This window comes from Microtetraspora malaysiensis, assembly GCF_050947145.1.
Lineage (GTDB): Bacteria > Actinomycetota > Actinomycetes > Streptosporangiales > Streptosporangiaceae > Microtetraspora_A > Microtetraspora_A malaysiensis.
The window spans coordinates 2146275-2242500 of the sequence record NZ_CP191998.1 but is presented as its reverse complement, the minus strand read 5'-3'; the positions used below and the strand labels follow the sequence as shown (position 1 = coordinate 2242500).

Here is a 96226-nt window from a genome sequence, read left to right as displayed (position 1 = left end):
CTGGTCGCGTTCCAGATCTTGTTGCAGAAGTTGCGCGAACCCGCCGCCCAGTCCTCGCTGATGGCCACGTCAGAGCCCGGGTTGGCCCCGCGCAGGAGGGTGTACCTGGTGGCATCGGCGCCGTAGCGGGCGATCCAGTCCAGCGGATCGACCACGTTTCCGAACGACTTGGACATCTTCTTGCCGAACTGGTCGCGGACCATGCCATGCAGGGCCACCGTGCGGAACGGCGGCTGCCCGTCCATGGCATACAGGCCGAACATCATCATCCTGGCGACCCAGAAGAAGAGGATGTCGTATCCGGTGACCAGCACGGACGTCGGGTAGAACCGCTTGAGCTCAGGGGTGATCTCCGGCCAGCCCAACGTGGAGAACGGCCAGAGCCCTGAGGAGAACCAGGTGTCGAGCACGTCCGGGTCCTGGACGTAGCCGGCCGGCGGCTCCTCGTCCGGGCCGACGCACACGACCTCGCCCTCCGGGCCGTACCAGACGGGGATCCGGTGCCCCCACCAGAGCTGGCGGGAGATGCACCAGTCGTGCATGTCGTCGACCCAGTCGAAGTAGCGCTTGGCCAGCTCCGGCGGGTGGATGCGGGTCCGCCCGTCACGGACCGCGTCGCCCGCGGCCTTGGCCAGCGGCGACACGTTGACGAACCACTGCAGCGACAGGCGCGGCTCCACAACGGTCTTGCAGCGGGAGCAGTGGCCCACCGAGTGCAGGTATGGCCGCTTCTCGGCGACGATCCTGCCCTGCTGTCGCAGAGCGGCGACGACCGCGGGCCGGGCCTCGAACCGGTCCAGTCCCTGGAAGGGGCCGTGGGCGGTGATCACACCGCGCTCGTCCATCACGGCGACCGACGGCAACGAGTGGCGGCGGCCGATCTCGAAGTCGTTGGGGTCGTGGGCGGGAGTCACCTTCACCGCGCCCGTTCCGAAGAACGGGTCCACGTGCTCGTCCGCGACGATCGGGATGCGGCGGCCGGTGAGCGGGAGCTCCACGAGCTGGCCGACGAGGTGCGCGTAGCGCTCGTCGGACGGGTTGACCGCGACCGCGGTGTCGCCGAGCATCGTCTCGGCCCGCGTGGTCGCGACCACGATCTCCGTCTCGTCCGACCCGTACCGGATGGAGACGAGCTCTCCCTCGTCCTCGCTGTGCTCCACCTCGATGTCGGAGAGCGCGGTGAGACAGCGGGGGCACCAGTTGATGATGCGCTCGGCGCGGTAGATGAGCCCGTCGTCGAAGAGCTTCTTGAAGATGGTCTGGACGGCCCGGGAGAGTCCCTCGTCCATCGTGAAGCGCTCGCGCGACCAGTCGACGCCATCGCCGAGCTTCCGCATCTGGCCGAGGATGCGCCCGCCGGACTCTTCCTTCCACTGCCACACGCGATCGACGAACGCCTCGCGCCCCAGATCGTGGCGGGACAGGTCTTCCTTGGCGATTTCGCGCTCGACGACGTTCTGGGTGGCGATGCCGGCGTGGTCCATTCCAGGGACCCACAGCGTCTCCATGCCGCGCATCCGGGCCCGGCGGGTCAGTGCGTCCTGGATCGAGTGGTCGAGGGCGTGTCCCACATGCAGCGAACCGGTCACATTCGGCGGGGGGAGCACGATGCTGTATGGCTCACGCCCGCTGCCCGGGTCCGCGGTGAAGAAGCCCTCCGATACCCAGCGCTCGTAGCTTCGGGTCTCGACGTCGGCGGGTGCGTACTGAGTTGGCAGTTCAGGCGTTGTCACGGTGACCAATTCTATGGCCGTCCACGTCCGCTCCCATGCCACCATCTGCGGTCGAGTGCCCGCGCGGCCGTTTCGCGCGGGTCAGGCGGACTTCTCCCTGGGCGTGCGCTGCTGCTTCGCCTGGAGCTGGTCCCGCGGCACGAGCGTCGGGTTGACGTGCTCCAGGACCGCCTCGCGGGTGATGACGACACGGGCGACGTCCTCGCGGGAGGGCACCTCGTACATCACCGAGAGCAGGACCTCCTCCAGGATGGCCCGCAGGCCCCGGGCACCGGTGCCGCGCAGGATCGCCTGGTCCGCGATCGCCTCGAGCGCGTCGTCGCTGAACTCCAGCTCGACATTGTCCAGCTCGAAAAGGCGGCGGTACTGCTTGACGAGCGCGTTCTTCGGCTCGGTGAGGATCTGGATCAGCGCGTCCCGGTCGAGGTTGTGCACCGAGGTGATCGCGGGGAGCCGGCCGACGAATTCGGGGATCATGCCGAACTTGAGCAGGTCCTCCGGCATGACATCGGAGAAGATGTCCGAGGAGTCCACCTCCTCCTTGGACCGGATGATGGCGTTGAAGCCGATCCCCTTCTTGCCGATCCGGGACTCGATGATCTTTTCGAGCCCGGCGAAGGCGCCACCGCAGATGAACAGCACGTTCGTGGTGTCGATCTGGATGAACTCCTGGTGCGGATGCTTGCGCCCGCCCTGCGGGGGCACGCTCGCGGTGGTGCCCTCAAGGATCTTCAGCAGGGCCTGCTGGACGCCCTCACCGGAGACGTCCCGCGTGATCGACGGGTTCTCGCTCTTGCGAGCGATCTTGTCGACTTCGTCGATGTAGATGATGCCGGTCTCGGCCTTCTTCACGTCGTAGTCGGCCGCCTGGATCAGCTTGAGCAGGATGTTCTCGACATCCTCTCCGACGTAGCCGGCCTCGGTCAGCGCGGTGGCGTCGGCGATCGCGAACGGCACGTTCAGCATCTTGGCGAGCGTCTGCGCGAGCAGCGTCTTGCCGGAACCGGTGGGCCCGAGGAGCAGGATGTTGGACTTGGCCAGCTCCAAGCCGTCGTCCCGGGCGCGTTCACCGGACTGGACGCGCTTGTAGTGGTTGTAGACCGCTACCGAAAGCGCCTTCTTCGCCTTGTCCTGTCCGATGACGTAGGCCTCAAGGAACTCGTAGATCTCGCGCGGCTTGGGGAGGTTGTCCCACTTCAGCTCAGAGGACTCGGAGAGCTCCTCTTCGATGATCTCGTTGCAGAGGTCGATGCACTCATCGCAGATATAGACGCCGGGTCCGGCGATAAGCTTCTTGACCTGCTTCTGGCTCTTGCCGCAGAACGAACACTTCAGCAGGTCTCCCCCGTCGCCGATGCGTGCCACCCCAGATACTCCTTTGCGTGGGACCGCCCTGCTGACGCGGTCATTTCCGTCCGCCGCGCGCTCTGAGTCGGTGCGAAAACGTCATCCCGCTCAGGTATCGACGTTACCGTCTCCCAGACCCTCAGTGAGCCCCCTGACGGTGAGTCGCACCGGAACGTGCCCAAATGGGCACCGTTCCGGTGCCTTCGACTTCCTCAGGAAGCGATCGCCGCGGCGCGCTTCTTCCGCGTCGGGATGATGTCGTCCACCAGCCCGTACGCCTTCGCCTCCTCGGCGCTCAGGATCTTGTCGCGCTCGATGTCCCTGCGGACCTCGTCCGGCGACTTGCCCGAGTGCCGCGCCAGAATGTCCTCGAGCAGGTCCCGCATGCGCAGGATCTCCCGAGCCTGGATCTCGATGTCGCTACCCTGGCCGCCGCCCTCGGTGGAGGGCTGGTGGATCAGGACGCGGGCGTTCGGCAGCGCGAACCGCTTGCCGGGCGTGCCGCCCGCCAGCAGCACCGCCGCGGCGGACGCCGCCTGCCCGAGGCAGACCGTCTGGATCTCCGGGCGGACGAACTGCATCGTGTCGTAGATCGCCGTCATGGCGGTGAACGAACCGCCCGGCGAGTTGATGTAGATGCTGATGTCCCTGTCCGGGTCGAGCGACTCCAGGGTGAGCAGCTGCGCCATGACGTCGTTCGCCGAGGCGTCGTCGATCTGCACGCCGAGGAAGATGATGCGGTCCTCGAACAGCTTGTTGTACGGGTTCATCTCCTTCACGCCGTACGTCGTGCGTTCGACGAACGAAGGGATGATGTAACGGCCGTTGATGTCTCCTGGCCGGATCAGCTCATTCACTTCGAAAGCTCCGCTCATGAGACAGCGCCCTCGGAGGGCACCTGTCGTGCGCTGCGCACGACGTGGTCGATGAAGCCGTAGTCCTTGGCCTCCTCGGCCGTGAACCAGCGGTCACGGTCGGAGTCGCGCTCGATCTGCTCAAGTGGCTGACCGGTGTGGAAAGCGATCCGCTCAGCCAGGGTCTTCTTCACGTAGAGCATCTGCTCTGCCTGGATCGCGATGTCCGCCGCGGTGCCGCCGATGCCGCCCGACGGCTGGTGCATCATGATGCGGGCGTGAGGAAGCGCGTACCGCTTGCCCTGTGCCCCCGCGCAGAGAAGGAACTGGCCCATGGAGGCGGCCAGACCCATCGCGACGGTGCACACGTTGTTCGGCACGTACTCCATCATGTCGTAAATCGCCATTCCGGCCGTCACCGAGCCGCCGGGCGAGTTGATGTACAGCCAGATGTCCCTGTCCGGGTCGTCCGCCGCAAGGAGGAGCAGCTCGGCGCAGAGCCGGTTGGCGACCTCGTCGTTGACCTGGGTGCCGAGCACCACGATGCGCTCGCGGAGCAGCCGCTGGTAGAGCTGGTCCTCCAGGCGGAACGAGCCGTTCTCACTGCCGCGTGCGTCCGGGCCGAAGCTAGTGGGCTGGAAGAAGGTCGGCGGGCTGGTCACAGCGTCACCTTCCGATGCGTCGAAGTCGATTGGCTTTGCTTGTGACCTTAACGCGCGGCGCGGACAGCTCATGCCCCGTCGGGTTGCTGTTCGCTGACGGCGCATGGGCCCGCCGCCCCCACTCGCCCAGTACCCGGGAACACGAGACCCCCGCCGCGCCGAAGCGCGACGGGGGTCGTGGTGAAGCCTGTGGCGAACGCCTACTCAGCGGACTCCTGGGAGCCGGGCTCCTGAACGCCGGCCTCCTCGACGCCCTCAGCCTCCTGCTCGGGGTTGAGCTCGGCGTAGATGGCCTTGATGTCCACCTCGTTGCCGGCCTCGTCGGTCACCTTGGCGGCGTCACCGACGACCGTCTTGGCCTTCTCCCGCACGATCTCCATCATGGCCAGCGTGAGCTGGTCGTTGTCGGCGAGGTGCTGGGCCAGGGTGTTCGGGGCGACACCGAGCTGCATGGCGCGACGCACCACGAAGTTGGTGAGCTCCTGCTCGCTGACGCCGATCTCCTCGGCCTTGACGATCTTGTCGAGGACGAAGCCGGACTTCAGCGCCTTGGCGGCGCTGTCCTCGAACTCGGCGAAGCGCTCGTCCTCGGTCGTCTGGTAGAGGCGGAAGAACGCCTCGCGGCTCAGACCGCTCTCGGCGATCTGGTGCTCGAGGTTGTGCTTGCGCGCGTCGATCTCGGCCTTGAGCGCGCTCTCCGGCAGCGGGATGTCGATCTTCTCGAGAAGGGCGTCGAGGGCCTTCTCGCGGCTCTGCATGACCTGCTCGACGAGCTTGTTGCGGCGGGCCTGCTCGCGGATGCTGTCCTTCAGCTCGTCGAGCGTGTCGAACTCGCTGGCGAGCTGCGCGAACTCGTCGTCCAGCTCGGGCAGCACCTTCTCCTTGACCGACTTCACGTTGATGATCACGTCGGCCTCATCGCCGGCGTTCTCACCGCCGACCAGGGTGGTGCGGAAGGTCTTCTCCTCGCCTGCGGACAGCCCCTCGAGAGCCTCGTCGAGGCCCTGGAGCACGGAGCCGGCGCCGACCTCGTAGGAGACGTCGGCGGCCTGCTGCTCCTCGAGGTTCTTGCCGTCGATCTCGGCGCGCAGGTCCATGACGACGTAGTCGCCACTGGCGGCCGCACGCTCCACGCCGGTCAGCGTGGCGAAACGCTGGCGGAGGGCGTCGAGCTGGGTCTGGATGTCCTCGTCGGACACCTCGGCGACGTCGACGACGACCTCGGCGCCCTGGAAGTCCGGGACCTCGAAGGACGGACGGACGTCCACCTCGGCGGTGAACTCGACCTGCGAGCCGTCCTCGATCTTGGTGACCTCGATCTCGGGCTGGCTGACCGGGAACACGTCGGTCTCGTCCACGGCCTGGCCGTACAGCTTGGGCAGGGCGTCGTTCAGGGTCTCCTCGAGAACCACCGCGCGGCCGAAGCGCTGCTCGATGATCCGGGCGGGCACCTTGCCAGGGCGGAAGCCGGGGACACGCACCTGCTGGGCGACCTTCTTGTAGGCGGCTTCCAGGCTCGGCTCGAGCTCCTCGAACGGCACCTCGACGGTGAGCTTCACCCGGGTCGGGCTGAGCTCCTCGACAGCGGTCTTCACGGGGTGGTCTCCTTGATCAAGCTTTTGGTGATCGCGGGCGCGCCTAGCACGGTTACCGCGGCGCGTTACGGGCGCCGCGCCCACGTGAGCGGCACGAAGCACCGCCGCCTTGGCACGACCCTTTGGGCAGGCTCCACTGTGGCGGGTGTCCAGCGCCAAGGTGCAGTCTAGGGCAGAGACACGCCTAGGAGCGACTGCTCACAGGTCGAGCATGATCTGTCGCAACATCCCCGCGGTCTCGTCCGGGGTCGTGCTGACCGCGCAGAGCCGCTCCATGACCTCGCCGTACCGGTCCACCTCATCCCGTTTGTCCAGGTAGAGCGCGCTGGCGAGCTGCTCGACGTAGACGATGTCGGGAAGGTCGGCGTCCTGGAACCGCAAGATGCTGAACGCGCCGCCCTCGGCGGCGTGCCCGCCGAAGCTGAACGGCATGATCTGGATCGTGATGTTGGGCTGGTTCATCAGGTCGATCAGGTGCTGGAGCTGTCCCCTCATGACCTCGACGCCGCCGATGGGGCGGCGCAGGGCCGCCTCGTCGATGACCGCCCAGAACATCGGGCCGCCGTCGCCGTCCAGGACGCGCTGGCGCCCCAGCCGCAGATCCACCCGCCGGGCGATCTCCTCGGGCCCGGCCCCGACGGCGCCCGCGGTGATCACGGCCCGGGCGTACTCCTTGGTCTGCAACAGGCCGGGCACGAACTGGACCTCATAGGTGCGGATGCGGGCGGCCGCCTCCTCCAGCCCGACGTACGCCTGGAACCAGGCGGGCAGCACGTCGTTGAACCGGTGCCACCAGCCGGGCTCGTTGGCTCGCTCCACCAGCTCCATCACCGCGGAGCGTGCCTGGGGCTCCTCTACGCCGTAGAAGGTGAGAAGGTCGGCGACGTCGCGCTCCTTGAACCCGACGCGGCCGAGCTCCATGCGACTGATCTTGGACTCGGAGCCCCGGATGACCTCGCCGGCCTCGTCACGCGTGACGCCCTTGTTCTCGCGGAGCTTGCGCAACTGGGAGCCGAGGAGGATGCGAAGCGCCGTAGGCCCGGAGCCCGGCTGGGTCTGTGTCACGGCGCCTCCCTCTCAGTCGATGCGTGACATGCGCCGAGGGAAAGATCTGAGCCACACCTCAGCCCACACAGTGTCACCACTTCGCGCCCCGATGACAAGGGCCGATCGCGCCGTGTCGCCGGAAAACGTCGCGTACCGCTGCACAAGGCAACTGCACGTGCATTTGGGTCTTGCAGGGGCCGGTCGGCTGTCCCATCATGGCGTAGTGCATATTGGGCTAATGGTGCACTGACGTCAAAAGCGGCTAGCGGGAGGTATAGGGCAGGATGTTGGAGAAGCCCATGCCATCCGCCCAGCTACCCCGCCGGAGCGTCCGCGAGATGCTGCGCTCCGCCGGCGCCGCGGACCAGGCGATCTGCCCGCTCGGGCCGCAGGCCGACTCCGTGAAGACCGCCAGGGACGTCACCCGCTCCACCCTGGACGAGTGGGGCCTGTCCGAGCTCGGCGACGACGCCGCCCTGGTCGTCTCCGAACTCGTGACCAACGCTGTGCGCTACGCGCTCTATCCCGGAAAGACGCGGGACGAGAGCCCCATCACATTGACCCTGGTCCGCCTCTCGCCGGACATCCTCCTGGTCGTGGCCGACCCGAGCGATGAGGTCCCGACGCCCAAGGAGCCCGACTTCATCTCGGAGCACGGCCGCGGGCTCTACATCGTCGAGACGTACAGCCAGGAGTGGGGCTGGGACGCGCTCGACGACGGCGGCAAGGCCGTGTGGGCGCGCTTCCGCGCGTCCGACTGATCCAGAAAACGTGCGGCTGATCGGAAAAATCCGTCAGCACCCGCCGCATGACGAAGGCCAGGCCATCCGATGCTGGTTGACCTGGCCTTTGTCGCAATCAGAGCGGACGACGGGAATCGAACCCGCGTAGCCAGTTTGGAAGACTGGGGCTCTACCATTGAGCTACGTCCGCACGCGCCGGTCTTCATCTGGTCTAGACTTCATCCGGTCGTCAGGGCGTAAGCGTACCGGAGTTCCGGAGCGCTCGCGCAATCGACGCAGCGGGGCGTGGCGCAGCTTGGTAGCGCGCTTGCTTTGGGAGCAAGAAGTCGCAGGTTCAAATCCTGTCGCCCCGACGAGCTCTTCCAGTGTGACGGGCCGCTTCCGGCATCGGAGGCGGCCTCCTTCGTGTCCGGAGGTGCTCGCGCGGCCCTGCCGCCGCCGCGTGAGCGAGATCGCATCCTGTGACGGTCCGGCTCCCGTCATCTGGCAAACACCTGAAATGCGGCAGATCTTCTCTTTACGATTCGGGGGCATCTTCTGCCTCTCCGGAGAGAAACGGATTTGAACCGTAACTGCCTGATCAAGGACCCCATAGAGGGGAACCAGTCCGAGTGGCGCCGGAGCAGTGCGGTCTCGGCGAACGAGCGGCTGACCTTCCTGAACGAGGCGAGCCGCAGCATCGGCACGACGCTTGATCTCGCGGAGACGAGCCGCGAGCTCATGGACGTCGCCGTTCCGCGCTTCGCCGACACCGCGGAAGTCCTGATCCACGACCGGCTGGTCGTGGACGGCGAGTTCCCGTCCCGCCCGCTGGACGGCACGGCGCTGGTCCGGCGGATGGCCCTCGGCGTCGCCGCCGACGATCCGTACGCGTGGGTGCGGGCCGTCCCGCTCGACGAAGTGACGGCCTACCCCTCGGAGCTCCCCCACGCCCAGTGCATGGCGACCGGCATGCCGCTCATGTATCCCCAGTTGGACGCCGAGACGGCGCGGCTGATCGGCAGCGGCCTCGACCAGGAGAGCACCATCGCGGCGCTGCTCACCGACACCTCCTTCCTTGCCGTACCGCTCAGCGCGCGCGGACGGGTGCTGGGATGCGCGGTGTTCACCCGGCGGCCGGGAGGCCCGCCGTTCGAGGAACAGGACGTCGCGGTGGCCGAGGAGCTGGCCGCGCGGACCGCCGTCTGCGTCGACAACGCCCTGCTGTACACGCGTGAGCGCCGGACCGCCCTGACGCTGCAGAGCAGCCTGCTGCCCGCCGAGCTGCCGCACGCCCTCGGCATGGAGATCGCCTCCAGGTACCTCCCGGCGAGCGACCTCATGGGCGTGGGCGGCGACTGGTACGACGTGATCCCCCTGCCCGGGTGCCGCTCCGCGCTGGTCGTCGGCGACGTCATGGGGCACGGCACCAGAGCGGCCGCGACCATGGGCCAGCTCCGCACCGCCGCGCGCACCCTCGCGAGCCTGGACCTGCCTCCCGACGAGGTGCTCTTCCGGCTCAACCTGATGAGCCAGGACCTCGACCCGACGCAGATCGCCACCTGCGTGTACGCCGTGTACGACCCGATCACGCGCAACTGCTCGATCGCGCGGGCCGGCCACGTGCCACCGATCCTGCTCCATCCCGACCGGTCGACCGAGATCGTCGAGATGCCGCCGGGGCTGCCGCTCGGCATCGGCAGCGACCCGTTGGAGACGCGGGAGCTGACGCTCCCGGCGGGCAGCGTCCTCGCCCTTTACACGGACGGGCTGGTGGAGAGCAGGCGGCGGGACATCGACGCGGGGATCATGGCGCTGCGCCACCTGCTCGCGGGACCGCTCCAAGATCTCGAGGACATGTGCGACCTGACCATCAACAGCCAGCGGCCCGGGCACGAGCGCGACGACATCGCCCTGCTGCTGGCCCGGGTCCGTGATCTCGACCCGGACGAGATGGCGTCCTTCCCACTGTCGGACGACCCCCGGTTCGTCCGCACGGCCCGCAGGTTCGTACGGAGCACGCTGTCGGCGTGGGGTCTCATGAGCCTGGCCGACACCACCGAGCTGATCGTCAGCGAGATGGTCACCAACGCCCTCAAGCACGGGTGGCCGCCGATCGAGCTGCGTCTGCTGCGCGGCCGGACGCTGGTGTGCGAGGTCGCCGACGGCTCCTCGACGGCCCCGGCGCCGCGCACGCCCGCCCTGGACGACGACACCGGGCGCGGGCTGATGCTGATCAAGCGGTTCGCCTACCGCTGGGGAACGCGTCCCACCGCCCAGGGGAAGATCGTCTGGGTCGAGCAGCGCCTCCCCTGAGCGTCTTCTTGACCCGGCCTTTCCCCGTGCCGTCCGGCGTCGCGGGTATCTCCCCCGGAAACGCACGGGGGAGGAGCGGTGGTGTGACCGAGACGGACGCGCACGCCGAACCGCTCCGCCTGCGCCGGCGATGTGCGGCGTCGGGCCGTCCTCGCTGGCACCTCGCGGCGGGGTTCGCGGCCCTCCTGATCGCCTTCGGGTGCGTGCTCGCGCCGCTCTCCATGGTCGCTGTGTGGACGGCGGGCGAGGTGTGGAGTGTGGACGAGGCGGCCGCCGCGCTCGAACAGCGCGGGCTTCCGGTGGATCTCAACGTGAAGCTGGACCATGTCAGGAGCCTGGTGGCCGAGAAGCTGCCGCGCCTGTCACACAGTGCCGTCTACCAGGGCCTGTGGATCGATGCCGCCAGGATGGCGCACAAGGGGCTGCGCCTGATCACGACCGGCAGGTTCGCCTACACCTCGCTCGGCTGGATCCTTCCGGCGACCTCGGCGACCCTGCTGGCCGCGGGCTTTCTGCTGGCGCCGAACCGCCGCAGGGCCGCGCTGTCGGCGGGACTGGGCGTCGCCGTCTGCACGCTCGCGCTCGCGGCCGTGCTCTCGATCGCGCACAGCGTCTACATGAACACAGTGGCGTCGTACAAGCTCGATCTCGTGGCCGCCGAGCGGTATTTCGGCACCATGACGCGGTTTCCCGACATCGGGCTGCGGCTCCTCATGGTCGCCGGCGTGCTGGTCGCGGCCGCCGCGGACTTCCGGCGAAGCGGCCGCCGTACGCGCTGAGGCCCCGGTGGACGGTGGGGGCGCCGAGGGTGCCACCCACCGCCCCGAGGCCCGGGCCGGCTAGCGGCCGGTGGGCCGCTTGCCGTGGTTCGCCTGCTTCTTCTTCCGTGACTTCGACTTGCGCGCTCGCTTGCCCATGCGGGAACCGCCTTCCGTCGTACAGCCAGTGCCCTCACTCTTCATGAGGCGGCCGGGCCCGTACAGCGTCGCCGCTCATATCCTCAGGATCAAACATGATCCCCCGAAACAATGTGGCATAGTTTGTTGGAATCTGTTGATTGGAGCGGTGATGCTGGCCCAGTTACGGCAGCAGGCGATCCTGGAGCGGATCCGCAGAACCGGTGGCGCGCGCGTCGCGGAGCTGGTCCGGGACCTCGGCGTGTCCGACATGACGATTCGGCGCGACCTGGAGGCGCTCGCCGATCGGGGGCTGGTCGAGAAGGTCCACGGAGGCGCCACGATCTCCGGCGCCGGGTCGACCGAGGAACCGGGGTTCTCCGCCAAGTCGGCGCGGCAGCAGGCCGAGAAGGAGGCCATCGCGCGCCGCGCCGCACGTCTCGTGCGTCCGGGCAGCTCGGTCGCGCTGTCGGCCGGTACGACCACGTGGACGGCGGCGCGGTACCTCACCGACGTGCCCGAGCTGACCGTCATCACGAACTCACTGAAGGTCGCGGACGTGTTCCACCGGTCCGGACGGCCGGACCAGACCGTGGTGCTGGTCGGGGGCGTACGCACCCCCTCCGACGCGCTGGTCGGCCCGGTCGCGGTGGCGGCGATCCGCTCGTTGAACGTCGACGTGCTACTTCTCGGCGTCCACGGGATGAACGTCCGCGCCGGGTTCACCACGCCCAACCTGCTGGAGGCCGAGACCGACCGCGAGCTGGTCGGGTCGGCGCAGCGGCTGGTGGTCCTGGCCGACCACTCCAAGTGGGGCACGGTCGGCATCAGCACGATCGCCCACCTCGATCGGGCCGACGTCGTCGTGAGCGACACCGGCCTGCCCGCCGAGGCCCGCGCGGAACTGTCCGAGCGCGTGGGCGAGCTGCTGCTGGCCGATCCGTCCGAGCCGAACGAGCGGGCGGAGCCCACGGCATGAAGCGCACGATCACACACCTGGCCGACGGGCGAGAGCTGTTCTACTACGACCGGCGCGACGACGCCGACCGAGGCGCGGTGGACCCGCGCGACCTGCCGCCGCGCCCGCCCGCCTCGCAGATGCGCTACGACCCGCTCATGGACGAGTGGATCGCGATCGCCGGGCATCGCCAGACCAGGACCCACCTGCCTGCCGCCGACGAGTGCCCGCTCTGCCCGGCGCACCCCGCCTCGGAGATCCCCTCGGCCTACGACGTCGCGGTCTTCGAGAACCGCTTCCCCTCGTTCAGTTTCGCGGAGGGCGACTTTCCCGATCCCGGCGGGCTGAGCGCGGCGCGGCCCGGCACCGGGCGGTGCGAGGTGGTCTGCTTCACCTCCGACCACGACGCGTCCTTCTCCTCGCTCGGCCCCGGCCAGGTGGAGCTCGTCCTCGCCGCGTGGGCCGACCGCACCGCCGAGCTGGCCGCCCTGCCGGGGGTGGAGCAAGTCTTCTGCTTCGAGAACAGGGGCGCGGAGATCGGCATCACCCTCCCCCACCCGCACGGCCAGATCTACGCCTATCCGTACGTGACGCCGCGTACCCGGCACATGCTCGACGTCGCGGCGCGGCACCGCGGCGGCAACCTCTTCGCGGACGTGCTGGCCGCCGAGCGGAAGGGGCCTCGGGTGGTGGCGGCCAACGAGCACTGGACCGCGTTCGTCCCGGCCGCCGCCCGCTATCCGTTCGAGGTCCACGTCTATCCGCATCGGCGGGTGCCGGACCTGCCCTCCCTGGACGCGGACGAGCGGGCCGCCTTCGGGCCGCTCTACACCGGGGTGTTGCGCCGACTTGACGCGCTGTTCGGGGTGGCCATGCCGTACGTGGCGGCCTGGCACCAGGCGCCCGTGCGGTACCGGCGGGAGCTGGCCCACCTCCACCTCCAGCTCTTCAGCGTCCGGAGGGCGCCGGACAAGCTGAAGTATCTGGCGGGGTCGGAGTCGGCGATGGGGGCCTTCGTCAACGACGTCGCGCCCGAGGAGGCCGCCCGGATGCTTCGCGAATCCTCGATAACGAATTGATCTCTAATCGATTGCAACTTTAATTAGCGCAAACCTCGCTTTTACCACTACTATCCATCGCACCGGCGGTCACCGCCGGTGCGCCTAATCCCGGGCGCCTCGCCCGGGAGCCGGGGACCCACGACCTTGTGGCGATCCGTCCTCGTACGGGACGGACGCCGAGCACCTGGGGTGAAGGCACGCACGTGCCCGGACTTCTCCAGTCCGAACCCGTCAGCTAACCCGGCCGGCAGATGGAGAGGAGTGGGCTCTGCCCCGCGCGTTTCCGGCGGCCGCGGCCGCGCTGACCGCCGCCGCCCTCGTCTTCGGTACTGCCTCTGCCGCCGGCGCCGCCGCTCCCAAGCCAAGCGAGACCCAGCTCAAGAAGCAGCTCGCCGACCTGCGCAAGAAGATCGACAAACTGATCGCCGACTACAACGGCAAACGGGTCGAGCTCGCCAAGGCCCAGCAGTCGGAGAAGGCGGCCAAGGAGCGGCTGGCCAAGGCCGAGGGCGACTTCGAGGCAGCGCGGCGGGAGATGGTCAGCCTCGCGGGCCTGCGCTACCAAACGCACGACCTCGGCCTGTTCGGCACCCCCGACCTGCAAGGGGCGGCCGTGCTGGCCCAGCTCCAGGACGAGCAGGCCGTCGTGGTCTCGCAGTTCGCCACGCTCAAAGCGGAGCGCAAAGCCGCGGCGGACGCGGCCGCCGCCCTGATCACGGAGATCAAGACGCGGTCGGAGGAGGTCGCCCGGCAGCGCAAGGACGCCGAGAAGCTGATCGACGACATCCGGGCCAAGCTCGATCAGCTCATACCGATCGCGCCGGGCAGACGCTCCGCCGGCGGCTGGGCTCCGGAGCTGCCCTCGGGCAGCGACAACATCACGCCGCGGACCCGGCTGATGAAGGAACAGGTCAGCAAGAACTTCGACCTGAAGTTCACGGTCGGCTGCTACCGGGCCGAGAACGACGGCGGCGAGCATCCTCTCGGCCGCGCCTGCGACTTCATGATGAGTTCCGGCGGCGCCATGCCGAGCTCGGGAATGAAGGCCCTGGGCGACAGCGTCGCCGCCTGGGTCATCAAGAACGGCTCCAAGCTGGGCGTCAAGTACGTGATCTGGCAGCAGCGGATCTACAACCTCGGCAGCCCTGGATGGCGGACGATGTCAAACCGCGGCGGCGTCACCGCCAACCACTACGACCACGTGCACATCTCGATGTACTGAAGCCATCCACCTCACCCCCCGCGATCGCGCGGGCGGGCACGCCCCCGCCCCCGAGGCGCGCCCGCCCGCGTGATCACCACATCGCCGGGGCTCGGCGGTCAGCCGGACAGGCGGATCGGGTTCACCAGGTCGGCGTAGACCAGCAGGCCGCCCATGACCAGCAACAGGGCCGCCATGACGTACGTGACCGGCAACGCCTTGGCGACGTCCACGTACCCCGGCATGGGGCGGCGGCTGACGCGGGCGAAGCCTCGCTTGAGCCCTTCCCAGAGGCCGCCCGCGATGTGCCCGCCGTCCAGCGGCAGCAGCGGGATGAGGTTGAACATGCCGACGGCGAGGTTCAGCCCCGCGAGCAGGTTGATGAAGATGATGATCTTGTTTTCGAGCGGGACGGACGAGGCCGCGATCTCACCGCCGAAGCGCCCCGCGCCGACGATGCCGACCGGCCCGTTCGGGTCGCGCTTCTCGCCCGAGAAGGCCGCGTTCCAGACGCCCACCATCTTCTTGGGGATGTTGACCATGGCGACGGCGGTGCGCTGGGTGAAGTCCCACATCTGCCTGACGACGAAGCCCGGGCCCTGCTTCTCGACGACCATCGTCGGCGCGACACCGAGGAAGCCGACATTCTTCTCGATCTTGTCCGGGTCGTCCACCGACGGGCGGTCCTGGGCGATCAGGTCCACGCCGATCGTCGTCTCCTTGCCCCCGCGGACGACGCCCAGGTCGGTACGGCCCGCACCGTGCGCGCGGATCAGCGCGGTCGCCGACTCCCACGAGCTCACCCGCGTGCCGCCGACGGAGACGATGCGGTCACCCGGAAGCAGGCCGGCCTTGGCCGCCGGGGTAATCGGGTCACTCGGCCGGCAATCGCGCTGCTCGGCCTTGGTGGCCGGCACCACGCACTGGGACACCGTCGAGACGACCGGCTTGTACGTCTGGACGCCGAAGCCCATGGCGACGACCGAGAACAGCGCGAAGGCCAGCACGAAGTTCATCGCCGGCCCGCCGGACATGATGATGACCTTCTGCCACCAGGGCTTGCGGTAGAAGACGCGGCTCTCGTCGCCGGGGCGGATCTCCTCGGAGGCGACGGCCCTGGCGTTCTCGATGAGGCCCTGCCACGGACCGGTCGAGACGCTGCGCAGCTTGGTGGGGTCATCGCTCGGCCGCGGCGGCAACATGCCGATCATGCGGATGTAGCCGCCGAAGGGAAGCCACTTCACGCCGTACTCGGTCTCGCCGCGCCCGCGCGACCAGAGCGTGGGACCGAAGCCCACCATGTACTGCGTCACGCGCACGCCGAAGAGCTTGGCGGGGACGAGGTGCCCGATCTCGTGCAACGCGATGGAGAGGAGAAGGCCCACAAAAAGGACCAGGAATCCGGCCAAGAACAGCCAGTTCATCAGCGCGTACCCCCGCGGAGGAGAAGTGTTCTTTCCATGCGTTGCCCGTGTCGAGCGTAACCCACCGTTCAGTGGCTCATGGGCGCCAGATCAGAACGAGGGCGCAGTCGTCGTTGTGCCCCGCGGACATGGAGTTGACGATCTGCCGGGCGCCCTCCCGGTATCCGGTGGGCAGCAGCCGGCGCTCGGCCTCGCCCAGCAGACGGTCGAGCCCGGCGTCGATGTCGCGGCCCGGCTGCTCGATGAGGCCGTCGGTGTAGAGCATCAGGGCGTCGCCTTTGCGCAGCACGCCGGTGTCGGGCTCGCAGTGCAGGTCGGGCACCACGCCGAGCACCACGCCCTTGGCCGCGGAGACGTGCCAGGTGCCCGTGCCCGCGTCGAACTTGACGACGGGCGGGTGCCCCGCCGACGTGATGACGTACTCACCGGTGGAAAGGTCGAGACTCAGGTGGGCGGCGGTGACGAACCCCTCGTCGCCGCGCTGCCGGTGCAGGTAGGAGTTGCACGCGTGCAGGAAGTCGTCCACCGAGCCGAGCAGCCCGCCGAAGGTCCCGGAGAGCATCAGCGCCCGGGTGCCGGCGTCCACGCCCTTGCCCGAGACGTCGACGACCGCGATCTCCACGCGGTCGCCCTGCCGTACGGACACCACGAAGTCGCCCCCGAAGGAGGAGCCGCCGGCCTGCTTGAGCACCACCTTGCCGCCCCAGTGCTTGGGGAGGTGCGGCAGCTCGCTCTGGCGTTTGAGCCGATCACGCAGCTCCAGCAGCATCGCGTCGCCGCGCAGGCCCTGCACACCGAGCTTGGCGCGCGTCCGGGCCATGATCCAGGCGAGGATGGCGGTGAAGCCGACGGTGATGAGCAACCCCGGCCCGAGCCGCATGACGCCTCCGGCCACGGCCATGTAGAGGAGGGAGGCGACGACCGCGCAGAGCAGGATGGCCAGACTGCGCAGCCGGAGCTGGAGGCCGCCGATGAGCATCAGCGGTACCAGCAGGGCGGGTGAGAACCAGTGATCGGACACCTGGATGTCGAGCACGCCAACAAGCAGCGTGGCGACCATCAGGGCGATCAGGCGATGGCGATCGTTCGACGAACTCTTCCTCAGCAATCGGACAAGCGGCACCAGAAGCGGCACACGCACCAGCAGAGCACGGAGCCGTGGAGGGATGAGCGGCGTCCGACGGGAACTCATGATGACCTCGACTGTATCCGCCCGCCGCCGATGTGGGCAGCCACTTGACCAAGGCCTAGATCACCAAGGACCGAGGGTTATTCGCTGGCCCTCGACCTTTACACGCTCCTACTGTGAACGGATGAGTGTCCAGGTTCGTCCCATCGCAGAGTCCGATTGGCCGGAATTCATCCGAGTCCAGCGTGAGGCGTTCAACTCCCCCGACACCGAGGAACGCGATCACTGGCGCGAGCTGTTCGAGGTGGACCGCTCGCTGGGGGCATACGACGGAGATCTCCTCGTCGGCGGCACCGTCGTGGCGGGCCTCACGATGACCGTGCCGGGCGGCCCCATGCCGGTCGCCGGGGTCACCGCGGTGGGCGTGCTTCCCTCGCACCGCCGCAAGGGCGTCCTGACCGCGCTGATGACCCACCAGCTCGGCGACCTGCACGAGAAGGGCGAGTCCGTCGCCGCGCTCTACGCCTCGGAGGCGGCGATCTACGGCCGGTTCGGGTACGGCAGGGCCGCCGACTCCGTCTTCTTCCGCATCCCGACCGCGCACTCGGCGTTCCGGCGCGACGCCCCCTCGGACCCGTCCCTGCGCGTGCGTCTCGCCGATCCGGCCGCGGCCCGGGCCGACCTGGAGAAGGTCTTCGAGGCCGTGCGGACCACCCGGCCGGGCCTGTACGCCCGCTCCGACGCGCGCTGGCGCCTCAGCGTCGTCGGGGACGAGGAGGCCCAGCGCAGGGGGAACGGTCCGCTGCGCTGCGTGATCGTCGAGGACGACCACGGGCCGCGGGGCTACGCCCTGTTCCGGGTCAAGGACGGGTGGACCGAGCACAGCGTGCCCGACGGTGAGGTCCTGCTGCGGGAGCTGTTCGCCACCGACCCCGCGGCGTACGCGCTGACCTGGCGCAGCGTGCTGGACCGGGACCTGTGCGCGCGGCTGCGCGTCTGGGCGCGCCCGGTGGACGACCCGATCATGCATCTGCTGGCCGAGCCGCGGCAGCTCAACGCGGGCTGGCTGGACGACCTGTGGATCCGCCTGGTGGACGTGGACCGGGCGCTGGCCTCCCGCGCCTACGCCTCCCCTGTGGACCTCGTGATCGAGGTGGAGGACCGGGTGTGCCCGTGGAACGCGGGCCGCTTCCGGCTGGTCGCGAGCGCGGGACCCGGCACGGTGAAGGCGTCCTGTGCGCGGACCGGCGACCCCGCCGACGTGACGCTGCCCGTGGACGCGCTCGGCGCCGCGTACCTGGGCGGGCGTCCCCTGACCGCGCTGGGGGCGGCGGGCCTGATCACCGAGCACAGCGAGGGCGCGCTGCGCGCGCTGTCCACCGCGATGTCGTGGGAGCCGCGCCCGTGGGGCGGCCTGATCTTCTAGGCTCGCCTCATGGCGCTGCAAAACTTGCAGATTACGACGGTCGTCGCGATGCGGGCCCGGGACGTGTCCCGGCCCACCCCGGATCAGCAGGAGGCCGCAGACCGGCGGCTGCTGCGCGACGAGATGCCGCGACGCGAGGCGCGTCGCGGCAAGGAACGGCCGGAGGAGTGACGGAACGTCGGGAGGCGGACGTCGGCCCGCCTTCCGACGCGTGACCGGAGGCGGCGGCTACGGCAGCGGCGGCAGCTCGCCGGTCGTCTCGTAGCCGGAGAGCTGGCCGATCCTGCGGACGTGCCGCTCGACCCCGGAGAACGGCGTGGAGAGGAAGATCTCCACGAAGCGCACCGCGTCCTCGACGGGGTGCATCCGGCCGCCCAGGCTGATCACGTTGGCGTCGTTGTGCTCGCGGGCGAGCCGCGCGGTGTCGTCGTTCCACGCGAGCGCGGCCCGGATGCCGCGCACCTTGTTGGCCGCGATCTGCTCGCCGTTGCCGGAGCCGCCGAGCACCACGCCGAGGCTGCCGGGGTCGCCCGCCACCCCCTGAGCGGCGCGCAGCACGAACGCCGGATAGTCGTCCTCGGCGTCGTAGACGAACGGACCGCAGTCGATCACCTCGTGGTTCTGCTCCTTCAGCCAGGAGACGAGGTGGTTCTTAAGCTCGTAGCCGGCATGGTCGGCACCGATGTAGACACGCACAGCCCAAGTCTCGCAGGTGCTCACCCGAGACACGACTTCAGGGGCTCCACTAAAGTAACAAGCCACCGCCCCCGTGACTCCTTACCGGGCAGGCGCGGAGGCCGACAGACCAGGAGAGACATGCGCGAGATCCGCTACGTGGGCGACCCCGTCCTGCGCACCCCCGCCGAGCCGGTCACCGACTTCGACCGGGAACTGCGCCGGCTCATCGACGAGATGTTCTCGATCATGTACATGGCCGACGGAGTGGGGCTGGCCGGTCCGCAGATCGGCGTGGGCCGGCGGCTCTTCGTCTACGACATCAGCAACCGCAAGGGCCACGTGGTGAACCCCGAGCTCACGATCGACGACCCCGAGGAGGTCCTCGAGGAGGAGGGCTGCCTGTCCGTGCCCGGCAAGGAGACCGGCAAGCCGCTGTACGCCCCGACCGCGCGCGCCGCGGGCGTCACGCTCCGCGGGTTCGACCGGCTCGGCCGGCCCGTGACGGTCAAGGCGCGCGGCATGCTGGCCCGCTGCTTCCAGCACGAGTTCGACCACCTCAACGGCACCCTGTACGTGGACCGGCTGGCCAAGGACGACCGTAGGAAGATCCTGCTGCAGACCCCCTAGAGCAGGATCGCCTTCGTCTCCAGGTATTCCTCCAGGCCGGCTTCCCCCAGCTCGCGGCCGATGCCCGACTGCTTGTAGCCGCCGAACGGCGCGAGCGGGTTGAACCGGCCGCCGTTGACGGCCACCTGGCCGGTGCGGAGCCGGCGGGCCACGGCGAGCGCCCGCTCCTCGGTGCCCGCCCACACCGCCCCGGAAAGGCCGTACGGCGTGCCGTCGGCGATCTGAACGGCCTCGTCCTCCGAGCCGAAGGGCACGATCGCCAGGACCGGCCCGAAGATCTCCTCCTGCTCGATCGTCATGCCGGGCGCGACGCCCGCGAAGATCGTGGGTTCGACGTAGTAGCCGCGTTCGAGGGGGGCGTCGGTGCCGCCGAGGACGAGGCGCGCGCCTTCCTCCTGGCCCCGGTTGATGTAGCGGATCACACGGTCGCGCTGCGCGGCGGAGACCAGCGGCCCGAGGCGGGTGCCCTCGGCGAAGGGGTCACCCACCGTGTACTTGCGCCCCGCCTCGACGGCGAGCCGTACCGCCTCGTCGTACTGGTCCCAGTGGACGAGCATGCGGGTCCAGGCCGAGCAGGTCTGGCCGGAGTTGAGGAAGGCGTTGGCGACGCCGACCTTGACGGCGGCCGCGAGATCGGCGTCGGGGAGAATGAGGTTCGCGGACTTGCCGCCGAGTTCGAGCGCCACCCGCTTGACGGTCTCCGCGGCCAGCGCGGCGACCCGCCGTCCCGCGTGGGTCGAGCCGGTGAAGGAGACCATGTCGACGTGCGGGTGGGTGACCAGCGCCTCACCGACGACCGGACCGCGCCCGCTCACCATGTTGAAGACGCCCGGGGGCAGGCCGACCTCGTGGAAGATGTCCGCCAGCGCGTACGCGGCGAGCGGCGCCACCTCGCTCGGCTTCAGGACGACCGTGCAGCCGGCCGCGAGCGCCGGCGCGACCTTGCAGATCACCTGGTGCAGCGGGTAGTTCCAGGGCGTGATCGCGCCGACGACGCCGACGGGCTCCTTGACGACGAGCGAGTCGCCGACCCGGCCCCGGTCGAAGTCGTACTCCTCCGCGAGCCGCGCGTAGCTCTCGAGCACGCCCGCGGGCATCAGCGTCTGCACCTGCAGGGCGACCGGGTAAGGGGCGCCCAGGTCGGTCGTGATCGTCCGCGCGATCTCCTCCGCCCGCTCCCGCAGCAGCCCGGCGGCCGCGGCGAGCAGCTTGCCGCGCTCGGCCGGCGCCGTACGCGACCACGAGGGAAATGCGGCGCGGGCGGCGGCGACCGCCGGCTCGACGTCGGCGGGCGAGCCGGCGGGGACGCGGTCGATGATCTCCTCGGTGGTGGGGTTGACCACGTCGACCCCCTCGCCCGAGGTGGACGAGAGCCAGACTCCGTTCACGTACAGCTGACGCATGAACCTCATCCTTGTGTGCGACTCGGGCCGGCGCCCCTGGCGCGGCGTCCAGGCTAACGCGAAAGTCGAACAGAGCCTGACAAGCGGCTAAAAATCCGCATTAGCCAGAAATGCGAGGTCAGTCGAAGATCGGGCCGCGGGTGCGGGACCGCTTGAGCTCGAAGAAGCCGTCCGTGCCCGCCACGAGCAGAACGCCGTCCCACAGCCGGGCCGCGTCCTCGCCGCGCGGGATGGGCGAGACGACCGGGCCGAAGAACGCCACGCCGTCGACGGCGATGATCGGGGTGCCGACCTCCTCGCCGACCAACTCGATGCCCTCGTTGTGCGATGCGCGGACCGCGTCGTCGAACTCCTCCGACTCCATCGCGGAGACGAGCTCGGGGTCGAGCCCGGCGGCCGTGAGCGCCTCCGCGATCGTCTCCGTCCACGTCTCCGGCTGCTTGCGCCTGCCCCCGTCGTGGAACCGCGTGCCGAGCTCCGTGTAAAGGGTCCCGAGGACCTCCTCGCCGTACTTCTCGGCGGCCGCGGCGAGCACGCGCACCGGCTCGATCGCCCGGCTGAGCTTCTCGCGGTACTCCTCCGGGATGTCCTTGCCCTCGTTGAGCACGGCGAGGCTCATGATGCGCCAGCGCGTGCGCACCGGGCGCTCCCGCTCGACCTCGACCATCCAGCGGGAGGTGACCCACGCCCACGGACAGAAGGGATCGAACCAGAAGTCGACGGTCTTGGTCTCGGACATATGAAGGAGCCTCTCGGTGGGCAATGTGGTTGCATCGGTGCGTAACCGATGGCCGGATCTGGCTATTCCACCGGCCGATTTGAGGGCGATTTCCATCGTCAGGGCATGGCAGGATCGGTTCATCCCTCCGCGATGGAGCGGCGGGGCATGTGATGAGGAGCGGATGTGGCAGGGAATCTGACCCGTGACGAGGCCCGGGAGCGCGCTCGGCTGCTGACCGTCCAGTCTTACGCGGTCGAGCTCGACCTGACGGAGGGCGAGGAGCGGTTCGAGAGCATCACGACGGTCCACTTCACCTCCAGCCAACCGGGAGCGGACACGTTCATCGACCTGCACGGCGCGCACGTCAGGTCCGCCAAGCTGAACGGCGTGGCGCTCGACGTGAGCACCTACGACGAGGAGAAGGGCCGCCTCCCGCTGCCCGGCCTGGCCGAGCAGAACGTGCTGCGCGTCGACGCCGACGCGTCCTACATGCGCACCGGCGAGGGCCTGCACCGCTTCGTCGACCCGGTGGACCAGCGCGTCTACCTGCACAGCCAGTTCGAGACGGCCGACGCGCACCGGATGTACGCCTGCTTCGACCAGCCTGATCTGAAGGCCACCTTCGAGCTGGCCGTGCTCGCGCCCGCGGAGTGGGAGGTCGTGTCCAACGCCGCCCCCGACTCGGTCGAGGAACTGGAGGCGCACGAGGGCCGGCACGGCACGCTGCAGGCGGCCAGGCGCTGGCACTTCCCGGCCACGCCGGTCATGTCCACGTACATCACCGCGCTGATCGCCGGGCCGTACGCCGTGGTCAGGGACGAGCACGACGGCATCCCGCTCGGCATCTACGTGCGCAAGTCGCTGGCCGAGTTCCTCGACGCGGACAATATCTTCGAGGTCACCAAGCAGGGCTTCGACTTCTTCCACCGCGTCTTCGACGTGCGCTACCCCTTCGGCAAGTACGACCAGCTCTTCGTCCCGGAGTTCAACGCGGGCGCGATGGAGAACGCGGGCGCGGTCACCTTCCTGGAGGACTACGTCTTCCGGTCGCGGGTCACCGACGCCATGGTCGAGCGCCGTGCGGAGACGATCCTGCACGAGATGGCGCACATGTGGTTCGGTGACCTGGTCACCATGCGCTGGTGGGACGACCTGTGGCTGAACGAGTCGTTCGCCACCTACATGTCGGTGCTGTGCCAGGCCGAGGCCACCCGCTGGGGCCAGGGCGCGTGGACCACCTTCGCCAACGTCGAGAAGGCCTGGGCGTACCGGCAGGACCAGCTCCCCTCGACCCACCCGATCGCCGCCGACATCCCGGACATGCAGGCCGTCGAGGTCAACTTCGACGGCATCACGTACGCCAAGGGCGCCTCGGTGCTCAAGCAGCTCGTGGCCTACGTCGGCCTGGACAACTTCCTGGCCGGCGTCCGCGACTACTTCAACGAGCACGCCTGGGGCAACACCACCCTGCAGGACCTGCTGACGGCGCTGGAGCGCACCTCCGGCCGCGACCTGTCGTCCTGGTCGAAGGAGTGGCTGGAGACCTCCTGGGTCAACACGCTGCGCCCGTCCTTCACCACCGACGACGAGGGCCGCTTCCTCACCTTCGATGTGCTGCAGGAGGCCCCGCAGGAGCACCCGACGCTCCGCTCGCACCGGGTGGCGATCGGCCTCTACTCCATGATCGACGGCGTGCTCACCCGCACCAAGCGGGTCGAGCTCGACGTCGTGGGCGCCCGCACCGCGGTCCCCCAGCTGGTCGGCGAGGCCCAGCCCGACGTGGTCCTGGTCAACGACGACGACCTCACCTACGCCAAGATCCGGCTCGACGACCGGTCCCTGCGGGCGCTGGTCGACGGCGGCATCACCGCGTTCACCGACTCGCTGCCCCGCGCGCTCTGCTGGTCGGCCGCCTGGGACATGACCCGGGACTCCGAGATGGCCACCCGCGACTACGTCAAGCTGGTCGTCTCCGGCATCGACGCGGTCAAGGACATCACGGTCGTGCAGACCGTCCTGCGCCAGGCCCGGCTGGCCGTACAGCAGTACGCCGACCCCGCCTGGGTGGACGAGGGCATGGCCGAGCTGGCCCGGGCGCTGCGCGGCCTGGTCGCGTCGGCCGCGCCGGGCTCCGACCACCAACTCGCCTACGTCAACGCCTTCACCTCGGTGGCGGTCTCGGCCGAGGACCTGGCGTTCGTCAAGGGCATCCTGGACGGCACCGCCGCCCCCGAGGGGCTCGCGGTCGACGCCGACCTGCGCTGGACGCTCACCCAGGCACTGGTCTCCGGAGGCGTCCTGGGGGCCGCGGACATCGACGCCGAGCTCCAGCGGGACGCCACCGCCAAGGGCGAGCGTTCCGCCGCGATGTGCCGGGCGTCGATCCCCTCCCCGGAGGCCAAGGCGGAGACCTGGTCGGCCATCACCGGCGGCACGCTGAGCGGCGCGGTGCTGCGCTCCACGATCGGCGGCTTCATGGACCCGAACCACGTCGAGCTGCTCGAGCCGTACGGCGAGAAGTACTTCGACGAGGTCGGCCGCATCTGGAAGGAGTGGACCTCCGACAGCGCGCAGAACTTCGTGATCGGCTGCTACCCGGCCCTGCTGATCAGGCCGGAGACGGTCGCGCGGACGGAGGACCACATCTCCGCGACCCAGCCGCCGCACGCGCTGCGGCGTCTGGTGCTCGAAGGCGCCGACGGCATCAGCCGGGCGCTGCGCGCCCGGGAGAAGGACGCCTCGGCCGTCTGACGCGGCAACGTCCGATCGAACGGAAGGCCCCGGCCCGCTCAGGCCGGGGCCTTCCCGTTCTCCGCGTGCGGGAGGAGCCGGTGAAAGCCCCGCGCAAGCACGCCGCAAGTTACTCGGGGTGACATTGTGGCGTCGAGCCGTTTACAGCGCGGCGGGCCGCGTCTACCGTGTGCCCGACCCCGAGGAGGCCCCGTGATCACGCTCATCTCCATCGCCGTCATCGCCGTGCTGCTCTGCCTCGCCGCCGGCTCCCTCTACAACGGCCTGGTACGCAGGCGCGGCGCGGTGGACAACGCCTGGGCCCAGATCGACGTGCAGCTCAAGCGCCGGCACGACCTCATCCCCAACCTCGTCGAGACCGTCAAGGGATACGCCTCCCACGAGCGTCAGGCGCTCGAAGCCGTCGTCGCGGCGCGTTCCCGGGCGGTCGGCGCCCAGACCCCGAAGGACCAGGCCGCGGCCGAGGACGCGCTCTCCGGCGCGCTGAAGGGCCTGTTCGCGCTCGCCGAGGCGTACCCCGACCTCAAGGCCAGCCGGAACTTCTCGGAGCTCCAGGAGGAGCTGTCAGACACCGAGAACCGCATCGCCTACACCCGGCAGTACTACAACGACGCCGTCCTGACCTACAACAACGCGATCCAGACCGTGCCGGCCAACATCGTCGCGGGCATGACCGGGTTCGCCCCGCGTGAGTACTTCCAGGCGCCGGGCGAGGAGCGCGGCCCCGTCCAGGTTCGGTTCTGACCGTGCTTCCCTGGCTGGCCGCGGGCGCGGCCGTCGCGCTCTGGCTGCTGCTCCTGGCCGCGCTCGCCCTCGCCACCCGCAACCCGGACGTCGTGGCGGCGCCGCCCACCGGCGATCTCGCCCCCCACTCCCCCGCGATCGTCGACCTGATCACCGGCCACTGGAAGCTGTGTGATGAGGCCCCCTCCGCCACGCTGCTCGACCTCGCCTCCAGAGGCGTCGTGCGGATCGAGGAGATCGGCCCCGAGCTGTCCCTCGTACGGCTCCGCCGCGACCCCGGCGACCTCCGGCCGTACGAGAAGCTCGTCTACGACCACGTGATGTCGCTCGCCGTGGACGGGGTCGTGGCGACCGGCGCGCTGGCCGAGGGCTCGCGGAATCTCGGCCGGTGGTGGAAGAGCTTCCGGAAAAAGGTCATCGTGGAGGCCCGGGCGCTGGGCCTGTCCCGGCCCCGATGGAGCAGGGCCCAGGCGGCTCTGCTCACCGCGGCGGCGGCCGTACCCTCCCTCGCGGTCGCCGTCGCGGTCACGATGAGCGACGACGAACGCCAAGGCGGCCTGGGCGCGGCCGTGGTGACCTTCGCCCTGCTCCTGGCGCTGATGGGGCGGCTCAACGGTGAGCGCGGCACGCTGGACGGCGCGCGGGCCGCGGGGCAGTGGCTGGGCGTGCGCGAGCACCTGGCGGCCACCGGCCGGTTCGCCGAGCAGCCCGCGGCGTCCGTCACGATCTGGGGGCGGCACCTCGCCTACGCCGCGGCGCTCGGCCTGGCGCCGCGCGCGGTGGCGGGCCTGCCGGTGGGCGTCCCCGCCGACGACAGGCGGGCCTGGTCCGACTACGGCGGCATGTGGCACGTCGTGCGCGTCCGCTATCCCCGTCGCATGCTGTGGGCGAGGGAACCGCTGCCGATGCTGTTCTACGCCCTGGCCGCGGGCTTCTTCGCGGGTTTCTGGACCTGGATCGCGCTGCTGGTCGCGTCGGCCTTCGGGCTGTGGCCGGACACGCTCGTCCGTCCCACCTTCCTCGCCGTCGCCGCCGTCGTGGCGGGCGTGCCGCTGTGGTACGCGGTCGTCGATCTGACCGGCAAGGCCGAGGTCGAGGGCCAAATCGTCCGGCTCCGCCGCTTCCAGGCCGGCACCAAGGGAAACAACGATCCCAAGTACGCCTACTGGTGCGCGATCGACGACGGCCGGGCCCGCGAGGTCAAGGCGTACGGCATCGGCGAGCGGCTGTGGAGCTCTCTCTCGGAGGGAGAGAGGGTGCGTGCCCGGGTCGGCAGAAAGCTCGGCTGGATCGACGCGATCGAGGTGATCGAGCAGTCCCGCCTCCAGGGAACGGCCAGGTACGACGACACCGAGGAGCACCGCGTCGTCGCCCCGGAGAACCTCGGAGAGGTCCGGGTCTTCGACCCCCGTCAGGAATGATGCTTGGCCATGAGATGGTGATTCGATGAAGTCGGCCAGGGACCTGTTGATCGCGCTCGCACAGCGATATTCGTTCGGTGACGTCGGAGCCCTCGCTCCCGCGGTCCTGGGGCCCGGAGAACGCGCCGACGAGGTGGCCGCGGTGTGCGAGTTCGGCCAGCGACTGCTCACCCTGGACGCCGAGGACTTCGCCGACGAGAACGACGCGCGCAGCGTCCCGGCCGACCTGCGGCGCCGCGCCCGCGCCTGCCACATGCCGCAGACGTCCCGTGAGCAGCCACGCGGCGCCCTGGAGTCGCTGCGGCCCTCGTACGCGCTGCTCCTGGAGGTGATCGAGATCCGCTGGAGGCGGCGCGAGCTCAGCACCATGATCTCGGCGGTCCACATCGCCAGCGAGTACCTCCCACTGCTCGCGTTCGAGCCGGCCCTCGGCCACGCGGGCGACCCGGTGCGCTGGCCCGAGGGGTTGCGCGCGCCGGGCAGCAGGTTCGGCTCGATCGGCGACCGGGAGTGCGACCACACGCGGGCGGAGCAGTCGGCGGTCGAGCGGACGCTGCGTGTGGCGGTCGAGCCCGGCCAGGGCTGGCGCGCCTACTTCGACCGGCAGCACAGCCAGGTCGCCGGCGCGCTGGCCACCTGCGTGGCCCGCTGCCGCACCCCTTGCACGGCCATGGACTGGGTGCCGGAGAAGGACGATCTCGCTCTCCGCTCCCGCGTCGCACTGGCCTTCGCCGAGACTCCGCTCGTACGGCTCCGCCACGCCGCGCCGGTCGGCCACGGCTTCGGTGTGCCGTCGCCGGAAGAGGTCCGGGACGCGTGGGAGCGCAGCCGGTCCTTGCTGGACAAGAACGAGGTCGGCCACCGGGCGACCGAGGACGACGGCTTCTCCCTGTCCGGATTGCCCAGCCTGTTCTCCGCCGTCGCGGCCGCGCCCGTACGGCCGGCCTCCCTGCTGGCCGACGTGTCGGCCCACCTGGTGAAGCTCCTGGAGGAGCGCTAGACGCGGGCCACGCAGTCGGCCAGGGCGGCGAGGCCGGTGACCAGGCCGCCGGCGAGATCGCCCGCGGCGAAGGCGGCGGCCATCGAGACCGCCACGAGCCGGCACTCCCCGTCCGTGAGCAGTTTCCTGGCCCGCTCGCCCGTCACGATCTCCAGGGCCCGGTCCTCCACGTCGACCATGATGAGGACCGCCCGGTCGGCGACGTCGCCGAGCGCGGCGTGCAGCCGCTCGGCGAACTCCCGCCTCGGCCCCTCGGCCCGCCCGAGATAGACCGCGAAGCGCAGCCCGGTGCGGGCCTCGGCCGCTCCGCGCGCGGAGCGGATGTCGTCGATCTGCAGAGGAGTCAGCGCGCGCACGGCCCTCACCATCCCGCGGAGGCGCCGCCGGTGCGGGCCCGCGGCTGCGCGGCCCCGGCCATCGCCTTCCAGTCGACGTCGATCGCCGGCAGCCAGTGTGCCGGACGGCCGGTGAGCACGAGAACGGACGTGTCCGCCCCGTGCTCGGTCTTCCCTGGCCCGCCGAACCAGACCTCCTCGCCCGGGACGGCCTCGGTCCTGGCCGGGCGCCCGAACGCGAGGACCGCCAGGGAGATCAGCAGGGTGAGTCCCGCCGCCCCCCCGATAAGGAATCCGACGATCTGCAGCTCACTGTGCACCTCATCACGGTAACTCCGCAGGTGAGAACGGGTCGAGCCCGCCCGCGTGGGAGGCGGCGACGGGCCGGGCTCACCACACGGACGGCCGGCGTTCGCCCCAGAAGCCGCCCACGGACGCCTCGATCTGAGCCGAGAGCGAGATCAGCGTCCCCTCGTCGCCGAACCGCCCGGCGAGCATGACGCCGACCGGCAGCCCTTCGGGCGACCAGTGCAGCGGCAGGTTGACCGCCGGCTGCCCGCTGATGTTGTACGTGGCGGCGAACGGTGCGAAGCGCTTCATCCGCTCGAAGGTCTCCTCGGGCGTGTCCACGTCCTCGAACCAGCCCACCGGGACGGGCGGCCTGGTCACGGTGGGCGTCAGCACGGCGTCGTACTCGTCGGTGATGAGCAGCGCGAAACGGGTGGCGAGCTGGAGCGCCGACTGCGCCTTCAGGAAGTCCGGAGCCGCGGTGGCGAAACCGCGTTCCCGCAGCCAGGCGGTGAGCGGGCGCAGCCGGGACTCCACCCCCTCGGCCACCGGGTGCATGCAGGCGAAGGTGAACCACAGCTTCACGAACTCGGGCACCACGTCGGCGCCGAAGGGTGGATCGATGTCCACCACCTCGTGCCCCAGTGACTCCAGCAGCGCGGACGCGCTCTCGTACGCGGCCAGCACCTCCGGATGCACGTCCGCGTCCGGGACGACCGGCGTGGCGTACCGCGCGATCCGCAACCGGCCGGGCTCCACGCCGACGTAGGCGGAGAAGGAGCCGCGCTCCGGCGGCGGGGCCCAGTACAGGTCGCCGGGATTGTTGTGGGCCATCACGTCGAGCAGCGCCGCCGCGTCGGCGACGTCGCGCGTGATCGGGCCGTTGGTGGACAGGCCGGCGAGGTCGGGGATGATCGGCGCGAACGAGATGCGGCCGCGGGTCGGCTTGATGCCGTACAGGCCGCAGACCGAGGCGGGGATCCGGATGGAGCCCGCCCCGTCGCTGCCGTGCGCCGCCGGAGCCAGACCGGCCGCGACGGCGGCGGCCGCTCCCCCGCTCGACCCTCCGGCCGAGCGCGTCAGGTCCCAGGGCGTACGCGCGGGCGGGCCGACGGCGGTCTCGGTGTAGCACGGCAGCCCGAACTCGGGCGTGCTCGTCTTGCCGAGCATGATCGTGCCGGCGTCGCGCAGCCGCTCGACGACGCTGTCGTCCACCGGCGCGATGAAACCCTCGTAGGCGGCGGAGCCGAAGAAGATCGGCACGTCCTTCACCAGGTTGAGGTCTTTGACGGGGATCGGCACGCCGAGGAACGGAGGCGGGTCGTCGGACGCGAGAACCTGGGCCTCCAGCTTGCGCGCTTCCTCCAACGCCCGGTCGGCGGTGAGGGTGACGAACGCGCCGACCTCTTCGTTCAGCCGCTCGGCTCGTTCCAGGTAGTGCTCGGTGATCTCGACAGGTGACAGTTCCCTGTTCCGTACGGCTGCCGCCTGCTCCAGCGCAGTAAGATCGTGAATGTGGGCCACTACCGCACGGTAGGCCCGCGGCGCGAAGATATCTAGAGACGATACCCACCTGGCGGGCCCACCAATCCGGTGAAGCCAGCCACAAAAGTATGAACCACCCAACACTAGGCAACCCGCCGAAGGCTCAACTACGGTGAGTGATGTGGATACCGGTCTAGCGCCAGAAGACGGTCACGATACGTCACCGATCTGGGTCAGTGACGAGTCGTCGGATCGACCCGCGACGCCGCCGGAAGAGGCCGCGTCCACCACCTACGCCCCGGTGGAGCGGGCCTCCTTGAAGGCTCTCGCCAGTCGGTTCGACTACCACCACCTGCTGCGACGTGCGCTGGTCGCCCTCGCCGCCGGTGTGGTCGTCGGATTCCTGCTCGGCGGCTGGCGCATCGGTCTGACCGCCGCGATCGTCGCGGCCATCGCCGACACGATGTACCGGGCACGCAGCGTGTCCTCGATCCCGGCGTGGCGGCGCCCTTCGGCGGCGGAGCGGCGCACCGAGTACCAGCTCAAGCGGCTGGAGCGCAACGGCTTCCGCACGCTCCACGCCCGCGCCGTCCCGGGCAGCGACGCCCAGATCGACCATCTCGTGATCGGCCCGACGGGTGTCTACGCCGTCGACTCCGAGAAGTGGGACAAACGGCTGCCGGTGCGGGTGCAGTCCCACCGCAAGCTGTTCCATGGGCCGTTCAACCAGAAGCCACGCCTCGACGAGGCGCGCTGGGAGGCGTCCCAGGCGAGCGAGCTGATCGGCAAGGCCCTGGGCCGCGAGATCCATGTGGTCCCCTCGCTGGCGATCTACGGGCCGGCCATCCCCTGGCGCATCCTCAACGTACGCGACGTGGACGTCTTCTCCGGCAGCATGGTCCGCAAGTGGATCACCAAGCGGGAGCGGTCGCTCACGTCGGCGGAAATCGACTCCATCTACCGCGCCGCCGAACGCGTTCTGCCGCCGCGTTATCCCGAGAGCTGAGCACGCGACCAGTTTCCTCCGGCGACGGCCGTACCATTTGAGGACTCACTGTCTTCGATGGGAGCGACGTCATGCCAGCCCTCAGGTCTCGTACGGTCACACACGGCAGAAACATGGTCGGTGCCCGGGCCCTGCTCCGGGCGACCGGTGTAGCCGGGAGTGACTTCGGGAAGCCCATCGTGGCGGTGGCCAACAGCTTCACCCAGTTCGTCCCCGGTCACGTCCACCTTCGCGAGGTCGGCGACGTCGTCGCCGCCGCGGTGCGCGAGGCCGGGGCGATCCCCCGCGAGTTCAACACGATCGCGGTCGACGACGGCATCGCGATGGGCCACGGCGGCATGCTGTACTCGCTGCCCTCGCGCGAGCTCATCGCGGACGCGGTCGAGTACATGGTCAACGCCCACTGCGCGGACGCGCTGATCTGCGTCTCCAACTGCGACAAGATCACCCCGGGCATGTTGCTGGCCGCCTTCCGGCTGAACATCCCGACGGTGTTCGTCTCCGGCGGCCCCATGGAGGCGGGCAAGACCCCCGGCCGCAAGCTCGACCTGATCGACCCGATGATCGCGGCGGCGGACGACAGCGTGAGCGACGAGGCCCTTCTCGAAATGGAGGAGAACGCCTGCCCGACCTGTGGTTCCTGCAGCGGCATGTTCACCGCCAACTCGATGAACTGCCTCACCGAGGCGATCGGCCTGGCGCTGCCCGGCAACGGCACGACCCTGGCCACGCACAAGGCGCGCAAGGCCCTGTTCGAGGAGGCCGGCCGCACGGTCGTCGAGATCACCCGGCGCTACTACGAGCAGGACGACGAGTCGGTGCTGCCCAGGAGCATCGCCACCCGTGACGCGTTCGAGAACGCCATGGCGCTCGACGTCGCCATGGGCGGCTCGACGAACACGATCCTCCACCTGCTCGCCGCGGCCCGCGAGGCCGGTGTCGACTTCGGGCTCAAGGAGATCAACGAGCTGTCGCTGCGGGTGCCGTGCCTGTGCAAGGTCGCTCCCGCGACGGCCAAGTACCACGTCGAGGACGTGCACCGCGCCGGCGGCGTCCCCGGCATCCTGGGCGAGCTCGACCGGGCCGGGCTGCTGCACCGCGACGTGCCCAGCATCCACGCCTCCTCGCTCGGCGAATACCTCTCCGCCTGGGACCCCAAGTCGCCGGAGGTCCGCGACGAGGCGATCGAGCTCTGGCACGCCGCGCCGGGCAACGTCCGCACGGTCAAGGCGTACTCGCAGGACGCCCGCTGGGACTCGCTCGACCTCGACCGCGCCGAGGGCTGCATCCGCGACGCCGAGCACGCCTACACCAAGGACGGCGGCCTCGCCGTGCTGTACGGCAACATCGCCCCCGACGGCTGCATCGTCAAGACGGCCGGTGTGGACGAGTCGATCTGGAAGTTCTCCGGCCCGGCGGTGGTGTTCGAGTCGCAGGAGGACGCGGTCGACGGCATCCTCTCGGGCAAGGTCTCCGCGGGCGACGTGGTCGTGATCCGCTACGAGGGCCCCAAGGGCGGCCCCGGCATGCAGGAGATGCTCTACCCGACGAGCTTCCTCAAGGGCAAGGGCCTGGGCAAGGCGTGCGCGCTGATCACCGACGGGCGCTTCTCCGGCGGCACGTCCGGTCTGTCCATCGGCCACGCCTCCCCGGAGGCGGCCGAGGGCGGGCTCATCGCCCTGGTCGAGAACGGCGACCCCATCGAGATCGACATCCCGGCCCGCTCGATCGAGGTGAAGGTGACCGAGAGCGAGCTGGCCGCCCGCCGGGAGAAGCTGCTCGCCGAGCTCGGCGGCTACCGTCCGCGCGACCGCAACCGGCCGGTGTCGGCGGCGCTCCAGGCGTACGCGGCCCTGACCACCTCCGCCTCGACGGGGGCCTCCAGGGACATCTCGCAGCTCTCGCGCTAGTCGGTCTTCCGTCATACGGAGGGGATCGGGGCGGCCGCCCCGATCCCCTCCGGCCGTTTCAGAGCGCTTCGGGGATGGGCTCGCTGAGAGGGGACAATCACCTCTCCGCCGACCACGCGTTCGAAAAAATGTCAGTCGGGGGAGGTAAAATTATGGTATGGCCAACGTCATTAGGAACACCCTGACGACCGCTGAGCTCGCCGCACTGGCCCTGTCCCTGGCCCACCTCGGGACCGGCCCGCAGTCCGTCACCGCCCGCCGCGGGCTGCGCCACGCCTTCCAGCATCTCGACCTGAACGACGACGTCACCGCCACCACCCTGACCACGCTGACCACGCCGCTCCCCACCGACGTCGCCCGGCGCGCCAGGGTGATCGCCAACGCGATCACCGCCCGGCTGGTGCTCCAGATCCAGTACCGCGACGCCACCGGCCGGATGACCACCCGGAACGTCGAGCCGGTCACCTTCATGGCCCACCGCGACCACTGGTACCTCGTGGGCTGGTGCCGGATGCGGAGCGGGATCCGGGCGTTCCGGCTCGACCGCGTCGCCGCGGTGGAGCCCACCGACCTGCCGGCCCGCCCCCACCTTCCCGAGCGTTACCTGCCGTTCCAGCGCCGCGCCGCGGCCTGAGTCCGGTCAGCCGCAGCAACCGCCACCGCAGCAACCGCCGCCGCCACCGCTGGGACGCGGGGCGGCGGCGCCGCCCGTGACGGCCACGGTCGAGAGCAGCTTCACCGTGTCGTCGTGTCCCGAGGGGCAGGTGGCAGGCGCGTTCGCCTCGGCCATGGACCTGTTCAGCTCGAAGGTCGATCCGCAGGAGCGGCAACGGTAGTCATAACGAGGCATGTCCGTAGCGTACGGCCTCGTTCAGGACGGTGGGTTGGGTGGGGCCGGGGGCCCCTCAGCGGAAGCTGATGCGGGCGTAGTCGGCCACGGGTTCGTACCCCAGGGCCTGATAGATGGAGTTCGAGCGCGGGTTGGCCAGGTCGGCGAAGAGCAGCACCTCGGCGGCCCCCTCGTCCAGCGCCTTCCTGGTCACGGCGTACGTGACGGCCGAGCCGTACCCCCTGCCGCGGAACTCCGGCGGCGTGTAGACCGGCCCCACCCGTGACATCCCTGCGATGGGCGTCGAGACACAGGCCAGCGCGACGGGGCGGCCGCCGTCCTCCCACCACACGAGCTCGTTCCTGTTGATCCGGGCCGCGACCACCGGGGTGGGGTCGGCGCTCACCTCCACATCGGCCTCCACCTCGAACTCCCGGATCCACTGGACCGCCCGCGGCATGTCGGCGGCGACGGCCGTACGGGCCGCGCCCGGGACGCTGGGCGGGACCGGGGTCCCGAGCCGGTAGAGGCGATCGGAGCGGCGGCCCCGCTCGGGCTCCCACCAGGCGCGGGCGAACGCCTCCGCCTGTTCAACGGGACCGTTGACGCCGGACAGCGACCTGCCGAGAGCGATCAGCTCGCTCACCAGGGACGGGATGGCGGCCAAGGGGACGGCGGCGAGCAGCAGCGGATAGGGGGCGGTGTGGATCATCGCCCCCTCCACCGAACCTCCCTCGGTGAACCACCCCATGAGCGGGTTCTCCGAGAACTGGCCGCTCCGCAGGCTCCGGAGCACGGTCAGCGCGGCCGTGTTGCGCACCGGGTCGCGCAGCAGCCAGCCCTCGGCCGCCGCGGCGAAGGTCTCCGCGGCGGCGGTGAAGGTCCACGTCGATTTGTCAGTCATCCGGGTCCTGGGTCAGGCGGCGGACTCGGCGAGATAGGGCGCCCACTGCGGGTCACCGTCGAACTGCGCGCCGATGAGCCGCCAATGGGGGCCGCGCGGCACCACCGGGGTGACGCGCAGCGTCCACCCGAGGTCCTCAAGCAGCCGGTCCGCCTTGCGGTGGTTGCACGGCATGCAGGAGGCGACGCAGTTCTCCCAGGTGTGGGGACCGCCCTTGGAGCGGGGGATGACATGGTCGATGGTCTCGGCCCGCTGCCCGCAGTACGCGCAGCGGAAGTCGTCCCGCCGCATGAGTGCGGCCCGCGTGAGCGGGATGCGAGACCGATAGGGGATGCGGACATATCGCCTCAGCCGGATCACCGACGGCACGTCGAGGGTGCGGCTGGCCGAACGCAGCACCGCCCCCCGTCCGTCCTGATGAACGACCTCCGCCTTGTCGCGCAGCACCAGGATGACCGCCCGGTGCAGGGACAGCGTGGTCAACGGCTCGTAGGTGGCATTGAGAAGGAGTACTTGGCGCATCAGCCGACCTCCTTCGCCATCTCGTGAGCCGGGCTGAGATGGCGCGGGAGCACGGCTGTGCGCCCTGGTTGTGGTCCCGTCGGTTGGGACCCGGGTGCTTCCGTCACAGGGACCTCCGCCGGACGGTCCAGCGGATGGTCACCACGGCACCGCCCTCCACCAAAGTGTGGCCTTTGCCGCGCCCCATCCGCCACCCCATAAAGCGCGAGTGAGGTTCACGATTGGGACGCCTGTTGACGTTTATCCCCTTTCGAGGCTCTTTTTACTCCTGACGAGCGGCACGCTCCTGTCAGCGACCTGCTTTAAAGTGCGAGGCATGACCGGACTGTCGTATCCACCCGCCCGCCGCGACGACATCGTCGACGACCTGCACGGAACCCCTGTCCCCGACCCCTACCGATGGCTGGAGGACGCGGACGACCCGGCCACCAAGGAGTGGCTGGACGCGCAGGACGACCTCTTCAAGAGCACGGAGCTGCCCGACCGCGAGCGCTTCCGTGAGCGCGTCGCCGCACTGCTGCGCTCCGGCTCGGTCGGTCCGCCCGCATGGCGCGGCGAGCGGCGGTTCTTCATGCGCCGCACGCCCGACCAGGAGCACGCGGTCCTGTACGTGGCGGACGGTCAGGGCGAGCGGGCGCTGATCGACCCGATGGCGCTCGACCCCTCGGGGCTGACCACCCTGGACTCCTACCAGCCGGACAAGGAGGGCGCCCGCCTCGCGTACCAGATCTCGGTCGGCGGTGACGAGGAGTCGCGGCTCCATGTGCTCGACGTCGAGACGGGGGAGGTCATCGAGGGGCCGATCGACCGGTGCCGCTACTCCCCCATCGCCTGGTTGCCCGGCGGCGAGGCGTTCTACTACGTGCGCAAGCTGGCGCCGTCGGAGGTCCCCGAGGGCGAGGAGCAGTTCCACCGGCGGGTCTACCTGCACCGGGTCGGCACTTCTCCGGACGGCGACGTGCTGATCTTCGGCGAGGGGCTGGAGAAGACGAACTACTACGGCGTCTCGGTCTCCCGCGACGGCCGCTGGCTGACCGTCTCCGCCGCGCAGGGCACGGCCCCGCGCAACGACCTGTGGGTAGCGGATCTGACCGCCTCGCCGCTCGAGGCGCCCGCGCTGGTCACCGTCCAGGAGGGCGTCGACGCGCAGACGGGCCTGCACTTCGGCCGTGACGGCCGGCTGTACGTGTTCACCGACCGGGACGCGCCCCGGGCCCGGATCTGCGTGACCTCGCCCGAGACGCCGACGTACGAGCACTGGCGCGACCTGATCCCCGAGGACTCCGAGGCGGTGCTCTCCGACTTCGCGATCCTCGATGACCTGGACGAGCCGGTCATGCTCGTCGGCTGGACCCGGCACGCCGTCTCCGAGATCGCGATCCACACGTTGGAGACGGGCGTCCGGATCGGCGAGGTGCCGACGCCCGGTCTCGGCTCCATCGGCGGCATCACCGAGCGCCCCGAGGGGGGCCACGAGGCGTGGTTCTCCTACACGGACAACACCACGCCGCCGAGCGTCTACCGCTTCGACGCGCGCACCGGCGAGACGTCGCTCTGGGCCGCCTCACCCGGCGCGGTCGAGGTGCCTCCGGTGAACACCGAGCAGGTGGTCTACCGTTCCAAGGACGGCACCGAGGTCCACATGCTGGTGATCTCCCGTGAGGGCTCCGGCCCCCGGCCCACCATCCTGTACGGCTACGGCGGCTTCGGCATCCCCATGACCCCGGGCTACTCCGGGTCGATCCTGGCCTGGGTCGAGGCGGGCGGCGTCTACGCCATCGCCCAGCTCCGGGGCGGCGGTGAGCAGGGCGAGCAGTGGCACCGCGACGGCATGCTCGGCAACAAGCAGAACGTGTACGACGACCTGCACGCGGCGGCCGAGCACCTGATCGCGACCGGCGTGACGACGCCCGAGCAGCTCGGCATCTCCGGCGGCTCCAACGGCGGCCTGCTGGTCGGTGCGGCGCTCACCCAGCGGCCCGAGCTGTACGCCGCCGTGGTCTGCTCCGCGCCGCTGCTCGACATGATCCGCTACGAGAAGTTCGGTCTCGGCGAAACCTGGAACGTCGAGTACGGCTCCGCCTCCGTGCCGGAGGAGTTCGGCTGGCTGTGGAGTTACTCGCCCTACCATCACGTCCGCGAGGGCGTCTCCTATCCGGCGACGCTGTTCACGGTCTTCGCCTCCGACACCCGGGTCCATCCGCTGCACGCCTGGAAGACGACCGCCGCCCTGCAGCACGCCCAGGCCGCCGACCGCCCGATCCTGCTGCGCAACGAGGCAGAGGTCGGACACGGCGCGCGCGCGGTGAGCCGGAGCGTCGATCTCGCGGCCGACCAGCTCGCCTTCCTCGCCCGGCACACCGGGCTCGCCTGACCGGCGGGTACGGCCGGGCCTGACCGGGCCCGGCCGTACCCCCACGCCCCCGTGCCGACGGAGCGCGGATGTAGCGGTCGGGCCGGCTCCCTATCGGGGGAAGACGATGGTCTTGTGGCCGTCGAGCAGCACCCGGTGCTCGGTGTGCCACCGGACCGCGCGGGCCAGCGCCTGCCGTTCGACATCGCGGCCGATCGCGGCGAGGTCCTCGGGCGAGTGGGTGTGATTGACCCGCGCGACCTCCTGCTCGATGATCGGCCCCTCGTCCAGGTCGTGCGTCACGTAGTGGGCGGTCGCGCCGATCAGCTTGACCCCCCGCGCGTACGCCTGGTGGTACGGCTTGGCGCCCTTGAACGACGGCAGGAACGAGTGGTGGATGTTGATCACTCGTCCCGCCAGCTTGGCGCACAGGTCCTCCGAGAGCACCTGCATGTATCGGGCCAGCACCACCAGATCGGCCTGGTAGTGCTCGACCAGCGCGAGGATCTCGGCCTCCTGCCGCGGCTTGGTCTCCGGCGTGACCGGCAGGTGGTGGTAGTCGATGCCGTACGACTGGGTGAGCGGCCGCAGGTCGGGGTGGTTGGAGGCGACCGCGACGATCTCGATGTCCAGCAGGCCGGAGCGCGCCCGGTAGAGCAGGTCGTTGAGGCAGTGGTCGAACTTACTGACCAGCACCAGCACCCGCGGCTTGACCGCCTGGTCGAAGAGCTGGAGGTCCATGCCGTACTCGGGCGCCAGCGCGGTGAAGGCCGCGTGCAGGTCGTCGAGCGGGAGGTCGCCGGTGAACTGGACGCGCATGAAGAAGCGGTTGGCGACGGGGTCCCCGAACTGCTGGCTCTCGGTGATGTTGCAGCCGTGCCCGGCCAGCAGCCCCGAGACGGCGGCGACCACACCGGGACGGTCCGGACAGGACAGGGTCAGCACATAGTCAGCAGTCATGCCTTGATCCTTGGGTTTCTTGGCGCTCTCGCCTCAAACTGTGCATGATACCGCCCCCGCGGCTTCGGCTCAGCTCTCCACGTCGATGCCCGGATCGAGTTCCCGTGCCCGCGTCAGATCGGCGGCGGCCTCGTCCAGCCGGCCGAGGTCGCGCAGGGCGACCGCACGGTTGGCGTACAGGGCGGCGTCCTCGCCGAGCTCGATGGCCCGGGTCAGATCCGCCACGGCGCCGTCGAGGTCACCCGTCTGGTAGCGCAGGATCGCCCGGTTCGCCCATGCCCCAGCGAGCCCCGGATCCCGCGCCAGCGCCGTGTCGAACGCCGCCCGGGCCTCGCCGTACCGGCCGGCGGCGGTTTCGAGCTGGCCGAGCACGCCGTGCAGGTGCGGGTTGCCCGGGTCGATCACCAGCCCCGCCTCGACGTCGCGCCGGGCCGCCTCGTCCTCGTCGAGCATCACCAGGACACCCGCGCGGTTCACATAGGCGTCCAGGAAGGCCGGGTCCAGCTCCAGAACGTGGTCCAGGTCGGCCAGGGCCGCGTCCAGGTCACCGGCGGACAGGAGCAGCTCGGCCCGGTTGTAGTACGCCTCGGGCAGGGGCGGGCCGAGCCTGATCGCGGTCTCGTAGTCGGCGAGCGCGTCCTGCGGCCGGCCCATCGCGAGCAGCAGGTTGCCGCGATCCAGATAGTGGTCGGGGAACGCGGGATCGATCGCGACGGCCCGGTCGAAGTCCTCCAGCGCGTCCGCACGCCGACCGGCCCGGGCCAGGAGCTGCGCCCGGTTGGCGAACAGCACCATCCGGTGCTGGGGATGGGCGTCCGGGGCGAGATCCCGCTCGGCCAACTCGATCGCCGACTCGACCAGGCGCAGCGCCTCGTCGATCCGGCCCTGCCGCAGCTCGATCAGCGCCCGCCCGTTGCGGTCGAAGCCGAGCTTGAAGGCACGCTCCCGGCGGTCGGGCAGCAGCGTCGAGACGGCGATCGCCTCGTTGATCCACCCCAATGCCCGGCCGAGATCGCGCCGCGCCGGGTCGGGGTCGCGGGCGTCCAGCATGGCCGTGCCGTACGCGGCCGCGGCGTGGACGGCGGGGTCCACGCTGGCGCGGCGGGCGCTCTCGTAGATCTCGAACGCCTCCGCCCGGCGGCCGATCCCCGCCAGCGCGGTCGCCGTGCGGTGCGCGAAGCGCCACCAAAGGTCGGATCCGGGAGCGGCCAGACGCAGCCCGCGCGGGCCGAGCTCGGCCACGGCGTGCAGGAAGCCCTCGCCGACGCAGTGGTCCACCGCCGTCCACAGCGCGGCCAGCGCGGCCTCCCGGTCGCCGCCCAGCTCCCGGTGGTACGGCACCGCCCCCAGCAGGTGCTCGCCGGTCAGCTCAGCCGCCCTCCGGTCATGCGCCCGAGCCCGCTCCGCCGGCGGCAGCGCCAGATAGGCCGCGTACGCCCGAGGGTCGTCGGTGGTGCCGTCCGAGGCGATGAAGTTCTCGGCGTAGTTGTCGACGCGGATGCCGGTGTCGTCCTCCGCGGGCGGCGCCGTGACCAGGACGACGTCCGTCTCGCTCCATCCGTCGGGTGACGTGGGCGCGCCCACGGCCACGGTCAGGGCGGGAACACGGCGCATGAGCACGGCCAGCAGCTCACGATCGGTGGCGTCGGCCTCGTGGACGTTGTCGACGCGCAACGCGCGCGGCCCGTCCAGACAGTCCCGTACGAACTCGGCGATGCCGTTGGCGAGGCGCAGTGTCCGCCGGGGGGCCGGCACCAGGATCCGCTCGTCCTCGTGGAGGCCGTCACTCAGCGGCTCCGCCTGGGACGGCACGAACGGCCGGAGGTCGGGGGCGGCGGCCCGGATCGCGACAGCGTACGCGGCGACCAGGTCGGGGGCGCGCTCCAGCGCGGCTGGGACGAGCGCACGCAGCAGCGCGCCACCGATGGTGTAGGGGCCGCGCACCCGTCGATGCCCATTGATCAGGGGCGCCACGGGCGGAGGAAGCTCCAGGGCGTGGAGGGCGGCCAGGCGATCACGGGAAAGCCTCCCCCGGACCCAGATTGCGCGGCCGTTCTGCCGAGGGCTCCAGGTCACCCTTTGTGAATCACGCTCGACGTTCCGGTGAGCCGCACCGTGCCGGGCTTGCGGATAATGATCTTCTTCATCGTGCCTCTTTTCCGTGACACGGTCGCGCTTGGATCCACGTTCGCTTCGCGGGCGGCTTGTTCCGCCGCCCACTCCGCTCACCGCGGCCCTCGCCGTTCATGACAAGGCATAAGTATTGACACGAATCAGCAATCCGCAAGGCCCGGCAGGGTGGTTTATCTGATTAATTGCGGTGAAACAACGGGAGTAAGGTATTTCTCCCCATAGAGCACTATGGCTGCGCCGCGTGTCTCCCGCCGGATCTCGCGCCAGCCGTACTTCCGATAGAGCTCGACGGCGGCCCCCTGCTGCAGGGTGGTGTCCCCGCGCAGCACGTGGTAGCCGAGCTCGCGGGCGCGTTCCTCCAGCCGTTCGAGGATCATCGCGCCGCAACCGCGGCGTTGAAACTCCGGATGGACTCGGAGCCGGCACATCTCCGCGGTCTCGTCGTCGACGCGGCGCAGACCTCCCATCGCGACGATCCGGCCGCCGCCCGGCTCCTCGCCGACCAGGAACTCGCCCCGATCGGCGAGGTACACCGCCTGGATACGCGGGAAGTCGTCGTCGTAGTAGACGCCGTCACCCGGCATCAGGCCGACCTGGGCGAGGCCGATCTGGTGCAGCGCCAGGACCTCGTCGAGGTCCGACCAGCGGTAGCGGCGGATCCGGATCGCCCCCGTCACGTCTGCTGCCTGTTCTGCTCGAGGGTCACGGCGGCCGCCGCGGCCGCGGCTGAGGCGTCCTCCGTGGCGGACAGCAGACACTCCCGGAAGGCCGCGAGCGCGGGGACGTCGCCGTACTTCGACTGGACCGCCTTGAGCAGGTCCTGCGCGGGGCGCATGACCAGCTCGGTGCGGTATTCGCGCTCGATCATCTCGATGGCCTTGCGGCCCATCTCCAGCGCCTCCTCGACCTCGCCCTCGATCAGGCGGCACTGGGCGCGGTCGAAGCGGATCAGGGTCTGGTCGAGCAGGTCCTCACCGGAGTATTTGCCGAGCGCCTGCTCCAGTATGAGGTCCGCCTCCAACGTCTGCCCCAGCTTGACCAGGACGTCGCCCTGGTAGAAGTAGAGCTGCCGTTCGGTATAGCCGAAGGCCGGGTCCTCCTGGTCGTTGCTGCTCATCTGCGCGAAGGCCGCCCTGGCCCGGGACAGCGCCCGCTTGGCCTGGTCGACGACCTCCTTCTTGGGACCGGTGCTGCCGGCCAGCATGGCGAGCGCTCTGGCCTCGACCACCGGTGCCATGGTCTTGGCCGCGCAGGGCGTCTGCCCGGCCATGTCCCGGCTCTTCTTCGCCAGCGCGAGCGCCTCGCGCGGGTCGCCGTAGTAGAGCGGGACCAGCGCCTCGCGGGCGCTCACCCAAGCACGCAACGCGCGGTCGCCCGTCTCGTCGGCGGCCGTACGCCCGGTGCGGAAGAACGACCGGGCCATGCGATGGTCGCCGAGGTCGATCATGATCATCCCGCAGAGCCCGGAGAGCTGAGCGGTCATGCGGCAGAGCCGTTCCTGGATGTCGACCGGCTGCCGCCGCTCCAGCGCCTTGCGCACCGTGGAGAACTCCAGCAGCACGTCGCAGAGAAGGCGAAGCGGCGGGGTGTTCATGTACTGCCTGCCGAAACCGGTGGTCGTCTCCTCCCACTGGTCCAGCATCGCGGGCGAGACGGTCGCCGAGGCCATCGTCTCGTCCATGTGTCGTCGTATGTTCTCCACCGCACCCAGCACCTGGCCATCGAGAGCCAACGGGGTACCGGCGAGGATCTTCAGCAGCGTCCTCCGTAGCACGTTCTCGTCCTCCTCGCCCCCGTCCGCGGAAGGACTACCGCCATCCGGCTGTATCCACAGCTCGCGCACATTGGGGGAAGTGTCAGGTATTCCCTCTTCGAAATCGCAGCCGCGGACATTGCCGGGCGTTCCGTGGCCGTGGCCACAGATGCACGGCCCTTCGTAGCCGAGGGCGGCCGGTTCCACCCGGTAGACGGAACACAGGTAGTGGAGGTACTCCGGTCCGGGCTTCTTCAGCCCCGACTCGTAGGCGGACAGAAGCGTCTCGCCGATCCCCGGGACGGCTTTGCCGTCCCGCTCGAATAGCGCCCGTACCTGCTCGATCACATCCGCGAGTGCGATGCCGTTCGACAGGCGGTGCGCCTTGATCTTCGTGGTGCCGAACTTCGGTCCACACGCAAGATGGATCTCGTCGGCGATCACGGCCACGGCCCGCCCGACGGCCAGACCCCGAGCCCTGACCCGCCGTGCGATCTCCGTTTCCCTGTGCTGCCTGCCGGACATCCCGGCCCCTCTCTCGCGGACGGGTGATGGCGCCGACCGCGTGTCCCGAAGGGTCCTCATCTGCTGACGCAGCGTAACGTCTCTGTCGCGCTGCGGCTACACAAGAATGATGGACCAGTTTTTGCCCGGCATGGACGAGTAGTTGAAGGTGCTGACTAAGGATCGTTCCTCAGCAGGTGGTTTTCTTCAACCTACTTGGGGGTTTGCCTAACCGCAGAGCCGACGGTCGGCGTTGACCCGTTCATGCTTGGTGAGTCATCTTGAGCCCACCAGGACCAAAAGCCCGGGTCAAAGACGCCCGGTGCATCGGGCTCGCCGAAAACCAAGGAGGACACCGAAGTGGAGGATGACGATTTCCAGCGTCTGGAACTCCTGGTATCCGAACTCGACTCCCGCGGCCTTCTCGCCCGAGTCGTACGCACCCAGTCAGGCCGCCCCTTCGTACGGGTGATCAACCCGAAGGCCACGAGTCTCACGGAGAACGTCGTGTGCAGGGCAACGGACTACTGGTGGTCCTGGGGAGAGCGGATGCACCGGGCGGACGACCCGGCCGGTGCGGCGCGCAAGGTCGCCCGAGTGCTCGCCGCGGTGAGCGACTAGTGCCGTGACCGGCAAGGTTTGCCCGGACGGAGCGGTGGTCCAGGGTGGTGAATCGCAAGGCGGAGGAGGAGGCCGTAGCGGAGCCTACGGCCGACGACGACAACGCAGCGAGGTGCCGCCCTGGGCGACGCGACGGGGCAAAAATTGGCGGGAGGGGCACTAGCACGTCGCGGCTCATGGGGCCGGCGGAGCGCACGGTGCGGAGCGCCCCGCGACTGCCGCGCCTGACGCGGCGGCACGGGACGCTGTGCGCCCCCGGCCCCCACCATCTCGTGCCCGGCGGAAACCACGCCGAGCACGGCACGCCGCCGTCCGATCCTGGTCGTACCGGCCAGGATCGGACGGTGATCGAGGAGGATCCCTCCGATGAACGGCATGGCGCGCGCTCCGGGTGCGCACGCCATGCCCTGCCGCTCGTCGCGGTGAAACCCCTGCCCGCCGTACCGACGCCGGGCGGGGGAATCTGCCTTCCCCGGCGATGTGACGACGGCCGGTCCAGTCTGCACAATGAGTTAGGTTTACCTGCCCGTTGCTGACCGAACCGATCCGGGGGGATCCACCTCGTGTTCCTGTACGCGCCGATGCCGTCACCGTCTCCTGAGCCGGATCTCGTGGACCAGGCGGGCGAGGCGTTCACCGCGGTGGCCAACACGTGCAAAAGCGGCAAGGGCCTGACGTGCTCGGTCCTCAACGCGTCCTTCCCCGACGGCGTGTACCCCTGGGTCCCGCTCGTGGCCGGGATCGTCGACGCCCTGCTCACCCTGTTCCTGATCCTCGCCGTCGCTTTGGTGGTGCGGAGCGTCGCGCACCGCCTCATCACCCGGGTGACGTTGCGGGCCAGCGAGGGCGTCCTGCCGGAGCGCTTCAAGACCATGTCATCCGGGTCGAGCGAGGCGAGCACCGCGATCCTCACCGAGCGCCGCAGGCAGCGGGCCGAGACGATGGGCTCGGTGCTGCGGAGCCTGTCCTCGGTTGTGATTCTCGGCACGGCCGCCCTGATGATCCTGTCCAACCTGGGCATCGAACTGGCCCCGCTGCTCACCAGCGTCGGCATCATCGGTGTCGCGGTCGGCTTCGGCGCGCAGGAGCTGGTCAAGGACTTCATCGCCGGCATGTTCATGCTGCTTGAGGACCAGTACGGCGTGGGTGATGTCATCGACACCGGGGTCGCGGTCGGCACCGTCGAGGCCGTCACCCTGCGGATCACCCGGATCCGGGACGCCGACGGCAAGGTCTGGTACGTCCGCAACGGCACCATCAGCCGGGTCGGCAACGAGTCCCAGGGCTGGTCGCGCGCGGTCGTCGACGTGACCGTGCCGTACGAGGCGGACATCACGACGGTGCGCGAGCTGCTCAAGGGCGTCTCGACGGCGATGTGGGAGGAGCCGGAGCACCGCGACGCCCTCCTGGTCGAGGAGCCCCAGGTGTACGGCCTGGAGCAGATCTCCGACAAGTCGGTCATCTTCCGGGTCAGCGTAAAGACCGCCCCGGCGCAGCAGGCCGAGGTGGCGCGCGAGCTGCGGATCCGGATCAAGAGGGCGTTCGACGAGAAGAACCTGGCCTTCGCGGGCTGAACCTACTCACCGGTAACTGGCCTAGGCTGAAGCGGTGACAACGTTTTACGAGGCAGTCGGAGGCGAGGAGACGTTCCGGCGGCTCGTGCACCGCTTCTACGAAGGCGTCGCCGCGGACCCGCTGCTGCGCCCGATGTACCCCGAAGACGACCTTGAGGGCGCCGAAGACCGGCTGCGGATGTTCCTCATCCAGTACTGGGGCGGCCCCAACACCTACAGCCAGGAGCGCGGCCACCCCCGGCTGCGCATGCGGCACGTGCCGTTCACGATCGGCGAGGCGGAGCGGGACGCCTGGCTCAAGCACATGGGCGACGCCGTGCACTCCCTGGAACTCGCCCCCGAGCATGAAGAGCAGCTCCTGCGCTACCTCGTCTACGCGGCCCAGAGCATGATGAACGCATAACGCTCTCTGCCACGGGGCAGCCCTGGGGCATGCGTGAAACCCCCTGGTGGCATGACGCCGTCGTCTACGAGATCTACGTCCGCAGCTTCGCCGACTCCACCGGTGACGGGGTCGGCGATCTCGCCGGCGTGCGGAGCCGGCTGCCCTACCTCGCGGACCTGGGCGTCGACGCGATCTGGCTGACCCCGTTCTATCGCTCCCCCATGGCGGACGGCGGCTACGACGTCGCGGACTACCGCGACGTCGATCCGCTCTTCGGCACTCTGGACGACTTCGACGACCTGGTGGCGGACGCGCACGGCCAGGGGCTGCGGCTGATGGTCGACATCGTCCCCAACCACAGCTCCGCCGCCCACCCCTGGTTCCAGAAGGCCCTGAACGCGCCTGAGAGCTCGCCTGAGCGCGATCGGTACATCTTCCGGCCCTCCCCACCCGGACGGCCGGACACGGAGCCGAACAACTGGCTCTCGGTCTTCGGCGGGCCCGCGTGGACCCGGCTGCCGGACGGCGATTGGTACCTCCACCTCTTCGCGCCCCAGCAGCCCGATTTCAACTGGAACAACCCGGAAGTGCGGGAAGACTTCCGCACCACGTTGCGGTTCTGGCTGGATCGGGGCGTGGACGGCTTCCGCATCGACGTCGCCATGGGCCTGCACAAGGCGGAGGGGCTACCCGACACCACCCTCGGGTTCGGCGCCCGGTCGCCCATCTGGAGCCGCCCTGAGGTGCACCAGGTCTATCGCGAGTGGCGCGCCGTGCTCGACTCCTATCCCGGCGACCGCGCCGCGGTGGGCGAGGTCTGGACAGATTCGGCCGAGGACCTCGCCCTCTACGTCCGCTCCGACGAGCTGCACCAGAGCTTCAACTTCGCCTGGCTCGAGGCGCCTTGGTCGGCCGACGCGTTCCGCGAGGTCATCGAGACCACGCTGGCGGCGATGCGGGCGCCCACGTGGGTGCTGTCCAATCACGACGTCGTACGGCACGCCACCCGCTACGGCGAAGGCGCGGCGGATCCAGGGGCTGGGCTTGCCAGGGCGCGTGCCGCCTTGCTGGCGATGCTCGCCCTCCCCGGGTCGGCATACCTCTACCAAGGGGAGGAATTAGGGCTAACCGAGGTAAAGAACCTTCCACCGGAAGTACGTCAGGACCCTGTCTATTTCCGAACAAAGGGGGCGATGCCCGGTCGGGATGGCTGCCGGGTGCCGCTCCCCTGGTCGGGGACGGCCCCGCCGTTCGGCTTCGGATCGGGCGGGTCGTGGCTGCCGCAACCGCCCGAGTGGGCGGGGCTGACCGTGGAGCGGCAGATGACGGACCCCGGCTCCAGTTTGTCGTTCTATCGCCGGGCTCTGGCCGCGCGCCGATCCCTGCGGGGCACGCTGCCGGACACGATCACCTGGCTGGACGCCCCCGCCGGCGCCCTGGTCTTCTCCCGCGACCCGCTGGTCTGCGCCGTCAACTGCGGCACCGACCCGGTACGGCTACCGCCCCACGAGCGGGTCCTGATCTCCAGCGCTCCCCTGGACGGCGGCATGCTGCCGCCGGACACGGGAGCGTGGCTGCTGCGCGACTGACCTCTCACTCCTCGACCAAGAAGCGCTTGAGATGGGCGAGCTCGTCCTCGGTGAGCCGACGGGGGCGCGCGCCTTGAACGTCGTAGGCGACCATCACCGAACGCGCCTCGACGAAGACGTGCTCGTCGTCCTTGATCTCGTACGCGAGCGTGAACCGGACCGGCCTGATCTCGGTCACCCAGGTCTCGACGCGTACCGGATCGGGGCGGAACGTCAGCGGGTGGCGGTAGTCGATCTCGTGCCGGGCGACCACCAGGCCCCGGTGCGGACGGTCGCCCTCGCGGAGCCGATCGACGACGAGCATGCCGAGCCGCGCGTCCTCCAGGAAGTCGAAGAACCGCACGTTGTTGACATGGCCGAGGCTGTCGATGTCCCCGAAGCGGACCTGCCGGTGGAAGACGTGTCGCCGGTCGGCGGGGGCGGCGGCACTCATGACAGTACGGCCGACAGCACGGCCGACGCCGTCGGAGAGAGGTTGTCCGGACACACCGGAAACCGTATTCCACCCGCGGTTTCCGCACGCGGGCGGGGTCGCGACGAGCACCGGCCGAGGCCGGGACCGGCCCCCTGCCCCGGCGACCTGCGCCGGGGCCAAGGGCCGGCTAGTCCCGGGTCAGCTTGCGGTAGGTGACGCGGTGCGGGCGAGCCGCGTCCACGCCGAGCCGGTCGACCTTGTTCTTCTCGTAGTCGGCGAAGTTGCCCTCGAACCAGAACCAGTTCGAGCCGCCCTCCCACGCCAGGATGTGCGTGGCGATGCGGTCGAGGAACCACCGGTCGTGCGAGGTGATCACCGCGCAGCCCGGGAAGTCGAGCAGCGCGTTCTCCAGGCTGGACAGGGTCTCGGTGTCGAGGTCGTTGGTGGGCTCGTCGAGCAGCAGCACGTTGCCGCCCTGCTTGAGGGTCAGGGCGAGGTTGAGGCGGTTGCGCTCGCCACCGGACAGGATGCCCGACGGCTTCTGCTGGTCCGGCCCCTTGAAGCCGAACGCCGCGACGTACGCCCGGGACGGCATCTCGACGTTGCCGACCTTGATGTGGTCGAGCCCGTCGGAGACGACCTCCCAGACGTTCTTCTTCGGGTCGATGCCCGCCCGGCTCTGGTCGGCGTAGGAGATCTTGACGGTGTCGCCGACGGTGATGGCGCCGCCGTCCGGCGTCTCACCGCCGGTGATCATGCGGAACAGCGTGGTCTTGCCGACGCCGTTCGGGCCGATGATGCCGACGATGCCGTTGCGGGGCAGGTCGAAGGAGAGGCTGTCGATGAGGACGCGGTCATCGAAGCCCTTGGAGAGCTTCTCCGCCCGGATCACCGTCGTGCCGAGGCGCGGGCCCGGCGGGATCTGGATCTCCTCGAAGTCGAGCTTGCGGTACTTGTCCGCCTCAGCGGCCATCTCCTCGTAGCGCTGGAGACGGGCGCGGCTCTTCGTCTGGCGGGCCTTGGCGTTGGAGCGAACCCACTCGAGCTCCTCCTCCAGGCGCTTCTTGCGCTTGACGTCCTTCTGGCCCTCGACCTTCAGACGCGCGGTCTTGGCCTCCAGGTAGGTGGAGTAGTTGCCCTCGTAGGCGTAGCAGCGGCCGCGGTCGAGCTCCAGGATCCAGCCGGCCACGTTGTCGAGGAAGTAACGGTCGTGGGTGACGGCCAGGACGGTGCCGGGGTACTTCTCCAGGTGCTGCTCCAGCCACTGGACGCTCTCGGCGTCGAGGTGGTTCGTCGGCTCGTCGAGCAGCAGCAGGTCGGGCTGCTCCAGCAGGAGCTTGCACAGCGCGACGCGGCGGCGCTCACCACCGGAGAGCTGGGAGACCTCCGCGTCGCCGGGCGGGCAGCGGAGCGCGTCCATGGCCTGCTCGAGCTGGCTCTCCAGGTCCCAGGCGTTGCGGTGGTCCAGCGCGTCCTGCAGCTTGCCCATCTCTGCCAGCAGCTCGTCGCTGTAGTCGGTGGCCATCTGCTCGGCGATCGCGTTGAACCGGTCGAGCATCGCCTTGGTCTCGGCGACACCCTCCTCGACGTTGCCCAGAACGGTCTTGGTCTCGTTGAGCGGGGGTTCCTGCTGCAGCATGCCGACGGTGAAGCCGGGCATCAGCCGCGCGTCTCCGTTGGACGGCTGCTCGAGCCCCGCCATCATCTTGAGCAGCGTTGACTTGCCCGTGCCGTTCGGGCCCAGAACGCCGATCTTGGCTCCGGGCAGGAAGGACAGCGTGACATCGTCGAGGACTACCTTGTCACCGTGCGCCTTGCGCACGCGCTGCATCGTGTAGATGTACTCCGGCATGACTCCAAGGGTAGTGGCACCCACGGTAGCTTCAGCCGGTCATCTCATCCCCTGTGCGCGGTGGAGGAGCCGTGGGACGCGCGGGGAGGCAGATGCGGTCACGGCCGAGCTCCTTGGCCCGGTAGAGGGCGAGATCCGCGGCGGCGAGCAACTCGATGAGATCGTTGCCGTGCATGTTCATGATGGCCACTCCGGCCGAGATCGTCACGGTGACCATGGCGTGGTCGGCCGGGACCGCCATGCGCCCCACCCGGGAGCGCAACCGCTCGGCCACCCGCCTGGCCTCGGTGACGTCGGCCCGCGGCAACAGGATCACGAACTCTTCGCCGCCGAACCTGCCGACCACGTCGTAGTCGCGCAGCTGGCTGCGCAGCGTGCCGGCGACCCCGATCAGCACCTGGTCGCCGACGAGGTGGCCGTAGGTGTCGTTGACCCGCTTGAAGTGGTCGATGTCGACGATGAGCAGCGCGAGCGTCTCGCCGGTGCGCCGGGCGCGGACGATCTCGGTGTCCGCCTCGCGCTGCCAGGCGGCGGCGTTGAGCAGCCCGGTCTTCGGGTCGGTGCGCGCGGCGGCCTGGAGCTGGGCGTGCAGCAGGCTGCGCTGCAGCAGCACCACCGGCGGCAGCGCGAGCAGCAGCAGCCCCAGGTTGAGCGCGCACGCGATGGCGACCGTCACGCCGAGGCAGAGCTCGACGGCGTCGAGCAACGCGCTCTCGCGGTTCCACAGGAGCTCCCGCCACCGGGTGTCGGGATCGGCGGTGCGCACGGCGATGGCGATGAGCGCGGTGTTGAGCGCGGTGAACAGGACGGCGCAGGCCACCGCCGCGAGAATGGGCAGCGCGCGGCCGCTGGACAGCTCGCCCGGCGCCGGGATCCACGCATGGAACGCCACGGAGGCGACGCACGCGGCCACTCCGATCGCCGCCGCGCTGAAGACCCTCCGGTAGACGACCGTGGCGCGGACGCGCACTTGCAGCAGGATCTGCAGCGGGATGGGGGCGAGCAGGGCGTACACCGGTGGGAGCAGCAGCACGACGGGCAGCCACCAGGCCGACAGCAGGTCGCGGGACACCCCGGCGGGCATGCCGAGCCGTCGGGTGGCCTCGATGCAGACGGCGCCGCACACCGTCAGGGCGGCGAACGCGGCAAGGTGCGAGAGGTGGAACGGCGTCGCGATCAGCAGGTACGCGATCGCGGCCAGGTCCAGCGCGACGATGCCGAAGAAGTAGACGACGAGAGGACGGCGCTGGGCCAGCAGGGGCCACCGACCGCGCCGCGAGGGCGATCCGTCTCGCGGTGTGGCCGAGGTCTGGCTGGGTGCCGTCATCCAGTCTCCCCACGTGTCCGTGCGCCGATTCCAGCGTCTCACGATGTGTAACACAATAATTGCGGAGTGTGCGTCACGCGACGGGAACCGCTACCTTTGGCAGTCTGTGCCGTCGAATGTCCGGACGGCAGACGAGGTAACCGCTCCTTCGCCAGGGGGGCCGTGTGGGAAAGGAGCAGCCATGGTGCGGGGTGTGACCTGGACCTAGAAAGGGTGCTCTCGCAGCGACGCGGAAGTCGCCATCGGCCGATACCCGGACGTTCCACCGTGGGGCACCGGCCGCGCACGGCCGATGCCCTTGCCACCGCACGCTGACCCCTCACCTGCCACCCTCCGGCACTCCGGGCGCTACCTCCGCCACTCACCGCACACCGCCTCTGGCCCCCCGCGACACCGCTTCCGGTTTCCAGCCACTCGTCGTCATGCCGCGAGCGCGTCCGGCACCGTCTCGACCGGCCAGGGCACGTCGCCCGTTTCCCGCCCCTCCATGGCGCTGGAGGACGGGCGCTCGTCCGCGCGTTCCGCGGCCTCGCCCGCAGCGTCATCGTCGGAAGACGCGGACGCCTCCGCCGGATGAGTGCCCCGCCTCTCCGACGGCTGGGCGTCCCCTCCCTCGGCCGGGCGAACGGCCTGGCCCTCCCGGGCCGCCCGCTGCTCCGCCGGGCGCGGGTCCCGTCTCCCGTCCGGGAGTGCGTCCCGCTCGTCCGCATGGGGCACGGGCCTCAGCTCCCACTCGCGGGTGGCGTCGTCCATGCCCTGCCGGTCCTCACCGCTGGGCGGGCCCGCGAAGGACCGGACCGGCTTCTCGAAGCTCGCGATGCCCCACTTCAGGTCGTGGCCGAGCGAGCTGGCCTCGACCTCGGCCAGGAACCTCTGCTCGCCCTGCCGGTCCTGGAACTGCTTGATCCGGAGCCTGCCGTACACGACCAGGGGGTGGCCCTTGCGGACCGACTGGGCGACGTTGTCGGCGAGCGCCCGGTAGCAGCGGATCGTGTAGTACGTCGTGTCCTGAGTGGTCCACGTCTGGGACTGCCGATCGAGCACCCTGCGGTTGACCGCGAGCCGCAGACTCGTCGCGCGCGAGCCGTCGGGGAACTGGTACTGCCGGGGGTCGGCGGTGACGTTGCCGCTCAACGTGACGTAGACGTCGCTCATGGAGTCCTCCCCAGGTCCGGACCCTCGCCGGACACCGGGGCCGACTCTGCCCGCTCCCCCGCCGGGGGTTCTCCCCCGAATCCGGTTCTGTGGAAAACCCGGCGCCTGGGGACGGCTACTTCCGGGACGCGGCGGCCACGGCTGCGAAGTACTCGTTGTAGCGCCGCAGCTCGCCCTCGACCGGCGCGACCACCATCTCCTCCGCCACCGCGGCCACCCGGCGACGCATGCCCCTCTCCAGGCGCTCCCGTTCCTTCGCCGCGCCGAGAACGACGAAGTTCCTGCTCGCCATGCCGGACAGGAGGCCCAGGCCCAGAACGCCGACGATCAGCAACCCGAGCCACGGCAGCAGGCCGACGTCGCCGAGGATCTCCATCGGCGCCGGGCCCGCCTTCAGCACCCCGTACGCGAGGATCGAGCCGGCCCAGGCGACCCCCGCCACGAACAGCACGACGAGAAGGTACTGCCAGATCTTGAGCAGCCACCACCAGCCGGGGACCCGGTCCAGCGGCGGGGCGACCTGGGACAGCTCGTCGGAGAGCGTCGCGGGCAGCTCGCCGGACCTCGACCGCGCCGCGTCGCGCACGCCCGCCTGCCAGACCTCCGGCATCCCCTGGGTGACGCCGTCGGCCAGTGCCTGCACGGCGTTGTCCACCTCCGCCGGCTGGGCGCTGACAGCGCTGCCCACGAGGGCGCGGATCTCGTCCTTCACATCGCCGAGCCGCAGGCTGCTCAGCGGGTCGGGCCGCAGCCGGGCCGCCCACCGCGCGTACGGCCAGCCGACCCAGTCCACGGAGCGTACGCCGTACACGTTCTCCATGGCCTCGCCGACCGCGGAGACGCCGACGGCGTCGCACAGGGCGTCGGTCAGCCCCTCGCGGCGCGCGCCGTCCACGGCCGGCTCGACGCGCGAGAGGTCGGCGACGTCCTTGGTGAGGGGGCTCATCAGCCGGTCGAGGTCCGCCTCCAGCCTCTGGAAGGCCGCGCGGCGCCGGACCACCGACTCCGCGAGCACCGCCTTGAGGTCGTCGACGCCTTCGCCGGTGACCGCGGAGGTCACGACCACCTGCGGGCCGTCCACACCCTCCTTGGAGAGCAGCTCTCTCAGGTCGGCCACGCAGATCTCGCGGTCCTCCGGGGACAGCCGGTCCGCGTGGTTGAGCACGAAGACCGTCACGGCGTCGTGCCCCGCCAGCTCGGTGACGTAGCGCCGGTGCACGGAGGCGTCCGCGTACTTCTGCGGGTCGAGCACCCACACCACGAGGTCGGAGACCTTGATCAGCCGGTCGGCCTCGGTGTCGGTGAGCGCCCGGATCGAGTCGTGGTCGGGCAGGTCGAGCAGGATGAGCCCGTGAAGCTGGCTCTCCCCCTTGTCCAGCGCGCTGGCCCGGGCGAAGCGGTGCCGCCACTGGATCTGCAGCCAGTCGAGGAGCGGCCCGGCGCCGTCCAGGCCCCAGACGCATGCGTGGGTGCGGGCGGTGGTCGGCCTGCGCACCCCGATGGGTGAGAGTTCGAGGCCGGAGATGGCGTTGAACAGGGACGACTTTCCGCTGCCCGTGCCTCCGGCCAGCGCGACCACCGTGTGGTCCGGGGACAGCCTGAGCCGGTCCCCGGCGCGGACGAGCAACTGGGCGGCCTCGGTGAGCGTCGCCTGGTCGGCCCGGCCCGCGCCCAGCTCGACGAGCCGCGTGAGGGCGGCGAACCTGGCCCCGAGGCCGTACTGGACGTCGGTGGTGCTGGCAGTCATCGTGCGACCTCAAGGTTGTACGTCGCCTGGTACAGGCGGGTGGCTGCTGCCTCGTCCGGGATCCCGGCGCCGTCGAGCGTGTCCACGTAGCGCAGGGTCTCCTCGTCGAAGACCATGCCGATGCGGGCGCGCAGATCGCTCCGGGCCTTGGCGCTGATGTTCCGCAGCGGCTCGGCGCCGAGGAGCGCGCGCAGCAGGCGCTGCGGCAGCGCGCCCGCGCCCCGGCCGGACGAGACGTCCGTGGCGCCGTAACCGAGCAGGCCCACCGTGAAGATCAGGGCGAGCGACTCCACATCGAAGGAGACAAGCCGAGCCACCGAGCGCTTGGTCACGCCCTCGGTCCTGATCAGCTCGGTTACGTGGTCCTGCCAGGCGCCGATGGCGCGCGCGGTGCGCTGCGCGACCTCGCCGGACGAGCGGCCGAGGCCGGGTGTGGCGGCGAGCCGGTCACCCGCGCCCGCCCGCTGCCGCCAGCGCGCGACGACCTCCTCCGCGGCCCGCTCGGCGGCGGAGTTGATCATATTTTCCAGCGCGCTCCTGATCGCCGTCCTGAGCGCGCGGGCGCGTTCCGGCCCCTGCTGACCCCCCTTGCCGCCCCGCCGGAGCTGGAGGGTGCGGATCAGGTCGCCGGAGCCGGCGAAGTCCTGCCAGCGGGCCAGCACCTCGCCGCGCAGCAGCGAGCCGTTCCTGGTGGCCTCGTCGATGTCGGCCAGCGCGCCCATGTACGCGGCGTCCACGTCGGAGCGCAGGTCCGCGCGCAGCGCCACCTGCGTCTCCAGATGCCTGGCCAGCGCGGGCACCCGGTTCCTGAAACTGTCCAGGACGCCGTTCAGGGTCGTCCCTACGGCGGCGGCGCGCCGCTCGTCGTCCACGGAGAGGTGGGCCAGCCACATCCGCAGCTCGGAGACCTCCTTGTCGGGAAGCCGCCCTTCGGTGACCGCCGTCTCCTTGATCACGAAACGCTCGGCGTCGGCCAGGCCGTACTCGTCGAGCATCCGGCCGAAGTGCTTCACGATGACGTCGCGGGACTTCTCCGGCACCCGGGACAGCACGATGACCAGCCGCGCGCCGCGTTCCTTGGCCAGCCGCAGCAGGTTCCACGAGGGCGCGTCGGCGTACCGGGAGGCGGTGGTCACGAACACCCACAGGTCAGCCGCATCGAGCATCCGATGGGCGATCTCGTGGTGCTCCTCCACGACCGAGTCGATGTCCGGGGTGTCGAGCAGCGCCACGCCCGGCGGGAGGCGCTCGGTGGTGGACAGCACGACGCTGTCCGCTCCTACGCCCTCGACGGGCCGCTCAAGCCGGGTCAGCCCGCCGAGCAGGTCTCCTTCGGCGAACCATTCGTGGTCGTCGGGGTGGCACACCAGCACCGGCGTCCCCGTCGTGGGGCGGCGCACGCCCGTCATGCTCACCCGCTGCGCGGCGAGCGTGTTGACCAGGGTGGACTTGCCCGCCCCGGTCGAGCCCGCGACGACGATCAGCGCGGGTGCGGTGCTCATGTGCACGCGCGGGATGACGTAGTCCTCAAGCTGGGCCAGCACGGCGGCCTGCGCCTTGCGGGCCTCCTCCGCACCCGGGATGTCCAGGCCGAAGTGCAGGTCCTCGACAGCCAGGCGGAGCTGGTTCAGCGCCTCGGTCAGCGCGGCGGAGACGGGTTCCGGCAGCGGCACCGCGCGCACCCGGGCGACGGGATCCTCGTCAGCCTCTACGACCTCTACGACTTCTTCTTCGGCCGCTGCCTCTTCAGGCTCTTCGACCTCTTCGGCCTCATTGGCCTCGTCGTCCGGGCCGCCGGTCGCGCCCTCCGTGTGCTCGGCGTCGCCCGTCCTGACCTCGGCATCGTGAGGCATGCCCTCGGCGTCGTGAGGCATGCCCTCGGCGGCGCGGAGCCCGGCCTCGGCGTCCTCGCCCTCCGCCGCGTCGCCGCTCTCGCCCGTGATGGTGCTCGCGTCGCCGGTCTCGTCCGAGCGCCACGCCTCGTAGGCGAAAACACCCTCGCCGTCGGCCGCATGTCCGTACGCGGCGGGCTCGGCGTCACCGGAGTCGTCCGGCCGAGGCTCGGATGTCGAGCCGTCCTCGATCTGTCCCGCGCCGTCGGGCCACTCGATCGCTCCGGATCGCCCGGCGTCCTCGGCTTCCCCGCCGTCCACCGCGCCCGGAGCGTCCTCGATCCGCTCGGGATGCCCGTCGCTCTGGAGCGCGTCGATATCGCGAACGGCCTCGGGGGTGTCCGCGATCTCACCGGCGGTCTCGTCCCCCGCCTCCTCGGCGTGATGCCAGGGCGACGGCGCGCCCGCGGAGGGCGTATCCGGACCGTCTTCCTGGCTGTCCGCCGCGTCGGAGCGATCTGCCCGGTCCGCCGTTTCGTCGTGGACGGGGGCCGCCGCGCGATCATCTGACGTGGCGTTCTCGCCGTACGTCCGGTCGTCGTGGGCGGGCGTGCCGGACGTGTCCGGCGCCGCAGCGGGGTCGAGGTCGCCGGTCGTCCGTGGGCGCGTGGTCGCGCTGAAGGCGTCCCAGCCCGAGAGCCCGTCCGCGATGGCGGCGAATCCGGCGCTGACCACATCGGCCAGGTCGGGCTGCCCGGTCGTTTCCGGCGCTTCGGCGCCCTCGCGGGCGGCGCCGGCGGCGGGTCGCGGCGCGAAGGCGTCCCAGTCGCCCGTCCCCTCCGATCCCGTACGGGCGCCACTCGGAGGTGTCGCGGCGGTGCTCTCCGTCGCCGCGTCGTCACGGGCCGGCCGATCCCAGACGGATGTCCCCTCCGCCGGAGTTCGGCGAGGGAGGGCCGCGTCGTCACGAGCGGGCGGGTCCCAGACGGACGTCTCCTCCGCCGGTCCCGGCGTCACGTCGTGTTGGGGCGCGTCCCACGCCGGTTCGCGGTGTGCCGATCGACCGCGTACGAGAGGCTCGTCGATGTCGGGCCGAGCGGCGCGGGGCGGCTCGCCCGCTCCCGGCGCGCCGGAGGCGCCGCTCAGCGGGGACGGGCGCCTCGGCTGCTGCGTGGCGAACGCGTCCCAGCCCGGCGTCGCCCACGCCGTACGGTCACCGATGCGCGGGCGGGCCGGGCGGTCGGGGGCACCGGTCGTGTCGGGCGTGCGCGCGTCCCGCTCGGCGAAGGCGTCCCAGTGGTCGTCGTCGGTGCCGGAGTCCGTCGCCCCGTGGGAGGGACGCACCGTGAAACCGTCCCAGCTGTCGCCCCTGTCCCAGTCGGAACGAGCGGGACCGCTCAGGGCCGGGTGGTCGCCGTCCCCCGATCCGGAGTCGGCCGGGCCGCCGTCCTGGATGGGACGGAAGGCGACCGTCTGCTCTCCCGGTGTCTCCGGGTGCTCGCCGGTGTGATCGATGGCCTGCTCCTCGTTCTCCGCGTGGCCGGACCGGTCGACGGACCCGTCGTCGGGCGTCTTCCAGGCAGGCGGCTTCACGAGATCCGCCCCGCTCGCACCATTTCGATCTCCTGGCCGACTCTGACGACGTCGCCGACGATCACGATCGCCGGTGGCCGCACCCCGGTCGCGGTCACGCGCTCCGCCACCGTGGAGAGCGTGGCGGCGAGTGCTCGTTGGGTGGGAAGAGTACCGTCCTGCACCACCATCACGGGAGTTTCCGGCGAACGTCCGTACCGTACGAGCGCGTCGGCGATCTCCGCGACCCGCTCGACGCCCATCAGCAGGACGAGCGTTCCCTTCGACCGCGCGAGCCCCGGCCAGTCGACCGTCGACTTCGGATCGTCCGGCGCCACGTGTACGGAGATCACGTGGAACTCCTGGCTGACCCCCCGGTGGGTGACCGGCACTCCGGCCGCGGCCGGGACGGCCACCGCGCTGGTGACGCCCGGCACGACCGTCACCGGGATGCCGGCGCGGGCACAGGCGATCATCTCCTCGCCGCCGCGTCCGAAGACGAACGGGTCGCCGCCCTTGAGCCGGACGACGAACTTGCCCTGCCTGGCGTGCTCGACCAGCAGCTCGTTGATCCGCTCCTGCGCCAGCTGGCGGCCGTACGGGATCTTGGCGGCGTCGATGAGCTCGACGTCGGGCGACAGCTCGTCGAGGAGGGCGCGCGGGGCGAGCCGGTCGGCCACGACGACGTCCGCCTGGGCGAGGAGCTGACGTCCCCGGACGGTGATCAGCCCGGCGTCACCCGGCCCACCGCCGACGAGGGCGACACCGACGGGTTTGCCGCGGTGGCGGCGCGCGTCCACGCTGCCGTCGCGGAGCGCGTTGACGACCTCGTCGCGGATGCCTGCGGCCCGGCGCGGGTCGCCGCCCGCCGTGATGGCGACGCCGATCTCCCCGACTCGGCCGCTCGCGGGCGTCCAGGCGGCGGACGCCTCCTTGTCGTCGGCGCGTACGCACCAGATGCGCTTGGCCTCGGCCTCGGCGGCGATCGCCACGTTCACCTCGCGCCGGTCGGTGCAGGCGTGCACCAGCCACGCGCCGTCGCAGTCCCCCACCTGGTACGACCGGCGCTCCCAGGTAACGCGACCGTCGGCGATCAGGTCGTCGAGGGCGGGGGTGGCGCTGGGCGAGACGAGGACGACCGAGGCCCCGGCGTCGAGCAGGGCGGGGATCCTCCGCTGCGCGACGCGGCCGCCGCCCACGACCAGGACCCGTCGCCCATCGAGGCGAAGGCCGAGCAGGTAGGGCGCCATGACCCCTATCTCCCTAATGCGTAAAGCGTGCTGTGCTAGGAGGCAAATTTACCGGTTGGCCGGTGACCGGCGGCTCAGCGGATCAGGCTCCGTCGGGCGGCGGGTCCCCCGTGCCGTCCGCCCGACAGATCCTAGAGCAGGGCGGGTCACCGCTCCTTGTCGGTCACGCCGGCGGAGTCGAAGGTGGCGACCTCGTGCATCACCCGTACGGCTGCGCTGACCAGCGGGTGGGCGAGCAGGCCGCCGGTGCCCTCGCCGAGGCGGAGTTCGAGGTCGACGAGCGGCCGCAGACCGAGGTGGTCGAGGGTCGCGGCGTGGCCCGGCTCGGCCGAGCGGTGGCCGGCGACGCAATAGGAGGCGGCGGCCGGGGCGAGGGCGACGGCCGCGAGGGCGGCGGAGCCGGCGATCACGCCGTCGAGGATGACCGGCACGCGCGCCGCGGCGGCGGCGAGGATGAACCCGGCGATCGCGGCGTGTTCCAGCCCCCCGACGGAGGCGAGGGCGCGCAGCGCGTCGTCGCGCCGCTCCGGCGCGAAGCCGTCGGTCTCCCGCAGCCGGTTGACCTCCAGCGCCCTGCGCACGACGTCGATCTTGTGCTGGTGGGTGGCGTCGTCGATGCCGGTGCCGCGCCCGGTCACCTCCGCCGCCTCGCGCCCGGTGTACGCGCAGATGAGCGCGGCGGAGGCGGTGGTGTTGGCGATGCCCATGTCCCCGGTGATGAGGCAGCGGGCGCCGTCCTCGATCAGCTCGCGGGCCGTCTCGACGCCCACCGCGAGCGCGGCGGCGGCCTGGTCGGCGGTCATGGCGGGACCGAGGGACAGGTCGGCCGTGCCGTACGCGACCTTGCGGGCGCGCAGGCCGGGCGCGGCGGGCAGGTCGGCGGCGACGCCCACGTCGACCACGGTCACCGAGGCCCCGGCCGAGGCGGCGAAGGAGTTGGCCACGGCCCCGCCGGCCAGGAAGTTGGCCACCATCTGGGTGGTCACCTCCTGCGGCCACGGCGAGACACCCTGGGCGTGGACGCCGTGGTCGGCGGCGAAGATCGCGAGCGCGGCGGGCGCCGGCATCGGTGGCGGGCAGACGCCCGCCACCCCGGCGAGCCGTACGGCGACGTCTTCGAGCACGCCGAGGGCGCCGCGCGGCTTGGTGAGCCGGTCCTGGTGCTCTCGTGCCCGCGCCATCGCGTTGCGGTCGGCCGGGCGGATCGCCGAGATCGTCTCATCAAGCGGGGTCAACGCGTGTTCTCCAATGTCAGACGGGGGTGGGGATCTCCGGCTCGGGCTCGTCCCTGACCATGCGCTCGACGGCCAGGGCCTCGGTGAACCGGCGGCGTGCCGTCCACACGCCTGGGTCGGCGGCGCCGGCCAGCGCCTCCTCGTACCGGTCGATGACGACGTCGGCGAGGCCCTCGCAGTCGCCGATGACCTCGGCGCAGCGGATGTCCAGGCCCTCGTGGTTCGCGCCGTACGCCAGGGCCTGGGCCCAGATGCGTTCGAGGACGCCGCCGGCGAACAGCAGGTACGGCAGGACGATCACGCGCTTGGCCCCGAGCCGGCGGCAGCGCTCCAGGCCGCCGGGGACGCCGGGCCGGTTGTGCGACATGTACGCGGTCTCGACGGTCAGCATCTCGGGGGCGTGGGTCTCCCAGAACAGCCGGGAGACGCGGTGGACCTCGGCGTTGACGGCGGGGTCGGCGGCGCCGTGGCCGACCAGGACGACGGCGGTCTCGGCGGGGGTGATGTCCTCGGGCATCTCCTCGGTGACGAGGCGGGGCATGTCGGCCTGGGCGTCGGCGAGCCGCTCGGCGAGCAGTTCGAGGATGCGGTGGTCGGGGCCGAGCGGCCGGGCGAGGTCGAACTCCAGGGTGGGGTGACGCTCCTGCTCCAGCGCCATGGTGCCGGGGATGTCGCCGAGGGCCTCGCGGTCGCCGGTGAGGCTGAGCGGCAGCGCGATGAGGTGGTGGTGGCCGTGCGCGATCAGCGAGGAGATGGAGTCGCGGAGCTGCGGCTTGGCCTTGGTGATGAAGCCTCCGCTGACCTCGGCGACGCGCTGGTCGAGCCGGCAGCGGAGTCGATGGACGAACCTGCCGAACTCGGCGACCCCCGTCTCATCGTGGGTACCGTGCCCGATGAGCAGCAGCGGCGGTTTCATCTGCCTGATCTCCCATGCCTTGACCTGCGGATTTGTAATCCGGCTCGCGAGGATAGCCGACCGTGCCGACGATGGGCACTGCTCGTGCCATCGGCAGGGTCAGACGGGCGAGACGATCATCCGGCCGGTGGCCGCTCCACACATAGGGAATTTCATTACATTTCCCCTCTGAGCACACTGAACATTACGGCATCGGAGCGTCCGCCGGGCACCGGAACCGCCTGCCGCAGGATGCCTTCCTGGGCGAATCCGGCCCGTTTCGCCACCGCCTGGCTCGCGTGGTTGCCGGTCGCGATCACCAGCTGGACGCGGTCGAAGCCGAGGTCGAGCAGGTGCGCGGTGACGAGCCGGGTCGCCTCGACGGCGTAGCCGCGCCTGCGCGCCCACGGCGAGATCCAGTAGCCCACCTCGACGTCGCCCCGCTCCCGGTCGGCCCGGTGGACGCCGACCGCGCCCGCGAACCGCCCGCCGTCGCGCGGCTCGATGGCGAAGTTGGCGCCGGAGAGGCCGGGCGCGTGGGCGTGGCGGGTGCACCACTCGACGGCGCGCTCCAGGGTGTAGCCGGCGGCCCACGGCATCCAGCGGGCGATCTCGGGATCGTCCCGTACCGCGGCGAGCACGTCGAAGGCGTCCCGCCGGTCGAACGGCCGCAGGACGATGTGCTCGCCGCCGAGCCTGCGGCCGACGACCGTGCGGCCGTCGCCGCGCAGCAGGCCGAAGACGACCAGGTCGTGCGGGCCGTCGTCCTCGAAACCGGCGCCGCGCAGCACCCCCTCACGGATGAACCCCGCCTTCTCCGCGACCCTGATCGAGGCGGTGTTGTCCAGGTTCGCCCGCAGCTCGACCCGGCGCAGCGGCCCGGGGCCGAGCACACGGTCGGTGAGCCCCCTGAGCGCCTCGGGCGCGTACCCGCGTCCCCGGTAGGAGGGGCGGACGCCGTAGCCGACCTCGGCGATGGCCGCGGCCCACTGGGCCTTGAACAGGCTGATGGCGCCGACGATCACGCCACCCGCCTCCATCGCGAGGTGGATGCCCTGGCCCGAGCGCCACAGCTCGTGTACGCCCTGGGAGAGCCAGGCGGCGACGCCGATCGCGTGGCCCGGGGCGCCCGGAGGCAGCCCCACCTGCTCGCCCTCCTTGACGATCTCGCGTACCTGCGCGGCGTCACCGGGGCCGAAGGGCCGCAGGACGAGCCGCTCGGTGGCGATCGTGAGGCGCTCGTCGAACATGGATTCCCTCCGGTTGCGATGTTTGGGGGGGACGGGGCGGGTACGGGCCTCCACATGACCCGATTCGGGAGGTGAGGTCATGAGTATCCAACGCGGCAGCGACAAGCACAGCCCCCGGGCGGACGACGAGCGGAAGCACGAGACTGAGGGCCTCACTCAGGGCGGCGGCACCACCCACACCGAGAACGATCCACAGCCGAACGATCCACAGCCGGGCCGCCGGCCGCCGGGGACGCCGAGCGGCATCACCCCCGCGGACGTCGAGCGCCGCGGCCACCTGGCGATGTGGCTGAGCGACGCCGAATATCCGGCCAACCGCGAGAACCTGCTGGCCCACGCCGAGGAGAAGAGCGCTCCCGACGCCGTGATCGAGGCCGTACGCCAGCTTCCCGAGCTCAAGTTCCACAACGTCGGCGAGGTGGCCGAGGCCCTGGGGCTCGGCGTCGAGCGCCACCGCTGATGAGGGGAGACCTCGTGAGACTGGACTCAGTCCGTCATCTGTACGAGCGCCGCGGACCTTTCGTCTCGGTCTATCTGGACACCACCCGCATCACGGAGGAGGAGGCCAGCGCGGTCGAGCTGCGCTGGCGGCGGATCGACGAGGAGCTGGCGGCGCGAGGCGCCTCGCCCGAGGTACGCGCCGCCGTCGGCGAGCTGGTCAAGGAGCCGACGCCGACGGCGCCCGGGCGCGCGGTGTTCGCCGAGGGGACGTCCGTCGTGCTGGCCGAACCCCTGGCCGCGTCGCCCCGGCGCGAGATCGCCCGCTGGTCGCCGCTGCCCCATGTGGTGCCCATGCTGGCCCAGCGCGGAGAGACGGTGCCGCATCTGGCGGTCCTGGCCGACCACGCGGGCGCGGACGTGATCGTCTCCTGCGGCGGCCCGAAGCGCGAGCTGTCGGTCGAAGCCGCCGACTGGCCCATCCAGAAGACCGGCCAGGGGGGATGGTCGCAGACCCGGTACGAGCGGGACGCCGAGGAGACCTGGCGGCTCAACGCCGTCGCGGTGGCCGAGGTGATGGACAAGGAGGCGCACAGCATCGGCGCGGAGGTCATCGTGCTGGCGGGCGAGCCGCAGACCCGCCGCATGATCATGGATGCACTCGGCAAGGACGCGGCCTCCCGGGTCGTGGTGGCCGAGCGCGGCAGCCGCGCCCCGGGGGCCGCCGACGGGCCGTTCCATGCGGAGGTGAACCACGCCATCGAGGTCTGGCAGCGCAAACGGCACACCGCGCTGCTCGACGCCTACCACGCGGGGCCGTACGCGACCGGTCTGGCCGAAACCGCGCGGGTGCTGCGCGACGGGCGGGTGGCGACGCTGCTGCTGCGGGACGACCCGTCCTCCGACGCCACGCTGTGGATCGGCCCGGAGGGCACCCAGCTCGCCGCCGAGCCGGGCGAGCTGACCGACCTGGGGGTGGACCTGCCGGTCGAGGAGCGGGCCGACGCCGCCCTGGCCCGCGCCGCCGCGATGACCGACGCCGAGCTCTGGTTCGTGCCGGAACTCGACTCTCCCGACGGCGTCGGCGCGGTGCTCAGGTACTGATCACGACTTCGAGGGTGCGCGGGCCGTGCACGCCCTCGACCCGGTCGAGCTCGATGTCGCTGGTCGCCGACGGCCCGCTGATCCAGGTCAGCGGCCGTTCGGCGGCCAGCACGGCCACGGCGTCCGGCACTCCCGCCACGACCTGGTCGGCGCGTACGACGCACAGGTGGTAGTCCGGCAGCAGCGTCAGCGCGCGACGTCCCTGGCCTGGGCCGGCGTCGAGGACGATCGTGCCGGTCTCCGCGATCGCCGCCGCGCATCCGGTGATCACGCCGTCCACGCGGTCGAGGTCGCCGGCGCTCAGTTCGGGGTCGTCCCGCAGGGTCTCGTACGGCACGGCCGCCAGCCAGGCGGACGGGAGGCCGTCCGGGACGACGAGGCGGGCGGCGGCGCGGCGGGCGAGCGCCTCCCGCACCACGGAGGCGATCTCGGCCTCGGGGACCACGTGGACGATCGCCCGGTAGTCGCGCAGCCGCTCGGCGAGCAGGTCGATCAGCCGCGGCTCCGCGACCCCGGCGCCGGGACCGGTCGCGCCCCGGTAGTCGCGGGGCACCTCCACGTCGGGCGCGCCCGTGACGGCGCCCCTGATGCGGGCGAGGATCTGGTCGCGGGCGTTCATCGGGCGTCTCCGTCCCTGGGTTCGGTTCCCGTCTGTCCTCCTCCGGTGCGGTCCCACCAGTCGCGGAACGACTCGCGAGGGATGTCGGGGATGTCGCGGGTGTCGGTCCACGCCGACATCGGGCCGGGCAGCCGCTTCGGCACGAACCGGCGCAGCCGCCCGCCCGCCCGCTGCGCCAGCGCGAGCCGTTCCGGCCGGTTGAATATCCAGCCCGCGGCCGCCATGCCCAGGCGCTCCGCGCGCGGATGCCGCGCCTTGGCCCGCAGGTCGACCAGCACCTCCGGGATGTCGATGGCCACCGGGCACACCTCGTAGCAGGCGCCGCACAGCGACGACGCGTACGGCAGCGAACGGTCCAGCTCCGATCCCATGCCGCGGAGCTGCGGCGTGAGGATCGCCCCGATCGGGCCGGGATAGACCGATCCGTAGGCGTGTCCGCCGGCGCGCTCGTACACCGGGCAGACGTTGAGGCAGGCGGAGCAGCGGATGCAGCGCAGCGCCTGGCGGCCGACCTCGTCGGCGAGGACGTCGGTGCGCCCGTTGTCGAGCAGGACGAGGTGGAACTCCTGCCCCTCGGTCGCGCCGGTCCAGGTGGAGGTGTAGGGGTTCATCCGCTCGCCGGTCGAGCTCCGGGGCAGGAGCTGGAGGAAGACCTCCAGGTCGCGCCAGGTCGGCAGGATCTTCTCGATGCCGACGACGCTGATCAGCGTCCGGGGCAGGGTGAGGCACATCCGGCCGTTGCCCTCGGACTCCAGCACGACCAGGGTCCCCGTCTCGGCGATCATGAAGTTCGCCCCGGAGATCGCGACCTTGGTGGAGAGGAAGCGCTCGCGCAGGTGCAGCCGGGCGGCCTCGGCGAGCGCGCGCGGGTCGTCGGTGAGGTCCTCCGGCGCGGGCCGGCCCCACTCGCCCATCCGCTCCCGGAAGATCTCGCGGATCTCCGCGCGGTTGCGGTGGATGGCCGGGACCAGGATGTGCGAGGGCCAGTCGTCGCCGAGCTGGACGATCAGCTCGGCCAGGTCGGTCTCGTACGCGGTGACGCCCTCGGCGGCGAGCGCCTCGTTCAGGCCGATCTCCTGGGTGGCCATCGACTTGACCTTGACCACCTCGGTCTCGCCGGTGGCCTTGACCAGGCCGGCGACGATGCGGTTGGCCTCGTCGGCGTCCCTCGCCCAGTGGACGTGCCCGCCGGCGGCGGTGACCGCGCCTTCGAGCTGCAGCAGGTAGCGGTCGAGGTTGCGCAGCGTGTGGTCCTTGATCGCCTTGCCGGCCTGGCGGAGCCCCTCCCAGTCGGGCAGCTCGGCGACGACGGACGCCCGCTTGCCGCGGATCGTGCGGGTCGCCTTGCGCAGGTTGAACCGCAGTTGCGAGTCGCGTACGGCCGCGGCCGCGTTGGCGGGGAAGCCGCGTTCGAGGGCGCGGCCGGGCATGCCGAGGAAGGTGCGGCTCACGGCACGGGCCTCTCGATCGTCGCGGCGGCCGGGGCGGCCCCGGTGGCCTCGGTCGCGGCGAGGATCTCGGCCAGATGCATGATCTTGACTCCGGTCTTCTGGCGGGTGAGCGTCCCCCCGATGTGCATCAGGCAGGAGTTGTCGGCGGCGCACAGGACCTGCGCCCCCGTGGCCATGACGTTCCCGACCTTGTCGGCGCACATCGCGGCGGATATCGCGGGATTTTTCACGGCAAAGGTGCCGCCGAAGCCGCAGCACTCCTCGGCGCCGGGAAGCGGCACGAGCTCCAGCCCCCGGACGTTCCGCAGCAGCCGCAGCGGCCGGTCACCGAGGTGGAGGCCGCGCAGCGAGTGGCAGGTGGGGTGGTAGGTCACCCGGTGCGGGAAGTACGCCCCCACGTCGGTCACGCCGAGCACGTCGATCAGGAACTCGGAGAGCTCGTAAACCTTCGGCACCACCTCTTCGGTCGCGGCGGGGGCCAGCCGCGGGTACTGCTCGCGGACCATGGCCCCGCACGAGCCCGAGGGCACGACCACCGCGTCGTACCCGCCGAAGACCTCGGCGAAGTGGCGCGCCAGCCGTACACCCTCCTCGCGATAGCCGGTGTTGACGTGCATCTGCCCGCAGCAGGTCTGCGCCCGGGGGAACGCGACGTCGACGCCGAGGCGGCGCAGCAGCGTCACCGTCGCCTTCCCCGTCCCGGGAAAGAGCGTGTCATTGACGCAGGTGATGAACAGGGCGACCCGCACGTACGGCTCCCGCAGGTATGGTCGGACCAAATATGGTCTGACCATACACCCGCCCACACACCCGGCCGGAGAGCCGGTCCCACGCGGAGGAGGACGGACGTTGAGCGTCGTCGACGGTCACCGGGAGCCCCGGCGCGCCCCGGAGGGCGCCCGGACGCGGGCCTTCGAGGAGGTCCTCGACCGGATCGAGGAGCGGATCGCCGCCGGCGGGCTCACCGTCGGCGACCGGCTGCCCGGCGAGCGCCAGCTCGCCGAGGAGCTCCGGGTGAGCCGTTCGTCGGTCCGCGAGGCGCTGCGCGCGCTCGCGACCCTCGGCGTGGTGTCGTCCCAGGTCGGGCGGGGCCCGGACGCCGGGGCGGTGTTGACGTCGCGGCCGGACAGCGCGCTCACCGAGCTGCTCCGGCTCAACCTGAGCCTGTCCACGCTCACCATGCGCGAGGTCGTGGACACCCGCCTGATGATCGAGCAGTGGGCGGCCGCCCGTGCCGCGGGCGACGGCGGGGCCGCGCTCGGCGAGATGGCCCAGGCCGTCGCCGCGATGGACGCCGCCGCCACCCCCGAGGAGTTCGTCGCGCACGACATCGCCTTCCACATGGCCCTCGCGGCGGCGTCCGGCAACCGGCTCACCTCCGCGATCATGCGGGCCCTGCGCGACGCGGTACGGCGCTACGCCGTCGACGCGGTGCGCCGCCTCGGCGACACGGCGGATCTGCAGGCCGACCACCGCCGCATCCTCGACGCGGTGCGCGCCCGCGACGCCGAGGCCGCGACGGCCGCCGTCGCCGAGCATCTGGCCCGTGCCTATCCGAGCTAGAACGTGTTCTAATCGGGTTCCACGCGCAGACGCGACCTGAGGAGGACCGGGTGGCCGAGGACCTGAGACTGGGACTGAATCTGGGCTACTGGCAGCGGACCGCCGACGACGCCACCGGGCTCGTCCAGGCCGCCGAACGCCTGGGATATGACTCGGTGTGGACGGCCGAGGCATACGGGAGCGACGCGTTCACCCCGCTCGCCTGGTACGGCGCGCGGACCAGCAGAATCAAGCTCGGCACGAGCGTGGCGCAGCTCTCCGCGCGCACGCCCGCGGCCACCGCGATGACCGCGATGACGCTGGACCACCTCACCGGCGGCCGGCTGCTCCTCGGCGTCGGCGCGTCCGGGCCGCAGGTCGTCGAGGGCTGGTACGGCCGGCCGTTCGCCCGCCCGCTGGCCCGAACCCGGGAGTACGTCGAGATCATGCGCAAGATCTGGCGCCGGGAAGAACCTGTTACGAATGACGGGCCGCACTATCCGCTGCCGCTGCCCGGCGGCCTCGGCAAGCCGCTGAAGCTCATCACCCGCCCGCTCCGCGCCGACATCCCCGTCTACCTCGGCGCGGAGGGTCCGAAGAACGTCGCGCTCGCCGCCGAGATCGCCCAGGGCTGGCTGCCGCTGTTCACCTTCCCCGACAAGATCGACACGATGTACGGCACGGCGCTCGCGGGAGCGCGGCCGGACTTCGACGTGGCGGCCATGGTCATGACGATGGTCACCGACGACGTCCGGGCCGCCCTGGACGGCGTCAAGATGATGCTCACGCTGTACATCGGCGGCATGGGCGCGAAGACGCGCAACTTCCACGCCGACATCATCGGCCGCATGGGGTACGCCGAGGCGGCCGAGCGCATCCAGGCGCTCTATCTCTCCGGACGCAAGGAGGAGGCGTTCGCCGCGATCCCGGACGAACTGGCCGACGGCATCTCGCTGGTCGGGCCGCCGGCCCGGATTCGGGAGCGGCTGAAGCCGTGGCGGGCCAGCCCGGTGACGAACCTTCTCGTCATGGGGCCGCGCGACGAGGAGACGCTGCGGACCGTCCGCGACCTCGTCCTCGGCTAAGTCATGTCTGACACTCCTTAGACCCCCCACTGTCAGCGGTCGCCCCCTGCACCGCGGTCACTCTTCACCCCACTCTTCGGACCGCCCTTCGGACCGCCTTTCACCAGCGACGATCGATCGCCCGGCCAAAGCTGGCGGGAAGGGCGTGCCAAACCTTTCTATGGCCCGTGGCGGACGCCGGATCAGCTCCGATTAGCGCCGGTACCAATGGGATACGAGAGGGGCAAGTGACACGGAGGCCGGGGGGAGAAACACATGCGATCCGCCTCTTCGGAAGTGAGCCGGTCGGCCGCGACGGTCTACGCGAGCCTCGGCGCGCAGGTCGCCGCGATGGCTGCGGTGGTGCTCTTCGAGCACGTACGCGGACGACGGCTGTCCCGCGAGATCGCGGCGTTCGGCGGCGATCCGCACAACCCGGCCGCCCGCGAGGTGGTCGGGGCCGTGACCGTGTTCGCGATCCTCATACTGCTGCTCGCCGGGGCCACCGTCGCGGCGGCGGTGGCCTATCTGGGCTGGCTGCGGAAGGTGCGGCCGGCCTCCTCCGGCCTCTACACGCTCGGCGCCTGGCTGGTGCCGGGCGTGAACCTCGTGGCGCCCCCGATCGTCGCCGACCAGGCCTGGCGGGAGGCGGCGCGCGGCAGGGGGAGCCGCTCCCGCTGGCTCCCGCTGCTCGCCGGCTGGTGGATGAGCTGGCTGACGCTGATCTGGCTGATCCTGGTACGGCTGCCGCGCACCCACGGTCCGGCCGACCTGACCGGCGTGGGGCCGCTCGAACTGGTGACGGCGGCGGTCGCCGCCGCGCTGTGCGCCGCGACCGTCCACCGGATCACCGGGTTCCGCGGCCCGCGGGCGGCCGCCGCCCCGGGCGACGCGGACCGTCACCGCCTGCGCGTGCGGGTGGGCCCGGAGCTGCCGGAGCTCGCGTGCCAGAGCCGCCGCTGGGGCTCGGTGGGATGGGCCAGGAAGGCCGCGGCGTCGCGCACGCCCGGGGCCGGCCCGATGTCGGAGTAGGGCGAGAGCCGGTAGCCGTTGCCGTACTCGATGGGGCGGCCGCCGACGCCGCCGTCGGGCTCCGGCGTCTCGTCCAGCAGGGCGCGTACGGCGTCGACGCCTCCGCGCGGCGGCGGCGCGCGCCACAGCTCGTCGAGATCGACGAGGTTCCAGCAGTTCAGGGCGCGCAGCGAGACGGCCCGCGCGCCGGTCCGCCGGACCACCCCCCGCGCGACCAGCAGCCACGACCCGAACACGGTCGCCGCCGTGTGTGCCTGCACCGACTCGAAGAACGTCAGGTCGATCGGTCCGGTGGAGTCGTCGAGGGTGAGGAAGATGACCCGCTGTCCCGACCGCACGGCGGGCGTCTGGGTCGCCACCTTGACCCCGGCGACCAGGATCTCGGCGCCGTTGCGCTGCCGCAGCAGGTCTCTCGCCCGGACGACGCCGATCGCGTCGAGCAGCTCGTCGTGGAAGCCGATCACGTGCCGGCTGACGTCCATGCCGAGGACGGCGAGCTCGGCCTCGACCACCTCGGCCTCGGTCATCTCCGGCAGCTCGCCCGGGGTGACCCGTTCGGCGAACGCCATCGGGAGCTGCACCGCCGCCGTGTCGCCCTTGGCCGCCACGCCGGCCGCCGACGAGCGGTCGAGCGCGCCCACCTGGGCGATCAGGTCCCGCCTGGTCAGGCGGCCCGGCCGCCATCGGGGGCCGCCGGGGCGCAGGCCGTACATCGTGTCGAGGCCGCCGACCTCGACGATCCGCTCCGCGACCGGCCGGGACGGGCGGGCCCGCTCCCAGAAGTCGGCCACCGACGTGTACGGCTGGCCGGCGACCATCCGGTCGATCTCGGCCTCGCTGACCCCGCGTACCGCGGAGAACGGCACGCGCAGGGCGTAGCCCCGGCCGAACCCTCCGGTCCCCCCGTCGGGCCCGCCGTCGACGCCACTACCGACGCCGCTGTCGACACCACTGCCGAGATCGACGTCCTGCCGCCGCGGGCCCAGGTCGCCGGGCCGGACGCGGAGGGTCAGCGGCTTTCCCGTCGACTCCCCCGTCAGCTCCTCCGTCGACTCCCCCGTCAGCTCCCCCGTCGCCGCCGCCTCGCCGTACGGCTCTTCGGGAGCCGGTCCGGCCGGCTCGCCGCCGGTCTTCTCGACCCGCCAGTGCCGGCCGGAGTGGTTGACGTCCAGAGCCAGGATCCCGACGCCGCACCGGCGGGCCTCGTCGAGGATCACCCGGCTCGGATACATGCCCGGCTCGTGGGTGAGCACGCCCGCCAGGAAGGCGGCCGCGTGATGCCGCTTCAGCCACGCCGACTGGTAGGTCGGCAGCGCGAACGCCGCCGCGTGCGCCTTGCAGAACCCGAACGCGCCGAACGCGTCGAGGACCTTCCACGCCTTCTCCACCGTGGCAGGGTCGAACCCCCTCTCCGCGGCCAGCGGCACGAACCAGTCGTGGACCGCCTCCCTGCCCTCCGGCGTGCCGAGGGCGCGGCGGGCCTGCTCCGCCTCCGACAGCCCGCAGCCGGTCATGACGTCGACGACCTTCAGCACCTGCTCGTGGAAGACGACCACGCCGTGGGTCTCCCGCAGCGCCCCGCGCAGCTCCTCGTGCGCGTACGACGGCCGCCGGAAGCCGTGCCTGGCCTCCAGGTACGGCGTGACCATGTCGGAGTTGACCGGGCCCGGCCGGAACAGCGAGATGTCCACGATCAGGTCGTGCATCGTGCGCGGCTCCAGCTTGGCGACCAGCTCGCGCTGGCCGGGCGACTCGATCTGGAAGCAGCCGATCGTGTGGCCCGAGCAGATCATGTCGTAGGTGTCCACGTCGTCGCGCGGGACGGCGTCCAGGTCGACCCGCACGCCGTCGACCCGCTCGATCTCGTCCAGCGCGTGGGCCATCGCGGACTGCATCCGCACGCCGAGCACGTCCAGCTTGAGCAGGCCCGCCTCCTCGACGTCGTCCTTGTCGAACTGCGACATCGGGAAGTCGAGCATGCTGCGCTCCACCGGCGTGCGGTCGCGCAGCGCCGCGTTGCCGACCAGCACGCCGCACGGATGCAGCGCGATGTGCCGGGGCAGCCCGTCGAGCTTCTCCGCGAGCCGGAACACGGTCTCCAGCGACCGGTCGTTCAGGCCGCTGTCGCGCAATTCGGGGAGGTCGGCCAGGGCGGCCCGGATCTGCTTGGCGCGGATGTGCGGGAACGCCTTCGCGATGGCGTCGATCTCGTGCGGGGGCAGCCCCATGGCGGAGCCGACGTCCCTGATCGCGCTGCGCGCCCGGTAGGTCTCCATCATGGAGACGCAGGCCACCTGGGCCTCGCCGTACCGGCCGAGGATGGCGCGGTAGCAGTCGAGCCGGCGCGCGGACTCGACGTCCACGTCGATGTCCGGCAGGCCGCGGCGGCCCTCGGACAGGAAGCGCTCCATGAGCAGGCCGTGTTCGAGGGGATTCACCTCGCCGATGCCGGCGAGGTAGTTGACCAGGCTGCCCGCGCCGGAGCCGCGGACCGCGCAGCGCACCCCCATGCCGCGGATCATGTCGGTGATGTCGGCCACCGCGACGAAGTAGCCGGACAGCCGCTTCCGCTCGATGATGTCCAGCTCGGCGGTGAGCCGCTCCCTGGCTTCTTTCGACCGTTCCATCCCCCGGCGGCGCAGCCCCTCCTCGCAGCGGCTCCGCAGCATCGGGACCGGGTCGCCGCCGACCTCGGGCAGGTGCGGCGCGCCCGGCGGGTCGGACAGCAGCGGGACGATCTCGACCGGGTCGAGCGCACACCGCTCCGCCACGCGGCGCGTCTCCGCCAGGAGCCGGGCCATCCGGCTCCGGTCGCCGCCGCAGACCCGCTCCGCCACCCGGGCCATCTCCTCACCGCTCTTGAGGTACGCCTGGGAGGACTGCTCCAGGTGCCGGGCGTGCAGCGGCGCGAGCCGGCGCGCGGCGTCCAGCACGTTGCCGACCTGGTGGTCGTCGGGGTCGAGGTGGCGCACCGCGTTGGTCAGCACGGCGGGGAGGCCCGCCCAGTCGGCCAGGCCGAGCATCCGGGCGGCGACGTTCGCGTCGCGGTAGCCGTAATGGTCGGCCACCTCGACCACGACGTCGGGCGCCGCGGCGCGCCAGTCGGCCAGCAACGCCCGCGCCTCCTCGTCGCGCTGCCCGGCCGCCGCGCGGCCGACGTCGGACCTGGGCCCGAGCAGCACCACCAGCCGGGGCTCGCCCGCGGGCCCGCGCGCGTGCTCGGCGAGCATCTCGCGCGTCACGTACGGCTCGCCACGCTCGCCCGCGTGGTGGGCGGCGGTGACGAGGCGGCACAGGGGGCCCCAGCCGTCCGCGCGGGCCAGGACGACGACCCGCCGCTCGTCGTCGCCCGCCGGGCCGTCGCCCCGGGTCTCCCCGGCGTCGCCGTGGACGCCCGCGCGCCCGCCGCGCGCCGCACGGTGGTCGTGGGCGCGCAGGACCAGGTCGACGCCGGCGATGGGGGCGAGCCCCTCGGCGTGGCATGCCTGGATGTGCTTGATCACGCCGTAGAGGCCGTCGCGGTCGGTCAGTGCGAGGGTGTCCATGCCGTGGGCCGCCGCGCGCGCGACCAGGGCGGGCGGGAAGGCCGTGCCGTACCGGAGGGAGTAGGCCGAGGCCACGTGGAGATGGACGAAGGAGGCCATCAGTCCCACGCCCTCAGCAGCAGCCAGCCGCGGCTCGCGGTGTCGAAGCGCAGCTCGTAGGTCCCGACGCCGGGGCCCATGCCGGCCTCGACCCGCCAGAACCGCCGCTCACCCGGGTCGGCGTCGGAGGTCTTCCACCACTCGCGGGCCACCACCCAGTGATCCTGGACCTGGCGGATCGCGTAGAGACGGTCGCGCCAGACGAACTGGGCGGGCCGGCCGTCCCTGACCCACACCTCGATCGGATCGCCGTAAAGTCTGCTCAAGATGGATCTTCCCCCCATGGTCGGCACCCGGGGGAAGGCGGGCGCTACGTACTACCTTCGAACATATGTTCTCAGAAGATCGACCGCAACCCGGTCGGGGGGAACGCGCCGCGACCCGTTCACAAAGCGCCATCATCTCGGGCCCTTCTGTTCACCAAAGCGCAATCTGCCCAGGGCTAACTGGGTTTGCTCAGTTACATCGGGTTCGCCCATGTTCGATTCATGTACGACAGCGGGAGACAAAAGCGTGTCTGCACGCATCGCCGGCCTCGTGGCCACCCTGTCCCTGGCCATCCCCTTGAGCGCGGCCTGCGGAGCCGCACCCGCCGAGAACACGTCCTCCGGAGGACCCGACGCGAAGGCCGCCACCTCCGTCGCCGACTTCGGCGGGATGGACAAGCTGGTTGAGGCCGCCAAGAAGGAAGGCAAGCTCAACGTCATCGCGCTGCCCCGCGACTGGGCGAACTACGGGGAACTCCTCGACACCTTCTCGAGCAAGTACGGCATCACGATCACCAGCGACAACCCCGACGGCTCCAGCTCGGACGAGATCAACGCGGTGAAGACGCTCAAGGGCCAGGACCGCGCCCCCGACGTGCTCGACCTCGGCCAGTCCTTCGCCCTGAGCGGCGCCCAGGAGGGCCTGTTCGCGCCGTACAAGGTGCAGACGTGGGACAAGATCCCCGACGGCCAGAAGGCCGCGGACGGCGGCTGGGTCAACGACTACGGCGGCTACGTCTCGATCGGCTGCGACGCCAAGAGGGTGCCGAACTGCCCCCAGACGTACGCCGACCTGCTCAAGCCCGAGTACAAGGGCAAGGTCGCCCTGAACGGCGACCCGACCAAGGCGGGCGCGGCCTTCGCCGGGGTCTACGCCGCGGCTCTGGCCGACGGCGGCTCGTTCGACGACATCCAGCCGGGCCTGGAGTTCTTCAAGAAGCTCAAGGCCGCCGGCAACTTCAACCCCGTCGAGTCCACCCCGGCCACCGTCCAGAACGGTGAGACGCCGATCAGCATCGACTGGGACTACCTCAACGCCGGGTACGCCGACCAGTTCGCGGACAAGGGCGTCGACTGGAAGGTCGTCGTGCCGAGCGACGGCAAGTACTCGCAGTTCTACGCGCAGGCCGTCAACAAGGACGCGCCGCACCCGGCGGCCGCCCGCCTGTGGCAGGAGTTCCTCTTCAGCGCCGAGGGCCAGAACCTCTACCTCAAGGGCTACGCCCGCGCGGTCCTGCTGCCCGCGATGCAGACCGACGGCACGGCCGACGCCGCCGTCGTGGCCAAGCTCCCCGCGGTCGAGGGAACGCCCACGTTCGCGAGCGAGGCCCAGATCAACAAGGCCAAGGAAACCCTCGCCTCCGGCTGGGGCGCCGCGGTCTCCGGATGAGCCGTCCCGTAAGTACGGCTTCCGTCCCGGTGCCGGGCCGGAACCGTAAAAGATCGAGGGGATGGATCGCGACGGCGCCGCTGCTGGCGTTCGTCGCGGTCGTCTTCGGCGCGCCGCTGGTCGTGCTGCTCGGCGGCACGTTCGTCCGCCAGGGGCGGTTCACCGGCGAGAACCTGGCCGAGTCGCTGCAGGGGGCCTATCTCACCGCGCTGATCGGGAGCGTGAAGCTGTCGGCGACGGTCGCGGTGCTCGGCACGGTCCTCGGCGTCTTCCTCGCCCAGGCCGTGGTCGCCTCCCGGCTGCGCCAGGCCGTTCTCACGGCGTCGGGCGTCCTGGCGAACTTCGGCGGGGTGCCGCTGGCGTTCGCCTGGATCGCCACGCTGGGCAACTCCGGCGTCGTCACCCGCGCCCTCGGGCTCGGCGAGCACGGGTGGAGCCTCTACAACTTCTGGGGACTCACCCTGGTCTACCTGTATTTCTCCGTCCCGCTGACGGTTCTCGTCGTCACCCCCGCCCTGGACGGCCTGCGGCCGCAGTGGCGCGAGGCCGCGCTGAACAACGGCGCCTCGGCCTGGCAGTACTGGCGGTATGTGGGCGTGCCCGTGCTCGCGCCGTCACTGCTCGGCGCGGTGGTGCTCCTGTTCGGCAGCGCCTTCGCCGCCTACGCCACGGCCGCGGCGATGGTCGGCACGACGGTGCCGCTGGTCACCCTCCAGATCGCCAACGCGCTGACCGGCAACGTCCTCATCGGCCACGAGAACGTGGCACTCGCGCTCAGCCTCGACATGATCGTGGTCGCCGGGCTGGTCATGGCCGTCTACCTGCCGCTGCAACGGAGGAGCGCCCGATGGCTGCGCTGACCCCGGCCCCGATCGCCGGGGACGCGTCCTCCGCCCCCGGGCGCAAGGAACGGCCGCGGGCCTGGCGCGTGGTCGTGCTGGCGCTGGCCGCGGTGTACTTCCTGGTGCCGATGGCCGCCTCGTTCTGGTTCACGGTGGACGACCCCCAGGGCTTCAGCCTCGACGCCTACGGCCAGATCTTCTCGGCTCCCGGGTTCGCCTCCAGCCTGCTGCTGTCGCTGGCGCTGGCGGTGGCGACCATCGCGGTCGTCCTGCTGCTCGCCCTGCCGGCCATGCTGGCCGTACGGCTGGGCGCGCCGCGGCTGCGGCCGGTCCTGGAAGTGGTGTGTACGCTGCCGCTCGTCGTCCCGCCGATCACGTTCGTCGCGGGGATCGGCACCGTGCTGCGGTTCGGGCCGGAATATCTGGCCACAACCCCCTTCTACCAAACGATCATCGCCTTGCAGAACCCGGATTTCCCCGTGGTGCTCGTGCTCGCGTACGTGGTGCTCGCCCTGCCCTACGTCTACCGCTCACTGGACGCGGGGCTGCGCGCGATCGACGTGCGCACGCTCGTGGAGGCGGCGCGCAACTGCGGGGCCTCCTGGCCGCACGTCATGTTCCGGGTGATCGTCCCGAACCTGCGCTCGGCCCTGGCCGGCGCGTCGTTCCTCACGCTGGCACTGGTACTCGGGGAGTTCACCGTCGCGCGGCTGCTCAGCTTCCAGCCGTTCCCGGTGTGGATCGTCTACATCTCCGGCTCGCAGGCCCAGGTGTCGGTCGCCGTCTCGCTGTTCAGCCTGCTGCTCACCTGGCTGGTTCTGCTCGCCGTCTCCCTCGCAGGAAGGAATCGATCATGACCGCGCCCGTCACCGGGGCCACCGGCGAAGCCGTCACGGAGGCCGCCGCCGGAGCCAGGGTGGAGCTTCGCGGGCTGCACCGGCGTTTCGGCGGCACCGTCGCCCTCGACGGCCTGGACCTCGCCGCCGAGCCCGGCGAACTGCTCGCCCTGCTCGGCCCGTCCGGATGCGGCAAGACCACCGCTCTGCGGTGCGTCGCCGGGTTCGAGCACCCCGACGAGGGAGCGGTCCTCATCGACGGCCGGGACATCACCGGCGTGCCCGCCAACCGGCGCGACGCCGGAATGGTGTTCCAGTCCTACAGCCTCTTCCCGAACCTCAACGCCCGGGACAACGTGGCCTTCGGCCTGCGCGTACGCAAGGTCGCGGCGGCCAAACGGCACGCCAGGGCGCAGGAGCTGCTGGAGCTGGTCGGCCTCCCCACCGTCGGCGAGCGGTACCCGCACCAGCTCTCCGGCGGGCAGCAGCAGCGCGTCGCCATCGCGAGGGCGCTCGCGCTCGAACCGCGGGTGCTGCTGCTCGACGAGCCGCTGTCCGCCCTGGACGCCAAGGTCCGCGGCGCGCTCCGTGAGGAGATCCGCCGGCTCCAGCTCTCCCTCGGCATCACGACGATCTTCGTGACGCACGACCAGGAGGAGGCGCTGTCGGTCGCCGACCGGGTGGCCGTGCTCCGCGCGGGACGCCTGGAGCAGGTCGCCGCCCCGGCCACGCTGTACGACCGGCCGGCCACGCCGTTCGTCGCCGAGTTCGTCGGCACGATGAACCACGTCCCCGGGGCCGCCTCGGGCGAGCGGGTGACGGTGCTGGGACAGACGCTGCCCGTAGACGGACCGCCCGTCCACGGGCCGGTCGACGTGCTCGTCCGGCCCGAGGCGGTGCTCGCCACCCCCTCGGCCGAGGGCACGGCCACGGTGGTCGCCTCCTCCTTCCGCGGCTCGATCGCGCGCCTGCGCGTCCAGCTCGCGGACGGCGCGGAGCTGCTCGCCGATGTGCCCGGCCACGACTCCGTCCGGCTCGCGCCCGGCGTCACCGTGACCGTCGCCTTCGTCGACCGCCCCGTCCTGGTGTCGGCCGCCGAGCTCGAGGGCGCCGACTCCTAGCCGGCTCCTGGCCGGCTCCTAGCGGCGGTACATCTGTTTCCCGCGCCGCATGCGTTCAGCCGGTCACCTGGTCAGGACCATCAGCGTGAAGAAGCCGGTGTATTCGCAGAAGTACGACAGGTACGTCCCCTTCTTTCGCAGTTCCTCGCCCTTCGCCTTGCACTTCGCCTCGGACGAGTAATCGCCGTACTTGATCCATGTGGACGCGAGGGCGACCGAGGTGCTCGACGTGCCGGAGCCGGTGACCGCGGCCTCGGCGGGTGCCGCCAGCGCGGAACCCGCCGTCGCCAGGGTGACCGCCGCGAGCGACGTCGCGGCCAATCTGGTGAGCTTGTTCGACATGAGCTGTCCCTTCGGGGTGGGGATCTGCCGTTCCCGGCGAGGCGGGACCCCGCCGCACCGGAATCATGATCATAATCACAATGGTGACCATAGGTACAGACCACTTACAGACCACTTGACCCGGCTCGACGTCGACGCTCGTGGTGGACCGGATCCGGATGCCCGGGAGATCCTCGAGTTGACCTGGGTCTTCCGGGCGGCGGGAACAAGGGGTGACGGCGCGGGGGTTGGGCACGAGCAAGGAAGTCTCGCAACGGGAGTTTTCATGCGTGCCATAGTCGTCTCCGCCCCGGGTGACTCCTCCGTCCTGGAGTACGCCGAGCGGCCTGATCCGGCGCCCGGCCCGGGCGAGGTGCTCGTCCAGGTCGCGGCGAGCGGCGTCAACTTCATCGACGTCTACCACCGGCAGGGGCGCTACCCGCTTCCGCTGCCGTTCGTCCCCGGTTCCGAGGGGGCGGGCACGGTCATCGCGACCGGGGAGGGCGTGACCGACCTGGTCGTGGGCGACGCCGTCGGCTGGGCGAACGCGCTCGGCAGTTACGCCACGCGCGCGGTGGTCCCGGCCGACCAGGCGGTGCCGCTCCCCCGTGGCCTCTCACCCGAGCTCGCGGCCGCCGTGCTGCTCCAGGGGCTGACCGCCCACTACCTGACCCACTCGGTGTACGCGGTGCGACCGGGAGACGACGTGCTGGTCCACGCGGCGGCCGGCGGCGTGGGGCTGCTGCTCACCCAGATGGCCAAGCTGCTCGGCGCCCGGGTGATCGGCACCGTCTCCACCGAGGCGAAGGAGAAGCTGGCCCGGGAGGCGGGCGCCGACGAGGTGCTGCGCTACGAGAACTTCAGCGAGGCGGTCCACGAGATCACCGGTGCGGGCGTCCACGTCGTCTACGACGGCGTCGGCGCGTCCACGTTCGACGGCTCGCTGGCGTCGCTGCGCCCGCGCGGCATGATGGCCCTGTACGGCGCGGCCAGCGGCCCGGTCCCGCCGGTCGACCCGCAGCGGTTGAACCTGGGCGGCTCGCTGTTCCTGACCCGGCCGACGCTCGGCCACTACGTCGCGACGCGCGAGGAGCTGCTCGGGCGGGCGGGCGAGCTGCTCGGCTGGGTGGCCTCGGGGGCGCTCAAGGTGCACATCACCGGGCGCTACCCGCTGGCCGAGGCACGCCGGGCGCACGACGACCTGGAGGCCCGCCGCACGACCGGCAAGCTCCTGCTCATCCCCTGAGCCCGAAGGGGCCGTGCCGCCCGTCGGATCCCGCCTGGCCGTCGAGGGGACGGGCGGGCCAGTCGAGCAGCCGCGCCCCGAGCACCGCGGTCTCCAGGGTGAACCGCTGCGTGGGGTCGACCGGGGAGAAGCCGGTGAGCCTGCGCACCCGCTCCAGCCGGTAGGTGACGGCCCGGGTGCTGACGCCGAGCCGGCGCGCGGCGGCCGTGTGGTTCCCGTGGGACGCGAACACGGCCTCCAGGGTGGAAAGCAGCGGCTCCGGTCCGCCGCGCGCCGCTTCCAGCGGGCCGAGCACGGTGCCGACCAGGTCCACGATCGCGCCGTGGTCGCGCAGCAGCACAGGGAAGACCAGCAGGTCGGTCGCCTTGAGCACCTGCGCGCGCAGGCCGAGCCGCTCACCGAGGTCGATCGCGCCGACCGCCTCCCGGTACGACGTGACGATGCCGCCCGGCCCGTGGTGCGGCCGCCCGACACCGGCCCGCCACGCCTCGAGCGACGACCGCACCTGGTGGGTGAACTCCCCCGTCGCCGCCGCCAGCGAGGCGGGCGCGGCGCAGACCAGCATGCCGTCGCGCCCGGCGACGAGGATGTTGTGCGAGCCGAACCTCGCCACCAGCGCCCGCTCGATCCGCCTGACCACGGGGGCGTCCGGCGGCAGCGGGTCCGCCGCCCGCACCACGGTCACGGTGTACGCCTCGGCCAGGCGGAGCCCGAAGTGCTCGGCCTGCCGCGCGTCCGCCCGGCCCTGGAGCAGGTCGTCCACGAACTCCCGGCGCGCCCCCTCCTCCGTGGCGATGGCCGTGAGGTGGGCTTCCTCGTATCCCTCGGCGAAGGCCGAGAGGCCGCGCCGTACGGCTCCTAAGACCGCGGCGGTCCCCGGTGTCGCCTGCGTCAGCTCGGCGACGAGGAGGCAGGCGTCGGCGAGGGCGCGCAGCGGGACCCCGCGCTCGGCGGCGAGCGTGCCGCACGCCCTGAGCGCGTCCGTCTCCGCGCGGTCGGGGAGCCGACCGGTGGCGACGGACGCCGCCAGCGCGGAAAGGTACCCGCCGAGCAGGTCGGCGGGTACCCCGGTCGCCTCGCTCACCCGAACGAGCACGTCCATCAGACTCCTACGTCACGCCGGTCGAACGTGAGGACGGCCACCGCGAGAAGCACGGCCGTCGCGGCCAGCAGGACAAGATAGTCGCCCACCGGCCAGCCCTGATAGATGGGCCTGCCGTCCAGGAAGTAGTGGAACGGCGAGATCACGCGGAGCCAGGAGATCGCGTCCACGCTCCTGCCGAGCGTCTCGACGACGTACCCGCCGATCGCGTAGACCGCGGTCACCGCCAGGGCGAGCGCCTTGCTCCCGACGGCCGCGCCCAGCGTGAGCGCCAGCGTGCCGAAGAACAGGACCAGCAGGTACAGCCCGGCGTGCGCGGCGGCGACGCGCCCGATCGGCACGCCCATGTCATGGACTGCCGACATGACGGCGATCACGAGGAAGGTCGCGAGCCCGACGCCCAGCAGGCCGAGGGCGAGCGCGGCGAACCGTCCGAGGATGAGCCGCCGCCGGCTGATCGGCAGGGTGAGGACCAGCTCCAGCGTGCCGGACTCCTCCGGCACGGCGACGGCCCGGTTGCCGAGCACCGCCGCGCACATGATCAGCATCATGGGGCCGAACAGCTGGTACGCGATGACCTGGAGGAATCCGGCGCCGGTGGCCAGGTCGGCCAGCCCGCCCATGAGGTCCTTGAGCGCGCCCGGATACTTGGCCAGCGCGGCCTTCTCGTAGAGGTCCGGGTTCGCCGCGATGCTGTCGTAGATCGACAGGTAGAGCAGGAGGAACGCACAGACCCCGATGGTCCAGCCGATGAGCGCCCTGCGGTAGTCGCCCAGGGTCTTACGCACGAGCGCGGACATGCCCGGCCTCCTCGTCACCGTGCTCTTCCTCGCTGTAATAGGTGAGGAAGATCTCCTCCAGGTCGGGCTCCGAGCTGACCATGTGGACGACGGTGAATCGCGCCGCCGCCTTGATCAGCGCGTCGGGGCGGCCGTCGATGGTGCAGCGCAGGTTCGCGCCCTCGACGACCAGGTCCCGCACGCCCGGCAGGTTCTCGAACGCCTCCCGGGGGACCGGCGCGTCGAAGTGGAACTCGACTTTCCTGACCGCCCGCTCCCTGAGCGCGGCGACGTCCTCGACCGCGACCAGGCGGCCCGAGCGGACGATGCCGACCCGGTCGGAGACGTGCTCCACCTCGGCCAGGACGTGCGAGGACATCAGGACGCTGCGGCCCTCGCGCCTGACCTCGCGGACCATGGCGAGGAACTCCTGCTGGACGAGGGGGTCGAGGCCGCTCGTCGGCTCGTCGAGGATGAGCAGCTCGGGCTCGTGCATGAACGCCTGGATGAGGCCGATCTTCTGCTTGTTACCCTTGGAGAGCTCGCCCATCCGGGCCGACAGGTCGGCCTCCAGCCGCTCGGCGAGCTCCTCGATGCGGCGGCGCGACGGCCCGCCGCGTACCGCTGCCATGAACTCGAGGTAGGCGCCCGCCTTCTCGCGGCCCTCCACGGCCAGCTCGCCGGGCAGGTAGCCGATCCTGGCCCGCGCCCGGCTGTCGCGCGGATCGAGGCCGAGGACGACGGCCCGGCCCGACGTCGGCCTGATCACGTCGAGGAGCAGCCGGATCGTCGTCGTCTTCCCCGCACCGTTGGGGCCGAGATATCCGAAGACCTCGCCCGGCTGGATCTCCAGGTCGAGGTCTTGCAGGCCCCGTCGTTTCCCGTAGAACTTGGTCAGTCCTTCGGTCTGAACAACCGCTGTCATGACCGGAATGGTCCTCCCACGTGCCTCCGGAGGAAATGCCCGTCATCGGATATCTGGCGATCTGTTCCTTTCGCGGTTCCGGCAACCAGCCCCGCTCACCCCGGATCGTGGCCGGGGGTCACCGCGCCGCGCTCGCTCCACGCCGGGCCGCCACCGCCCAGCGGGCCCCGACCCCGAGCGCCGCCGCCGTCCAGGAGACCGCCCGGGCGAGCCGTACGGCACGGCGGATGTCGGGGACGGCGGGCCGCGGCCCGTCCCCCAGCTCGGGCCGCGCTTCGCGCCGCCCGCCGTAGTCGTTCACGCCGCCGAGCCGTACGCCGAGGGCTCCGGCGAAGGCGGCCTCGCACTGGCCGGAGTTGGGGCTCGGGTGGCGGTGCCCGTCCCTCCGCAGCGCGGCCAGCGCCCGGCGGGACGACCCGCGCGCGACCGGGGCGAGGGCGACGGCGAGCAGGCCGGTCAGCCGGGCCGGGGCGAGGTTGGCCGCGTCGTCGAGCCGGGCGGACGCCCAGCCGAACCGCTCGTGGCGCGGGGAGCGGTGTCCCACCATGGCGTCGAGCGTGTTGATCGCCCGGTAGGCGAGCAGGCCGGGCACCCCCGCCACCGCGCCCCAGAAGAGCGGCGCGACGGCGGCGTCGGAGGTGTTCTCCGCGATCGACTCGACCGTGGCCCGCGCCAGCTCCGGCGCGTCCAGCCGGGAGGGATCCCGCCCGCACAGGTGCGGCAGCCGCGCGCGGGCGGCGGCGAGGTCGCCGGACTCCAGGGACGCGGCCATGTGCGCGCCCTCGCGGCCGAGCGTGGTCCCTCCGAGGACCGCCCAGGTGGCGGCGGTGGTGACGGCGGTACGCGCCAGCGGGCGGCCGCGGGTGAGCCGGTCCGCGGCGACCCCGATCCCGGCGACCGCGCCCACGCAGATCGCGGTGAACAGCGTCCCGCGCGCCCGCGAGTCGGCGTATATGCGGTTTTCCAGGGCGGCGACGCGGCCGCCGAAGACGGCGACCGGGTGCCCCTTGCGGGGGTCGCCCACGAGGGCGTCGGCCACGACCCCGAGCGCCATCCCCACGGCGGTGTACCTCTCCGTACGTTTCACGGGGGGAATTGTCTCGTGATCGTGTGGAACGTGACCACCGACCCTCCCGGGAGGGAAACCGGGGGTGGAAGAGTCTATGAAACGCAAAACGACCATGAGTAGAGTCGTTGCAAAACAGTCGTCTTCCCCGTCGCGCATTAATTCGGCTTTGACGGAAAAGCCGAACATTGTCACATTTTTGTCTGACCGGATATGGGGAGCTCGTGAACCGGGATCCTGCGCCCAGTCGCGTATGTGACCATTGCGGGGCAGATATGGGGAGCCTCCCCTCCTGCCCCCGATGCGGCCGTTCCCTGCCCGCTCTCCAGCCGATCCGGCCGCCGGCGGCGGAGCCGTCCGCGGAAGGCCGGCTCTGGTTGTCCCCGGAGACCTCTCCGTACTGGTCTCCCAAGCCGGTACGGCAGCCGGGCCAGGAGACGCCGGGAGGGCCGCGCGCCCCGGAGGGACCGGCGGCACGGGAAGGGCCGCCGCACGCGCCGCAGGAGCGCCGTGCGGCATGGCAAGGGCCGCCGACACACGCGCCGCGGGAACACCATGCGGCCTGGGACCCGCCCGGTCCTCCCACGCCCTTCGAACCCTCGGAACCGTGGCGTCTGCGGAACCGGCGCTGGCCCAAGGTCACTCTGGGCGTCGTCCCGGCGCTGCTCGCGCTCGCGCTCGTGTGGTGGCTGGTCGCCGGGCGGTCCACCGGACCGACTTACCCGGGCCCGCCAACCGGCTCGATCGCCACGGCGAGCCCGGACGCCTCGACGGAGCCGACCTCCTCCTCGCCGACGCCCGGCGAAACGCCGGACAAGACGCCGGACCCCACCACCACGGAGACCGGCACTGAGACCGACGCAGCCGGCGGCTCCGATGAGGAGGCCGGCGGGCAGGCGCGGGCGATCGACACCCTCCTGGCGGGCAGCCACTCCGCGCGCTCGGGGCTGAGCGACGCGATCGCGAGCGTGAGCGGCTGCGACGGCTCCGGCGCGGACACGATCGCGTCCATCACCGGCAGCCGCCGCGAGCAGCTCGCGTCGGCCCGGGACCTCGATGTGTCGTCCCTGTCCGGCGGCGACAACCTCAAGGCGACGCTGATCGAGGCGCTGGACGCCTCGGCGGACGCGGACGCCGCCTTCCTGTCCTGGGCGCGGCGGTACCTGGAGGGCCGCTGCACCGGCCCCGTCACCGGCGACGAGGACTACGTCACGGGCCTCGACCGGTCGGCGGACGCCCAGAACGCCAAGACCCGTTTCGTGGAGCAGTGGCGTCCCGTCGCCACGGCGTTCGGTCTCACGCTCTGGCGGGTCGACCAGATCTGACCGCGCGCTCACCCCCCGGCGGCGGTGCGGGCGGACCGCGCCCTGCCGTACGGGCGGCGGCTGGCATGCTGGGAGCATGACCGGACGGGAGCTGACCGTCACCGTCGCGCCCGAGCTGCGGCTTTTCCTCTCGTCTCGCCTGCGGCGCACGGAAGCGCGGGCCGGATCGGGAGAGTCCGGCGGAAAGGCAGCGGAAGAGACGGCGCTCCCGGTCCCCTACGACGGCACGTCCTCGCTCGGGCACGTGGTCGAGTCGATCGGCGTTCCGCTCACCGAGGTCGGCGCGCTGGTGGTGCAAGGCCGCCCGGTGCCCCCGGCGTACCGGCCCGCGCCGGGCGAGGCCGTACGGGTGCTCGGGGTCGAGCGGCCGCAGCGGGTGCCCTCGTCCCGGTTCCTGCTCGACGTGCACCTGGGCACGCTGGCCCGGCGGCTGCGGGTGGTCGGCGTCGACACGGCGTACCGCAACGACCTGGACGACGACACGCTCATCGAGCGGGCGAACGCCGAGCGGCGGGTGCTGCTGACCCAGGACCGCGGGCTGCTCCGGCGCAGGGCGCTGTGGCTCGGGGCATACGTCCGGGGATCACGGCCGGACGAGCAGCTCGCCGACGTGCTGGAGAGATTCGCGCCGCCGCTGGCCCCGTGGACCCGTTGCACGGCCTGCAACGGGCCGCTGGTCGCGACGGGCAAGGCCGAGGTGGTGCGGAGGCTGCCGCCGGGCACGCGCCGCACCTACGAGACGTTCGCCCGCTGCCCGGCCTGCCACCGGGTCTACTGGCGCGGGGCGCACGGCGACCGCCTGGAGGAGATCATCGCCATGGCGCGCCGAATCGTGTGACTTCGGCCGCGCCCCGGGCGACGCCCGGTCAGTGGGAGTCGTACGGCAGCCGCCGCTGGATGAGGAGCAGCCACCCGATCGACGGCAGGATCAGCAGCGCGCCCACGCCGAGCGCGATCAACAGGAACAGGAGCACCCCGGGTCCGGCCGCCGCCTGCTGGTAAGTGAGGGACGGCGGCAGCATCACGGGGTACTGCGCGAGCGGCCACCCCCACATGACCGCGGTCACCGCGAGCACCGCCGTGAGCCGGACCAGCAGGTACCGGCGTGCCAGGAGCAAGCCGAGCGACGCCAGGCCCATGACGGCGCTGGCCACGACCACGGGCAGCGCGCGATGGGTGAGCCCGGTGAAGAGCCTGGGGGCGTCCAGGCGGAGCACGCCGATGCCGGCCACCGCGATCAGGCCCACCACGATCCCGGAGCCGATCGCCCTGCGCCGGAACCCCTCCGGGTCGAGCCCGGCCCGTACGGCGTCGTCGCACAGATAGACGGCGGCGAGATAGGCGCAGACGCCGACCGCGAGCACTCCGCCGTAGATCGAGGTGGGGTTCAACCAGCTGCCGAGCAGGTTCCCCGCGGCCAGGCCGCGCGGCACCCGGCCCGACGCGATCCCCCCGGCGACCGCGCCCAGGAAGAACGGGGTGAACACCGAGGAGATCGCGAACGCGGCGCCGAAGAGGCGCCGCTGCCACCACTGCGTGCTCACCTTACGGAAGACGAACGCCGAGCCGCGGAAGATGATCCCGAGGGCCGCCCCCGTCAGCGGGATGTAGAGCGTGGACATGACCGCCGCGAACACCGGCGGGAACCCCGTCCACAGGACGACGAGCACGAAGATCAGCCAGACGTGGTTGGCCTCCCAGACCGGCCCGATCGCGTGCTCGATGAGCCGCCGGTTCGCGTGCTCGCGCCCGGCGAGCAGGTCCCACACGCCGCCGCCGAAGTCCGCCCCGGCGAGCAGCGCGTAGAGGGTGATGCCCACCCACAGCACGACCAGCACGATCTGCGCAGTGTCCATCAGGCGTCCATGGCTTGTCCGTCAGGCCCTTTCCTGGGGGGCGACCGCGCGCACCAGCGCGGCCCTGGTCATGACCCGCAGTACGTAGACGGTCGCCACGGTGAGGAGCAGATAGACCAGCAGCACGATGAGGAACCCCACCCACAGGCCGGGCGCGGGGTTCACCGCCTCGACCGTGCGCATCCTGCCGAACGCGATCCAGGGCTGGCGGCCCACCTCGGTCACGATCCAGCCCGCCTCGACGGCGACGACCGCGGCCACCCCGGCGAGCGCGGCCAGCCAGAGGAACAGCCGCGGGCGGGGCAGGTCGCGCCGCCGCCACCACGCGACCGCCAGCCAGGCGGAGATCAGCAGCAGGAAGAACCCGATCGCCACCATCACGTCGAACCCCCAGTGGACCGGGTTGACCGGCGGCCGGTCGGCGCGCGGCACCTGGTCCAGCCCCTTGACCAGGGTCGCGGGGCTGAACCCGACGAGGATCGAGAGCGCGCTCGGCACCTCGACCGCCCAGTGCAGCGTGTCGTTCCGGACCACGCCGCCGAAGCTGAGCGGCGCGTGCGTGCCGGTGCGGAAGAGCGCCTCGGCCGCCGCGAGCTTGGTCGGCTGGTGCTCGGCGAGGACCCGCGCGGCGTAGTCGCCGACGAAGATCTGGATCGGGGAGAGAACCGCGGCGAGCGTGAACGGGATCAGGAAGCCCAGCCGGTGGTAGCGGTCCCGGCGCCCGCGCAGCATCCCGACCGCGTAGACGGCCGCGGTGCCGAACCCGGCCACCATGAACGCCGCGATGATCATATGGACGGTCTGGTGCAGCGTGGCCGGGTTGAACATGGCCGCCATCGGATCGACCCGGGTCACCCGGCCGTTCTCCAGGTCGAAGCCACGCGGCTGGTTCATCCACGCGTTGGCGGACACGACGAAGAACGCCGACGCCACACCCGCGATCGCGATGGGCAGCCCGCTCAGCAGGTGGGTACGCGGCGGCAGCCGGTCCCAGGCGTACAGGTAGATGCCGAGGAAGATCGCCTCGATGAAGAACGCCACGCCCTCAATCGCGAACGGGATCCCGATCACCTGGCCGTACACGTCCATCAGGCCCGGCCACAGCAGGCCCATCTCGAAGCTGAGGATCGTGCCCGACACCGCGCCCACCGCGAAGAGCACGCCGATCCCCTTGGCCCACCGCCGCGCCAGCCGCATGAGGTCGGCGTCGCCGGCCCGCACGGCCCGCCACTCCACGAAGAGGAGCAGGCTGGGCATCCCCACCCCCAGGCAGGCGATGATGATGTGCCACCCGAGCGAGAACCCCATCTGCATCCGGGCCGCGAGCAGGTCGGCCGGGCTGGCCGGGCCCGCCGCGAGGGCGAGCGGGCTCAGCACGGCAGCGCCCGTCGGGATGACATGTCATGGCACGTCCCCACCCGATATCGCCACTAAACGACACAACGTACGCGATCGGTGACTTTACGCAATCATACGGTCGGGCGACCGTCGGGGTGGTCGGCCGGGACGACCACGGTGATCACACGCCGACCACCGCCCGCCTGCGGACCAGGAACGGCCCGAGCGCCAGCACGTCCACCGGCGTGGAGCCGAAACACTCCAGGGCGTCCCTGGGGTCGTCCGCCATCGGCCGCCCGGACGTGTTCAGGCTGGTGTTGACCACGACCGGCAGCCCGGTGCGGACCTCGAACTCCTCCAGCATCCGGACGAGCAGCGGCTCGCGGGAACGTTCCACAGTCTGGATCCGCGCGGTGCCGTCCACGTGGACCACCGCCGGGATCCGGTCCCGCCACTCCGGCCGCACGTCGTGCACGAACAGCATGTACGGGCTGGACGCCGGCCCACGGGAGAAGATCTCGGCCGCCCGTTCGGCCAGCACCATGGGCGCGACGGGGCGGAACCGCTCGCGTCCCTTCACCGCGTTCAGCCGTTCGGTGTTGCCGGCCCGGCCGGGGTGGGCGAGCAGGGAGCGGCGGCCGAGCGCGCGCGGGCCGTACTCGCTCCTGCCCTGGAACCAGGCCACGATCCGGTCGGCGGCCAGCTCGGCCGCGACCGCGCCGGCCAGGTCGTCGGGGCGGTCGTAGGCCACCCGTGCCACGTCCAGCCAGACGGCCAGCTCCTCGTCCCGCCAGCCGCGCCCGAGGTCGGCGCCCGGCATCGGCGCGACGTTCTCGCCGTACGCGCGAGCCAGATGGAGCGCGCCGCCCAGCGCGGTCCCCGAGTCGCCCGCCGCCGGCTGGACCCAGATGTCCGCGAACGGCCCCTCGGCCAGCAGCCGGGTGTTGGCGGCGCAGTTGAGCGCCACTCCCCCGGCCATCGTCAGATAGCGGGCCGAGGTGTGGTCGTGCAGCCAGCGGGCGAGGTCGAGCAGCACCTCCTCCAGCCGGGCCTGCACGCTCGCGGCCAGGTCGGCGTGCTCGGGCGCCCACACCCCCTGGCCGCCCTCGCGGCGCTTGGCGTACCCGGCCCAGTCGATCGGCTCGACCCGGAACCCGCCGTCGCCGGTCGCGTAGACCAGCTCCCGCAGCTCCGGCAGGTGGCGCGGCTCGCCGTAGGCCGCGAGCGCCATCACCTTGTACTCGTCGCCCGAACGGAGGAAGCCGAGGTGCTCGGTCACCTCCTCGTACATCAGCCCGAGGGAGTGCGGGAGCTCCTGGCCGGCCAGGACGGTCAGTTCGCCGTCGCGATAGTGCCCGGCCAGGTGCGAGACCGCCTCCCCGCGCCCGTCGCAGACCAGCACCGCCGACTCGCGGTACGGCGCGGCCAGCCCGGCCGAGGCCGCGTGCGCGATGTGGTGCGGCACGAACCTGACCTGGTCCGGGTCCAACCCGGGCACGGCCGTGGCGAGGAACGCGGGGGCCCTCCGCGCGTATGCGGTGCGCAGGTCCTCCCAATGCTCGTCCGCCCCGGCGAGCCCCGGCCGGACCAGCGCGGGGTCGTAGGAGTAGGCCACGCCGTCGAGGTCGTCGGGGCGCAGTCCCGCCTGGCTCAGGCACCAGGCCACCGCCTCCTCCGGCAGCTCCCAGGCGGAGAACGGCACCGAGCGCTTGCCGTGCTTGCGCCGGCTGAACCGCTCCTCCTCGGCCGCCGCGACGATCTCGCCATCGATGACCAGGGCCGCCGCCGGATCATGGAATATGGCGTTGATCCCCAAGAACCGCATCCGCGTACCTCCGCTCGGAGCGTTCCGATGCTGTTACCGAGAGCAGCGCTTCTGAAACGCCGCCCTGTGTGAAGGCCGGACGAGACAGAAGCGCTACTTGAGGAATGTCACGCTATGTAGCCAGATGGCAGCTGACCCGCGGGCTCCGCCGGACGGTTCAGCGCGCGGTGCTGAGCGCGAGGGCGAAGTCCCCGCCCGGGTCGGAGTACCAGCGGTCCAGGGCGAAGCCCGCCCGCGCCAGCTCCTCCGCCAGCCCGTCGCGGTGGAACTTGGCGCTGATCTCGGTGCGCATCTCCTCGCCCCGGACGAAGTAGACCGTGAAGTCAAGGTCGCGGATGTGGACCCGCATCGGGCGGGTCGCCCGCAGCCGCATCTCCACCCACTCGTTCTCCTCGTCGTACCGGGCCACGTGCGCGAAGTCGTCCGGGACGAAGTCGGCGTTCAGCTCGCGGTTGATGACGTGGAGCACGTTGCGGTTGAAGGCGGCGGTCACCCCCTCGGCGTCGTCGTACGCGCGGATCAGCCGCCCCCTGTCTTTGACCAGGTCGGCCCCGAGCAGGAAGGCGTCGCCGGGCTTGCGGGTGGAGCGCAGCTCGTTCAGGAACACCTCCCTGGCCTCGGGGTCGAGGTTGCCGATGGTCCCGCCCAGGAAGGCGACCATCCCCGGCGGGAGCAGCGACAGGTGCCGTTCGAAGTCCGCGCACACCGGCTGTACGGCCAGGCGGGGGAAGCGCGCCGACAGCCGCCGCGCGCTCGCCCGGAGGGTGACCGCGTCCACGTCCACCGGCATGTAGACGCGCATCTTCGGAAGCAGCAGGGCCGTCTTCTCGCTGGTGCCGGAGCCCAGCTCGATCAGGGTGTCCGAGCCGCTCCTGTGCACGATGTCGGCGGCGTGAGACCGCAGGATCGTCAGCTCACGCCGGGTCGGGTAGTACTCGTCCAGCCGGGTGATCCGGGAGAACAGCTCGCTGCCCACCTCGTCGTAGAACCACTTCGGGGGCAGCCACTTCGGTTCGGAGGTGAGGCCGGTGCGGACGTCTCGTTCCAGTGCCTGGCGCAGATAACCGCCGTCGAGATGGTTGATCACTTCCGCTCCTCGGATACGTGTCAGACGTGCTCAGAGGTGCCTGACGGGTCAGATGCGGGTCACGCTCACACCGTCGGGGGATGCGACGACCAAAGTGCGGTCATCCACGGCACGCCAGCCCGGCCTGCCGTCCAGGGGCTCGCTCGCCAGGAGCACGCCCTCGTGAACATGGGTGAAAAGGGTGTCGCCCCACGCGGTGGCGACGATCTCGGATCCGCCGCAGACGAGCAGGTTGAGCCGCGCCGCCGGGTCTGTCCGCGCCGCCTCGGTGACGATCCGCGCCACCGCCTCGGCCGCGGGCATCCCCGCGCGGAGCCGCGCGAACACGGCCGCGGCGAGCCACGCCGAGTCGCACAGACTCTCCGGAGTCGCGCCGCCCGCGGCGGGGGCGGCGGCGCCGTTCCAGGAGGCCGCGGCCGGGACCGACGCCGGGACCGACGCCGGGACCGACGTCTCTCCGTCAGCCCCACCTGCGGGCACGCGTTCCGGGACGGTGACGTCGGCGGACAGCAGCGGGAGGAGGGCGTCGCGCTCCACCCGGCCGTTGTGGCTGAGCAGCCAGCGTCCGTCGGAGAAGGGCGCCGTGGCGCTCTCCTCGATCGGCATCCCGATGGTCGCGGAGCGCACGGCCGCCAGCAGGCAGCCTGACCGCGCCACCGCGGCCAGCCCCGGCAGGTTGGCGTCCGCCCATATGGGGATGGAGCGGCGGTAACGGACCGGCTCGGTCCGCCCGTCGTCGTACCACCCCATGCCGAACCCGTCCGCGTTGACGGTCCCGTACCGCTGCAGCCGGGGCGCGTACGCCTGGTGGAGGAGGCCGTGCTCGGACTCCCCGATCAGCGACGACAGCGGCCGGGGCGGCCCCAGCCAGGCCGCGTGCCTGCACACGGGCGGTCACCCGGCCACGCGGGCGCACCGGAACCCCGCGAAGATCTGCCGCCGGATCGGATAGTCCCAATTCCGGAAGGTCGTACGGATCGCCGCGGAATGAGTGGCCCACGACCCGCCGCGCAGCACACGGTAGGTCTCGCCGAAGAACACCTCGCTGTACTCCGGATACGGGAAGCTGCGGAACCCCGGATAGGGCTGGAACCAGGACGAGGTCCACTCCCACACGTCCCCGATCATCTGTTCCGCGCCGTACGGCCCGGCCCCGGCGGGGTACGCGCCGACGGGGGCGGGCCGGGCCGCCCGATGGCCGAGGTTGGCCTGGTCCGGCCGCGGGTCGGCGTCCCCCCACGGGAACCTCCGGCCACCGCAGGCCTTCTCCCACTCCGCCTCGGTCGGCAGCCGCTTGCCCGCCCATCGGGCGTACGCGTCGGCCTCATACCAGGAGACATGCTGCACCGGCTCGTCGAGCGGCACCGGCTCCATCCGGCCGAAGCGCCTGCGCCACCAGCCGTCGCCGCCCGCGGCACGCCGGCCGCCGTTTCCTGTGTGTACAGCGTGGCTTCCTGTGCGGCGTCCCGCGCCGCCTTCCGCGCCACCGCGGGTCCAGAAGAGCGGGGCGTGGATTCCCTTCTGCCGGACCCACTCCCAGCCCTCGGGGCGCCACCAGCGCGGGTCGTCGTACCCGCCGTCCGCGATGAAGGCGAGGTAGTCGCCGTTACTCACCGGCCAGCGGTCGATCCAGTAGGCCGGCAGGTCCATCAGATGGGACGGGCGCTCGTTGTCGTATGCCCAGGGCAGCGCGTCCGTCCCCATGACGAAGGGCCCCGGAGGAACGAACACCTCGTCCTGACCGGACCGCGTCTCGCCCGCGTCCTGGGCACGTCCGGCCGGGAGCTCGCCGTCCTGGATCAGCCCCGGCTCCCCCGAGAGCTGCAGCGTGGCGAGCATCGTCTCGTCGTGCTGGTGCTCGTGCTGCACGACCAGCCCGAACACGAAGCCCCCGGCGCGCAGCGGGTCCGGATCGTCCAGATCGACGGCGTCGAGCACGTCCAGCACCCGGCCCCGGACGCCGGAGATGTAGCGCCGCGCCTCCGCGGGCCCGAGGAGAGGCAGCGAGGGCCGGTCCTTACGCGGATGCTTGAACGCGTCGTAGATGTCGTCGATCTCGGGCCGGAGCGGTGTGATCCCCCCGGCCGCGCGCAGCACCCACAGCTCCTCGTAGTTGCCGACGTGCGCCAGATCCCACACCAGCGGGGACATCAGCGGCGAGTGCTGGCGGACCAGCAGGTCGTCCTCCATGTCGGTGTACGCGAGCGACCGCGCACGCGCGGCGGCCAGTTCGGCGGCGATCAGTTCCTTTCCCGCTGCCGGGGGAGGCGGGGCGTGCCGTTCTCTCATCCGATCTCCTTCGGTGTGGAGACTCCGGGCGCGGCCTGGGGGGAAGAAGTCACGGCGGACGCCGTCGCGGCCGTCCGGCGATCACCCGCACATCTCGAGATCGAGGGCGGGGGAACGGCCGGGCTCGATGTACCGGGCGGCGAACCGGCCGACCCGCTCGACCAGCCAGGGGTCCGCCCCGAGCCGGGGCAGTGCCTCGACCGCGGCGCGGAAGCAGACCTCGGCCGCCCGCCGCATCTGCGGCTCCGCCAGGCCGAACCGGGCGGCCCGCGCCCAGTCCCCGCGCACCGGCAACGCCGCGTCGAGCGCGGCGTCCGCCGCCCGGTCGTCCGTGACGAGCGCGTGGACGACGGCGACGCAGACGGGCCAGTCCTTCGGCCCCTGGGCGTCGAGGTAGCGGATCTCCATCCACCCCCGCGGCCGCACCGGGGGAAACATGGTCGTGGCGTGGTAGGCCAGGTCGTCGCCGGTCGGCGGCCTGCCCGCGACCCGGGCGAAGTCCCGGTACGGCGAGCCGTCCAAAACCGCGCGGCACGCGACCACGCCGGGGCCGATCGGCGCCCGCCCCCGCCCGCCGCCGTACATGCCGGCCGCGGTAGCGGCGTTCGCGCCCGCCTCGTTCGCGCCGTTCATGTCGGCTCCGCTCATGCCGGGCGCGCTCGTGCCGGCCGCGTTCGCGGGCTCGCGGACCAGCATCAGGCGGGCGTCGAGGAGGTATTCGGCCCACTCCTCGGCCGGGTCGCCGCCCATCGCCACCGGGGCGGTCCTGGTCCGGTCGAGGTTGAGCCAGACGGCCTGACGGCCGGACATCCAGCCGTCCCTCGGCGAGTTCGCAAAGGCCGCCACCAGCACCGGACCGAGCAGGTGTGCCCTGTCCCAGCGCGCCCGGGGGTTCGCCCCGAAGTCGAGATTCACCTGCACCGAGGCCGTCGAGCACATCATCAGCCGCCCGTACGGCAGGCCGAGGAACGCCGCCATGGCCTCGTACCGCGGGAGGCGAAGCTGCCGAACCGGTATCCGGATCGAGTCGAGAGCGCGGCTCCCGAGCACCAGCCCCGCCGCCGAGAGGGCGCGCCGTACGGCGTCGATATCCGCGACGAGACCCGCCACGGCCTCGGACAGCGGCAGCGGGGGCGTGGCCAGCTCCAGCTGGCCACCGGGCTCGAACGTGACGCTGCTCCCGCCGGGCAGCGGCGGGAGCGCGTCAGCGACGCGAGCGATGGGCACCTGGCGCGACGGCGTCTCCGCGTCGAAAACCAGGAACTCCAGCTCTACGCCCACCCGGTCCGTTTCGGTGCGCTGGAAGCACCCCCGAGCAAAAGCCTGAACATCAGTCATCGCCCCTCCAGCTACGGGACCAATGTCATCCCCGCTTTGACTGATTTGTAACGCCTGTAGTTAAAAGTGGGCTTTGACGTGCCATGAGACTCATCTCGCGGAGGACCACTCCCGGTCGTCCATGCGGAGGATCGCGACGCCGACAGCGCCGAACGCCAGGAGCAGGATGACCGGGCCCGCGAGCCCGAGCACCAGGTTCCAGGACCTCGCCCCGAAGAGCCAGACGAGCATCCCGACGAGGACGCCGGCCGGGAACCACCAGCCCGCCCGCCCGGACCGGGCGTACGCGACCGCGACCAGGATCAGCCCGAGGAACGAGCCGATCATTCCGGGCATCTGCCAGCCGACGATCATCGCGGGATGCATGGCGGCCCCCATGATCTCCTGGGCCTCGGCGACGGGGAACCGCTGGAACATGACGATGTCGAAGAAGTCGGAGATCATCAGCGACGAGAAGTTGATCAGGCCGAGCACGGTGACCGCGCCGGCCACGTTGGCGAGCACGACACCCTTGCGCCGCACAAGGTGGACCAGCCCGATGACGCCGGGCACCCACAGGACCCAGGCGTAGTGCAGGAGCGTCGCGCTGACGCCGGTGGCCGCCGGGTTGTTCGCGTAGGCGAGGACGTCCTCGGCCCCCCACTCCGTCGGGTCGACGGCCATGCCGAGGAGCAGGCAGAGCGGGGCGAGGATGAGGCTGACCCCCGCCGCCGTGCGGCGGAAGGTGTCCGGATTGGTGAAGAAGCGATGCACGGTCATGCCGGGAACCGTAGAAATCAGAACCCGTTCGGTCGTCAACGCGCACTTTGAATCAGCAGTCCCCCGCAAGGATGATTTATCGATATAAAGCCGTCATGCGCGCACCGATCGACTGGCTCGTGGCGGTCATCGTCTGCCTGTTCGCGGTGGCCGAGGAGCTCAGCGGCAGGAGCTCACTCCACGGAGACCGGCCGTCGATCTGGTGGATCCTGGCCGGCGTCGCGGCCGCCGTCCTCGTGCTCAACCGGCGCCGCGCCCCCTTCGCCGTCCTGTGCGTCTACTCGGCCGCCAACGTCCTCGGCTTCGCGCTGCTACGCGAGATGGCCGCGGCGTGGCAGTTCTACACGCAACTCGTGCTGCTGTTCACACTCCTCAGCGAGGTACGACCGACGAGCTGGAAGGCGACGGTCGGCCTCGCCGCCACCGGCGCGTACATCGTCTCGATGGTGACCGCCTCGCCGACGACGACCTGGGGCGACGTCGCCGTGGCGCTGGTCATGACCGCGCTCGCCGGAGGGGCCGGGCTCGCCGTGCGCCGCCACCGCGTGCTCGCCCTCCAGGCCGAGGAGCGAGGCGAGCTGCTCGCCCAGGCCGCCGTGGCCGAGGAACGCGCCCGGATCGCCCGCGAGCTGCACGACATCGTCGCGCACAGCGTCAGCGTCATGACCATGCAGGCCGGCGGCGTACGGCTCATGCTCCGCGAGGAGCAGCACCGCGAGCGCGAGGTCCTCGTGACGATCGAGGAAACCGGCCGTGAGGCCGTCGAGGAGCTGCGGCGGATGCTCGGCCTGCTGCGCGCGCCGGACCCCGACGATCTGGCCCCGCAGCCCAGCCTCGACCGGCTCGACGACCTCGCCGAGCACTCCCGCGCCGCGGGCCTGGACGTGACCGTCGAGGTCACCGGCACCCCGGTCCCCCTGCCCGCCGGACTCGGCCTGTCCGCGTACCGGATCGTCCAGGAAGCGCTGACGAACACGCTCAAACACGCCGGCCCCACCCGGGCCGCGGTGACCATCGCGTACGCGCCGGGCGAGCTGCGCCTGGAAGTCAGCGACGACGGCCCACGCGGCCGCCCATACGACCGCTCACACGACGGGAGCACGCCGGCCCGCGGCGGGCATGGCCTGCTCGGCATGCGAGAGCGGGTCGCCCTGTTTCACGGCACCCTCACCGCCGGGCCGCTCTCCCCCCGCGGCTATCGCGTGCGGGCGATGGTCCCGCTGTGAGCGAGACGATCGACATCCTCATCGCCGACGACCAGGCGATGATCCGCGCCGGGCTTCGGCTGGTGATCGGCACCCAGCCCGACCTCATGGTGACCGGCGAAGCCGCCGACGGGCAGGCCGCGGTCGAGCTGGCCCGGCGGCTACGTCCTGACGTGGTCCTGCTCGACATCGCGATGCCCCGGCTGGACGGCCTCGCCGCCGCCCGCCTGATCCTCGCCGAACCCGACCCGCCCAGCGTCATCATGCTGACCACGTACGACACCGACGAGAACCTCGACCGCGCGCTGCGCGCGGGGGTGCGCGGGTTCCTGCTCAAGGTGTCGCCCCCCGAGCAGCTCTTCGCCGCCATCCGCACCGCCGCCGGCGGCGAGGCGCTGCTCGACCCGGCCGTCACCCGGCGCGTCATCGAAGGCTACGGACGGCTGCCCGAGGAGACCTCCGTCCCCGGACCGGACCTCACCCCGCGTGAACACGACGTGCTCGTCCTCATCGCCCGAGGGCTGTCCAACGCGGAGATCGCCGCCACGCTGGCGATCTCCGAGGCCACGGTCAGCAGCCACATCAATCGACTCCTCGCCAAGCTCGGGCTGCGCGACCGCGCCCAGGCCGTCCGGCACGCGTACGAGTCGGGAGTCGTCCGTCCGGGCGATGCCGGTAGCGTTGGGTGATATGACAGCTCTCGACTCCGGCACCATGGGTGCGCACGGCATTGGCGTTGCGACGATCGCCGATGACGGCACCGTCCTCGACACCTGGTTCCCCGCCCCCACCCTGGGCGACGCCCCCGCAGTGGGGACGCGGCGGCTCGACGCCTCGCAGGCGGGCGAGCTCGCCCCGCTCCTCGGGCGCGACGACGTGCGCGGCATCGAGGTCGTCGCGATCGAGACCGGCATCGCGAAGTTGTCCGAGCCGCCCGTGGACACGCATGACCTCTACCTGCGGCTCCATCTGCTGTCCGCCCGGCTGGTCCGCCCGCACGGGCTCAGCCTGGACGGCAT

At 71.2% G+C, this 96226-nt stretch carries 85 protein-coding genes, 2 tRNA genes, 1 pseudogene and 1 riboswitch (2 of these 89 only partly in view); of the genes and pseudogenes, 37 read left to right on the top strand and 51 right to left on the bottom strand.

Translation table 11 applies throughout. The features are described 5' to 3' along the window. The 6 genes from ACQP1V_RS10880 to ACQP1V_RS10855 all read right to left on the bottom strand — a co-directional run. Window positions 1–1778, bottom strand: partial view of a valine--tRNA ligase gene (locus tag ACQP1V_RS10880; RefSeq protein WP_433421586.1) — the 5' portion only. It extends 847 nt beyond the left edge of the window; the window shows 1778 of its 2625 coding nt (coding positions 1–1778); it begins with the start codon at window positions 1776–1778; its stop codon lies beyond the left edge, outside the window. Window positions 1779–1814: 36 nt separating this feature from the next. Further along, window positions 1815–3098: an ATP-dependent Clp protease ATP-binding subunit ClpX gene (gene clpX / locus ACQP1V_RS10875; RefSeq protein WP_067141016.1), complete on the bottom strand. Its 1284-nt coding sequence runs from the start codon at window positions 3096–3098 to the stop codon at window positions 1815–1817. Between the two features lie 194 nt (window positions 3099–3292). Next, the gene (locus ACQP1V_RS10870) at window positions 3293–3955 is read right to left on the bottom strand and encodes an ATP-dependent Clp protease proteolytic subunit (RefSeq protein ID WP_067141019.1); all 663 of its coding nucleotides are present in this window, start codon (window positions 3953–3955) and stop codon (window positions 3293–3295) included. Continuing rightward, a complete protein-coding gene (locus tag ACQP1V_RS10865) occupies window positions 3952–4596 on the bottom strand; it encodes a ClpP family protease (RefSeq protein ID WP_067141022.1) in 645 nt (214 codons plus the stop codon). Before ACQP1V_RS10865 ends, ACQP1V_RS10870 begins: the two co-directional genes overlap by 4 nt. A gap of 200 nt (window positions 4597–4796) precedes the next feature. Next, the gene (tig, locus tag ACQP1V_RS10860; protein ID WP_433421584.1) at window positions 4797–6191 is read right to left on the bottom strand and encodes a trigger factor; all 1395 of its coding nucleotides are present in this window, start codon (window positions 6189–6191) and stop codon (window positions 4797–4799) included. Window positions 6192–6389: 198 nt separating this feature from the next. Continuing rightward, the gene (locus tag ACQP1V_RS10855) at window positions 6390–7256 is read right to left on the bottom strand and encodes a helix-turn-helix domain-containing protein (RefSeq protein ID WP_387416555.1); all 867 of its coding nucleotides are present in this window, start codon (window positions 7254–7256) and stop codon (window positions 6390–6392) included. A gap of 281 nt (window positions 7257–7537) precedes the next feature. Between ACQP1V_RS10855 and ACQP1V_RS10850 the strand changes: the two genes are divergently transcribed. Next, complete coding sequence (locus ACQP1V_RS10850; RefSeq protein ID WP_433421582.1) at window positions 7538–7999, top strand: ATP-binding protein; 462 nt, start codon at window positions 7538–7540, stop codon at window positions 7997–7999. A 101-nt stretch (window positions 8000–8100) separates the two neighbouring features. Here the strand turns inward: ACQP1V_RS10850 and ACQP1V_RS10845 are convergent. Next, a tRNA-Gly gene (locus tag ACQP1V_RS10845) sits at window positions 8101–8171 on the bottom strand. Between the two features lie 89 nt (window positions 8172–8260). Between ACQP1V_RS10845 and ACQP1V_RS10840 the strand changes: the two genes are divergently transcribed. From ACQP1V_RS10840 to ACQP1V_RS10830, 3 genes are all read left to right on the top strand, one after another. Beyond that, window positions 8261–8334, top strand: a tRNA-Pro gene (locus ACQP1V_RS10840). Window positions 8335–8542: 208 nt separating this feature from the next. Beyond that, complete coding sequence (locus ACQP1V_RS10835; protein WP_433421579.1) at window positions 8543–10276, top strand: ATP-binding SpoIIE family protein phosphatase; 1734 nt, start codon at window positions 8543–8545, stop codon at window positions 10274–10276. Between the two features lie 83 nt (window positions 10277–10359). Beyond that, a complete protein-coding gene (locus tag ACQP1V_RS10830; RefSeq protein WP_433421576.1) occupies window positions 10360–11055 on the top strand; it encodes a hypothetical protein in 696 nt (231 codons plus the stop codon). A gap of 60 nt (window positions 11056–11115) precedes the next feature. Here ACQP1V_RS10830 and ACQP1V_RS10825 read toward each other — a convergent pair whose 3' ends face one another. Then, the gene (locus ACQP1V_RS10825) at window positions 11116–11193 is read right to left on the bottom strand and encodes a 50S ribosomal protein bL37 (protein ID WP_387416559.1); all 78 of its coding nucleotides are present in this window, start codon (window positions 11191–11193) and stop codon (window positions 11116–11118) included. A gap of 151 nt (window positions 11194–11344) precedes the next feature. Here ACQP1V_RS10825 and ACQP1V_RS10820 point away from each other — a divergent pair, with 151 nt between their 5' ends. The 3 genes from ACQP1V_RS10820 (at window position 11345) to ACQP1V_RS10810 (ending at window position 14413) form a co-directional block, all read left to right on the top strand. Further along, window positions 11345–12151, top strand: coding sequence for a DeoR/GlpR family DNA-binding transcription regulator (locus ACQP1V_RS10820; RefSeq protein ID WP_433421573.1), 807 nt, complete (start codon window positions 11345–11347; stop codon window positions 12149–12151). Then, on the top strand, window positions 12148–13209 hold the full coding sequence (gene galT, locus ACQP1V_RS10815) for a galactose-1-phosphate uridylyltransferase (protein ID WP_433421571.1): 1062 nt from the start codon (window positions 12148–12150) through the stop codon (window positions 13207–13209). The genes ACQP1V_RS10820 and galT overlap by 4 nt, the downstream gene beginning before the upstream one ends. A gap of 71 nt (window positions 13210–13280) precedes the next feature. Beyond that, a riboswitch (cyclic di-AMP (ydaO/yuaA leader) is annotated at window positions 13281–13455 on the top strand. 271 nt (window positions 13456–13726) lie between these two features. Continuing rightward, on the top strand, window positions 13727–14413 hold the full coding sequence (locus ACQP1V_RS10810) for a coiled-coil domain-containing protein (RefSeq protein ID WP_433421569.1): 687 nt from the start codon (window positions 13727–13729) through the stop codon (window positions 14411–14413). Window positions 14414–14511: 98 nt separating this feature from the next. Here the strand turns inward: ACQP1V_RS10810 and ACQP1V_RS10805 are convergent, their stop codons facing one another. Then, window positions 14512–15816, bottom strand: a complete 1305-nt coding sequence (locus ACQP1V_RS10805; RefSeq protein ID WP_433421566.1) for a M50 family metallopeptidase — start codon at window positions 15814–15816, stop codon at window positions 14512–14514. Window positions 15817–15892: 76 nt separating this feature from the next. After that, a complete protein-coding gene (locus ACQP1V_RS10800) occupies window positions 15893–17008 on the bottom strand; it encodes a PP2C family protein-serine/threonine phosphatase (RefSeq protein ID WP_433421563.1) in 1116 nt (371 codons plus the stop codon). 121 nt (window positions 17009–17129) lie between these two features. Here ACQP1V_RS10800 and ACQP1V_RS10795 point away from each other — a divergent pair, with 121 nt between their 5' ends. Together ACQP1V_RS10795 and ACQP1V_RS10790 are read left to right on the top strand one after the other, a co-directional pair. Then, window positions 17130–18371, top strand: a complete 1242-nt coding sequence (locus tag ACQP1V_RS10795) for a GNAT family N-acetyltransferase (RefSeq protein WP_433421560.1) — start codon at window positions 17130–17132, stop codon at window positions 18369–18371. Between the two features lie 9 nt (window positions 18372–18380). Further along, window positions 18381–18542 (top strand): hypothetical protein, encoded by a 162-nt coding sequence (locus ACQP1V_RS10790; RefSeq protein ID WP_387416545.1) that lies wholly within the window; start codon window positions 18381–18383, stop codon window positions 18540–18542. Between the two features lie 57 nt (window positions 18543–18599). Here the strand turns inward: ACQP1V_RS10790 and ACQP1V_RS10785 are convergent, their stop codons facing one another. Then, on the bottom strand, window positions 18600–19067 hold the full coding sequence (locus ACQP1V_RS10785) for a ribose-5-phosphate isomerase (protein ID WP_433421557.1): 468 nt from the start codon (window positions 19065–19067) through the stop codon (window positions 18600–18602). A 120-nt stretch (window positions 19068–19187) separates the two neighbouring features. On the opposite strand from ACQP1V_RS10785, the gene def reads away from it, so the two are divergent. Next, window positions 19188–19676 (top strand): peptide deformylase, encoded by a 489-nt coding sequence (def, locus tag ACQP1V_RS10780; RefSeq protein WP_067141048.1) that lies wholly within the window; start codon window positions 19188–19190, stop codon window positions 19674–19676. On the opposite strand, the gene ACQP1V_RS10775 is transcribed toward def, so the two are convergent. Both ACQP1V_RS10775 and ACQP1V_RS10770 read right to left on the bottom strand, forming a co-directional pair. Further along, window positions 19673–21079, bottom strand: coding sequence for an aldehyde dehydrogenase family protein (locus ACQP1V_RS10775; RefSeq protein ID WP_433421554.1), 1407 nt, complete (start codon window positions 21077–21079; stop codon window positions 19673–19675). The two genes, def and ACQP1V_RS10775, sit on opposite strands and share 4 nt — an antisense overlap. Before the next feature lie 118 nt (window positions 21080–21197). Further along, entirely contained in the window at window positions 21198–21818 is a 621-nt protein-coding gene (locus ACQP1V_RS10770) for a mycothiol-dependent nitroreductase Rv2466c family protein (RefSeq protein ID WP_433421551.1), read from the bottom strand. 165 nt (window positions 21819–21983) lie between these two features. On the opposite strand from ACQP1V_RS10770, the gene pepN reads away from it, so the two are divergent. The 4 genes from pepN (at window position 21984) to ACQP1V_RS10750 (ending at window position 27716) form a co-directional block, all read left to right on the top strand. Beyond that, window positions 21984–24551: an aminopeptidase N gene (gene pepN, locus ACQP1V_RS10765; protein ID WP_433421549.1), complete on the top strand. Its 2568-nt coding sequence runs from the start codon at window positions 21984–21986 to the stop codon at window positions 24549–24551. 192 nt (window positions 24552–24743) lie between these two features. Next, window positions 24744–25295, top strand: coding sequence for a LemA family protein (locus ACQP1V_RS10760; protein WP_433421546.1), 552 nt, complete (start codon window positions 24744–24746; stop codon window positions 25293–25295). A 2-nt stretch (window positions 25296–25297) separates the two neighbouring features. Beyond that, window positions 25298–26716: a DUF2207 family protein gene (locus ACQP1V_RS10755; RefSeq protein WP_433421544.1), complete on the top strand. Its 1419-nt coding sequence runs from the start codon at window positions 25298–25300 to the stop codon at window positions 26714–26716. A 25-nt stretch (window positions 26717–26741) separates the two neighbouring features. Further along, entirely contained in the window at window positions 26742–27716 is a 975-nt protein-coding gene (locus ACQP1V_RS10750; protein ID WP_433421542.1) for a hypothetical protein, read from the top strand. Here ACQP1V_RS10750 and ACQP1V_RS10745 read toward each other — a convergent pair. From ACQP1V_RS10745 to ACQP1V_RS10735, 3 genes are all read right to left on the bottom strand, one after another. Continuing rightward, window positions 27713–28072: a TPM domain-containing protein gene (locus ACQP1V_RS10745; protein ID WP_387416536.1), complete on the bottom strand. Its 360-nt coding sequence runs from the start codon at window positions 28070–28072 to the stop codon at window positions 27713–27715. The two genes, ACQP1V_RS10750 and ACQP1V_RS10745, sit on opposite strands and share 4 nt — an antisense overlap. A 5-nt stretch (window positions 28073–28077) precedes the next feature. Further along, window positions 28078–28371, bottom strand: coding sequence for a hypothetical protein (locus ACQP1V_RS10740; protein WP_433421539.1), 294 nt, complete (start codon window positions 28369–28371; stop codon window positions 28078–28080). Between the two features lie 70 nt (window positions 28372–28441). Beyond that, window positions 28442–29863, bottom strand: a complete 1422-nt coding sequence (locus ACQP1V_RS10735; RefSeq protein WP_433421536.1) for an amidase — start codon at window positions 29861–29863, stop codon at window positions 28442–28444. Window positions 29864–30005: 142 nt separating this feature from the next. On the opposite strand from ACQP1V_RS10735, the gene ACQP1V_RS10730 reads away from it, so the two are divergent. From ACQP1V_RS10730 to ACQP1V_RS10720, 3 genes are all read left to right on the top strand, one after another. Then, a complete protein-coding gene (locus ACQP1V_RS10730) occupies window positions 30006–30830 on the top strand; it encodes a nuclease-related domain-containing protein (RefSeq protein WP_433421533.1) in 825 nt (274 codons plus the stop codon). Between the two features lie 71 nt (window positions 30831–30901). Continuing rightward, window positions 30902–32740 (top strand): dihydroxy-acid dehydratase, encoded by a 1839-nt coding sequence (gene ilvD, locus ACQP1V_RS10725; protein ID WP_433421530.1) that lies wholly within the window; start codon window positions 30902–30904, stop codon window positions 32738–32740. 157 nt (window positions 32741–32897) lie between these two features. Then, window positions 32898–33374, top strand: coding sequence for a helix-turn-helix transcriptional regulator (locus tag ACQP1V_RS10720; RefSeq protein WP_067141082.1), 477 nt, complete (start codon window positions 32898–32900; stop codon window positions 33372–33374). A gap of 6 nt (window positions 33375–33380) precedes the next feature. On the opposite strand, the gene ACQP1V_RS10715 is transcribed toward ACQP1V_RS10720, so the two are convergent. The 3 genes from ACQP1V_RS10715 to ACQP1V_RS10705 are packed head-to-tail and all read right to left on the bottom strand — an operon-like array spanning window position 33381 to window position 34995. Next, a complete protein-coding gene (locus ACQP1V_RS10715) occupies window positions 33381–33590 on the bottom strand; it encodes an FmdB family zinc ribbon protein (protein ID WP_084259568.1) in 210 nt (69 codons plus the stop codon). 55 nt (window positions 33591–33645) lie between these two features. Next, window positions 33646–34473, bottom strand: coding sequence for a GNAT family N-acetyltransferase (locus ACQP1V_RS10710; RefSeq protein ID WP_433421527.1), 828 nt, complete (start codon window positions 34471–34473; stop codon window positions 33646–33648). Window positions 34474–34485: 12 nt separating this feature from the next. Beyond that, window positions 34486–34995, bottom strand: coding sequence for an HNH endonuclease (locus ACQP1V_RS10705; protein WP_433421524.1), 510 nt, complete (start codon window positions 34993–34995; stop codon window positions 34486–34488). 316 nt (window positions 34996–35311) lie between these two features. On the opposite strand from ACQP1V_RS10705, the gene ACQP1V_RS10700 reads away from it, so the two are divergent. Continuing rightward, on the top strand, window positions 35312–37369 hold the full coding sequence (locus ACQP1V_RS10700) for a prolyl oligopeptidase family serine peptidase (RefSeq protein ID WP_433421521.1): 2058 nt from the start codon (window positions 35312–35314) through the stop codon (window positions 37367–37369). Window positions 37370–37459: 90 nt separating this feature from the next. Here ACQP1V_RS10700 and purU read toward each other — a convergent pair whose 3' ends face one another. From purU to ACQP1V_RS10680, 4 genes are all read right to left on the bottom strand, one after another. Further along, window positions 37460–38308: a formyltetrahydrofolate deformylase gene (gene purU / locus ACQP1V_RS10695; protein ID WP_433421518.1), complete on the bottom strand. Its 849-nt coding sequence runs from the start codon at window positions 38306–38308 to the stop codon at window positions 37460–37462. A 69-nt stretch (window positions 38309–38377) separates the two neighbouring features. Further along, window positions 38378–40282, bottom strand: a complete 1905-nt coding sequence (locus ACQP1V_RS10690) for a tetratricopeptide repeat protein (RefSeq protein WP_433421515.1) — start codon at window positions 40280–40282, stop codon at window positions 38378–38380. A gap of 329 nt (window positions 40283–40611) precedes the next feature. Continuing rightward, a complete protein-coding gene (locus ACQP1V_RS10685; protein WP_433421512.1) occupies window positions 40612–41118 on the bottom strand; it encodes a GNAT family N-acetyltransferase in 507 nt (168 codons plus the stop codon). After that, entirely contained in the window at window positions 41115–42719 is a 1605-nt protein-coding gene (locus ACQP1V_RS10680; RefSeq protein WP_433421509.1) for an XRE family transcriptional regulator, read from the bottom strand. The genes ACQP1V_RS10685 and ACQP1V_RS10680 overlap by 4 nt, the downstream gene beginning before the upstream one ends. A 339-nt stretch (window positions 42720–43058) precedes the next feature. Between ACQP1V_RS10680 and ACQP1V_RS10675 the strand changes: the two genes are divergently transcribed. The 4 genes from ACQP1V_RS10675 (at window position 43059) to ACQP1V_RS10660 (ending at window position 46867) form a co-directional block, all read left to right on the top strand. Continuing rightward, window positions 43059–43319: a hypothetical protein gene (locus ACQP1V_RS10675; protein WP_387416524.1), complete on the top strand. Its 261-nt coding sequence runs from the start codon at window positions 43059–43061 to the stop codon at window positions 43317–43319. A gap of 563 nt (window positions 43320–43882) precedes the next feature. Further along, window positions 43883–44893, top strand: a complete 1011-nt coding sequence (locus tag ACQP1V_RS10670) for a mechanosensitive ion channel family protein (protein ID WP_433421506.1) — start codon at window positions 43883–43885, stop codon at window positions 44891–44893. Between the two features lie 34 nt (window positions 44894–44927). Next, window positions 44928–45296, top strand: coding sequence for a globin (locus tag ACQP1V_RS10665; protein WP_067141110.1), 369 nt, complete (start codon window positions 44928–44930; stop codon window positions 45294–45296). 29 nt (window positions 45297–45325) lie between these two features. Next, entirely contained in the window at window positions 45326–46867 is a 1542-nt protein-coding gene (locus ACQP1V_RS10660; protein WP_433421503.1) for a glycoside hydrolase family 13 protein, read from the top strand. A 4-nt stretch (window positions 46868–46871) separates the two neighbouring features. Here ACQP1V_RS10660 and ACQP1V_RS10655 read toward each other — a convergent pair whose 3' ends face one another. From ACQP1V_RS10655 to ACQP1V_RS10610, 10 genes are all read right to left on the bottom strand, one after another. Further along, window positions 46872–47354, bottom strand: coding sequence for an acyl-CoA thioesterase (locus tag ACQP1V_RS10655; protein WP_433421500.1), 483 nt, complete (start codon window positions 47352–47354; stop codon window positions 46872–46874). Between the two features lie 115 nt (window positions 47355–47469). Further along, a complete protein-coding gene (gene ettA / locus ACQP1V_RS10650) occupies window positions 47470–49134 on the bottom strand; it encodes an energy-dependent translational throttle protein EttA (protein ID WP_433421497.1) in 1665 nt (554 codons plus the stop codon). A gap of 31 nt (window positions 49135–49165) precedes the next feature. Beyond that, a complete protein-coding gene (locus ACQP1V_RS10645) occupies window positions 49166–50461 on the bottom strand; it encodes a GGDEF domain-containing protein (RefSeq protein WP_433421494.1) in 1296 nt (431 codons plus the stop codon). A gap of 420 nt (window positions 50462–50881) precedes the next feature. Further along, complete coding sequence (locus ACQP1V_RS10640) at window positions 50882–51616, bottom strand: single-stranded DNA-binding protein (RefSeq protein WP_433421491.1); 735 nt, start codon at window positions 51614–51616, stop codon at window positions 50882–50884. Between the two features lie 115 nt (window positions 51617–51731). Next, window positions 51732–53363: a GTPase gene (locus tag ACQP1V_RS10635; RefSeq protein ID WP_433421488.1), complete on the bottom strand. Its 1632-nt coding sequence runs from the start codon at window positions 53361–53363 to the stop codon at window positions 51732–51734. After that, on the bottom strand, window positions 53360–56788 hold the full coding sequence (locus ACQP1V_RS10630; protein ID WP_433421486.1) for a GTPase: 3429 nt from the start codon (window positions 56786–56788) through the stop codon (window positions 53360–53362). Before ACQP1V_RS10630 ends, ACQP1V_RS10635 begins: the two co-directional genes overlap by 4 nt. After that, window positions 56785–58017, bottom strand: coding sequence for a uroporphyrinogen-III C-methyltransferase (cobA, locus tag ACQP1V_RS10625; RefSeq protein ID WP_387416515.1), 1233 nt, complete (start codon window positions 58015–58017; stop codon window positions 56785–56787). The genes ACQP1V_RS10630 and cobA overlap by 4 nt, the downstream gene beginning before the upstream one ends. Window positions 58018–58163: 146 nt before the next feature. Next, entirely contained in the window at window positions 58164–59252 is a 1089-nt protein-coding gene (gene cobT / locus ACQP1V_RS10620; RefSeq protein ID WP_387416514.1) for a nicotinate-nucleotide--dimethylbenzimidazole phosphoribosyltransferase, read from the bottom strand. Between the two features lie 16 nt (window positions 59253–59268). Then, window positions 59269–60168 (bottom strand): sirohydrochlorin chelatase, encoded by a 900-nt coding sequence (locus ACQP1V_RS10615; RefSeq protein ID WP_433421481.1) that lies wholly within the window; start codon window positions 60166–60168, stop codon window positions 59269–59271. 155 nt (window positions 60169–60323) lie between these two features. Further along, complete coding sequence (locus ACQP1V_RS10610; RefSeq protein ID WP_433223841.1) at window positions 60324–61397, bottom strand: GNAT family N-acetyltransferase; 1074 nt, start codon at window positions 61395–61397, stop codon at window positions 60324–60326. A gap of 79 nt (window positions 61398–61476) precedes the next feature. Between ACQP1V_RS10610 and ACQP1V_RS10605 the strand changes: the two genes are divergently transcribed. Continuing rightward, window positions 61477–61857, top strand: coding sequence for a DUF2795 domain-containing protein (locus tag ACQP1V_RS10605; RefSeq protein WP_387416512.1), 381 nt, complete (start codon window positions 61477–61479; stop codon window positions 61855–61857). Window positions 61858–61871: 14 nt separating this feature from the next. After that, on the top strand, window positions 61872–62939 hold the full coding sequence (locus ACQP1V_RS10600) for a Vms1/Ankzf1 family peptidyl-tRNA hydrolase (RefSeq protein ID WP_433421478.1): 1068 nt from the start codon (window positions 61872–61874) through the stop codon (window positions 62937–62939). On the opposite strand, the gene ACQP1V_RS10595 is transcribed toward ACQP1V_RS10600, so the two are convergent. Genes ACQP1V_RS10595 through ACQP1V_RS10585 form a run of 3 tightly spaced genes read right to left on the bottom strand, consistent with a single transcriptional unit; the run spans window position 62929 to window position 65758 of the window. Then, window positions 62929–63558: a LutC/YkgG family protein gene (locus ACQP1V_RS10595; RefSeq protein ID WP_433421475.1), complete on the bottom strand. Its 630-nt coding sequence runs from the start codon at window positions 63556–63558 to the stop codon at window positions 62929–62931. The genes ACQP1V_RS10600 and ACQP1V_RS10595 overlap by 11 nt on opposite strands. Continuing rightward, a complete protein-coding gene (locus ACQP1V_RS10590; RefSeq protein ID WP_433223833.1) occupies window positions 63555–65009 on the bottom strand; it encodes a lactate utilization protein B in 1455 nt (484 codons plus the stop codon). Before ACQP1V_RS10590 ends, ACQP1V_RS10595 begins: the two co-directional genes overlap by 4 nt. Further along, window positions 65006–65758, bottom strand: a complete 753-nt coding sequence (locus ACQP1V_RS10585) for a (Fe-S)-binding protein (protein ID WP_433425802.1) — start codon at window positions 65756–65758, stop codon at window positions 65006–65008. The genes ACQP1V_RS10590 and ACQP1V_RS10585 overlap by 4 nt, the downstream gene beginning before the upstream one ends. 100 nt (window positions 65759–65858) lie before the next feature. Between ACQP1V_RS10585 and ACQP1V_RS10580 the strand changes: the two genes are divergently transcribed. The 3 genes and pseudogenes from ACQP1V_RS10580 to ACQP1V_RS10570 form a co-directional block, all read left to right on the top strand. Further along, complete coding sequence (locus tag ACQP1V_RS10580; protein WP_433421473.1) at window positions 65859–66572, top strand: FadR/GntR family transcriptional regulator; 714 nt, start codon at window positions 65859–65861, stop codon at window positions 66570–66572. A gap of 50 nt (window positions 66573–66622) precedes the next feature. After that, a complete protein-coding gene (locus tag ACQP1V_RS10575) occupies window positions 66623–67636 on the top strand; it encodes an LLM class F420-dependent oxidoreductase (RefSeq protein WP_433421470.1) in 1014 nt (337 codons plus the stop codon). A gap of 255 nt (window positions 67637–67891) precedes the next feature. Next, a pseudogene (locus ACQP1V_RS10570) lies at window positions 67892–68455 on the top strand (DUF4328 domain-containing protein); the annotation flags it as partial. A 59-nt stretch (window positions 68456–68514) separates the two neighbouring features. Here the strand turns inward: ACQP1V_RS10570 and ACQP1V_RS10565 are convergent. Together ACQP1V_RS10565 and ACQP1V_RS10560 are read right to left on the bottom strand one after the other, a co-directional pair. Further along, complete coding sequence (locus ACQP1V_RS10565) at window positions 68515–72291, bottom strand: DNA polymerase III subunit alpha (protein ID WP_433421467.1); 3777 nt, start codon at window positions 72289–72291, stop codon at window positions 68515–68517. Further along, entirely contained in the window at window positions 72291–72557 is a 267-nt protein-coding gene (locus ACQP1V_RS10560; RefSeq protein ID WP_084259575.1) for a DUF6504 family protein, read from the bottom strand. The genes ACQP1V_RS10565 and ACQP1V_RS10560 overlap by 1 nt, the downstream gene beginning before the upstream one ends. 247 nt (window positions 72558–72804) lie before the next feature. Here ACQP1V_RS10560 and ACQP1V_RS10555 point away from each other — a divergent pair, with 247 nt between their 5' ends. From ACQP1V_RS10555 to ACQP1V_RS10540, 4 genes are read left to right on the top strand one after another with little or no spacing between them, the layout of a single operon-like run. Next, window positions 72805–73947: an ABC transporter substrate-binding protein gene (locus ACQP1V_RS10555; RefSeq protein WP_387416504.1), complete on the top strand. Its 1143-nt coding sequence runs from the start codon at window positions 72805–72807 to the stop codon at window positions 73945–73947. Beyond that, entirely contained in the window at window positions 73944–74807 is an 864-nt protein-coding gene (locus ACQP1V_RS10550) for an ABC transporter permease (protein ID WP_387416503.1), read from the top strand. The genes ACQP1V_RS10555 and ACQP1V_RS10550 overlap by 4 nt, the downstream gene beginning before the upstream one ends. Next, entirely contained in the window at window positions 74795–75646 is an 852-nt protein-coding gene (locus tag ACQP1V_RS10545) for an ABC transporter permease (RefSeq protein WP_387416502.1), read from the top strand. The genes ACQP1V_RS10550 and ACQP1V_RS10545 overlap by 13 nt, the downstream gene beginning before the upstream one ends. Then, window positions 75643–76746 (top strand): ABC transporter ATP-binding protein, encoded by a 1104-nt coding sequence (locus ACQP1V_RS10540; RefSeq protein ID WP_433421462.1) that lies wholly within the window; start codon window positions 75643–75645, stop codon window positions 76744–76746. Before ACQP1V_RS10545 ends, ACQP1V_RS10540 begins: the two co-directional genes overlap by 4 nt. A 63-nt stretch (window positions 76747–76809) precedes the next feature. On the opposite strand, the gene ACQP1V_RS10535 is transcribed toward ACQP1V_RS10540, so the two are convergent. Beyond that, window positions 76810–77088 carry a hypothetical protein gene (locus tag ACQP1V_RS10535; protein ID WP_067141165.1) on the bottom strand — a complete coding sequence of 93 codons (279 nt, stop codon included), beginning with the start codon at window positions 77086–77088 and terminating at the stop codon, window positions 76810–76812. Window positions 77089–77353: 265 nt separating this feature from the next. Here ACQP1V_RS10535 and ACQP1V_RS10530 point away from each other — a divergent pair, with 265 nt between their 5' ends. Continuing rightward, window positions 77354–78313, top strand: a complete 960-nt coding sequence (locus ACQP1V_RS10530; RefSeq protein WP_433421459.1) for a quinone oxidoreductase family protein — start codon at window positions 77354–77356, stop codon at window positions 78311–78313. Here ACQP1V_RS10530 and ACQP1V_RS10525 read toward each other — a convergent pair. From ACQP1V_RS10525 to ACQP1V_RS10510, 4 genes are all read right to left on the bottom strand, one after another. Then, a complete protein-coding gene (locus ACQP1V_RS10525; RefSeq protein ID WP_433421456.1) occupies window positions 78303–79415 on the bottom strand; it encodes a PucR family transcriptional regulator in 1113 nt (370 codons plus the stop codon). The two genes, ACQP1V_RS10530 and ACQP1V_RS10525, sit on opposite strands and share 11 nt — an antisense overlap. Continuing rightward, window positions 79415–80215, bottom strand: coding sequence for an ABC transporter permease (locus ACQP1V_RS10520; RefSeq protein WP_433421454.1), 801 nt, complete (start codon window positions 80213–80215; stop codon window positions 79415–79417). The genes ACQP1V_RS10525 and ACQP1V_RS10520 overlap by 1 nt, the downstream gene beginning before the upstream one ends. After that, entirely contained in the window at window positions 80196–81119 is a 924-nt protein-coding gene (locus tag ACQP1V_RS10515) for an ABC transporter ATP-binding protein (protein WP_387416497.1), read from the bottom strand. Before ACQP1V_RS10515 ends, ACQP1V_RS10520 begins: the two co-directional genes overlap by 20 nt. A gap of 118 nt (window positions 81120–81237) precedes the next feature. Then, the gene (locus tag ACQP1V_RS10510) at window positions 81238–82206 is read right to left on the bottom strand and encodes a cobalamin biosynthesis protein (protein ID WP_433421451.1); all 969 of its coding nucleotides are present in this window, start codon (window positions 82204–82206) and stop codon (window positions 81238–81240) included. A gap of 254 nt (window positions 82207–82460) precedes the next feature. On the opposite strand from ACQP1V_RS10510, the gene ACQP1V_RS10505 reads away from it, so the two are divergent. After that, window positions 82461–83510 (top strand): hypothetical protein, encoded by a 1050-nt coding sequence (locus ACQP1V_RS10505; RefSeq protein WP_433421448.1) that lies wholly within the window; start codon window positions 82461–82463, stop codon window positions 83508–83510. A gap of 76 nt (window positions 83511–83586) precedes the next feature. Continuing rightward, window positions 83587–84348 (top strand): Mut7-C RNAse domain-containing protein, encoded by a 762-nt coding sequence (locus ACQP1V_RS10500; protein WP_433421446.1) that lies wholly within the window; start codon window positions 83587–83589, stop codon window positions 84346–84348. A gap of 28 nt (window positions 84349–84376) precedes the next feature. Here the strand turns inward: ACQP1V_RS10500 and ACQP1V_RS10495 are convergent, their stop codons facing one another. The 8 genes from ACQP1V_RS10495 to ACQP1V_RS10460 all read right to left on the bottom strand — a co-directional run bounded on the left by ACQP1V_RS10495 (window position 84377) and on the right by ACQP1V_RS10460 (window position 94002). Beyond that, window positions 84377–85366, bottom strand: coding sequence for a cytochrome d ubiquinol oxidase subunit II (locus ACQP1V_RS10495; protein WP_433421443.1), 990 nt, complete (start codon window positions 85364–85366; stop codon window positions 84377–84379). Between the two features lie 21 nt (window positions 85367–85387). Further along, on the bottom strand, window positions 85388–86743 hold the full coding sequence (locus ACQP1V_RS10490; protein ID WP_387416493.1) for a cytochrome ubiquinol oxidase subunit I: 1356 nt from the start codon (window positions 86741–86743) through the stop codon (window positions 85388–85390). 142 nt (window positions 86744–86885) lie between these two features. Continuing rightward, window positions 86886–88529: a carbamoyltransferase family protein gene (locus ACQP1V_RS10485; protein WP_433421439.1), complete on the bottom strand. Its 1644-nt coding sequence runs from the start codon at window positions 88527–88529 to the stop codon at window positions 86886–86888. Between the two features lie 157 nt (window positions 88530–88686). Beyond that, the gene (egtD, locus tag ACQP1V_RS10480) at window positions 88687–89616 is read right to left on the bottom strand and encodes an L-histidine N(alpha)-methyltransferase (protein ID WP_433421436.1); all 930 of its coding nucleotides are present in this window, start codon (window positions 89614–89616) and stop codon (window positions 88687–88689) included. A gap of 48 nt (window positions 89617–89664) precedes the next feature. Then, window positions 89665–90504 carry a class II glutamine amidotransferase gene (locus ACQP1V_RS10475; protein ID WP_433421434.1) on the bottom strand — a complete coding sequence of 280 codons (840 nt, stop codon included), beginning with the start codon at window positions 90502–90504 and terminating at the stop codon, window positions 89665–89667. Window positions 90505–90510: 6 nt separating this feature from the next. Next, complete coding sequence (gene egtB, locus ACQP1V_RS10470) at window positions 90511–91905, bottom strand: ergothioneine biosynthesis protein EgtB (RefSeq protein WP_433421431.1); 1395 nt, start codon at window positions 91903–91905, stop codon at window positions 90511–90513. An 81-nt stretch (window positions 91906–91986) separates the two neighbouring features. Next, on the bottom strand, window positions 91987–93243 hold the full coding sequence (locus ACQP1V_RS10465) for a glutamate-cysteine ligase family protein (RefSeq protein ID WP_433421428.1): 1257 nt from the start codon (window positions 93241–93243) through the stop codon (window positions 91987–91989). A 90-nt stretch (window positions 93244–93333) separates the two neighbouring features. After that, on the bottom strand, window positions 93334–94002 hold the full coding sequence (locus ACQP1V_RS10460; RefSeq protein ID WP_433421426.1) for a hypothetical protein: 669 nt from the start codon (window positions 94000–94002) through the stop codon (window positions 93334–93336). 95 nt (window positions 94003–94097) lie between these two features. Between ACQP1V_RS10460 and ACQP1V_RS10455 the strand changes: the two genes are divergently transcribed. The 3 genes in view from ACQP1V_RS10455 to dapD are tightly spaced (at most 1 nt apart) and all read left to right on the top strand, a layout consistent with a single transcriptional unit that may run on beyond the window. Then, window positions 94098–95228: a sensor histidine kinase gene (locus tag ACQP1V_RS10455; RefSeq protein ID WP_433421423.1), complete on the top strand. Its 1131-nt coding sequence runs from the start codon at window positions 94098–94100 to the stop codon at window positions 95226–95228. Then, window positions 95225–95896, top strand: coding sequence for a response regulator (locus ACQP1V_RS10450; RefSeq protein ID WP_433421420.1), 672 nt, complete (start codon window positions 95225–95227; stop codon window positions 95894–95896). The genes ACQP1V_RS10455 and ACQP1V_RS10450 overlap by 4 nt, the downstream gene beginning before the upstream one ends. A gap of 1 nt (window position 95897) precedes the next feature. Then, window positions 95898–96226, top strand: the beginning of a protein-coding gene (gene dapD / locus ACQP1V_RS10445; RefSeq protein WP_433421418.1) for a 2,3,4,5-tetrahydropyridine-2,6-dicarboxylate N-succinyltransferase. The gene runs 637 nt beyond the window's last position; the window shows 329 of its 966 coding nt (coding positions 1–329); it begins with the start codon at window positions 95898–95900; the stop codon falls past the right edge of the window.

What these genes read in the sequence shown, in the direction of transcription:
- ACQP1V_RS10635 (WP_433421488.1), bottom strand. Translation starts at nt 53,363, where the DNA reads ATGACTGCCAGCACCACCGACGTCCAGTACGGCCTCGGGGCCAGGTTC.
- ACQP1V_RS10505 (WP_433421448.1), top strand. Translation starts at nt 82,461, where the DNA reads ATGGGGAGCCTCCCCTCCTGCCCCCGATGCGGCCGTTCCCTGCCCGCT.
- ACQP1V_RS10795 (WP_433421560.1), top strand. Translation starts at nt 17,130, where the DNA reads ATGAGTGTCCAGGTTCGTCCCATCGCAGAGTCCGATTGGCCGGAATTC.
- ACQP1V_RS10545 (WP_387416502.1), top strand. Translation starts at nt 74,795, where the DNA reads ATGGCTGCGCTGACCCCGGCCCCGATCGCCGGGGACGCGTCCTCCGCC.
- ACQP1V_RS10610 (WP_433223841.1), bottom strand. Translation starts at nt 61,397, where the DNA reads ATGTTCGACGAGCGCCTCACGATCGCCACCGAGCGGCTCGTCCTGCGG.
- ACQP1V_RS10465 (WP_433421428.1), bottom strand. Translation starts at nt 93,243, where the DNA reads ATGACTGATGTTCAGGCTTTTGCTCGGGGGTGCTTCCAGCGCACCGAA.
- ACQP1V_RS10595 (WP_433421475.1), bottom strand. Translation starts at nt 63,558, where the DNA reads ATGAACGCCCGCGACCAGATCCTCGCCCGCATCAGGGGCGCCGTCACG.
- galT (WP_433421571.1), top strand. Translation starts at nt 12,148, where the DNA reads ATGAAGCGCACGATCACACACCTGGCCGACGGGCGAGAGCTGTTCTAC.
- ACQP1V_RS10825 (WP_387416559.1), bottom strand. Translation starts at nt 11,193, where the DNA reads ATGGGCAAGCGAGCGCGCAAGTCGAAGTCACGGAAGAAGAAGCAGGCG.
- ilvD (WP_433421530.1), top strand. Translation starts at nt 30,902, where the DNA reads ATGCCAGCCCTCAGGTCTCGTACGGTCACACACGGCAGAAACATGGTC.
- egtB (WP_433421431.1), bottom strand. Translation starts at nt 91,905, where the DNA reads ATGAGAGAACGGCACGCCCCGCCTCCCCCGGCAGCGGGAAAGGAACTG.
- ACQP1V_RS10750 (WP_433421542.1), top strand. Translation starts at nt 26,742, where the DNA reads ATGAAGTCGGCCAGGGACCTGTTGATCGCGCTCGCACAGCGATATTCG.
- ACQP1V_RS10790 (WP_387416545.1), top strand. Translation starts at nt 18,381, where the DNA reads ATGGCGCTGCAAAACTTGCAGATTACGACGGTCGTCGCGATGCGGGCC.
- ACQP1V_RS10705 (WP_433421524.1), bottom strand. Translation starts at nt 34,995, where the DNA reads ATGCGCCAAGTACTCCTTCTCAATGCCACCTACGAGCCGTTGACCACG.
- ACQP1V_RS10525 (WP_433421456.1), bottom strand. Translation starts at nt 79,415, where the DNA reads ATGGACGTGCTCGTTCGGGTGAGCGAGGCGACCGGGGTACCCGCCGAC.
- ACQP1V_RS10645 (WP_433421494.1), bottom strand. Translation starts at nt 50,461, where the DNA reads ATGACGGCACCCAGCCAGACCTCGGCCACACCGCGAGACGGATCGCCC.
- ACQP1V_RS10535 (WP_067141165.1), bottom strand. Translation starts at nt 77,088, where the DNA reads ATGTCGAACAAGCTCACCAGATTGGCCGCGACGTCGCTCGCGGCGGTC.
- ACQP1V_RS10820 (WP_433421573.1), top strand. Translation starts at nt 11,345, where the DNA reads ATGCTGGCCCAGTTACGGCAGCAGGCGATCCTGGAGCGGATCCGCAGA.
- ACQP1V_RS10485 (WP_433421439.1), bottom strand. Translation starts at nt 88,529, where the DNA reads ATGCGGTTCTTGGGGATCAACGCCATATTCCATGATCCGGCGGCGGCC.
- ACQP1V_RS10550 (WP_387416503.1), top strand. Translation starts at nt 73,944, where the DNA reads ATGAGCCGTCCCGTAAGTACGGCTTCCGTCCCGGTGCCGGGCCGGAAC.
- ACQP1V_RS10680 (WP_433421509.1), bottom strand. Translation starts at nt 42,719, where the DNA reads ATGTCCGGCAGGCAGCACAGGGAAACGGAGATCGCACGGCGGGTCAGG.
- ACQP1V_RS10605 (WP_387416512.1), top strand. Translation starts at nt 61,477, where the DNA reads ATGAGTATCCAACGCGGCAGCGACAAGCACAGCCCCCGGGCGGACGAC.
- ACQP1V_RS10515 (WP_387416497.1), bottom strand. Translation starts at nt 81,119, where the DNA reads ATGACAGCGGTTGTTCAGACCGAAGGACTGACCAAGTTCTACGGGAAA.
- ACQP1V_RS10715 (WP_084259568.1), bottom strand. Translation starts at nt 33,590, where the DNA reads ATGCCTCGTTATGACTACCGTTGCCGCTCCTGCGGATCGACCTTCGAG.
- def (WP_067141048.1), top strand. Translation starts at nt 19,188, where the DNA reads ATGCGCGAGATCCGCTACGTGGGCGACCCCGTCCTGCGCACCCCCGCC.
- ACQP1V_RS10615 (WP_433421481.1), bottom strand. Translation starts at nt 60,168, where the DNA reads ATGAAACCGCCGCTGCTGCTCATCGGGCACGGTACCCACGATGAGACG.
- ACQP1V_RS10455 (WP_433421423.1), top strand. Translation starts at nt 94,098, where the DNA reads ATGCGCGCACCGATCGACTGGCTCGTGGCGGTCATCGTCTGCCTGTTC.
- ettA (WP_433421497.1), bottom strand. Translation starts at nt 49,134, where the DNA reads ATGCCGGAGTACATCTACACGATGCAGCGCGTGCGCAAGGCGCACGGT.
- ACQP1V_RS10520 (WP_433421454.1), bottom strand. Translation starts at nt 80,215, where the DNA reads ATGTCCGCGCTCGTGCGTAAGACCCTGGGCGACTACCGCAGGGCGCTC.
- cobA (WP_387416515.1), bottom strand. Translation starts at nt 58,017, where the DNA reads ATGGCGCCCTACCTGCTCGGCCTTCGCCTCGATGGGCGACGGGTCCTG.
- ACQP1V_RS10775 (WP_433421554.1), bottom strand. Translation starts at nt 21,079, where the DNA reads ATGCGTCAGCTGTACGTGAACGGAGTCTGGCTCTCGTCCACCTCGGGC.
- ACQP1V_RS10800 (WP_433421563.1), bottom strand. Translation starts at nt 17,008, where the DNA reads ATGAGTTCCCGTCGGACGCCGCTCATCCCTCCACGGCTCCGTGCTCTG.
- ACQP1V_RS10495 (WP_433421443.1), bottom strand. Translation starts at nt 85,366, where the DNA reads ATGGACACTGCGCAGATCGTGCTGGTCGTGCTGTGGGTGGGCATCACC.
- ACQP1V_RS10810 (WP_433421569.1), top strand. Translation starts at nt 13,727, where the DNA reads ATGGTCAGCCTCGCGGGCCTGCGCTACCAAACGCACGACCTCGGCCTG.
- ACQP1V_RS10770 (WP_433421551.1), bottom strand. Translation starts at nt 21,818, where the DNA reads ATGTCCGAGACCAAGACCGTCGACTTCTGGTTCGATCCCTTCTGTCCG.
- ACQP1V_RS10500 (WP_433421446.1), top strand. Translation starts at nt 83,587, where the DNA reads ATGACCGGACGGGAGCTGACCGTCACCGTCGCGCCCGAGCTGCGGCTT.
- ACQP1V_RS10805 (WP_433421566.1), bottom strand. Translation starts at nt 15,816, where the DNA reads ATGAACTGGCTGTTCTTGGCCGGATTCCTGGTCCTTTTTGTGGGCCTT.
- ACQP1V_RS10540 (WP_433421462.1), top strand. Translation starts at nt 75,643, where the DNA reads ATGACCGCGCCCGTCACCGGGGCCACCGGCGAAGCCGTCACGGAGGCC.
- ACQP1V_RS10710 (WP_433421527.1), bottom strand. Translation starts at nt 34,473, where the DNA reads ATGACTGACAAATCGACGTGGACCTTCACCGCCGCCGCGGAGACCTTC.
- ACQP1V_RS10460 (WP_433421426.1), bottom strand. Translation starts at nt 94,002, where the DNA reads ATGACCGTGCATCGCTTCTTCACCAATCCGGACACCTTCCGCCGCACG.
- ACQP1V_RS10870 (WP_067141019.1), bottom strand. Translation starts at nt 3,955, where the DNA reads ATGAGCGGAGCTTTCGAAGTGAATGAGCTGATCCGGCCAGGAGACATC.
- ACQP1V_RS10640 (WP_433421491.1), bottom strand. Translation starts at nt 51,616, where the DNA reads ATGAGCGACGTCTACGTCACGTTGAGCGGCAACGTCACCGCCGACCCC.
- ACQP1V_RS10720 (WP_067141082.1), top strand. Translation starts at nt 32,898, where the DNA reads ATGGCCAACGTCATTAGGAACACCCTGACGACCGCTGAGCTCGCCGCA.
- ACQP1V_RS10700 (WP_433421521.1), top strand. Translation starts at nt 35,312, where the DNA reads ATGACCGGACTGTCGTATCCACCCGCCCGCCGCGACGACATCGTCGAC.
- ACQP1V_RS10565 (WP_433421467.1), bottom strand. Translation starts at nt 72,291, where the DNA reads ATGGCCTCCTTCGTCCATCTCCACGTGGCCTCGGCCTACTCCCTCCGG.
- purU (WP_433421518.1), bottom strand. Translation starts at nt 38,308, where the DNA reads ATGACTGCTGACTATGTGCTGACCCTGTCCTGTCCGGACCGTCCCGGT.
- ACQP1V_RS10530 (WP_433421459.1), top strand. Translation starts at nt 77,354, where the DNA reads ATGCGTGCCATAGTCGTCTCCGCCCCGGGTGACTCCTCCGTCCTGGAG.
- ACQP1V_RS10660 (WP_433421503.1), top strand. Translation starts at nt 45,326, where the DNA reads ATGCGTGAAACCCCCTGGTGGCATGACGCCGTCGTCTACGAGATCTAC.
- ACQP1V_RS10850 (WP_433421582.1), top strand. Translation starts at nt 7,538, where the DNA reads ATGCCATCCGCCCAGCTACCCCGCCGGAGCGTCCGCGAGATGCTGCGC.